Origin of the sequence: Nocardia sp. JW2 (assembly GCF_051843015.1) — a bacterium.
Taxonomy (GTDB): Bacteria; Actinomycetota; Actinomycetes; order Mycobacteriales; family Mycobacteriaceae; genus Nocardia; species Nocardia coubleae.
This window is the reverse complement of record NZ_JBPXLK010000015.1, coordinates 57092-142216: the sequence shown is the minus strand read 5'-3', so window position 1 is coordinate 142216 and position 85125 is coordinate 57092. Positions and strand designations below refer to the sequence as shown.

The following is an 85125-nucleotide window of genomic DNA, read 5'->3' as shown; positions in this document are numbered from 1 at the left end:
CCCGCGCCATCGACGCCCGCCCCGGCGACGACTTCCACGCCGAATTCACCGGACTCGGTTCGGTCCGTTTGCGTTTCAGCTGACCTTCCCTAGGAGTATTCCGTGACAAGTAAAGTCACCGCCGCGATCGTGGGGTCCGGCAACATCAGCACCGATCTGCTGTACAAGCTGTTGCGTTCGGACAAGATCGAGCCGCGCTGGATGATCGGCATCGACCCGGACTCCGAGGGGTTGAAGCGCGCGAGTGGGCTCGGCCTGGAAACCTCCGCCGAGGGCGCGGACTGGCTGCTCGCCCTCGACGAGAAACCCGACCTGGTGTTCGAGGCCACCTCCGCCTACGTGCACCGCGCGTACGCACCGAAGTACGAGGCCGCGGGCATCCGCGCCGTCGACCTCACCCCCGCCGCTGTCGGCCCGGCCGTGATTCCGCCGGTGAACCTGGATTCGCTGCGGGACGCGCCGAACGTCAACATGATCACCTGTGGTGGGCAGGCGACCATCCCCATGGTCGCGGCCGTTTCGCGGGTGGTGCCGGTGCAGTACGCCGAGATCGTGGCGTCGGTGGCGTCGGTGTCGGCCGGGCCCGGTACCCGCGCCAATATCGACGAGTTCACCAAGACCACCTCCAAGGGTGTCGAAACGATCGGTGGCGCCCAGCGTGGCAAGGCCATCATCATCCTGAATCCGGCCGAGCCGCCGATGATCATGCGCGACACCATCTTCTGCTCGATCCCCGAAGACGCCGACCGCGACGCCATCGCCGACAGCATCCTGCGGATGGAGAAGTCCATCCAGGAGTACGTGCCCGGCTACCGGTTGCTCAACGAACCACAGTTCGACGACCCGTCGGTAGTGTCCGGCGGCATGGCGAAGGTGTCGATCTTCGTCGAAGTCGAGGGTGCGGGCGACTTCCTGCCCCCGTACGCGGGCAACCTCGACATCATGACCGCCGCCGCGACCCGCGTCGGTGACGTGCTTGCCGATCAGATCATCTCGGCTCGGGTGTAAGGAGTTTCCGCAATGAGCACAATCCTGAAGCCCTTCTCGGGCGAACTCGATGTCCGCGTCACCGACACCTCGCTGCGTGACGGGTCGCACCACAAACGGCACCAGTTCACGGTGGACGAGGTACGCGATATCGTTGCCGCCCTCGATGGTTCGGGCGTTCCGGTCATCGAGGTCACCCACGGTGACGGGCTCGGCGGGTCGTCGTTCAACTACGGGTTCTCCAAGACCCCCGAACAAGAACTCATCAAAGCCGCGGCCGAAACCGCCAAGCAGGCCAAGATCGCCTTCCTTATGCTGCCCGGCGTCGGCGTCAAGGAAGACATCAAGATCTCCCAGGACAACGGCGCCTCGATCTGCCGCATCGCGACGCACTGCACCGAGGCCGATGTCTCCATCCAGCATTTCGGTCTCGCCCGCGAACTCGGCCTCGAAACCGTCGGGTTCCTGATGATGGCCCACTCCACCACCCCGGAGAAGCTGGCGAAGCAGGCGCGCATCATGGCCGACGCCGGCTGCCAGTGCGTGTATGTCGTCGACTCCGCCGGTGCCCTTGTGCTCGAACAGGTTTCCGACCGCGTGTCCGCCCTGGTCGCCGAGCTCGGTGACGATGCCCAGGTCGGTTTCCACGGCCACGAGAACCTCGGCCTCGCCGTCGCCAACTCCGTCTACGCGGTGCGCGCCGGAGCCACCCAGATCGACGGCTCCGCCCGCCGTTTCGGCGCGGGCGCGGGCAACCTCCCCGTCGAAGCCTTCATCGGGGTCTGCGACAAACTCGGCATCAAGACCGGCGTCGACTTCTTCGCCGTCACCGACGCCGCCGAAGACGTCGTCCGCCCCGCCATGCCCACCGAGTGCCTCCTGGACCGCCAGGCCCTGATGATGGGCTACGCGGGCGTCTACTCCAGTTTCCTCCGCCACGCCGAACGCCAAGCCGAGCGCTACAACGTCTCCGCCGCCGAAATGCTTGTCCGCGCGGGCAAGCGCAAACTCGTCGGCGGCCAGGAAGACCAGCTCATCGACATCGCCCTCGAACTCCAACGCGAAGCCGCTTCGTCCTGACCACCCCCGATCCCGAAACGGCGTGACCCTTTCGGTCACGCCGTTTCGCTGTCTGCCCCGAGACGCGTCACCACCTGAGCGTGGTGATCTTGGTTCAGAGGCCGGAAACTCGCTGGACACGGGGGATATAAGTGGGGGATGAGTGAAAACGGTCAGGCATTGTTCTGCGGCGGGGACTTGGCGGCACGGATCGAGCGGGTGGAGACCGCGGCGATCGTGGGGGCCGCTCGGGTCGGGATCGGGCGGGGAGTCGAGGGGTTCGTCCGGGAGATCGGGGGTGGGGCGGCTTGTTTCGCGGGGGAGGGATCACCGTTGAACAAGGTGGTGGGGGTCGGGTTCGGTGGGGTGCCTTCGGTGGGGGAGTGGGAGGCGATCGAGGCGGCTTACGCGCGGGTGGGGTGTCCGGTGCAGGTGGAGTTGTCGCAGTTGGGGGAGGCGGGGATCGGGGAGCAGCTGACGGGGCGGGGGTATCGGTTGATGTCGTTCGAGAATGTGCTCGGGATGCGGTTGGACGGCGACGAGTTCGCCGTGCCGGACGGCGTGGAGGTGCGACTCGATACCGGGGAGGATCTCGGTGCGTGGCTCGATGTGGTGGTCGACGGGTTCGCCCATCCCGACGAAGGTCCGACCCACGAGGAATTCCCGCGCGAGGCGATTGCCTCGGTGATGCGAGACATGGCTTCGGCCAACGAGACCCGTCGCTACCTCGCCTACCGTGACGGGACCGCGGCCGGTGGAGCGAGCCTGCGCACCGACGGTGGGATCGCGGCCCTCGCGGGCGCGGCCACTCTTCCGTCGCATCGACGACGAGGCGTCCAAACCGCCCTGCTCACAACACGTCTCAACGATGCCGCGAAGGACGGTTGTGATCTCGCGACAGTCACCACCGCGCCCGGTTCCAAGTCGCAGCAGAACGCGCAAGGTCGAGGATTCTCGCTCCTCTACACCCGCGCGATCCTGGTGAAGGAGCTCTGAAGACCGCGCTGAGAGCGGTCGCGAGTCAGAGTGCGGTGAGGGCTTGGGCCACGCGGGCCGCCCGCTCTTGCGGCGTGGTGGCCTTGAGGATCGGGAGGAACAGTCGATACCGATCCGAACGGCTGAGCGCGGCGTAAGCCGATGCCGCGCGGGGTGATTCGGCGAGTGCCGCAGCCAGCTCCGCGGGGGTTTCGGCGGTGCTCTGCCGTTCGTAGGCTGCGGCCCAGCGCCCGTCGGCGACGGCCTCCTCGATCGCCGCGTAGCCGGCGGGCCGCATCCGGCCGGCCGCGATCAACGCCTCGGCCTTGGCGACATTGACCTGCGACCACGGGCTGCGCGCCCGTCGCGGCGAGTATCGCTGCAGGTAGTGATGCGCGTCGAGGGAACGCCGGTGGCTGTCGATCCAGCCGTAGCAGAGCGCGCCGTCGAGCGTCTCGGTGATCGTCACCGAGGGCTCCGGCGCCCCCTTCTTCGCGATCCGCACCCACACCTCGTCCGCCGAGGTGTGGTTCGCGGCCAGCCACGCTTCCCATTCGGCGGCGTCGGCGCAGGTGATGAATTCGATGCTCGCGTTCATGGGAACCATCTTGCTCGCCAAAGTGCTCACCGAATGAGCAGTTTTACAACCAGGGTCGCCACCTTTCGCGCGGCAACGAAGGCCGTGGCTCCGGGTTGCCACTGGCGCCGCAGGCAGTATCGGCACCCGGGTAACGAGCGCACCGGGATGCCGGACAGCGGGCACTGTGGCGCGTCCTATGCGGCGGCGAGGGCGGACAGCAGAGTGTGGGCGCTCTGTTTGGCCTGCTCGGTGCGGTCGGGTCCGTTCACACCTTGGAGGTGGAACGCCCAGTGAGCCTCGAACAGGCAGGCCAGGGCGTACGCGGTGACGGCAACCCGATCCGGTGATGCGGCCGGGTAGGCGGCACTGAGCTGTTGTTCGAGGCCGGGTAACCACCGGTTCGTCCAGAGGTCCGTGAGACGTTGCCGCACAACGGTTTCCCGAGCCGCCAGTGCGACCAGTTCGCACCACACCACCAGATCGTCGCGATCGGCGTAGGCGCCGGGCTCGAACATGCGCGCCACCCGTTCCTCGACGGGCGCGTCGGCGTCGAGGCGCAGCAGGTTGTCGCCGTACTCGGCGACGGCGTCGGTGATGAACGCCTGCATGAGACCGTCGCGGCTACCGAAGTAGTGCAGCACCAGGGTGCGTTGCACACCTGCCGCCGTCGCGACCCGTGACAGCGTCGTATTCGCGAACCCGTCGGCGGCTACCACCGAGCGCGCCGCCCGCAGGATCTGCGCGATCCGCTCGGGAGCCTTGCTGGGGCGGCCGATTTTATTTACTGTCATGACAGTCAATATATTCGAAGGGGAGGCAGTGATGCGAGTTCTGGCACTGGGTGGGGCAGGGGAAATGGGGCGCGTCGCGGCACGCGTCCTGCGCGGCGACGACAGGGTCACCGCGTTGACGGTCGCCGATCGTGACGAACGGGCGGCGCGCAAGGTCGCGGGGGAACTCGGTGCCGAAGCACGAGCGCTCGATGTCACCGACGGTCCATCACTCGCCGCGGCACTGCGTGAGGCGGACCTCGTGGTGAACACCGTGGGTCCGTACTTCCGCTTCGGCCCGCCGATCCTGGCCGCCGCCATCGCCGCGGGTTGCGACTACATCGACATCTGCGACGACCCACAGCCCACCGCCGACATGCTCGAACTCGACACCGAGGCGAAAGCGGCCGGCGTGACGGCGCTGCTCGGCATGGGCGCGAGTCCGGGCGTGGCGAACCTGCTCGCGGTCCGGGCGGGCGCCGAGCTCGATCGGGTCGACTCCCTGGTGACGGGCTGGAACATCCACTCGGCCCACACCGAGGAAAGCGCCGCGGCGACCGCCGCCGTCGTGCACGGCATGCGCCAGATCAGCGGGAACATCCCGGTGACCAGGGCGGGTGCGCGCGTCGAACGCCCTGCGCTGGAACGGTTTCGGCTCGAATACCCGGGACTCGGCACCGGTGAGGGCCGCAGCTTCGGTCACCCGGAGGCGATCACCTTGCCGCTGGCTTTCCCCGGTGTCGAGGACGCGACCTCGGTGGTCGTCGCCGATCGTCCGACCTCGGCCGCGCTCCTGGCACTGCGCTGGGCGATGAACCGCCGCCTGCTGACCGTCGATCGCGCGGCGCTCCTGGCTGCCCGCCTCGAACGCCTGCTCCCGGCCGACCCGGCAACTCTCGTCGCGGCCGGTGGACTTCCGCCGCTGTTCGCCATCGCCGAGGGGAGACGAGACGGCTCGCCCGCAAGTGTCGCCACTGCGCTGAGTCAGGTCCCCGGCCTGTCGATGGCCGACAACACCGGCGTCCCGTTGGCTGTCGGCGCGCTGCTGCTGGCCGCGAACCCACGTCCAGGGGTACACGCACCCGAAACGCTGATCGACCCGGACCAGTTCTTCGCCGCCTTCGCGACCCACTGCCTCGGCGCACCGGACCCCGCGGCGATGACGATCACCACCCGAAGCTGGGCAACCCCCGACAGCAACGCCGCGGCGCTGTCGTCCGCCCTGCTGACAGCCCTCATCGCGGCGCGCTGAGCCCTCGTTTGATCGGAGCCTGTGCCCGGACCAGTTCTTCGCCGCTTTCGCGACGCACTGGTCCGGGCATGCCCACCCGTCCACGATGACTTGTCACGACGGCAAGCTGGGCTGCGCCCGAAGCCAACGACGAGGCTTTGTCGTCCGCCCTGATCGTGGCTGAGCGCACAACCGGGCGTCGCCGCTCTACACGTCGGCGATGCGTGCTCACTCGAGCACAGGCGCCACTTACAACCAGGTGTCGAGGCTGGTGGTGGTGAGGAAGTGGTCCAGGTCGGCGCGCCAGGGGGCGGGGGTGGTCTTGTCCGGTTCGATGCCGGTGTACTGCCCACGGTAGAACAGCAGCGGGCGGCCGTTGGTCGTCGACTCCGATTCCGTCAGGGCCTGCACGCGCCCGATGACGATGTAGTGGTCACCACCGTCGACCACCGAGTCGACGGTGCATTCGATGGTCGCCAATGAACCGTCGAGCACGGGCACACCCAGATCCGAGGTGTGCCACGCGACTCCGGCGAACTTGTCCGGTTCGCGGGAGCCGAAGCGGGCGCACGTCGGCTGCTGTTCCTCGGCGAGCACGTTCACACAGAACTTGCCCGCCGCCTCGATCGCCGCCCACGAGCGCGACCCTTTGGTGGGGCAGAACAACACGAGCGGCGGATCGAGGGAGAGGGCGGCGAAGGACTGACAGGCGAACCCGATCGGCGCACCGTCGGGGTCGAGCGCGGTGATCACGGTGATGCCGGTGCAGAACTGTCCCAGCACATTACGGAATTGCCGGCCGTCGATCGCCGGTGTCTGTTCGGTCATGTCCCTAGCCGCCATTCCCTATTGCTGCTTGAATCCGACGGTGAAGTCGTGACCCCAGAGGCTGACCGCGGTGGATTCGCGGGCCGTCCAGTTGTCGTCGTCGACTTCCAGTCCCTCACAACCGAATTCGATGTCGAATCCACCCGGCGTCTTCATGTAGAACGACAGCATCTTGTCGTTGATGTGCCTGCCCAGGGTGGCCGACATCTTCACCTTCTTGCGCAGAGCGCGGTCCAGGCAGAGGCCGACGTCGTCGGAGTTCTCCACCTCGACCATCAGGTGCACGATGCCGGTGGGATTCGGCAGCGGCAGGAACGCCAGCGCGTGGTGGCGTGGGTTGCAGCCGTAGAAGCGCAGCCAGGCGGGGTCGCCGTCGGCCGGGCGGCCGACCATCTGCGGTGGCAGCCGCATGGAATCGCGCAGGCGGAAGCCGAGCACATCCTGGTAGAAGGCTTGCGCCGCAGCATCATCGGTGCAGGTCAGCACCACGTGGCCGAGGCCCTGCTCGGCGGTGACGAACTTGTGGCCGTAGGGGCTCACGAAACGGCGACCCAGGTACTGCGCCCCGTAGAACGCCTCGAGGGTGTTCCCGGACGGATCCTGGAACCGGATCATGCCCTCGACGCGGCGCTCGCCCAGCTCGTCCTTGGTCCCCTCGGTGTAGTCGACCCCGGCCTTGTCCAGGGTCTCCCGCAACTGCTGCAGGCCACGCGCGTCGGTGACCTCCCAGCCCGAGACCAGCAGCCGGTCCTGCTCGCCGGGGACGATCACCAGCCGCGCGGCGAAATCATCCATGCGCAGGTAGAGGGCGTCGGGGTTCAGTCCGGTGCCCTCCATCATGCCGAGCACCTTGAGGCCGTACTCGCGCCAGGCCGCCATGTCGGTGGCCTCGATGCGCATGTAGCCGAGTGCGCGAATACTCATCACTTGCTCCCGAGGAAATCGACTGTGAGCCGGTTGAACTCGTCGAACTTCTCCAGCTGCGCCCAGTGGCCGCAACCGCCGAACACGTGCAGCTGCACCCGGGGAATCACCTTGGTTGCTACGAGCGCGCCGTCGAGCGGGTTCACCCGATCCTCACGGCCCCAGATCAACAGCACCGGCTGACGCAGTTTGTAGGCGTCGCGCCAGAGCATGCCCTTCTCGAAGTCGGCGCTCGCGAAGGACTTGCCCATCGCGCGCATGGCCGCCAGCGATTCGGGGGTGCTCGCCTGGGCGAAGCGTTCGTCGATGAGCTCCTCGGTGACCAGCGACTGGTCGAAGACCATGATCCGCAGGAACTTCTCGAGGTTCTCCCTGGTCGGCGCGTAGCTGAACGCCGAGAGCAGCTTGACGCCCTCGGTGGGGTCGGGCGCGAACAGGTTGGTGCTCAACCCGCCCGGACCCATCAGCACGAGTTTGCCCGCGCGCGTGGGGTAGTCGAGCGCGAAGCGCACCGATGTGCCGCCGCCGAGCGAATTGCCGAGCAGGTGAACACGATCGGTGATCTCGAGATGATCGAGCAGCGCGAGCAACGCGGTGGACGCGTGCACGAAGTACTGCGGATGATCCACCGGCTTGTCGGATTTGCCGAAACCCGGCTGGTCCAGGGCGATCACATGGAAGTTCTCGGCCAGTACCGGAATGTTGCGGGCGAAGTTCGACCACGCCGAGGCGCCGGGTCCGCCACCGTGCAACAGCACGATAGTCGGACCGTTGCCGACGCCCGCTTCGTGATAATGCAACTTCAAAGAGGGGGTGACCTGCGCGAAGCGTGAGGTCGATTCGTAGGTGATCTCAGCGGTCTGGGTCATCGGCTACACCATGGCGTCGGTGACGGGCAGCCCGAACTCGTGCGTGCCGTACATGACGTAGGCGCGCTCGGGATCGTTGGCCGCGTGTACTCGTCCGGCATGCGCGTCACGCCAGAAGCGCTGCAGCGGAGTGCCGTTGGCCAGCGCGGTGGCGCCGGAGGATTCGAAGAGCTTGTCGATCGAGGCGATCACCCGGCCGGTGGCACGCACCTGGTCGCGCCTGGCCCGCACACGCAGGTCGAACGGCACTTCCTCGCCCGCGACCAGCAGCGCGTACTCCTCGGCCACATTGCCCGAGAGCTGACGCCAGGCGGCATCGATATCGCTGGCGGCCTCGGCGACGCGCACCTTGGCGAACGGGTCGTCCTTGGCGTTCTCACCCGCGTAGGCCGCGCGCACACGCTTGCCCTGATGCTCGACGTGCGCCTCGTAGGCGCCGTAACCCATGCCGACAATCGGGGTGGAGATGGTGGTGGGATGGATTGTGCCCCACGGCATCTTGTACACCGGATCGGAATTCTGCGCCAGGCCCGGCGAGCGACCCTCGCTCATCGCGCGGAAGCTGAGGAAGCGGTGCGTCGGCACGAAGACGTCCTCCACCACAACGGTGTTGGAACCGGTGCCGCGCAGGCCGACCACATTCCACACGTCGTCGATGCGGTACTCCGAGCGCGGAATCAGGAAGCTGCCGAAGTCGACCGGCTTGCCGTTCTTGATGACGGGTCCGCCGAGCACGGCCCAGGTCGCGTGATCGGAGCCCGAGGACCACGCCCACGACCCGCGCACGATGTACCCGCCGTCGACCGCCTGGCCCATGCCCATGGGGGCGTACGACGAGGAGATCCGCACGTCGGTGTCCTCGCCCCACACCTCTTCCTGTGCGGCCTGGTCGAACAGTGCGAGGTGCCAGTTGTGCACGCCGATGATGCCCGCCACCCAGCCCGTCGACCCGCAGGCACTGGCGATGCGGCGCACGGAGTCGTAGAAGACCACCGGGTCGGCGGCATGCCCGCCCCACTGCTTGGGCTGCAGCAGCCGGAAGAACCCGGTCTCCTGCAGTGCCTTCATGGATTCGTCGGGTATGCGGCGCAGGTCTTCGGCCTCCTGCGCGCGTTCGCGCAGCGTCGGCAGCAGCGCCTCGACCCGTTCGGTCACTTCTTGCGTCATTTCGCCAGCCCGTTCCTGCCCTGTCGGAATCGACAAACTGTTCTCGTTCGTCTCTGAGACTAGAACAGGTTCCCATTCCTGTCGAGAAGGGAATAACGCGGACAGCTAGCGTGAACCGGCCGTATTTTGTAACGTGTTCTAGTGAAGAAGGAGGGTTCGGGATGGCAGTCAACCCCAAGGTGAGAGAACTCGATGTCGGTACCACGCCGACCAGGTTCGCGCGCGGCTGGCACTGCGTCGGTCTCGCGAAGACGTTCCGCGACGGTAAACCGCACGCGGTCGAGATCTTCGGAACCAAACTCGTGATCTGGGCCGATACGTCCGACCAGCTCCGTGTGCTCGACGCCTACTGCAGGCATATGGGCGGTGACCTGAGCATGGGCTCGGTGAAGGGCGACGACATCGCCTGCCCGTTCCACGACTGGCGCTGGGGGGCGAGCGGCAAGTGCACGGCGATCCCCTACGGCCGCCGGGTGCCGCCGCTGGCGCGCACACGCAAGTGGACGACGCTGGAACGCAACGGTCAGCTGTTCGTCTGGCACGACCACGAGGGCAACGAACCGCCGCCCGAGGTCACGATCCCCCACATCGAGGGCGTGTACACCGACGCGGACGGCAATCCCAGCGAAACCCACGACAGCGGCTGGACCGACTGGACGTGGAACTCGCTGCTGATCGAGGGTGCGAACTGCCGCGAGATCATCGACAACGTCGTGGACATGGCGCACTTCTTCTACATCCACTACGCCTTCCCGACGTACTTCAAGAACGTCTTCGAAGGCCATGTGGCGACCCAGTTCCTGGAGACCAAGGGCCGCCCGGATATCGGCATGGCGGCCAAGCACGGCGGTGAGACGCTGCTCAAGTCGGAGGCGTCGTACTTCGGTCCGTCCTACATGATCAACCCGCTGATCAACATCTACAGCGGGTACGAGATGAAGGTCGTGCTGATCAACTGCCACTACCCGGTCACCCAGGACTCGTTCGTGCTGCAGTGGGGCCTGACCGTCGAGAAGCCCAAGGGCATCGACGACGCGACCGCGACCAAGCTGGCCAACACGATGACCACCTTCTTCGGCGACGGCTTCCTGCAGGACGTGGAGATCTGGAAGCACAAGTCCAAGGTCGAGAATCCGCTGCTGTGCGAGGAGGACGGCCCGGTCTACCAGCTGCGGCGCTGGTACGACCAGTTCTACGTCGACATCGCCGATGTCACCGAGAAGATGACCCAGCGCTTCGAGTTCGAGGTCGACACGACCAAGGCGAACGAGGCATGGGAGGCCGAGGTCGCCGAGAACCTGCGGCGCAAGGCCGAGGAAGCGGGCGTGTGACATGGCCGCCAGCTGGGCCAAGGCACCGGATTTCGCAGATCAGCCCGCCCGCCGGGCGGCGGTGCGGGCCCAGACCGCCCTCGACCAGCAACGGTATCTCGACGAAGGCCTGACGCCGCTGCGGTGTCAGGCCTGCAGCACCGAGGTGCTGGTGCGCAAGTACAGCGCGCACCAGACCTCGGTGCAGTGGACCGAGCGGCCCGACACGCGCTGTCCGGTCTTCGCCGAGCTGAGTTCCCACGGTGCCCGGCCCGGTCGGCCGGACACCTGTCCGTCGCTGCAGAAGACGATCGAGTGGGCGGTCGACGAGGGCGTGCTCGAGGTTCCCGAATAAAACCTCAGTCGCCGACGGTGAGCGCCTGGGCTTCCTCGATGCTGTGCGGCGCGGGGTCGTGGTCGTCGATGTGGGCCAGGGCGCCGCGCCCGAGGAACAGGACGGTGACCCCGGCGGCGGTGCACGCCGCGCCGAGCCAGAACGGCAGGGACACGCTGTGCTCGCCGAGCTTGCCCGCCACCCAGGGCGCGGCCGCGCCGCCGGCGAACCGGACGAAGCTGTAGGCCGCCGACGCGGTCGACCGCTCGACCGGCGCGGAGATCATCACGGCCTCGGTGATGAGGGTGTTGTTCACGCCGAGGAACAGCCCGGCGACCACGACCCCGACGATCAGCACGATCTTGTGCTCGGCGTACAGCGCCATGAGCGCCAGGTCGGCGGCGAACAGGCCGAGGGACAACCCCATCATCGGCAGCGTGCCGAAGCGCGCCTGCAGTCTCGGGGCGAGGAACACCGAGGCCACCGCGAGCATCACGCCCCACCCGAAGAAGATGAAACCGATCGCGTAGGTGCCCATGTCGAGGGGGAACGGCGTGTAGGCGAGCAGGGTGAAGAAGCCGAAGTTGTAGAGCAACGCGGTGATGCTGACGGTGAGCAGTCCGCGGTGCCGCAGCGCCTTGAACGGCGCGCTGATCGAGGTAGGGGTCGCGGGCTTGGGTAGTTCGGGCAGCAGCACGACGATCGCGACGAAGGCGACGGCCATCAGCACGGACACGCCGAAGAACGGACCGCGCCAGCTGATCCCACCGAGTACCCCACCGAGCAGTGGTCCGGTCGCGATGCCGATACCGAGGGCCGCCTCGTAGAGGATGATCGCCTTGGCGACTCCGCCCGTTGCCGCGCCGACGATGGTGGCCAGCGCCGTTGCGATGAACAGGGCGTTGCCGAGACCCCACCCGGCACGGAAGCCGATGATCTCGCCGATGGTGCTCGACATGCCCGCCAGCGCGGCGAACACGATGATGATCGCCAGGCCCGACAGCAGGGTCTTCTTGGCGCCGAAGCGACTGGAGATGACGCCGGTGACCAGCATGGCGATGCCGGTGACGGCCATGTAGCTGGTGAACAGCAGCGAGACCTGCGAGGGGCTGGCGTTCAGCTGTTCGCCGATGGGTTTGAGGATGGGATCGACGAGGCCGATGCCCATGAACGCGATGACGCTGGCGAAGGCGACGGCCCAGACGGCTTTCGGCTGGCCGGTGGAGGTGGCCGCGGCGTCGTTGTCGCGAGTCAACGGAGAGATGCTCATGAGCGCTCCTGGTTGCTTCACTGGTGACCGCGGGCAACCGCGCGCAGGGCTGTCAGCAGGTCGTTCATGTCGGTGTCTAGCCGGATCAGCCGGTCGAGGTCGAAATCGGCGAGTCCGGGCGCCAAGGCGGCCGCGTAGGCGCGTCTGGCGCGGGTGAGGCGGGACCGGCCCGCCGGGGTGAGTTCGACGCGCACTGCCCGCGAGTCCCTCGGGTCCTTGGTGCGGGTGGCGAATCCGTCGGCGACGAGCCGACCGAGCAGCGCCGTTGCCGCCGGTTGTGAGCATCGATCGATGCGGGCGAATTCGCTGACCCGTAGGCCGTCGTGCTCCTCGAGCACGGCGAGGGCGCGCAGCATCGCGCGGGGCAGGTCGTCGGAGCTGACCGCCCCGGCGAGCCGGGTGAGCCGACCGGCAGTGACCAACAGGTCGACCACGATGTCGTCTGCTGATGGCTGCTCGTTCTGCTGCACAGGAAAATTATTGCATAAGCTAACTATCTAAATCGGGCAGGTGCGTCGTGAAACGGGCCACAACGCACGAAACCCCAGCTCCGTGGTGTCGGAGCCGGGGTTGCGGAAGTGCACGTCAAGCGGCGATCGGACGGCGGGCGGTCCCGAACAGTTCCGCGGTGGCGTGTGCCCGCTTGAAGTACAGGTGGGCGTCGTGTTCCCAGGTGATGGCGATACCGCCGTGCAACTGGATGGTCTCGGCGGCCACCGTGCTGAACGCCTCGGTGCAGTAGGTGCGGGCCACCCACACGTCCTCGGCGGCCGAATCACTGCCCGCCGCCAGCGACTGGGCGGCCAGCAGCGCGGCCGATTCCGCCGATTCGACGAGCACGTACATATCGGCCATGCGGTGCTTGAGCGCCTGGAAGCTGCCGATCGGCCTGCCGAACTGCACGCGCGCGCTGGTGTATTCGACCGTCATCTCGAGGCAGCGGCGGGCCGCGCCGACCTGTTCGGCGGCCAGTGCCGCCCACGCGATGTCGCGCAGCCGGGTGCCCGGGTCGCCGAGCCTGGTCGCCGGGGTTTCGGTGAAGGTGATGCTCGCCAGGGCGCGGGTGTGGTCGAGTCCAGGAGTCGGCGTCACAGTGACACCTGCTGCGGTAGGCGAGGTTTCGAACAATCCGTCGGCGGTGAGTACGAGCAGGACGTCCGCTTGGGCGCCGTGCAGCACGTAATGCGCTGTCCCGCTGAGTGATCCGCCTGTCGCGCGAACGCCGTAGTCATCCCAACCCTGGGAATCCGCCCAGCACAGCGCGGCCGTGCGAGAGCCTTCGGCGAGATCGGGGAGCAGCCGCTCGCAAGCCTGCTCATCGCCGGCCAACAGGACGGCTTGGACACCGAGTACGGCCGAACCGAGCATCGGCACGCCGCTCAGCACCCGGCCCAATTCGCCGACGACCATAAGCGATTCGACGAGACTCGCGCCCACCCCGCCCCACTGCTCCGGCACCGCGAGGGCCGCGACCCCCACCTGCTCGCACAACAGCTGCCACAACTTCGGGTCGTACCCGAGGTCGCTGTCCATCGCCGCGCGAAGGGCTTCCGGAGTCGCGTGCTTGGCCAGCAGCGCCCGCACCGACGAGCGGAATTCGAGCAGTTCATTCGATGACATGGGATTCCTCGGCGAAGTCGGTGATGGAATGCGCACAGCCGGGCCGTGCCTCGGATCGCGTCGAACCCGGCCGCCACACGGGGTAGACGAGCTGTGCGCGCGAAGGGGTGGACATCATGTCGGGCACAACATCTCAGCTCGCTGCCGTCGCGCGGAGTGCGGCGGCGATCCTGGCGCGGTGGAAATCGGCCGTGCCCCAGGCGGTGCGCAAGGCCGCGACCCTGGTGAGCCACAGTGACAGGTCGCATTCGGCGGTGTAGCCGATGGCGCCGTGTACCTGCAGACCCGCCCGCGAGGCGCGGTGGGCGGCATCGCCGCAGGCCACCAGCGCTGCCGAGACATCGCGGGCGCGGTCGGCGGAGTCGAGAGTGAGCGCGGCGCGGTACAGCAGCGGCTCCGCCAGATCCAGCGCGATCCGCACATCCGCGAGCTGCTGCTTCACGGCCTGGAATTCGCCGATGAAGCGACCGAACTGCTTGCGCTGCTTGGCATAAGCGGTGGTCTGATCGAGGATGGCCCGGCCGGCACCGAGCAGTTGCGCGGCGCAGGCCAGCACACCCAGGTCGAAGGCGAAGTCGACGGCGTCCTCTGCCGCCTCCGCCAGCACCTCGTCGCGCACCGCTGCGTACAGCTTGCGGGCGGGATCGATCGACGCGATCGCCGCCGCACTCTCGAACCGGCGCGCGCCGTGTTCGCCGGAGCGCTCAGCTGCGGCGGCCTGCGTAGGAGCCTCGTCGGGACGTGCGGGTCGACCTGTGGAGACGTGTGCACTACCGGCGACCAACACGAGGTCGGCGGTATCCGCGTCGAGCGCGACGGTGCGGCCGCCGTGCTCGAAGGCGATCGAGCCGAGCAGTTCACCAGTCGCCACGCCCGACAGCCAGCGCTCCGCGGCGGCCGGGAGATGTTGCAGCAGAGCGGGAATCACGGCGGCGGATTCGATCACCGGACCCGGCACGGCCGCGCGCCCGAGTTCGATCAGTGCCACCACCAGGTCGACCGGCGTGGCATCCGCGCCGTCGTGTTCCTCGTCGACGATCAGGCCGAATACCCCCATGTCGGCGACCTGCCGCAGGATCGCGCGGCCACGGGCGGTGTCGCCCTCGGACCAGGCGCGCACGGCGGCAGGCACCTGCCCCGCATCGAGGATCTTGCGCAGCTCCGCGGCGAAGTCGAGCTGCTCGGTACTGAGGGCGAATCTCATCGCACCCCTCCTGTTGTCGGGTGGTCGATTCGATTCGTAGCGCCGTTCATCGCTTGCTCTCCCGTGGCAGGCCGAGGAGGCGTTCGGCGATGATGTTGCGCTGGATCTCGTTGGTGCCCGCGTAGATCGGGCCCGCGAGGGAGAACAGATAGCCGTCGGTCCACGGACTGCGCTGCTCGGCGGCCGCTCCGAGCAGGTCGAGACCCGTTTCGTGCATGGCGATGTCGAGGTCGGACCAGAAGACCTTGGTGATCGAGGATTCGGCGCCGAGCTGGCCGCCGTCCTGCAGGCGGGTGACCGTGCCGAACGTGTGCAGCCGGTAGGCCTCGGCCCCGAGCCAGGCGTCGACCACGGCGTTGCGGGCGGCGGTATCGGCGGGGTCGCAGGTCTGCTGCCACAGGTCGATCAGGCGTTGCGCGGTGGCGCTGAACCGGCCGGGGCTGCGCAGCGAGAGGCCACGCTCGTTGCTCGAGGTGGCCATCGCCACCCGCCAACCCTCGTTCGGTGCGCCGATCACGTCGTGGTCGGGGACGAAGACGTCGTCGAGGAAGATCTCGGCGAAGCCGGGTTCGCCGTCGAGCTGGGGGATCGGGCGCACGCTCACGCCCTCGGCCGTCAGCGGGAACATCACGTAGGTCAGCCCGTGATGACGCTGCGCCTCGGGGTCGCTGCGGAACAGGCCGAAGGCCCAATCCGCGTAGGACGCACGGGAACTCCACGTCTTCTGGCCGTTGAGCACCCACCCGCCCTCGGCGCGCCTGGCCGTCGAGCGCAGGCCCGCCAGGTCGCTGCCCGCCTCGGGCTCCGACCAGGCCTGTGCCCAGATGTCCTCGCCGCGAGCCATTCTCGGCAGGATCCGGGCCAGTTGCTCCTCGGTGCCGTGCTCGAACAGCGTCGGTGCCAGCAGGAAGATGCCGTTCTGGGCCACCCGGCCGGGCGCGCCCGCCGCGTAGTACTCCTGCTCGAACAACACCCATTCGAGAATGGAGGCGTCACGCCCGCCGTACTCGCGCGGCCACGACACCGCCGAGAGCCGCGCCTCGGCCAGCGTCGCCTCCCATGCACGATGGGCCGCGAAGCCTTCTGCGGTATCCATGGACGGCAGCGGTTCGCGTGGCACATGGGTGGCGAGGAATTCGCGCACCTCGAGCTGGAACTGTGTGGCTGCCTCGTCGATCTCGAGATCCATCTACTTCGACCCGTTCTGTTCGGCCGCGGCGGTCTTCATCGTCTTGGCGTTCATCCCGCCCAGCGAATCGGCGCCGACCTCGGCATTGTGCGCGTGCGCGAAATGGTGCAGTCCGAAGACCGAGTCCATGCCCGAGCGCATCCCCATCAGATCCTCGGCCTGGTTCACCGCCTTCTTGGTGAGCGCGAGCCCGAACTGCGGCATGGTGGCGATCTTCTCGGCGAGCGCGATGGTCTCGGCTTCCAGCTCCGCGCGCGGCACGACCCGGTTCACCATGCCCCACTCCTTGGCCTGCGCGGCCCCGAACCGGTCACCGGTGAACAGGAACTCCTTGGCCGCGCGCGGGCCCATCACCCACGGATGCGCGAAGTACTCCACGCCCGGAATGCCCATGCGCACAACGGGATCGGAAAAGAAGGCGTCGTCGGAACAGACGATCAGATCGCACACCCAGGCCAGCATCAGCCCACCGGCGATGCACGCGCCCTGCACCATCGCGATCGTCGGCTTGGGGATCTCGCGCCAGCGCCTGCACATGCCGAGATACACCTCGGTCTCGCGGGCGAACCGCTGGTCGCCACCGGTGCGGTCGACGTGGTCCCACCACAGCGCGGCCTTGTTCTCGTAGTGCGCGTCGTGGTCGCGGCCCGGTGTGCCGATATCGTGCCCGGCGCTGAAGTGTTTTCCGTTGCCCGCGAGCACGATCACCTTCACCGCGGCATCCTCGACCGCGCGCACGAACGCGGCGTCGAGGGCGTAGGTCATCTTCGAGTTCTGCGCGTTGCGGAAATCGGGCCGGTTCATGGTGATCACAGCCACCGGTCCGCGCACCTCGTAGGTGACGACCTCGGTTTCGGAACTCACGACTTCTCCTCACGTAGCTCGCGCTTGAGCACCTTGCCCGCCGCGCTGTAGGGCAGCCGGTCGCGGAACTCGACGAACCGGGGCACCTTGAAATTCGCCAGATGGGCGCTCGCATGGGCGATCACGTCGTCGGCGGTCAGGTTCGTGTCCGGCTTGCGGACGACGAACGCCATGCCGACCTCGCCCATCCGCTCGTCGGGCACCCCGATCACCGCGGACTCGGCGACACCGTCGAGACGGGCGAGGGTCTGCTCGATCTCGGCGGGGTAGACGTTGAATCCGCCGGTGATGTACATGTCCTTGAGCCGGTCGGTGATCTTGAGGTAGCCGCGTTCGTCGACCACGCCGATGTCACCGGTGTGCAGCCAGCCGTCGGGGTCGATGGCCTCGGCGGTGGCCTCGGGATCGTCGAGGTAACCGAGCATCACATTGGGGCCGCGCAGCAGTACTTCGCCGTTGTCGGCCAGGCGCAGTTCGAAGCCGGCGATGGGCTTGCCACAGGTGTTGGCGATGGTCTCGGCGTCGTCGTCGGGGTCGCACATGGTGCCGAAGCCTGCGGTCTCCGACAGTCCGTAGGCGGTAATGACCACCTCGAAGTCGAGGTCGTCGCGCATCCGCTCGATCAGCACCACCGGCACGGTCGCGGCGCCGGTCACCGCGACGCGCAGCGAAGAGAGGTCACGCTCGCCGCGCTCGGGGTGGTCGAGGATGGTCTGGTAGATCGTCGGCGGGCCGGTGAGCACCGTGATCCGCTCGGACTCGACCAGGCGCAGCGCGGCCGGGACGTCGAATGTCGCCTGCGGCACGATCGTGGCCCCGGTGACCAGGCACGCGAGGATGCCCGCCTTGTATCCGAAGTTGTGGAAGAAGGGCGGGATCACCAGGTAGCGGTCGCCCGCGCGCACGGTCGAGCACGCGCACCAGGCACGCACCACATCCAGGGCCTGCCGGTGGGCGACCATGGTGCCTTTGCTGCGGCCGGTGGTGCCCGAGGTGAAGAGGATGTCGGAGATGTCGTCGGGGGAGACCCGCGCCGCGCGCGCTTCGCCGTCGGCCTCGGTGACCCGCTCGGCCTCGGCGAGGAAATCGTCCCAGGTGAGCGAGCCGGTCCCGGTGGCCGCGCCCGGCTCGACCGGGATGACGACAACCGTCGCGATGGTCGATTCCGGTGCTTCGGCGAGCAGTTCGGCCACCCGGTCGCGACCGAGGAACGGCCCGGCGACGAACAGCGCCTTCGCATCGACCCGGTTCAGCACGTCGACCGCCTCGGCCGCCACGTACCGGGTGTTCAGCGGCACGAGTGCGGCACCGGCCGAATGCGCGGCCAGCGCGGCCACCACCCAGTGATGGGTATTGGGTGCCCACATGGCGACCCGGTCGCCGGGTTCGATGCCGCGGGCGATGAGCGCGCGCGCCGCGATCCGCACCTGGTCGAGCAGCTCTGCCCATGTCAGGCGGGTTTCGCCGTCGACGATGGCAGGCTCGTGCGGATACGCCGCGGCGGTCTGGCGCAGCGCCTGCGGAATGGTCTGTGCAGCGGGTGTCACGGGGTCCTCACCGTTGTGCGGTTCGCTTTTCTTTACGAAGCAGCTAACAAAGCAAGTGCTTGGTAGGTTACTCTACCGTGGTGGGCGTGATCCAGACCGCAGATTCAGTTACCTCCGACGCGGAGTTCCGCGCGGAGATCCGGGAGTGGCTTGCCGAAAACCTCGCGGGCGAGTTCGCCGACCTGCGCGGTACCGGCGGGCCGGGCCGAGAACACGAGCACTTCGAGCGACGGCTGGCCTGGGATCGTCATCTCGCCGCCGCCGGCTGGACGTGCCTCGGCTGGCCGGTGGAGTACGGCGGCCGCGACGAGAGCGTCGCCAGGCAGGTGATCTTCCACGAGGAGTACGCCAAGGCCGACGCGCCCGCGCGGGTCTCACACGTGGGTGAGGAACTGCTCGGGCCGACCGTGCTCGCCTTCGGTACCGAGGAGCAGAAGAAGCGCTTCCTGCCCGGCGTCCGTTCGGTCGGCGAGCTGTGGTGTCAGGGCTACTCCGAGCCGGGCGCGGGTTCCGACCTGGCCGCTGTGTCGACGACCGCCCGCCTCGACGGCGACCAGTGGGTGATCAACGGCCAGAAGATCTGGACCTCGCTGGCCCACGTGGCCGACTGGTGCTTCGTGATCGCCCGCACCGAACGCGGGTCCACCCGTCATCACGGCCTGTCCTACCTGCTCGTCCCGATGAACCAGCCGGGCATAACCGTTCGCCCGATCCAGCAGCTCACCGGCACTTCGGAATTCAACGAGGTGTACTTCGACGACGCCCGCACCGACGCGGACCTGGTCGTCGGCGCGCCCGGTGACGGCTGGCGAATCGCCATGGGCACCTTGACCTTCGAGCGCGGCATCTCCACTCTCGGTCAGCAGATCCGCTTCGCCCGCGAACTCACCGACATCGAAGACCTCGCCCGCCGCACCGGTGCCGCCGACGACCCGCTGATCGCCGCGCGTTTCGACCGCGCCTGGGTGGGCCTGCGGGTGCTGCGCGCCCACGCGCTGCGCACCATGAGCGACGAGAACGACGCGGGCGGGGCGTCGGTGTCGAAGTTGTTGTGGGCCAACTGGCATCGCGATCTCGGCGAGCTGGCCATGGCGGTGCAGGGCGCCGCCGGTCTGGTGATCCCCGACGACGACATGACCGCCTGGCAGCGGCTGTACCTGTTCAGCCGCGCCGACACCATCTACGGAGGTTCGAACGAAGTGCAGCGCAACATCATCGCCGAGCGGGTGCTCGGTCTGCCGCGCGAGGCCCGACCGTGACCGGCCCGCTCGCCACCCCGCCCGCGCCCATCCCCGGCCACGGTCTGCTCACCGGCCGCAAGGGTGTCGTCACCGCCGCCGCCGGTACCGGCATCGGCTCGGCCACCGCCCGCAGGCTCCTGTCCGAGGGTGCCGATGTGGTGGTATCCGATTGGCACGAGCGGAGATTGGGTGAAACCGCCGAACTGCTCGCCAAGGAATTCCCGGAGCGCACCGTCGGTGCCGTGGTGTGCGATGTGCGCGACACCGCCCAGGTGAATCAGCTGCTCACCGCCGCTGCCGCCGAACTCGGGCGCATCGACATCATGATCAACAATGCCGGCCTCGGCGGTGAGACCCCCGTGGTCGACATGACCGACGAGCAGTGGGACCAGGTCCTCGACATCACCCTCACCGGCACCTTCCGCTGCACGCGCGCGGCGCTCGGCTACTTCCGCGACGCGGGCCACGGCGGCGTGATCGTCAACAACGCCAGCGTGCTCGGCTGGCGGGCCCAGCACGGCCAGGCGCACTACGCCGCGGCCAAGGCGGGGGTGATGGCGTTGACCAGGTGCAGCGCGATCGAGGCCGCCGAGTTCGGGGTGCGCATCAATGCCGTCGCGCCGAGCATCGCGCGGCACCCGTTCCTGGACAAGGTGAGCTCATCGGAACTGCTCGACAACCTCAGTGAGCGTGAGGCTTTCGGGCGCGCGGCCGAGCCGTGGGAGGTCGCGGCGACGATCGCCATGCTGGCCAGCGACTACACCTCGTACCTGACCGGTGAGGTGGTTTCCGTGAGTAGTCAGCGCGCATGACGGCAGCAGCACGCCAAGCAAGTGCTTGGTTGTACGATGTCTAGGGTGACCGCACCCGATACCGCGAAACGCACCCGCCGCGACGAACTGCTCGCCCTCGCCGCCGACCTGTTCGCCGAGCGCGGCCTGCGCGCCACCACGGTGCGCGATATCGCCGATTCGGCAGGCATTCTCTCGGGCAGTCTCTACCACCATTTCGATTCCAAGGAATCGATGGTCGACGAGATCCTGCGCGGCTTCCTCGACGACCTGTTCGGCCGCTATCGCGAGATCGCGGCCGCCGGGCTCAGCTCGCGGGCGACCCTCGAGGCCCTGGTCCTCGCCTCCTACCAGGCGTTCGACCGTCATCATGCCGCCGTCGCGATCTACCAGGCCGAGGCCAAGAACCTGCGTGACGTGGAACGTTTCGGCTACATCCGTGACTTCAACACCGAGTTCCGCGACCTGTGGCACCGGGTGCTCGCCGCCGGTGTCGCCGACGGCAGCTTCCGGCCCGAACTCGACGTGGAACTGGCCTTCCGCTTCCTGCGCGACACCGTGTGGGTCGCGGTCCGCTGGTACACCCCCGGCGGCCCCATCACCGTGAAAAACCTTGCCTCGCAATATCTGACCATCGTGCTCGACGGGCTCACCGTGCCCGCGAGCGACGCGCCTTAGGAGTACCCATGACCGCACCCGCCGAGCGCCGCCCCTACACCCCGTTGCGGGAGGCCTATGTAGTCGACGCGGTGCGAACCGCCGTCGGTAAGCGTGGAGGAGCGCTGGCCGGTGTGCACCCGGCCGACCTGGGCGCCGCCGCGCTGCGCGGCCTGATCGAGCGCACCGGGATCGACCCCGCCGTCGTCGACGACGTGATCGTCGGCTGCGTCGACAACATCGGCCCGCAGGCGGGCAATATCGGGCGCACGATGTGGCTCACCGCCGGACTCCCCGAGGAAGTTCCCGGTGTCACCGTCGATCGGCAGTGCGGTTCCAGTCAGCAGGCCATCAACTTCGGCGCCCAGGCGATCATGAGCGGCACCGCCGAGGTGATCGTCGCGGGTGGCGTGCAGAACATGAGCGCCATTCCCATCTCGGCCGCCATGCTCGCGGGCAAGGAGTACGGTTTCGACTCGTCGTTCATCGGCGCCGTCGGCTGGGACCAGCGCTACGGCACCGGCGAGATCTCGCAGTTCCGCGGCGCCGAGCTGATCGCCGAGAAGTGGGGCATCACCCGCGAGAGGATGGAGCAGTGGGCGCTGCGTAGCCACCAGCGGGCGCGTGCGGCGATCGCCGAAGGCCGCTTCGAAGCCGAGATCGTGCCGGTCGGTGACTTCACCGTGGACCAGGGTCCGCGCGAGACCAGCCTCGAGAAGATGGCGGCTCTGCAGCCGCTGACCGAGGGCAGCCCGCTCACCGCCGCGGTGGCCAGCCAGATCTCCGACGGTGCGAGCGCGACACTGCTGGCCTCGGAGTGGGCCGTCGAGGAGTACGGGCTCACCCCTCGGGCGCGCATCCATCACGTCAGCGCGCGCGGCGCCGACCCGATCTTCATGCTCAGCGCGCCCATTCCGGCCACCCAGTGGGCGCTGGCGAAGACCGGGCTCACCATCGACGACATCGATGTCATCGAGATCAACGAGGCGTTCGCGCCGGTGGTGCTGGCCTGGATCAAGGAGATCGGCGCCGATCCGGCGAAGGTCAATGTCAACGGCGGTGCCATCGCACTCGGTCATCCGCTCGGCGCGACCGGTGCGAAGCTGTTCGCCACCCTGCTGCACGAGCTGGAGCGGGTGAACGGCCGCTACGGTCTGCTCACCATCTGTGAGGGCGGCGGCACCGCGAACGTCACCATCATCGAACGGCTCGGCGCGAGCGAGTAATTCACCGCGACGCCGACGACGGCCCGGTACCGGACACTCCGGTACCGGGCCGTCGTGCGTCGGCGGACTTGCGGGTGATGGGCCGGTCGTCGAGACTGAACGGTTGCTCTCCCGGCGCCACCGCGATAACACGTTGGCGCAGTGGGTAAGCCATGTGCTGAAGCGGTGCCGGTCAGGTACTGCTCGTGGAAACAGGGAACAGGAATTTCGAATGGGTTACCCACAACCGCCCAACCCGTATCAAGGTCGGCCAGGTCAGCCGATGCAACCTGGTCAGCCGTATCCGGGCCAGCCGATGCCGGGTCAGCCCTACCCGCAAGGTCAGCCGTACCCGCAGGGACAGCCCTACCCACAGGGACAGCCCTACCCGCAGGGGCAGCCGTACCCGCAGGGGCAGCCGTACGGCGCGCCCGGTGGTTACGGGCAGCCGCCGCGCCGGTCGGGCGGCGGCGGCAAGATCGTTCTCGTCCTCGGCGGTCTGGTCGTGCTGGTCGCGATCGCGGTCGGCGCGATCTACATGTTCGGCGGTGGTGGCGGTCCCCTCGGTGGTGGCGGTTACGACACCCCGCGCGCGGCGGCGCAGGCCTGGGTCGACAAGGAGGGCGAACTCGAAGACCTGGTGTGCGCCTCCGATCGTGACGAGATCGCGAAGTACGAGAACCAGGCCACGCCGACCAAGGCACCGTCGGGCGGCGGTGCACCGAGCGTGACGACGACGCTGAAGAGCGTGGATGTGGCCTCCGGCAGCAAGTCCGGGACGTTCACCACGGCGATGAGCATGACCATTCTCGGCCAGAGCACGACTTCGACCGCGACCTACAAGCTGGTCGAGGAGGACGGCGGCTGGCGGGTGTGCGGAATCCTCAACCCGACCATCGAAACGGAGTGAGTGCGGCGGGTCGGTCCCACCGGGCCGACCCGGTCGTCGCCTCTCCTGCTCCGAGGGGCGTCGGGCACCGGGCCTACGATGGGAGCGGTGAAGGTGCTCGGCGCGTGCCCACTCGACTGTCCTGACGCCTGCTCGTGGGTGGTGACGGTCGAGGACGGCGTCGCGACCGGCCTGCGCGGCAACAAGGAACACCCGGTCACGCGCGGTGCGCTGTGCGTGAAGGTGAACCGTTATCTGGAGCAGGTCGGCGCGCCGGACCGGCTCAGGTATCCGCTGCGCCGGACGGGTCCCAAGGGTTCCGGGCGGTTCGAGCGGATCAGCTGGGACGAGGCGCTCGACGAGATCGCCACCCGGCTCGCCGGCATCATCGACGAATACGGCGCCGAGGCGATCTGGCCGTTCCACGGCACCGGCAGCCTCGGCTACCTCCAGGGCCTCGAGGGGTATCCCGGCCGCCGCATGTTCAACGTGCTCGGCGCCTCCCACCATGCGGCGACCATCTGCTCGGTCGCGGGCAGCGCGGGGCTGAGCTACACCCTCGGCACCTCCGGCGGCATGGACCCGGAGGACTTCGCGAAATCGAAGCTGATCCTGCTGTGGGGCACCAACCCGCTCACCTCCGGTCATCACCTGTGGAAGTTCGTGCAGGACAGCGGTGCCTACCTGGTCGCGATCGACCCGGTGCGCACCAAGACCGCCGAACGCTGCGACGAACACCTCGCACCCCTGCCCGGCACCGATGCCGCCCTGGCGCTCGGCCTGCTGCACGTGGTGGTCTCGCTGGGCGCCGAGGACACGGAATTCATCGCCGAGCACACCGAGGGCTGGCCCGAATTCCGGGAGCGCATCATGGAATTCACCCCGGAGCGGGTGGCCGCGATCACCGGCCTCGAACGCGAACAGATCGTCGCGCTCGGTGAACGGATCGCGGGTACCAGGCCGACCGCGATCCGCGCCTCCCAGGGCATGCAGCGCCACGCCGGTGGCGGGATGGCGCTGCGGGTGCTCGGCTGCCTGCCCGGCGTCACCGGTGACTGGGCGCTTCCCGGAGGTGGCCTGCACTATTCGACGAGCGGGCACTTCGAACTCGACCTGCCCGCCCTGGTGCGCGACGATCTGCTGCCGCACCCGGTGCGCACCTTGTCGATGACCAGGCTCGGTGAGGCCTTGCTCGACGTCGACGAGCCGCCGGTGCAGGCGCTGTTCGTGATCGGCGCGAATCCGGTCGGCTCCAATCCGGATCAGCGCCGCGTGATCGAAGGTCTGTCACGCGAAGACCTCTTCACCGTGGTGCTGGAGCATTTCGCCACCGACACGGTCGATTACGCCGACATCGTGCTTCCCGCGACCATGCAACCCGAGCACCTCGACGTGATCGCGGGCTACGGCCACCTGTATCTGGTGTGGAACGAGCCCGCCGTCGAGCCGCCGGGCGAATGTCTTTCCACCACAGAGACTTTCCGACGACTGTCCCGTCGCCTCGGACTCACCGAGCCGGCGCTGTACGAATCGGACGAGGAACTGGCCCGTCAGCTGCTGAAGGGCCACGATCTGGACCGGTTGCGCGCCGACGGCTTCTTGAAGGTGCAGCCGGGACCCGTCCCCGCCGGAAAACTCCAGTTCGTCTCTCCACGAGCGCAATTCGCAGGTCACGACCCGCTACCGACCTACACCCCACCGGCCGATCCCGGCGACGGACTCGTGCTGATTTCCGCCGCCTCGCACTACTTCCTGAACACCACCTTCGGTGCCAACCCCGAATTGCGCCGCCGCGCAGGCGAAACCCGCATCACGCTCCATCCCGATGATGCCGCCGCGCGCGGAATCGCCGACGGCGCCCCGGTGTCGGTCGTCAACGCTCGCGGTTCCTTCGAGGCGATCGCCGAGGTATCCGACCGTGTCAGACCCGGCGTAGCGGGTACCACGAAGGGACGCTGGGCCAAGGATTCCGGCGGCGCGACCGTGAACGCCACGATCGCCGAACGCGACGCCGACTTCGGTGGCGGCGCGGTCTTCCACGACAACCGGGTGGAGGTGGTACCCCGCTGATACGAACCGCACGCGATCACCGAACGAAAGGCACGCAGTGATGTGGAAGTACACCGGCCGCGCGACGCTCGTCGCGGCGGCAACCGCAGGACTCCTCCTCGGCGCGACGACCCCCGCCTCGGCAATGACCCCGTTCAAACCCACCTACACCCTCGCCACCGGCTGGACCTGCGCCGGTCAGATCGACGCGACGGCACTGTCCGGCCAGGGCATCACCAGGTCCGGTGAGGCGGAAATGCGGCTGCGCGGCACGTTCTGGAGCGCGACACCCGGTTCACATCAGAGCGGCTGCACGGTGACGACGACGGTCGAGTGGCGCAATCTCGACACCGGTGCGGGCGGCTCGGCGGCGACTGTCGTGGCAGGCGGTCCGAGCGGGCAGCCGGGCCCCGAGGTCGGCCTGACGCTCGCGACGGGCGCCGGGCGGATCGAGGCGACCATCCGCACCACACCACTGGCGCATCTGCCGAGCACCGGGGAGTTCGCGGTCTCCGAATTCTGAGCGGGAGAACACCGAACCGGATGCGCGCCTTGTGAGTACCGCATCCGGTTCGGTGTCCTGTTCGCCCTTTCGACGGGAGGCTCAGACCCGTCGGGCGGCATCCCGGCGCACCGCTGTGGGGGGCTCGCCGGGATGGGTCTTGGTCAGCTCTGCTCGGTGACCGGTGTGTCGACCAGCGTGCCGACGGCCTCGATACGCGTGAGCGCGTCGGTGACGATGCCGTCGATCAGCTCGGCCACCGTCGGCAGGCTGTCGATGATTCCGGTGACCTGGCCCGCGGGCAGCACACCCGCATCGGTCCGGCCCTCGACGAGACCGGCCTTGGTCAGCATCGCCGAGTTCGCGGCCATCACGACCTGCGACCAGCTGAGGTCCTTGGTCTTTCGCATGGCGAGACCGTCGCGCATCAACGTCGACCACTTCATCCCGGTCATGCTCTTGAACTTGGCCGCGTTGCCGACGGCCGCCGACAGTCCGCGCCAACCGCCCGAATGTTCCAGGCGCTCCACGAGTTCGGTGTTGAGCATGCGGTGCGGCATACCGTCGACCTTCACCGAAACCACGGTGTCGCCCAGTCCGCGCGCCAGATACTCCTGCTTCACGGCGTCGGGGACGGTGCTCTCCTGGGTGAGCAGGAACCGGGTCCCCATGGCCACCCCGGCGGCACCGTAGGACAGCGCCGCCGCGAGCCCGCGCCCGTCGAAGAAACCGCCGGCCGCGACGACCGGGATGTCGACGGCGTCGAGCACCGAGGGCAGCAGCAGCGTGGTGGCCACCGGTCCGGTGTGCCCGCCGCCCTCACCGCCCTGCACGATCACCGCGTCCGCGCCCCAGGAGGCCACCTTCACCGCGTGCTTGGCGGCACCGATCGACGGAACCACCACCACGCCCGCGTCTTTGAGCCGGGCGATCAGTTCCTTCTTCGGAGCCAGCGCGAACGAGGCGACCCGCACCTGCTCACGGATGAGCAGTTCGATGCGCTCGGGTGCGTCGGTGGCGTCGGCGCGGATGTTCACACCGAACGGCTTGTCGGTGAGCGACTTCGTCTTGGCGACAGCCGCTTCCAGCTCCTCGAAGGTCATCGTCGCCGAAGCGAGGATGCCGAGCCCGCCCGCGTTCGCGGTCGCGGCGACCAGCCGCGGCCCGGCCACCCAGCCCATTCCCGTCTGCACGACGGGATGCTCGATGCCGACCAGCTCGGTCAGCGGGGTACGCAGGCGAGCGCTCATGCGGCCACTTCCTTCTCGCGGAATCCCTTGGGATCGAGCACGGTCCGGATGAGCCGCAGCTCCTCCTCGGTGGGCAGCCGGGTTTCGCCCGCGTCCGCCAGCCCGGCGATCTCGAAGGAGGTGTTCTCGGCCACCTCCTCGGCCGTCACACCCGGATGCAGCGACAGCGCGCGCATGGTGTGCTCGGGACCGCCGAAATCGAAGACGCCCAGGTTGGAGACAACACGGTGCAGGTGATGGAAACGGAAGGCGGGGTTGGCCGGGTCGATCTTGTCGTAGCCGACGCCGCACACGATATCGACCTGCTCGCAGAACACCCGCGTGTTGTGCTTGGGCACGAAGTAGCTGGTCGCGTGGTTGATCGTATTGCCGGGCGCCCCGCGCACACCGAACATCTGCCTGCGCGGCTGCTGCAACGGCCCGAACGCCGAGAGGTTCTGGTTGCCGAAGCGGTCGAGCTGATTGGCGCCCATCACCACGTGCCGCCTGCCCGAGGCCACCACGTCGAACACCTTGGAGAACGGAATCCAGCCCTCCACCGGTGCTTTCGCCCCGATCGCCGGCACCTCGGCGAAGAACAGTGCCTCACCGTCGGACAGCAGCAGGTCGGGTTCGAAGGTGAGCCTGGCCAGTCGCGCGCCGATGGTGGTGATCGTCGACATCGGGCTGGCCATGATCTCGCCCGCGCCACGGAAGATCTCCGCCGCCGCGACGACGCACACCTCCGCGCGCGTGATCCGACCGGTCGCCGGTACTGCGTTCATCGCTGCTCCTCCGCGAAAGCCTTGACGGCGGACTGGTATTCGTCTTCGTTCACGTCGAGATAGCGCGCCCTGAACTCGGCCCACGACTCCGGCGACTGCGCGGCCGCCACATAGTGCTTCTGGAACTTCTCGTCGCGTCCGTAGCTGCCCGAGAAGGTGAAGTGCGCGCCACCGGGTGACTCGACGACGCCGTCGACCATCATCCGGTTGAGGATCAGCGCCTGCGACGGAACCGCTTTCACCAGTTCGTCGGTGTCGACGAGGCGATCCACCGAGACGTAGCGTCGCTCGGCCGCAAGGCAGTAGAGGTCGTCGAAGTACGGATCGACACCGGTGTAGGCGGCGTTGCCGTGCTTGTCGCCCAGGTCCAGATGCACAAGTGCCGCATCGAGATGCAGCGCGGGCATGGCGATCAGCGTCTCGGTCCGGCCGTCGGCATGCGGGTACGGCGAGACGACGGTCTTCAGCTCGCCCTCCCAGAAGTCCGGCACCGCCGAACCGAGCCCGGCCCGGATCGGCAGGAACGGCAACCGGGCGGCGGCGGCCTGCAACCCGCACTTCACCATGCCCTCGTCCATCTCGCGCACCGTGATCGCACCCTCGGTGCGCGCCTTGGCGAACCACGGGTCGTAGAACGGTGCCGAGTCGAGGGAGACGAAGCCGTAGTAGGCCTTGCGCACCTTGCCCGCCGAACACAGCAGGCCGAGGTCCGGCCCGCCGTAGGTCACCACCGTCAGGTCGGTGACATCGGAGCGAAGCAGCGCACGCACCAGCGCCATCGGCTTACGCCGCGATCCCCAACCGCCGAGGCCGATCGTCATGCCGCTGCGCAGCTCGCCGACCACCTCGTCGAGGGTCATTCTCTTGTCGCGCATAGCTTTCCTACTTCCCCTTTTTCTGCGCGGCGAGGTCGTCGTCGAAACGCGCTCTGATCTCGTCGGCCACCCCGGCCAGGTTGAGCTCCATCGTGAAGCCCTGCTCGTAGCGATAGGAGCGGTGCACGTCCTGCACGTCGATGCCGTTGAGCGCCCGCTTCGCGGCGCGGATCACCCGGCCGTCCTTGTTCGCGATGTTCTTCGCGACCTCCATGGCCGCGGCGTCGAGTTCGGCGCGCGGCACCACCTTGTACACCGACCCGTAGTGGTGCAACTGCTGGGCGGTGAGCTTGCCCGCGGTGTAGAACATGGTCCGCATCAGGTGCTGGGGGACCAGTCGCGACAGGTGGGTCGCGGCGCCGAGCGCACCGCGGTCCACCTCGGGCAGACCGAAGGTGGCGTCGTCGGAAGCCACGATGACGTCGGAGTTGCCGACCAGGCCGATCCCGCCGCCGAGGCAGAACCCGTTGACGGCGGTGACCACCGGAACCTCGCAGTCGTACACGGCGGCGAAGGCGTCGAAACATCCGTGATTCGCGCGGATCAGGGCGGTGTGGCCGGCGTCGGCGTTCATCTCCTTGATGTCGACGCCCGCGTTGAAGCCGCGACCCTCCGCGCGCAGCACGACCACGCGGGTGCCGGGGTCGCGTCCGGCGGCGCGCACGGCGTCGGCGAGCGCGAACCAGCCGTCCGACGGCAGCGCGTTGACCGGCGGATAGTCGACCGTGACGACCTCCACCCCCTCGGTTTCGGTATGCCGGTCGATTCCCATGGCAACTGTCCTATCGGTGCGTGCCCGGGCGAACCCGAGACAAAGCAAGCAATTGCTTGGTAGGTTAACACGGTGGCGATAGAAATCGACCTTTCCGGCCAGATCGTTCTGGTGACCGGCGGAGTGCGCGGCGTGGGCGCGGGCATCACCCGCGCCTTCCTCGCGGCGGGCGCGACAGTGCTCACCTGCGCGCGCAGGCCCGCCGACACCCCGATCGACGGCACCGAGCACTACTCCTGCGATGTCCGCGACGACAGCGCGGTCGCCGCCATGTTCGACGGGATCCTCGCCGCGCACGGGCGGCTCGACCACGTCGTCAACAACGCGGGCGGGGCGCCCTTCGCCCTGGCCGACGCGGCGAGCCCGCGCTTCCACACCAAGATCATCGAGCTGAATCTGCTCGCCCCCCTGGTCATCGCGCAGCAGGCGAATGCTGTGATGCAGAAACAGGATTCGGGCGGTTCGATCGTGATGGTCTCGAGCGTCAGCGGGCATCGGCCCTCGCCCGGTACCGCCGCCTACGGTGCGGCCAAGGCCGGACTGGACAACCTCACCACCTCCCTCGCCGTGGAATGGGCGCCGAAGGTCCGTCTCAATTCCGTGGTGGTCGGACCGGTGGAAACCGAACTGAGCCACCTGCACTACGGCGACGCCGACGGTGTCGCCGCCGTCGGCGCCACCATCCCGCTCGGCCGCCTCGCCGCCCCCGCCGACGTCGGCAATGCCGCCCTCTTCCTCGCCTCCCCGCTGGCCGCCTACGTCAGCGGCGCGAGCCTGCTGGTGCACGGCGCGGGGGAGCGGCCCGCCTTTCTCGATGCCGCGAATACGAACCACGGATAACTAGGAGTTTCGATGGACCAGCAGTTGATCTGCGCCGGCCGCACGGTGATCGTCACGGGTGCGGGTCGCGGGATCGGGCGCGCGCACGCGCTCGCCTTCGCCGCGGCAGGTGCGCGCGTCGTCGTCAACGACGTGGGCACCGCGCTCGACGGCGCACCCACCTCGGAGACACCCGCGCAGCAGGTCGTCGACGAGATCGTCGCCGCGGGTGGGCAGGCGGTCGCCAACTACGACGACGTGGCCGACTGGGAAGGTGCGCGCCGGCTCGTCCGCCAGGCTGTCGACACCTTCGGTGGGCTCGACGTGCTGGTCAACAACGCCGGTTTCGTGCGCGACCGCATGCTGGTGAACCTGAGCGAGGAGGAGTGGGACGCGGTGATCCGCGTGCACCTCAAGGGCCATTTCGCCACCATGCGTCATGCCGCCGAGTACTGGCGCGGCGAGGCCAAGGCCGGGCGCGCGGTCGACGCCCGCGTCATCAACACCAGCTCCGGCGCCGGCCTGCAGGGCAGCGTCGGCCAGGGCAACTACGGCGCGGCCAAGGCGGGCATCGCGGGCCTCACGCTCACCGCCGCGGCGGAGTTCGGACGCTACGGCGTCACCGTCAACGCCATCGCCCCCGCGGCCCGCACCCGGATGACCGAAACGGTCTTCGCCGACACCATGGCCGCCCCCGATGCCGGCTTCGACGCCATGGACCCGGCGAACATCTCGCCGCTGGTCGTCTGGCTCGGCAGCAGCGAGTCCGCCGGGGTGACCGGGCGGATGTTCGAGGTGGAGGGCGGCAAGGTCGCGCTGGCCGAAGGCTGGCGGCACGGCATCGCGGTCGATCGCGGTGCGCGCTGGGATCCGGCCGAGCTCGGTCCGGTGGTGGCCCAGTTGATCGAGAAGGGTGCCGAACCGGAGCCGGTTTACGGTGCATAGCTAACTTCGCAAGAGGACACTGAGCAAAGCCGCCGGGCCTGCGGTTTTGCCATGTCATCGCCGTTCAGGGGGCTGGACGGCTCTTGCGCTCTCCTGCGGGGTTCTGCCCGTGGGTTTACTATGGGCTACTGTTCGTCGATCCCGGAATGTGTCGCGACCGGGGGTAATGCTGCGCGGAATTACTTAAAGGGGATGACAGGCGCATGGCCGTTGGTCGCATGTTGCGCGTTCTTGCCGCTGCGAGTGTCTTGGCCGGCTGCGCCCTATTGGGGCCCGTCGCCGCATTCGCCGCGCCGGAAAAGCCGCCGACGCCCGCCGCGCAACCGTCCGGCAGCGGGAGCACCGGCATCGGGGGTAGCGGCGGTGAACCGGCCGAGGACCCCGCCCAGGGCAACGGCAAGCCGATCGAACTCACCCTGCCGGGTACGGGTAGCGGCAACGACCCGGCACCGGCGAATCAGGGCGATCCCCCTCAGACCGGTGCGGAAGTCGCCGAAGAGACCGAGTGGACCCCGCTGAGCATCCCCGGCCAGGACACCGAACTCTCGACCAAGGAAGTGGCCGGTCCGGCCTCCGGCTCTGCCGCTCTCGGCGCGGGCTCGGCCGCCGCCGGGTTGGTGCTCGGCACCGGTTCGGCAGGACTGGGCGTGCTCCTCGGCACCGGCTCCGCAGGTCTCGGCGCCGTGCTCGGCACGGGCTCGGCAGGCGCCTTCGCGATCCTCGGCACCGGTTCCGCCGGTGCCGCCGCTGTACTCGCCACCGGTTCGGCCGGTGCCGCCGCGGTACTGGGCACCGGTTCGGCCGCCGTCGGCTCGGCCGCGGCGGGGACGGGCTCGGCGCTGGCCGGTACCGGCTCCGCGGCCGTCGGTTCGGCTGCCGTCGGTTCGGCCGCGGTCGGTTCCGCCGGCGCCGGTTCGGCCGCGACCGGTTCGGCCGCTGTCGGCTCGGCCGCTGTCGGTTCGGCCTCGCCGCTGCTGCTGTTGCTGTTGTTGCAGACCCCGCCCACGCCGTCGCCCGCGCTGCCCGCCATCGCGATCCCGCCCGCACCGGGCACGCCGTCGATCCCGGGTGTCTCCGCGCCGAATGTGGCGGTCGCGGCACCGGCCCCGGCCGATGCGCCGCCGCCCCCGGCCGCCGCCCCCGCGCCGCCTGCCGCCGCCGCACCCGCTCAGGCCGCCAAGCCCAACCACGAGGTCCGGCCGACCAGCGACAACAACGGTCTGCCCGAACCCGAACTGCTGTCGGTGATCGGCGGTCTGATAGCGCTCGCCCTGGCCGGAACCGGTTCGGGCGCAGTGAGTTTCCAAGGTGCCGCGGCCGCCCAGGCGCGGGTGAACGCGGCGCGTGCCGAGTTCTTCGGACCGAGGTCGTGAGGGGATCTTCGATGAGCAAGAGCAAGACCCAGTCCACCTCGCGGTCCTATCGTCGCGTCGCCGCCGCCGTCGACGCGGTGTGCGCGGTCGCCGCCGACTTCGACGCGACCACCCTCGATGAGGTGGTCGCGGCGGTCTCGCTCGAGCGGCAGCGCGAAATCGAGATCACCAGTGCGCAATTGGGCCCCGGCGTGTGCGGCCAGCGGCGGTTCTACCCCGAGCGCGACATCATCGTGCTCGCCGACGCCCTGCCCAGCCGCGACCACACCCTCGCCCACGAACTCGGCCACATCGTGTTCGACCACGAGGGCGCGCCCGCGGTCGAGACGACACTCGAGGTCAGCGACGACCTCATCGCCTACATGCTCAGTCAGCGCGCCCACGCCCAGATCGTCGAGGACGGAGCCGACGACCTGGCCGAGTGGGAGGCCGAGACCTTCGCGGCCATGCTCATGACACGACTGCGCGTCTTCAACAACCGGGGCGCAGGCGTCTCGGTCCTTCGATTCGATGAGGCACTCGGATGACACTCTGGTTGACAGCCCTGCTGGTCTGGGTTGCCGCGGGTGCGCGAGTGGGACGCGTGCTCGTCAAGCCCGCGACAACGGCCCGCGTGGCCATCGTCGTCGCGGTCGCCGCCGTCGCACTCGCCTCGACCGTCGCCATCCCCGATATCGCCGTCGCCGTCGACAACCTGCTCCCGGGCGGCCTGCACAGCGGCTGGCTGTCCACGGGCATCGTCGATTCGGCGTGGATCCTGTTCACCACCGCCACGTCGGTGGTCGCGTCCGCCGCCTGGCCGGTCGTGTCGCGACGCAACCTGCGCCAGGTCGCGATGATCGTCTACGGCATCGGCGCCCTCGCCATCGCGCTGACGCTGGCCTGGTCGTTCACCTTCGGCTGGATCGTCGTCGCGCTCGGCGCGGTCTTCATCGTCACCACCGGTCTGCGCAATCTGGACTGGACCACGCTGGGTCGCGGCATCGCGATCTACACGGCGGGAACGGCATTGGTGGCCGTGCTGGCCTTCGCCAACGCCGGCCGCGCCTTCCAGGGCGCCGAGCCGACCCCGCCCGGTCAGCCGACGTGGGGCTGGCAGGCGTGGGAGATCGCGAGCCTGCTGATCTCGCTCGGTGCGGTGTCGATCGTCATCGAGCTGTGGTGGCGGGCCCGAATCCTGTTGCGGCGCATCCGCCCGCTGCACAAGCTGATGGTCGGCCGGTTCCCGGAGGTCGTCGCACCCGAGCAGAACGCCACCTCGGCGCAGCTGAAGGCCTCCGACCACGTGGCCCAGGTGATGGACGCGCTGTATCTGCTCTCGGGCAGCGGCATCGTCATCCCGGCGGCGGGTGAGCCGCCGAACTCCGTTCCCGAGCGCGCGGCCGTGGTGGCCGAGTGGGCCCGAAACCCGTTGGGGGACTTGTTCGTCGACGCGCGCTGGATCGCACCGCCGCCCGGCGTGAGCCCCCGCGGCTGGGTGCTGGCGCTGGCGAAGCGATACGAGGTGGCGGTGGCCACGGCGGGCGCACCGCAGAACGCCGCTGCGTCGAGCTGACACAGACAACAAGAACGGGCCTGAGCTGGTGTTTCCACCGGCTCAGGCCCGTTCTTCGCGTATCCGCCTGGTTGTTCCTATTCCGTTCCGTCCGGAGGAATTTCGGGCAAGCCTTCGCTGGCCCGCAACTTCTCCGCCATGGAGGTGAGCAGATTCTGTGATTCTTCCGAGAGGTCGAATGCCCTGCTGGACAGACGACGCAGCCCGTAACCCTGCAGCTGCGCAAGCAGTTCCAGGTCGTGATCGATCTTGGCCGCGTAGATGTCGTTGAAGAAGTAGTCAGGCTTGACCTTGAAGAACTTCGCCAGGGCGGCCACCGTCTCGTCGGACGGGTTGGTTCGTTGTCCCGACCGCAGCTGCGAGAGATACGGCTTGGAGATCGGATGCCCGGAGGCAGTCAGCGCAGCCGCAACCTCTGCGTTGGTGTGCGGCTTGCGCCCCGGGGGATGCACGGTTTCGAACAGCTTGTTCAGCCGCGCCGCGAAATCAGCCATTGTGAGCCGCCCAATTCCCTTCACTGTACTAACAGTCGTTATCTCGGATACGTATCATTGATATTAGCGGCTCAGTAACTGAAAACCTACGCCTGATTCAGGATTTCTCTGCGGATTCCGACGCTCACCTGCGTACAGGGCCCGCGACGGCCGCGTTTGCGGGGTCACGTCAACGACTCTTGTGGAGTCGATGGGTGCCGGAGTTCGTGCCCGTCGCGGGGGTCTTCCACCTCGGACCCATGATAGCCCAAAGATTGCTGATGTCTCATCATCCCCCTCGCCCCTCGGATCGTGTGGCGTACGACACGTTCCGGGCGCCTGGAGATGAATGTTCAACCTGGGCGCCCGGTTTCGGTACGTCCAGTCTACAGCCGTTCGATGATCGTGCCGGTCGCGAGGGCTCCACCGGCGCACATGAGAACCATCGCGGTTCCCTTGCCGGTGCGTTCGAGCTCGTGTAATGCGGTCGTGATCAGACGAGAACCGGTGGAACCGACAGGATGCCCGATTGCGATCGCACCGCCGTTGACATTTACCCGTTCCATGTCCGGCTGATGTACAGAAGCCCACGAAAGGGCAACCGCCGCGAATGCTTCGTTGATCTCGAAAAGATCGATATCGCCGATCGCCATTCCCGAGCGTTCCAGCAGTCGCGTGCATGCCTGCACGGGTCCGTCCAGATGGAACTCCGGTTCGGCGCCGACGAGTACCTGGGTGCGGATCCGTGCGCGCGGTCGCAAACCCTTTCGGCGGGCGACGGTTTCGTCCATCAGGAGCACCGCCGCCGCGCCGTCGGAAATCTGCGACGAGGTACCCGCGGTGTGCAGGCCGTCGGTGACCACCGGCTTGAGCTTGGCCAGGCCCTCGATCGTGCTCGCGCGCAAGCCCTCGTCGCGGGTCACCTCGGCCTTCTCGCCGGTCGGCGCGCCCTCGCTGTCGAGCACGGGCGCGACCACGGGCAGCACCTCGCGATCGAAACGGCCTTCGGCCCAGGCGGCGGCGGCCAATTGCTGTGAGCGCAGGCCGAATCGGTCGAGGTCGTCGCGAGTGAGCCCGCGCCGCCGCGCGATTCGCTCGGCCGCGCCGAACTGATCGGGCAGATCGATCGACCACGACTCGGGCCTGCGCGGTCCCGCCTCGGTGCCCACATTGGCGCCGAGCGGCACCCGGCTCATCGCCTCCACGCCGCACGCCATGCCGATGTCGATGGCCCCGGTGGCGATCAGCCCCGCGACGAGGTGGTTGGCCTGCTGTGCCGAACCGCACTGGGCGTCGATGGTCGTCGCGCCGGTCTGCCACGGCAGGCCCGCGTGCAACCACGCGACGCGGGTGACGTTGTTGGACTGTTCGCCGGCCTGGGTGACACAGCCGCCGATCACCTGCTCCACTTCGGCCGGATCGAGATCGGCCCGGTCGAGCAGTCCGCGCTGGGCCAGGCCGAGCAGTTCGGCCGCGTGCAGGCCGGAAAGCCGTCCGCGCCGCTTGCCGATCGGGGTTCGCACTGCCTCGACGATTACCGGTGTGCCCATCTGCATCTCCCTCTGAACTGCAACGTGTTCTGTTTATGTAAGCGGGGCAAAACCGCGAGGTTCTTCCGTCGTGGCATACCCTGTGCTTGAATGATTGTAGAACGTGTTTCAGTTTGTCGAAGGAGACATCTGGTGGTAGATCCGCGCAACGAAGCCACGGGTACCCTGCCGAACCTGCCCGAGGGGTTCGACGTCACCGACCCGGCCATCTACGCCGAGCGTGTCCCGGCGGAGGAGTTCGCTGAGCTGCGCCGGTCGGCGCCGATCTGGTGGAACCCGCAGCCGCCCGAGGTGGGTGGTTTCCACGACGACGGGTTCTGGGTGGTCAGCAAGCACGCCGACGTCAAGGAGGTCTCGCGCCGCAGCGATGTCTTCTCGACCTACGAGAACACCGCGATCCCGCGCTTCAACGACGACATCAAGCGCGAGCAGATCGAGCTGCAGCGCTTCGTGATCCTGAACAAGGACGCCCCGGAACACACCAAGCTGCGCAAGCTGATCTCCAAGGGCTTCACCCCGCGCGCGGTGAACAGCCTGCGCGCCGAGCTCTCCTCGCGTGCGCAGAAGATCGTGAAGGCCGCGGCGGAATCGGGCGGCGGCGACTTCGTCACCCAGGTGGCCTGTGAGCTGCCGCTGCAGGCCATCGCCGAACTCATCGGCGTGCCGCAGGAAGACCGGATGAAGGTCTTCGAATGGTCCAACGACATGACCGGCTACGACGACCCCGACAATGTCGATGTCGACCCCGTCGCGGCGTCGATGGAGCTGCTCGGCTACTCGTACCAGATGGCCGAGGCGCGCAAGGCCTGTCCGGCCGACGACCTGGTCACCACCCTGATCGAGGCCGACGTCGACGGTGAGTCGCTGAGCGCGGAGGAGTTCGGCTTCTTCGTCATCGTGCTCGCGGTCGCCGGCAACGAGACCACCCGCAACGCGATCAGCCACGGCATGATCGCGTTCATGGAGAACCCCGATCAGTGGGAGCTCTTCAAGAAGGAACGCCCCGCCACCGCGGTCGACGAGATCATCCGCTGGGCCACCCCGGTCACCTCCTTCCAGCGCACCGCGCTCGAGGACACCGAACTCGGCGGCGTGCAGATCAAGAAGGGCCAGCGCCTGGTGATGCTGTACCGCTCGGCCAACTTCGACGAGGACGTCTTCGAGAACCCGGAGAAGTTCGACATCATGCGCAAGGAGAACCCGCATCTGTCCTTCGGCGGCACCGGCGCGCACTTCTGCGTCGGCGCGAACCTGGCCCGCCTGGAGATCGAGCTGATCTTCAACGCCATCGCCGACCACCTGCCCGACATCACCAAGATCGGCGACCCCAAGCGCCTGCGCTCGGGTTGGCTCAACGGCATCAAGGAGCTCCCGGTCGACTACAAGACCAAGGGATGCCCGGTCTCGCACTGAGGCCACCAGACAGAACAGCCCCGGACCGAAAGGCCCGGGGCTGTTGTGTTTTCGGCGTTCAGGAGGCCTTGCGGCTGGTCGCCATCGCCCGGTCGACCTCCCAGAAGGCACGCAGCGCCGCGATCTTGCCGTCGGCGTCGACCTTGTAGGTGAACACGCCCTCGGCGTCGATGAGGTAGCCGGCCATGGTGGTGCGGATCAGGCCGGTGAAGGCGATCTCGTTGCCGCAGGCGAAGGAGTCCTCGAACAGGAACTCGATCGAATCGGTGTCGGCGATGGCCTTGTCCCAGAACGCGCCGATCGCCTCGTGGCCGCGATGGCCCACCCCCTCGGGGTCGAAACCCGACGGGCCGACGGGATCTTCGACGATCCCGTCCTCGGCGAACAACGCGATCCAGGCGGCGCGATCCTTGGCACGGACCGCGGCCTGGGAGGCCAGTCCCGCATCGCGCGCGTTCACGACGCCGCCACGATCGGATCGGCGATGTACTTCTCGGCGAAGCGGCGCAGCGAGTCCTGTTTGGCGGCGAGTTCGCCGTCGAAGCCGATGCCGTCGAAGAGCCACGGCACCACGATGATGTCGGTGACACCGGCGTCGGCCAGGTCCTGATAGCCGCTGCGGCCGTGGCGATCGATGCAGACCGCCTGGATCTCGAAGGGTTCGGTGTCCCTGCCGTATTCCGCCCGCAGCGTGCGCAGGGTCGCGATGGTCCCGGTGAGCTCGTCGAACTTCATCATCGCCGAGGTCCAGCCGTCGCCCACACGGGCCGCCCGGCGCAGGGCCGGACCGGTGTGGCCGCCGATGTAGAACGGCACCCGCTCGGTGGGAGCGGGGCTCATCTGCAACGGGTCGAAGTCGAAGAACTCGCCGTGGTACTCGACCATGCCGCCGTCGAGGACGAGTTTGATGACCTCGATCATCTCGTCCACCCGGGCGCCACGCTTGGCGTAAGGCACGCCGCACCACTCGAATTCCTCGGGCGCCCAGCCGATTCCGACGCCGAAGCCGAATCGGTTGCCCGACATGTTGGCGATCGAGCCGACCTGGCGGGCCAGCAGCAGCGGATTGCGGGAGCCCAGCTTGAGCACATTGGTGTAGAACCGCAGGTTCGTCGTCACGGCCGACATGGACGCGGCGGCGATGAGCGGATCCACCCACGGTGTCTCCGGGCCCCAGAACCGGCTCCCGTCCGGGGTGTACGGGTAGTCGGCGCTCTGGGACTTCATGTAGAACAGTGAGTCGGGCAGGCCGATCGAGGTGAAGCCGCACTCCTCGGCCGTCTTGGCCAGCTCGGTGAGCTGGTCGAGCGGGCTCAGCGCGACCCCGAGGGTGAATTTCATTCGGGGCGCTCGCTTCCCACGACCCACATCGCGAAGTACTGCGACCCGCCACCGTAGGCATGGCCGAGGGCCTTACGCGCGCCCGCCACCTGGTAGTCGCCCGCCCGGCCCATCACCTGCTTGGCCGCCTCGGCGAAACGGATGAGGCCCGACGCGCCGATCGGGTTGGACGAGAGCACCCCGCCCGACGGGTTCACCGGCAACCGGCCGCCGATCTCGGTCTCGCCCTTGTCGGTGAGCTTCCAGCCGTCGCCCTCGGCGGCGAAGCCGAGGTTCTCCAGCCACATCGGCTCGAACCAGGAAAACGGCACGTAGATCTCGGCGACGTCGATCTCCTCGAGCGGATCGGTGATGCCCGCGGCGGCCCACAGGGCGGCGGCCGCGTCCCGACCTGCCTGCGGATTCACCTGATCGCGCCCGGAGAAGGTGGTCGGTTCGGTGCGCATCGCGGTGCCGTGCACCCAGGCGACCGTCTTGCCCTGTGCCTCGACGGCGGCCGCGGCCTCGGCGTTGCCGAGCACCACCGCGCAGGCGCCGTCCGAAGACGGGCAGGTCTCGTCGAATCGGATGGGGTCCCAGAGCATCTGGGAGGCCAGCACCGATTCGAGGGTGATGTCGGGCTGATGCAGGTGCGCGAGGGGATTCTTGGCACCGTTGCGCCGGTCCTTCACCGCCACCTGCGCGCCGATGTGCATGGGCGCGTTGGAGCGGCGGATGTAGGAGCGCACGTGCGGGGCGAAGTATCCGCCCGCGCCCGCGCCCACCGGCATGGTGAAGGGCACCGGAATCGACAACGCCCACATGGCATTCGACTCCGACTGCTTCTCCCAGGCGATCGCGAGCACCTTGCCGTGCACACCGGCCTGCACCAGGTTGGTGGCGACGATGCCGGTAGACCCGCCGACCGACCCCGCCGTATGCACGCGCAGCAGCGGTTTGCCGATCGCGCCGAGTGCTTCGGCCAGGTACAGCTCGGGCATCATGACGCCCTCGAAGAAGTCGGGCGCCTTGCCGACCACGACCGCATCGATCTCGTCGATGGTCAGGCCCGCGTCGTCGAGCGCGCGATCGATCGCCTCACGGCACATGCCCGCCATGGACACGTCCGCACGTTTTGTCACGTGATGTGTTTGACCGGTGCCGAGCACCGCTGCGGGGAAGCTCATGATGCCTCGGATTCCAGGACGGCGACCAGGTTCTGCTGCAGCGCTGGGCCGCTGGTCGCATGGGCGAGGGTCCGGTTCGCGGTGCCGGACATGATGGCCGTGGCGGCATTGCCGATCCGCTCGAGACCGGCCGCGAACATCGGGTTGGCCGCGAGCGCACCGCCGGACGGATTGATCGTGGTGTCGGGGGACAGGCCGATCGCCTCGGCCAGGATCAGCTGCTGATGGCTGAACGGCGCGTGCAGTTCGGCCACGTCGAAGTCGGTGTTGCCCCGCGTCACGGCGGCGGCCGCGCGGGTGGTGGACGGCGAGCGGGTCAAGTCGCGGACACCGAACCCCTGGGGGTCGATATTGTGCGCCATGCCGGTGATCCAGGCCGGGCGCTCGCAGAGTTCGCGTGCCCGGTCGCCCACCGCCAGCACGATCGCGGCCGCGCCGTCGGTGATCGGCGCGATGTCGTGCGCCCGCAGCGGGTCGGCGACATACGGTGCGGCGAGCAGGGATTCGATGTCACCACCGGCGACGGCCGCCATGTCCTGTTCGGTCCAGCGCCCCGCGTCGAGTCCCGCGCGCGCCTGCAGGCCCGCGACGGAGACGGAGTCGGGCCACAGCGGGCCGACCAGGTACGGGTCGAGTTGCCTGCTCAGCACCTGGCGCAGCGTGCCCGCCGACGACTTGCCGAAGCCGTAGACGAGCGCGGTCTGTGCCTGTCCGGAGAGAAGTTTCACCCACGCCTCGTAGAGCGCCCACGCGGCGTCCATCTCCACGTGCGACTCGTTGATCGGCGGCACCGCGCCGATCGCGTCGACCGCCGAGATGAACGAGAAGGCGCGCCCGGCCAGGTAATCCGAGGAACCCGAGCACCAGAAGTCGATGTCGGACTTGGTGATGCCGAGGTCGGCGTAGAGCTGCTGGAAGCACGGCACGAGCATCTCGACGCCGTTGGTGGTGCCGAAGGTCTCCGGCACGTGCGGTGCGTGGGCGAACCCCACCACCGCGATTTCGGGAATAGTCACGTCGCCTCTCTCAGAGGTGGTGCTGGTAGGACTCGTACGGGGCATCGGGCTCACCCGTCGGGCGGAAGTGGTCGATATTGGCCAGCGCGTGGCCCCACTCCTCGCGGGGCTTCCACACGGCCTCGACTCGCATACCCATGCGCACCTCGGACGCCTCGCACCCGAGGACCAGGTGCAGGAACGGGATATCGGCACCGTCGAGAAGCACATAGGCGGCGACGTAGGGCGGCTTGATCCGCTGGCCGAGGAACGGCACGTTCACGATGCAGAAGGTGGTCACCGTGCCCTTGTCGGGCAGTTCGACCAGGTCGTCGGTGGGGGTGCCGTCGGTCGGGTTGGCGCCGCGCGGCGGGAAGTACACGGCCCCGCCCGCTTCGGAGCGGCCGCCGATCAGCTTGCCCTCGGCGAGGCCACGCAGGTACACGCTCTCCTGGGGCGAGGCGGTGTGCTTGTAGCTCATGTCGACAGGCGTCACCAGCATGGTCACCGGCTCGGCGGCATCCTCGACGGGCGGTGCGGTCGCACCCTCACCCGGCTCGAAGCAGGCGATGTCGGCGATGGTGCCGGTGCGTTCCTCGGCCCAGCGCACGCGCACCCGCATACCGGTGCTCACCTGCGCGGGCTCGGTCACGTCGAGGGCGTGGAGCATGCTGGTGTCGGCACCGTCGAGCTGCACGAGCGCCCAGGCGAACGGGCGGTCGAACGGCTGACCGGGCAGCGGCTCGGCCACCCACGTCCACGATCGCACCGTGCCGGTCGTCTCCACCTGCACCAGTTCGGCCAGCGGGGCCGAGGTGACGGGATCGTATTCCTGGGCGGGCACGAGCACCCGGCCGTCACTGCCGCGCACGCCGAGTATGCGGCGTTCACGCAGTCCGGTCAGGAAGGCTCCGATGATCGGTCCGACGGATCTGGTGTAGTCGAACTGCACCCGAAGGGGTGCACTCAATACTTCCACTGCGGTATTCCCCTGGGTCACGATATCGAGTAGAACAGGTTCTTATTCTGCACGCAAGGATTCGCCGGAAAGGGCGTCGGCCATGAAATTCGGACTGCAACTCGGATACTGGGGTGCGCAGCCGCCCACAAACGCGGGCGAGATGGTCCTCGCGGCCGAGGAGGCCGGGTTCGACGCGGTGTTCGCGGCCGAGTCCTGGGGGTCGGATGCCTTCACCCCACTGGCCTGGTGGGGGTCCTCCACCCAGCGCGTGCGACTGGGCACCTCGGTCGCCCAGTTGTCGGCGCGTACCCCGGCGGCGGCCGCCATGCACGCGCTCACGCTGGATCACCTCAGCGGTGGCCGGGCCATTCTCGGGCTCGGCGTGTCCGGTCCGCAGGTGGTGGAGGGCTGGTACGGGCAGCCGTTCGCGCAGCCGCTGCGGCGCACCCGCGAGTACGTCGACATCGTGCGCAAGGTGCTGGCCCGCGAGGCGCCGGTGGCCTCCGACAGTCAGGCCTACGGCCTGCCCTACACCGGGCCCGGCGCTACCGGCCTGGGCAAACCGCTCAAGCCGATCGTCCATCCACTGCGCGCCGACCTGCCGATCTGGCTCGGCGCGGAAGGTCCGAAGAACATCGCGCAGACCGCCGAGATCGCCGACGGCTGGCTCGCGATCTACTACGCCCCGCGCCTGGCGGGTATGTACAACGAGTGGCTCGACGAGGGCTTCGCGCGGCCGGGCGCACGGCGTTCACGTGCGGATTTCGAGATCGCGGCCAGCGCGCAGGTGGTGGTCACCGACGATCCGGCCGCCGAGATCGAGCGGATGCGCTGGGTCACCTCGCTCTACATCGGCGGCATGGGCGCACCCGAGCTGAACTTCCACGCCCAGGTCTACAAGCGGATGGGCTACGACAAGGAGGTCGACGAGATCTCGGCGCTGTTCCGGGCCGGGCGCAAGGCCGAGGCCGCCGCCGCGGTGCCCGACGAGCTCATCACCGACACCGCGATCTTCGGCGACGAGGCGCACGTCCGCACCCGATTGCAGGAATGGGAGGACGCCGGTGTGACCATGATGCTGATCTCGGTTTCCGATGCCGAACAACTTCGTCGGCTCCAACCCCTTGTTACGCGGTAGAACACGTTCTAAATTCGTAGGGGTGAGCAGTCAGCAGACAACGGAAATCCTCGGACTGTGGAATATCGCCGCGGCCGAACCCGAGCGGGTCGCCGTCGTCGACCCGGACGGCCGGGAGATCACCTATCGAGAATTGGCCACCCTCGCCAACCGGTACGCCAACGGGCTACGCGGGATCGGATTGCGAACCGGAGACGTCGTTGTCAGCATGCTGCACAACGGCGTCGAGGCGATCGCCGCGTACTTCGCCGCCTACCAGTGCGGTTTCTACATCGTCGCGGTCAACTGGCATCTGACCGCGCCCGAGATCGCCTACATCCTCCAGGACAGTGAAGCCTCGGCGTTCCTGGCGAGCGAACGGTTCGCCGCCACCGCCGCCGCGGCCGCCGACGAGGCCGGACTCCCCGCCGACGCGCGGTTCGCCGTGGGCACCATCGAGGGCTTCCGGCCGGTGTCGTGGCTCGGCGCGGCCGATACCGGCAGGCCGGGCGAGCGTTCGGTCGGCGCACCGATGCTCTACACCTCCGGAACCACCGGGCGCCCCAAGGGCGTTCGCCGCCCGCTGACCGGCGCCGATCCCGACGAGGTCCCCGCGCCGAACAAGGCGTTCTTCAGCCTCTTCGGGCTGGCGCCCTACGACGACCACGTGCACATCTGCGGATCGCCGCTCTATCACACCGCCGTACTGAACTTCTCGACCATCTCGATCCAATTGGGGCACAAGCTCGTTCTGATGGACCGGTGGGACGCGCAGGACATGCTCGCGCTCATCGAACGGCACCGGGTGACCCACTCGCACATGGTGCCGACCCAGTTCCATCGCCTGCTCGCACTGCCCGAAGAGGTACGCGCCCGCTACGACGTGTCGTCGCTGCGCAGCATGGTGCACGGCGCCGCGCCGTGCCCGCCGCAGACCAAGCGGCAGATGCTGGAGTGGTGGGGCCCGGTCGTCACCGAGTACTACGCCGCCACCGAGGGCGGCGGCACGGTGATCTCCGGGACCGAATGGCTGGCCAAGCCGGGATCGGTCGGCAAGGCCTGGCCGTGGTCGGTGATCAAGATCCTCGACGAGGCCGACGGCACCGAACTGCCCGCGGGCAAAGAGGGCCTGGTCTACATGAAGATGGGCGCCTCGAGCTTCGAATACCACCACGCCAAGGAGAAGACCGAGGAGTCGCGCGTCGGTGACCTGTTCACCGTCGGCGACATCGGTTACCTCGACGAAGACGGCTACCTGTTCCTCTGCGACCGGCGCTCCGACCTCATCCTTTCCGGAGGCGTGAACATCTACCCGGCCGAGATCGAAGGCGTGCTGATGAGCCACCCGAAGGTCGCCGACGTGGCGGTTCTCGGTGTGCCCGACCCGGATTGGGGTCAGCAGGTGAAGGCGTTCGTGCAGCCGGTCGACGGTGTCGCGGGCGACGACGAACTCACCACCGACCTGCTCGCCTTCGCGGCCGGTCAGCTCGCCAAGTACAAGCTGCCCCGCACGGTGGAATACCGTGCGGAGCTGCCACGCGACCCCAACGGGAAGCTGTACAAGCGCAGGCTGCTCTGAAAGAGCCTGCCGCTCAGGCGGCTTCGCGCCACTCGGGCGGCAGGCCGAACAGCGGGAACAGGCGCTGGGTGTCGAGGAAGAAGTTGAGGCCGGCGATCGTGTCGCCCTCGAGTTCGAGTACCGTGATCGACCACGGCACCCAGACGCCGGGCTCCTCGCTCGGCTTGTAATGGCCGAACGCGGGCAGGCCGTTGGCGCCTTCCAGCGGAACCATCCGCGAATCGCGGCAGGCACTTCCGGTGCCGAGCATGAACGCCGCCACGTTCTCCGGACCGGAGATCCAGAGGTCGAAGGGCGGCATCGACAGCGCCACATCGGCTTTCAGCAAGGTGGTGAGCGCGTCCATGTCGTAGGCCTCGAAGGCCTTCACGAAGTCGTCGACGAGCTTGCGCTGATCGGGGTCGGTGTCGTCGAAGCCGTCGGTGACGGTCGGCTGCACCTTCGACATCGTCGAGCGGGCGCGTTGCAGCGCGCTGTTCACCGACGCGGGCGACATCATCAGCGCCTCCGCGGTCTCGCTCGCCGAGAAGCGCAGCACCTCACGCATGATCAGGATCGCGCGCTGGGTGGCGGGCAGATGCTGACACGCGGCGACGAACGCGAGGCGCAGGGTGTCTTTGGTCGAGGCGTGCTCGGCCGGGTCGGCGCCGAAGGCGAGCGCGTTGGGGATCGGCTCGATCCACACGTAATCCGGCTGCGGCATCGGCAGCGGCGAATCCGGGCGGCCCGGGCCGTTCAGATCCATCGGTCTGGCTCGGCTCTGTGGGCGATCGAGCATGTCGAGACAGATGTTGGTGGCGATCTTGTAGAGCCACGAGCGAAGGCTCGCACGACCCTCGAAGGAATCGTAGGAGCGCCAGGCGCGCGTGAACGTCTCCTGCACCGCGTCCTCGGCCTCGAAGGAGGAGCCGAGCATGCGGTAGGCGTACGCGCACAACTCGCGCCGGTGGGTTTCGAATTCGGCGAGGACCTCGGGGTCCGGTCCGGTGGTTGCGGTTGTGGCGTCCGTCATGGTTTCACGATGCCACAGGGGTCCGACAGCCGACAGGGGACGAATCGGACTATCGAGATTTCGCGAATTTTCCGGTTCGGCGATGAATCCCCACGCGTCACAGCGTCTACATGAACGAGACCGCAACGACGCTCCGAAAGGCTGAAAACCATGAGCAGCAAGATGATCTTCATCAACCTCCCCGTCGCCGACCTCGACCGCTCCAAGGGGTTCTACGAGGCGCTCGGGTGGAAGGTCAACGAGGATTTCACCGACCAGAACGCGGCCTGCATCGTCGTCGACGACAACATCTGCCTCATGCTGCTGACCAAGGACTTCTTCACGACGTTCAGCAAGCGTCCCATCGCCGATACCGGCAGCCAGGTCGCCGCGGCCTACGCCCTGTCGCTGGGTAGCGCCGAGGAGGTCGACGCGCTGACCGACGCCGCCGTCGCGGCCGGTGCTCGCGAGGAAGTCAACAACGACAAGCGCGCCGAAGAGGCACAGGTAGGCATGCACGGCCGCACCTTCATCGACCCGGACGGCCACCAGTGGGAGCCGTTCTTCATGAACTACCCCGGGGCGTAAGCACCGTTGCGGACAGGGCGCCGGGCGCATGCCCCGGCGCCCTGTGGCGTGTCAGGAGCCGGTGAAGTTCGGCTTGCGCTTCTCGGCGAAGGCCCGGGGGCCTTCCTTGGCGTCGGCCGATTTGAAGACCTCGATGCCGATCTTCGCCTCGATGGGGAACGCCTCGTTCTCCGGCATGGCCTCGGTTTCGCGCAGGGTGCGCAGCATCGCCTGGACGGCGAGGGGGCCGTTGTCGGCGATCTGGCCTGCCAGGGCGAGGGCCTTGTCGAGGGCGGTGCCGTCGGGGACCACGTGGCCGATCAGGCCGATCTCCTTGGCCTCGGTGGCGGTGATGTGCCGACCGGTCAGCAGCAGATCAGCGGCCACGGTGTAGGGGATCTGGCGGGCCAGGCGCACGGCGGAACCGCCGAGCGGGAACAGGCCCCAGCGGGCCTCGGAGACGCCGAACTTGGCGCTTTCCCCGGCCACGCGCAGGTCGGTGCCCTGCAGGATCTCGGTGCCACCGGCGATGGCCGGGCCTTCGACCGCGGCGATGAGCGGCTTGCTCAGCCGCCGTCCCTTCAGCAGAGCCGGGAGGTAGGCCGGATCCCAGCCGCCGCCCGCGGCGGTGTCGCCCGGATGCGACGAACTCATCGCCTTCAGGTCCATCCCCGCGCAGAACGCGCCGCCCGCGCCGGTCAGGATCGCGACGCGGATGTCGGGATCGCTGTCGACCTGGTCCCAGGCGTCGCGCATGATCGCCATCATCTCGCCGGACAGGGCGTTACGCGCCTCCGGACGGTTCATGGTGACGATGAGGACGTGGTCTCGCTTCTCGACCAGACAGTGGGCCATTTCGATGTCTCCTGACGTTCAGCCTTGTCAGAAACAGTAACACGTTCTATTTTTGTCTTTGTGAGCTACAACATAGCCGATCTCGTCGAACACGCCGTCGACCTGATGCCCGACCGGATCGTGCTGGTCGGCGAGCATCGTGAGTCGACCTACGCCGAACTGGAGGAGCGGGCCAACAAACTGGCCCACTACCTGCTGGAACAGGGTGTGCGTCCCGGCGACAAAGTCGGAATCTACAGCCGGAACACCGTGGAGGCCGTCGAAGCGATGGTCGCCGTCTTCAAGGCGCGGGCGGTGATGATCAACGTCAACTTCCGCTACGTCGAGAACGAGTTACTACACATCTTCGACAACTCGGACATGGTCGCCCTGATCCACGAGCGCCGCTACACCGACCGGGTGGCCGCGGTGCGCGACAAGGTGCCCGCCCTCAAGACGGTGATCGTCGTCGAGGACGGCACCGACACCCCGACCGCACCGGGAACGGTGGAATACGAAGCGGTCCTTGCCGATTCGTCCGGCGAGCGCGACTTCGGCGAACGCTCGCCCGACGACATCTACATGCTCTACACCGGCGGAACCACCGGCCTGCCCAAGGGCGTCATGTGGCGCCACGAGGACGTCTGGCGGGTGCTCGGCGCGGGCATCAACTTCGTGACCGGCGAATACGTCAAGGACGAGTGGGAGCTGGCCAAGGTCGGCGCCGCCAACCCGCAGATGGTGCGCTACCCGATCCCGCCGATGATCCACGGCGGCTCGCAGTGGGCCACCTTCCACAGCCTGTTCGGTGGCGGCAAGGCCGTGATGATCCCGGAGTTCAGCGGGCACGGTGTCTGGCAGGCCGTCGACAAGCACGGCGTGAACCTGCTCTTCATCACCGGTGACGCGATGGCGCGCCCGATGCTCGACGCGCTCGCCGAGGGCAACCCGGAAACCGGTGAGCCCTACGACCTCTCGACGCTGTACGTGCTCGCCAGCAGCGCCGCGCTGTTCTCGCCCTCGCTCAAGGACAAGTTCCTCGAGGTACTGCCCAACCGGATGATCTCCGACTCCATCGGTTCCTCGGAGACGGGCTTCGGCGGTCTGGCGCTGGTGACCAAGGGCGCCACCCACACCGGTGGTCCGCGGGTGAAGATCGACGCGGCCACCCAGGTGCTCGACGAGGACGGCAAGCCGGTGGAGCCGGGTTCCGGCGTCGTCGGCATGCTCGCGCGCAGCGGCCACATTCCGCTCGGCTACTACAAGGACGAGGCGAAGTCGGCCGCGACCTTCAAGGAGTACAACGGGATTCGCTACGCCATCCCCGGCGACTACGCGCGCGTCGAGGAGGACGGCACCGTCACCATGCTCGGCCGTGGTTCGGTGAGCATCAACAGCGGTGGCGAGAAGATCTACCCCGAAGAGGTGGAGGGCGCGCTCAAGGCCCACCCCGAGATCTTCGACGCGCTCGTCGTGGGTGTGGAGGACGAGCGGTGGGGTCAGCGGGTGTGTGCCGTTGTCCAGTGTCGCGGTGGCAAGCGCCCCACCCTCACCGAGCTGAGGCCGCTGCTCACCCAGGAGATCGCCTCCTACAAGCAGCCACGCAGCCTGTGGTTCGTCGACGAGATCAAGCGCTCACCCGCCGGTAAGCCCGATTACCGCTGGGCCAAGGAGCAGACCGATGCTCGTCCCGCCGATGAGCACGCCGACGCAGGCGCCTCCTGAGCTGACACCATCGAATCGGCCCGCCCAGCATCTCGCTGAGCGGGCCGATTCGCGTCTCCCGGGCCTTCGCCACCGCTGGGCATGTGATCACCACGCTCTGGTGGCGGTGGCCTCTCGGGCTTTGCCGCCACCAGAGCGTGGTGACCGCCTCAGCGGGCGCGGAGTTCGGCGAGTTGGTAGGCGAGCCGGGTGCGGACGGCGGGGATTCGGATGAGGACGCGCATGGCGGTGTTGCGGAGGGTGCGGGCGGGGGTGGAGCCGAGGGTGGCCATTTTCGTCATGCGATCGGTGAAGGCGACGACTTCGGTCGCGATGGGCCTGCGGGTCGTTTCGTAGGTGTCGAGCAGGGAATCCGGCTCGCCCGCCGCGACTTTCGCGAGCAGGGTGCCGAGCAGGGCGGCGTCCTGGATGCCGGTGTTCATGCCCTGGCCGCCCGCGGGGCTGTGGACGTGGGCGGCGTCGCCCGCGAGCAGGACACGGCCGGCGCGGTAGTGGTCGGCGACGCGGTGGTGCACGCGGAAGCGTGAGCTCCACAGGACCTCGTCGACGCGGACCTCGCCCGCCGGGCCGCGGGCGTCGAGGACGGCCTGGATGTCCTCGCGTGTGGGGTGTTCGGGTGCCTCGTCCACGGTGGCGACCACGCGGTAGCGCTCGCCGTCCGCGTCGGGGAGCGGGGCGACGACGGTGACGCCTTCGGGTGAAAGGTGTAGGGATACCTCGCTACGCGGGGACGGCCAGGTCATCCGGACGTCGGCGAGAACGAACGATGCGGGGTAGGTGTCGCCGGTGAAGCCGATGCCCGCCTGCTCGCGGACCACACTGTGCATACCGTCGGTGCCGACCACGTAGTCGGCCGCGATGCTGCCCGGTGTGCCGTCGGCGTTCACGTATTCGATGGTGGCGGAGTCTTTTTCGTTCCGGATCGCGGTCACCGTGATCGGGCGGTGCACATGCCCGCCCGCCTTGTGGAGGCGGTCGAGCAGGACGCGCTCGGTGACATCCTGGGGCACCATCAGGGTGTAGGGGAACGCGGTCGGCAGACCGCCGAATTCGATGGTGGCCAAGGTCTTCGGGCCGTCGTGCACCTTGAAGGTCGGCACCTCGATGCCGAGTCCGGCGAGTTCGTCGGCGATACCGAGCTCGTCGAGCACCTCGAGTGTCCTGGCGTGCACCACGGCGGCGCGAGAAGTGTTGGCGCCCTCGGCGAGACGGTCGATGAGCACGTGATCGACGCCCGCTTCGGCGAGCACGATCGCGGTGGTGAGGCCGGCGGGGCCCGCGCCGACGATGACGACGGAAGTGGTTGCGGGGAGGGTGGTGGCGGCCATTTCGACTCCTGGTCAACGAGTGTTTGCCAACGCTTGTAGGCATAACGGTAGACCTGGCGGTGCTAGAAAGTCAACAGTTGTTGGCCTACAATCGTTGGCATGCCATCCGCACAGCAAGACCAGCCGGTCCGACGCTCCGATGCCACCCGCGCGGCCATCCTCGCCGCTGCCCGCGCCCGCTTCGCCGCCGACGGCTACGCCAAGGCCACCATCCGCGCCATCGCCGCCGACGCCGACATCGACCCATCGATGGTGATGCGCTACTTCGGTTCCAAGGACGGCCTCTTCGCCGCCGCGGCCCAGATCGACCTCGACCTCCCCGACCTCGGTGCCGCCGACCCGAACACATTGGGGGAGCTACTGATCCGCCGCTTCCTCACCATCTGGGAGGACAACGACAACACCGTCCTGCTGATCCTGCTGCGCACCTCGATCACCGACGATGCGGTAGCCGAGCGAGTCCGCGAAATCTTCGCCGCCCAGGTCCTCCCCGCGGTCCTGCGCTTCGGCGATCCGGCCGACGCCCCACGCCGCGCCGGATTGATCGTCACCCAGCTCCTCGGCCTGGCCCTGTGCCGCTACATCCTGCGCCTACCGCCGGTGGTGGCTCTCGCCCCGACCCGGATCGTCGCCGACATCGCGCCGACCTTGCAGCGCTACTTGACCTTATGAGTCGGCGAACGACAGCCCTGGTCGACATCGGTAGGCGCAACCCGTCGGATGAAGCGTCGCGAGCGCGCGATCATGGGTATGCGAAAACCGCTGCGACCGCGTCGAATTCGTGGTCGCAGCGGGCGACCGGCAGGTCGAACCGCCGGCTCACAACGCCGCGCGCGGCGGTTGTCGCTTATCCCGCCAACTGGGCGCCGAGGGCGAGGAGGTGGGGGGTCGCGCCGCCGAGGGCGAATTCGTGGTGCTTGGCGGCGGTGAAGTAGTTGTGGGTGATGTGATCGCGGTCGATGCCGAGGCCGCCGTGGACGTGGACGACGGTGTGGGCGACCTTGTGGCCCGCTTCGGCTGCCCAGAACTTGGCGATGTGGACCGATTCGGTGGCGGGCAGGCCCTCGGACAGGCGCCAGGCCGCCTGGGTGACGGTGAGGCGGAGGCCGCCGATGTCGATGTAGGCGTCGGCCAGGCGCTGGGCCACCGACTGGAAGGAGCCGATGGCCTTGCCGAACTGTTCGCGGGTGCGGGTGTGCTCGGCGGTGATGTCGAGTGCGCGTTCCAGGGTGCCGAGCTGGAGGGCGGAGAGGCCGAGCCAGGCGCGCTCGCGCAGCCAGGTGAGGATGTCGGCGCCGGCTTCCGCGGTGCCGAGCAGTTCGGCCGGGGCATCCGCGAACTCGACGAGGAATTCGGGGGACAGGTCGACGACCTGCTGCGGCGTCACCACGGCATTCGCCGGGTCGACCAGGAATACCGCCACGGTGCCGGCAGCCGAGTCACTGCCGGCGATCAACGCGGGCACCAGGATTCGCTCCGCCCGGTCCGCGTACGGGACGGTCGTCGCGACGCCGGTCAATGTCCACGTGGCGCCCGTGCCGTGCGAAGGCGAAGCGCTACCGACTGAATCGGTGGCCGAGATACCGGCAGCGGTTGGGTTGCTGCTCGCCGGATCGGCCGCGGAGGCGGGGCTGTCGGCAGAGGCGGGAGTCGCGGTGATCCCGGGTGCACCGATCGGATCGTGCAGCGACGCCGACAGAGCCGCCGTCAGCACCACCTCACCCGCCCCTGCGCGCTGTGCCAGCGCATGCTGGTTTTCCTCGCCGAACCGCGCGAGCGCACCCGCGCCGAGCACGATCGACCACAGGTACGGCACCGCGGCAACGGAGCGGCCGAGTTCGCGCAGGACAGCGGACTGCTCGAGCTCGCCGAAATCGCTGCCGCCCAGCGCGTCCGGCAATGCGGCCGCGAGCACGCCGGTTTCGGCGAGCGCCTTCCAGAGCTGCTCGTCGAAGCGGCCCGGTGTGTCGAGCTCACGCAGCCGATCGGCGGTGACGAGTTTGGCGCAGACCTCGCCGGTGAGGCGGGCGAGGTCGGTCTGAGCTTCGGTAGGGGTGAAATCCATGGCGGTTTACCGGCTTTCGTGGATCAGCGGGCGGCGGCGGGCTGGCGCAGGGCGGTCATGGCGATGATGTCGCGCTGCACCTCGTTGGTGCCGCCGCCGAAGGTGAGGATCAGGGCGGCGCGGTGCATCCGCTCCAGCCTGCCGAGCAGTACCGCACCGGGGGAGTCCTGGCGCAGGTAGGCGTCGGCGCCGACCACTTCCATCAGCAGCCGGTAGGCCTCGGTGGCCAGCTCGGTGCCGTATACCTTGCACGCCGAGGCATCCCACGGGCGCGGCGCGGCCTCGCCGCCCTGGTCGGCGCGGCTGGCGATCTCCCAGTTCAGCAGCTTCAGATATTCGACCTTGGCATGTACGCGGGCCAGATTCAGCCGTGCCCATTCCTGGTCGATCACGCGAGAACCGTCGGGCAGCAGCGTGTCGCGGGCCCACGCCGTCGTCTGCGCCACCGCGAGCGACAGCGGCCCGGCAGAGGTGAGCGCGACCCGCTCGTGGTTGAGCTGGTTGGTGATCAGCGACCAGCCGCCGTTCTCCGGGCCGACCATCGACGACGCGGGCACGCGAACATCCTGGTAGTAGGTGGCGCTGGTGTCGGGCCCGGCCATGGTGTGCACCGGTGTCCAGGAGAAGCCCTCGGTGGAGGTCGGCACGATGAACATGCTGATCCCCTTGTGCTTCTTGGCAGCGGGGTCGGTGCGCACGGCCAGCCAGATGTAGTCGGCGTAGGCGATGAGGCTGGTCCACATCTTCTGGCCGTTGATGACGAAGTCGTCGCCGTCGCGCACCGCGGCGGTGCGCAGCGAGGCGAGGTCGGTACCCGCGCCCGGCTCGGAATAGCCGATCGCGAAGTGCAGCTCACCGGCGGCGATGCGGGGCAGGAAGTACTTCTTCTGCTCCTCGGTGCCGTACTGCATGATGGTCGGCGCCACCGAGTTGAGCGTCAGGAACGGGACGGGCGCACCCGCGATGGCGGCCTCTTCCACGAAGATCAGCTGATCCATGGTGGTCCGGTCCTGGCCGCCGTACTCCTTGGGCCAGCTCAGGGTGAGCCAGCCGTCGCGGCCCATCTGACGCACCACCTCGCGGTATACGTCGCCCTCGCCGTACTCGCCGGTCTGCAGGCTCAGCGCCTTCTTGCGCTCCGGTGTCATGAGCCCGGCGAAATACGCGCGCAGCTCGGCGCGCAATTCTTCCTGCTGCGGCGTGTACGCGACGCGCATGCTTCCCACCTCGGTGTCGAACTCCAGCTTCGGTGAGCCGATCATTGCACAGCAACTGGAACATGTTCCAGTATTGACAGTGAATCGGTGCCGGTTCCGCCGCGCGAGGTATGCCATCCGGGTTACTCTCGCCGAGACCGTCTGGAAGGAAGATCCCATGAAGATCATCGTCGATTTCGACCGCTGCGAAGCGAACGGCGTCTGCGTCGGAATCGCCCCTGACATGTTCGAACTCGATGACGACGATCAGCTGACCGTCGCCGAGGGCGATATCGACGCCGACCGCGTCGCCGACGCGGAGGAGGCGGTGGCGCAGTGCCCGAAGGCCGCGCTCAGATTGGCGTAATCGCCTCTTGTCGTATGGTGAAACACGTTCTAAAGTCGGCCCGATGAGTGTGATGCAGACTTCACTGGAGGGCCGGGTCGCCATCGTGACCGGTGCGGGCGCGGGTCTCGGCCGGGCCGAGGCGCTCGCGCTGGCCTCGGCGGGCGCGGCGGTGGTCGTCAACGACCTCACCGAGGACGCGGCCGCCGAAACGATCGCCGCAATACGCGAACTCGGCGGAAAAGCGGAATTCGTCGGTGGAAGTATCGCCGAACGTGCCACTGCCGACGCGCTCGTCGCCACCGCGCGGGAATCGCTCGGGGGCCTCGATATCGTTGTCAACAATGCGGGTATTACGCGCGATCGCATGCTGTTCAACATGTCCGACGAATCCTGGGACGCGGTACTCGCCGTTCATCTGCGCGGCCATTTTCTTTTGTCGCGCAATGCTTGCTCATATTGGCGAACGGCCTCCAAAGCGGCGGGCGAACCGGTGTACGGGCGGTTGATCAATACCTCCTCCGAGGCCGGTCTACTCGGTCCGGAAGGCCAGGCGAACTACGGTGCGGCCAAGGCCGGTATCACCGCGCTCACCCTTTCGGCGGCGCGTGGCCTGTCGCGCTACGGCGTGCGCGCCAACGCGATCTGCCCACGTGCGCGCACGGCCATGACCGAGGCTGTTTTCTCCGAGGCGCCCGAGGGTCAGGTCGACCCGCTGGCTCCCGAACATGTCGCGAAACTGGTCGCCTACCTGGCCTCACCCGCGGCCGACGAGGTGAACGGGCAGGTCTTCGTGGTCTACGGCCCGATGGTCGCGCTGATGGCGCCGCCGACGGTCGAGCAGCGCTTCGACGCCGCGGGCGAACAGTGGGCCGAGGACGATCTCGCCTCGACCCTGCGGCAGTACTTCGCCGGCCGCCCGGCCGATCACACTTTCTCGGCGCGAGCGCTTCGCGATCTCGGCTGAGGTTGCCGGATGTTGGCCGGGCGGAAAGTCGCCGACCCGGCTCGCCGCAGATCTGTTGTACGCCGGTCCAGGTATTGGTAGACATGGACGTCGGCGTGTGTGGTGTCTCACAGGAGGTCTGGGTGAAGCGGTCAGGAGTCGTTTCAGTTCGGATGGCATTTTCCGGGAAAAACTCCTGGTACAAGTCTCCGGAAATCGCAGACATTCGTGAGAACGTGTTCTAGTCTTTGGGCAGTCTTCAGATCGGGGTGGCGGTGAGGTACGGAAACGCGGACGCCATGGTCCGCCCGTCTAACGAGGAGGATTGCCGGTGAACGACCTCCTTGCTGTCCCGTTGCGGGCAGTCGGCGGATTCTTCGAACTCGGCGCGGAAGTGGCACGAGCCGCCTTCCGCAGGCCGTTCCAATGGCGTGAGTTCGTCGACCAGTCCTGGTTCGTCGCCCGCGTCTCCATCCTGCCGACGCTGCTGGTGGCCATCCCGTTCACCGTGCTCGTCGTGTTCACCCTCAACATCCTGTTGCGCGAGATCGGTGCCGCCGACCTCAGCGGGGCGGCCGCCGCGTTCGGCGCCGTCACGCAGGTCGGCCCGATCGTCACGGTGCTGATCGTGGCCGGAGCGGGCGCGACAGCGATCTGCGCCGACCTCGGCGCCCGCACCATTCGCGAGGAGATCGACGCGATGAAGGTGCTCGGCATCGACCCGGTGAGCCGGCTGGTCGTGCCACGCGTGCTCGCCTCGATGTTCGTGGCGCTGATGCTCAACAGCCTGGTGTGCACGGTCGGTATCGTCGGTGGCTTCGCGTTCTCGGTGTTTCTGCAAGGCGTGAATCCCGGTGCTTTCGTCAACGGCATTCCGCTGCTCACCAATCTGCCAGAGCTGATCATCTCCGAAATCAAGGCGGGCCTGTTCGGGCTCATCGCCGGAATGGTCGCCTGTTATCTCGGGCTGCAGGTGAAAGGCGGGCCCAAGAGTGTGGGCGACGCCGTGAACCAGACCGTCGTGTTCGCCTTCATGGCGCTGTTCGTGGTGAATGTCGTCGTCACCGCGATCGGCCTGAAATTCACGGTGCGGTGAACACATGGCCTTCGTAGTTCGTTCCAAATTTCCCCGCGCGGTCCGTCGTTACGAGCGGGCGTCCAAAGCGATGGACTCCCTCGGTGACAAGGCGATCTTCTTCGTCAAGGCACTCGGCTCGGTACCGCGCGCCCTGGTGCACTACCGCACCGAGACCATCCGGCTCATCGCCGAGATCAGCATGGGCAGCGGCGCTCTCGCCGTGATCGGCGGAACCGTGGTCATCGTCGGCTTCCTGACGCTGATGGCGGGCGGCACCATCGCGGTGCAGGGTTACAGCTCGCTCGGCAATATCGGCGTCGAGGCGCTCACGGGCTTCTTCGCCGCCTTCATCAATGTGCGCATCGCGGCGCCGGTGATCTCCGGTATCGGCCTGGCCGCGACCATCGGTGCCGGCGCGACCGCCCAGCTCGGTGCCATGCGGGTGGCCGAGGAGATCGACGCGCTGGAATCGATGGCGATCCGGCCGGTGCCGTTCCTGGTCGGCACCCGGGTGCTGGCGGGCATGATCGCGATCGTGCCGCTCTACGCCCTGGCGGTGATCGCCTCGTTCATCGCCAGCCGCTTCGCCACCGTGGTGATCTACGGGCAGTCGGCGGGCGTCTACGACCACTACTTCTCGACCTTCCTCATCCCCAGCGACATCCTGTGGTCGTTCGCCCAGGCGATGGTGATGGCCCTGGCCGTGATGCTGATCCACACCTACTACGGCTTCCACGCCGCGGGCGGTCCGGTCGGCGTCGGTGTGGCGGTCGGCAACGCGGTGCGGGCCTCGCTGGTCGCGGTCGTCACGGTGACGCTGCTGATCTCGCTGGCCATCTACGGCACCTCCGGCAACTTCCACCTCTCGGGATAGCGGTATGGACACCTCACGGATCGTTGCCGCACTGCAGGGCGGGCTCGGGCGCAAGCTCGCGGCCCTCGCCCTCGTCGGTGTACTCGTCGCGGGCGCGGCCTTCGCGATCGCGCTGTTCCAGGGTGCGTTCACCAACACCGCCGTGGTGCTGGTCGACGCGCCACGCTCGGGCCTGGTGCTGGACCCCGACGCCAAGGTGAAGGTGCGTGGTGTCGAGATCGGCCGGGTCGCCGACATCGACCTGGCCGCCGACGGTGCGACCCTGCGGCTGGAACTCGACCCCGATCAGCTGAAGCTCGTACCCGACAATGCCGGGGTCGACATCCGCTCCACCACGGTGTTCGGCGCCAAATACGTCAATTTCATTGTCCCGGAACAGCCCTCGTCGAAGTCGCTGGCGCCGGGCAGCACCGTGTCGGCGAGCTCGGTGACCGTCGAGTTCAACACCCTGTTCCAGCACCTGTCCGATGTGCTCGCCCAGGTGGAGCCCGAGAAGCTGAACGCGACACTGACCGCGCTCGGTACCGCGCTCGAAGGGCGCGGTGACAAGTTCGGCGATCTGCTCGTCCGATCGGATCGCTATCTGCGCGAACTGAATCCGTACCTGCCCACGCTGCAGACGGATCTGGACAAGACCGCGCAGGTGACCGGGATCTACGCCGATGTCGCCGATCCGCTGTTGCGCACGGTCGACAATTCGACGGGCACCGCGCAGACCATCACCGAAATGCAGGGTCAGCTCGACAACGTGCTGGTGAATGTGATCGGCCTGTCCGATACGGCCGGAACTGTCCTGCGGGAGAACGAGAACGATCTGGTGACCGCACTCGACCTGCTGCGTCCTTCTACCGCGCTGCTGTACGACTACCGCGAATCGGTGAGCTGTGTGGTCAACGGACTCGGCACACTGATCCCGATCGCCGAGGACATGATGGGTGGTTTGCTGCCCGGTGTCGGCATGAACGCGAGCTTCATGCTCGGTGCCAAGCCCTACAGCTACCCGGACGACCTGCCCAAGGTGAACGCGACCGGAGGCCCGCGCTGTGAAGGCGTGCTGGACCGCGTCCCGGAGAGCCATTCGGACTACCTGGTGACCGACACCAGCGAAGGCGCGCCGTACGCACCGACCACGCGCCACGAATTCCACGGCATGCCTCGGGTATTCCAGCTGCTGCTGGACGGAATGCCGGGAGTGACACGGTGAAGAACACAGGGACGACGATCAAACTGGCGATCTTCACCGTGGTGATGACGCTGGTATTCGCCGGTCTGGCCATCGTTTTGAGTCAGGCGCGGTTCTCCAGCGAGAACGGCTATCGTGCGGTGTTCACCAGCTCCTCGGGCATGGTGCCCGGCGCCAAGGTGCGCATCGCCGGTGTGCCGGTGGGTTCGGTGACCTCGGTGAAGGTCGGCGACGACAACCTCGCGCATGTCGAGTTCGATGTCGACACCAAGTACGCGGTCCTGGCCAGTACCCGGGCGGCAATCAAGTACGAGAACCTGGTCGGCGACCGGTATCTGGAGCTGCTGGAGGGGCCGGGTTCGGCTCGCCGGCTTTCCGACGGTGACACCATCGGCCTCGAGCAGACCCAGCCCGCCCTCGACCTCGACCTGCTGCTCGGCGGATTCAAGCCGCTGCTGCGCGGGCTCGACCCGGCGCAGGTCAACGACCTCACCGAGGCGCTGCTGCAGATCTTCCAGGGGCAGGGTGGAACGCTCGTGTCGCTGCTCAACAGCGGCGGCGGCTTCGCCAAGACCCTGGCCGATCGCGACGCGCTGATCGGCAGTGTGATCGACAACCTGAACACCGTGCTCGCCACGGTCAGCGATCGCGGCGACCAATTCGCCACCACCATCGACGAACTGCAGCGCCTGGTCAGCGACCTGTCCGCGGAGCGCGATCCGATCGGCAACGCCTTGCCGAGGATCGCGGGCGCGACCAAGGAGGTCAACGACCTGCTGGTGCAGGCCCGTCCCGATCTGCGCTCCACGATCGAACAGACCGGTCGGCTCGCCACCAATCTGGACGAGGGATCCGACCACATCCAATGGGTGCTCGACAGACTGCCGGATACCTACAAGAAACTCATCCGGATCGGCGCCTACGGCTCCTTCCTCCAGCTCTACATCTGCGGTACCAACTTGTTGATCAGTGGCCCCGATGGCAAGCCGATGGAAGTCCACATGCCGGCGCTGCAGGTCACCGGAAGGTGTAAGCCCAATGAATGACGACAAGTCGCCCGCGGCGACGATCGGCATCGTCGGCGTGGTGCTGGCGCTGACGATCTCGCTCGCGACGCTGCAATTCACCGACCTGCCGTTCATCCGCTCGGGTGCGACCTTCACCGCGAACTTCCTCGACGCGGGCGGTCTCGTCCCCGGCGACCCGGTGCACGTGGCCGGTGTGCGCTCCGGCGAGGTACGGCAGGTGAGCCTCGACGGCGACAAGGTCCTGGTGAAATTCGACCTCGACGAGTCGATCGTGCTGGGGGAGAAGACGACCGCCGCGATCAAGACCAACACCGTGCTCGGCCGCAAATCGCTCGACGTGGTGCCGGACGGCCCCGGCGCCATCGGCGCGCGGGACACCATTCCGGTAGATCGGACCACCTCGCCCTATTCGCTCAACGAAGCACTGAGCGATCTCGGCGGTACGGTGCGTGACCTCGACCTGGAGCAGGTCGACCAGACCCTCGACACGCTGTCGGCGGCGTTCGCCGATACGCCCGGACCGCTGCGCAACGCGCTCGACGGTGTCACCGCGCTCTCCCGCAGCATCAACACCCGCGACCAGGCGCTGACCGACCTGCTGGCCAGGGCACAGAACGTCACCAAGATCCTGGCCGACCGCAGCACCCAGCTCAACACGCTGCTCATCGACGGCAACGCGCTACTCGGCGAGCTCGACCGGCGCCGGGCCGCGATCAACCAGCTCGTGGTGTACATCGACGATGTGGCCAAACAGCTTTCGGGCCTGGTCGCCGACAACGAGCCGCAGATGCGGCCGACGCTGGACCGCCTGAATTCGGTCCTCGCCCTGCTCCAGCGCAACAAGCAGAACCTCAACGACGCCCTCGACGGTCTCGGCCCCTACGCCGCCGCGCTCGGCGAGCAGGTCGGCAACGGGCCCTGGTTCAACGCCTACGTGGTGAACGCGACAAGTGTCGAGCTCCGTCCACTCGTCGACGCGCTGGTCTGGCCAGAACAATTGCCCCAGGACGTGATCGACATCTTCACCCACCCCAGGACGCCGTACATCGCTCCTGCCGAGGAGGACCCCCCGCGATGAGCTTGACCCAGCAGGTGCGCGGGTTGCCGCGCTGGACGATCGCGGTGGCGGTGGTGGTGATCGCGGCGCTGGTCGCGGTCGGCGTCTACCTCGTGACCGGAGTCGGAAAGAACACGGTGACCGCCTCGTTCACCTCGACCACCGGTCTGTACGCGGGCGACGAGGTGCGGGTACTCGGCGTCACCGTCGGCAGCATCGACTCCATCGAACCGGGCCGCGGCCAGGTTCAGGTGAAGATGAGCATCGACAGCGATATCGACCTGCCCGCCGACGCGCGCGCCGTCATCATCGCGCCGTCGTTGGTCTCGGCCCGGTTCGTGCAGCTCGCGCCCGCCTACAGCGGCGGCCCGAAACTGGCCGACGGAGCGCAGATTCCGCTCGAGCGCACCGCGGTGCCGGTGGAGTGGGACGAGATCAAGGCCGAGCTGACCAAACTGTCGGCGGCGCTCGGTCCGGTCGGTGACGACAAGCAGGGCTCCTTCGGCCGCTTCGTCGACACCGCGGCCCAGAACCTCGACGGCAACGGCCAGAAGTTCCGCGACACCCTGCGTGAACTATCGGCGACTCTGACCACCCTGTCCGACGGGCGGACCGACCTGTTCGCCACCATCCGCAACCTGCAGAAGTTCGTCGAGGTGCTCTCGGCGAGCAACGAGCAGATCGTGCAGTTCAGCGGCCGGCTCGCGTCGGTGTCGTCGGTGCTGGCCGGTGCGTCGGAAGAACTCGGCGCCGGTCTGGACAGTCTCGATGTGGCACTGGCCGATGTGAAGCGGTTCCTCGAGGGCACCGGTGGGGAGCTGACCGAGGGCGTCGAGCGACTCGCCGATGTCACCCAAACCCTGGTGGACAATCGGCCCGAGATCGAACGGGTGCTGCACTCCGGCCCCACGGCGATGGTGAACTTCTACCAGCTCTACAAACCGGCTCAGGGCTCGCTCACCGGCGCTGTCGCACTGAACAACACGGCCAATCCGCTCAGCTTCCTGTGCGGTTCGATCCGGGCCATCGAACACAACAACTCCGACAAATCCGCGGACCTGTGCGCGGAATTCCTTGCGCCCGTGATCAGTTCGCTCGCCATGAACTATGTGCCGATCATGACCAACCCGGCCAGCGGCGTCACCGCCTTCCCTGAGCAGTTGGTGTACAGCGACCCGAGCCTTGAAGGTGCGGTCCAGCAGGACCAGCCCCCCGGCGCGGCGCCGATCACCGTGCCCGAAGGCCTTGCGGGGCTTGCTATTCCAGGAGGACCGCGATGAGGCGGCGCATACTCGCCGGGCTGGCCGTCGGCGTCGCCGTGGCGCTCGGCACCACCGGCTGTCAGTTCGACGGGCTCAACTCGTTGCCCATGCCGGGCTCCGAAGGGCGGATGGACGGCTCCTACACGGTGCGCATCCAGATGCCCAATGTCACGACGCTGACCCGGAATTCGCCGGTTCGGGTGAACGACATCGAGGTCGGCAACGTCACCGGGATCGAGGTCGAAGGCTGGCATGCGCTGGTGACGGTCTCGCTCAATCCCGATGTGCGCCTGCCGGCCAACGCGGTCGCCAAGATCGGGCAGACCAGTCTGCTCGGCAGCAACCACGTCGAATTGGCCGCGCCGACAAGCGAACCGCCGGCCGGGCAGTTGCGGGGCGGCGATGTCATCCCGCTCGAACGGGCCGGTGCCTACCCGACCACCGAACAGGTGCTGTCGTCGCTGTCGGTGGTGCTCAACGGCGGCGGTATCGCCCAGCTCGAGACGATCACCACCGAGCTGAACGCGATGGTGAACGGCCGTGAGGACGAGATCGCCGACCTGCTCCCGCAGCTCAACGAGCTGACGACCGGGTTGCAGCGCCAGACCGGCAGCATCATCGCCGCGATGGAGGGTCTGGATCGGCTGGCGGTGAAACTGGCCGGTCAGCGTGAGGTGATCGCCGAGGCGATCGAGCAGATCCATCCCGCGCTCACCGCCCTGGCCGACCGATCGGCGAACATCGCCAGGGCGATCACGGCGCTCGGTGAGCTCGGTGACGTCAGCGAACGACTGATCAAGACCAGCGGCGACGACCTGGTGGCCAACCTGCGCAGTCTCGGCCCCGTGCTGCAGACGCTGGCCGACACCGGAACCAACCTGATCCAGGCGCTCGGCATCCTGCCGACCTTCCCGTTCCCGATCAGGAATATCGACAACGCGATCATGGGCGACTACCTGAATCTGTTCATCACCTTCGACCTGACCGCCAGCCGCCTCGACAGCAACTGGCTCACCGGTACGCCGCTCGGCGGTCGCTTCGGCGGTGTCGAGGGTGTGGTCGGCTCGTTCGCGCCGTCGACCGCGACGGATGCCGGTGACCCGGCCACCGCGCCGATGGCGCCCGCACCGGCCCCCGCGCCCGCCATCCCCGGGCTACCGTCCATTCCCGGCCTGCCCGCCATCCCCGGTATCACCGCGCCGCTGCCCGGCCAGGAAGGGGCGGGTCGATGAAACTCACCCGGTTCGTGCGAGCCCAGCTCGCGATCTTCGCGGTGCTCACCGTGATCGGTCTGGTCGTGATGAGCGGCAGCTACCTGCATGTTCCCGCGATGTTCGGCATCGGTCGGTACGCGGTGACGGTGCAGCTCGCCGCCACCGGCGGGCTCTACCCGACGGCCAATGTGTCCTACCGGGGCCAGAACATCGGCAAGGTGGAGGCGGTGCGGCTCACGCCCGCGGGCGTCGAGGCGGACCTGTCGATCGACAGCGACTACAAGGTCCCCGCCGATTCGAGCGCCTGGGTGCGCAGTGTCTCGGCGATCGGCGAGCAGTACGTCGACCTCGTGCCGAGCGAACAGCCCGCCGACGGACACCTGCGCGACGGCTCGGTGATCCCGGTGCAGCGCACCCACTTGCCGCAGGACGTCGGCGCGATGCTCGATCAAGCCGACAAGTTGCTCGCCACCGTCGCCGACACCCGCCTGCGCCAGGTGATCGACGAGGCGTTCCTGGCGTTCAACGGCGCCGGACCCGACCTGCAACGGTTCATCGACTCCGCGGCGCTGCTGATCCAGCAGGCCGAGACCGACATCGAACCGACCAAGAAGCTGCTCGACCAGATCGGCCCGCTGCTCGACACCCAGATCGAGTCCGAGGCCGATATCCGTTCCTGGACAAACGATCTCGCAACGATCACCGACCAGCTCCGCGAAAGCGACCCGACGCTGCGAAACCTGTTGAACAACGGCCCTTCCGCGATGGAGGTGGTGAACAAGCAGTTCCAGGATCTGCGTCCCACCCTGCCGCTGCTGGCGCGAAACCTGGTGAGCCTCGGGCAGGTCGGCGTGACGTACAACGCCAGCGTGGAACAACTTCTGGTCGTCTTCCCACCGTTGATCGCGGCGCTGCGCACCGCCATCCGCGGCCCGGCCAAGTACGGCGTGATGGTCGACTTCATGACCGTGCTCAACGACCCGCCCGCCTGCACCACCGGCTTCCTGCCCGCGGAGCAGTGGCGCCAGCCCAGCGAGCTGACGCCCATGGACACCCCGCCCGGGCTGTACTGCAAGGTCCCGCAGGACTCGAACATCGCGGTCCGCGGCATCCGCAACACCCCGTGCATGGAGTTCCCCGGCCGCCGCGCACCCACCCCCGAACTGTGTCGGACCGGGTTCGTGCCCGAGGGCAACAACCCGCCGTTCGGCGAGGTCGAGCCGGTCGCTCCGGCGTCCGCACCGGCAGGCGCATCGACGGGCGCTGTGACGCCCGCCGCAGCGCGCCCCTATGATCCGTCGACGGGTACGTACCTGGGAACAGATGGACGCACCTACCGCCAAGGTGACATCGCCACCGATGGTTCGGGCACCGTTCCGGCCAGCTGGCAGGCGATGTTGGAGGAGCAGCAACGATGAACGACAACGACAACCGCCGCCCGCGTCGCCGGGCAGCACGCTCGGCCGGGCCACCGGTCGAGGAGAAGGCGGCCGTGACGGTGGCCGTGAGTAAGAGCGAATCCGTATCACCAGCCGCTGAGGCCGCCGAGTCGGCGGACACGGTGAAGTTCACGAAGGGCGCCGCCGCACCAACGGTGAAGTTCGGCAAGGATGCCGTCGAGCCCGCCGCCCCGACCGAGAAGATCGACAAGGACGCCGTCGATTCGTCCGCTCCGACCGTGAAGTTCACCGGCGGCATCGCGCAGTCCGAGGACGCGGCGGTGCCGAGCGTTCCCGACGCGGAGAAGAAGTCGCGCGTGCGTCGCGTCCTCGCCGTCGCGGCGGCGGCCGTCCTCGTGCTCGCGCTCATGGTCGGCGCGGGGGTCTCCGCTGTCGCCGCGTTCACGACCGACGCCGAAGAGGACCTGCGTGCGGAGTACACCGAGACCGCACGTCAGGCCGTGCTGAACCTGACGACCATCCGCGCCGAATCCGCCAAGGAAGACATCGACCGCATCCTTGCCGTGGCATCGGGCGACTTCAAGTCCGAGTTCGACGGTCGAGTCGACCCGTTCATGGATGTCGTCAAGCAGGCCAACGTGGTGTCCAACGGCAGCGTTGTCGAGTCGGCCATCGTCTCGGCCGACCTCGAATCCGCGCAGGTGCTCGTCGCCGCCAAGCAGACGGTGACCAACAACGGTTCGCCCGAACCCCAATCGCGTCAGTACCGATTCCGCATCACCGTGAGCAACGGTGAGACGGGCATGACCGTGTCGAAAGTGGAGTTCGTCGGATGAGCCGCAGAAGCGCACAGATCATTTTCGGCGTCCTCGCCGTCTTCGGCCTGATCGCCGCCGCCGTGCTCGGTGTCAGCGGCTACCAGCTGTGGGAGCACGACCGCACCGAGCAGGCCCGCGGCGAGGCGATGAGCACGGCGAGCCGCACGGTGAGCGCCATGTTCAGCTATGAACACGTCACGGTCGACACCGAGCTGCCCAAGGCCGCCGACGGCCTGAGCGAGTCGTTCCGCAACGACTACCTGCGGCTCATCGAGGAAGCCATCGCGCCCGGCGCCAAGGAGAAGCAGCTCACGGTCAAGGCGACAACGCAGGCCGAAGGCGTGATCTCCGCCGAACCCGAGCACGCGGTGGTGCTGCTGTACCTGAATCAGGTGACCACGAGCAAGGACGCGCCGCAGGGCACCGCCTCGGGCAGTCGCGTCCGGGTCTCGCTGGACAAGACCGGCGATCGCTGGCTGGTTTCCCAGGTCACGCCGGTCTGAGTCCTAACGGCTGGTGTCGGGGTAGTTGTCGTCGTCCTCGCTGAGTAGCGCGGAGCCGGCGACATTGCCCTGGGAGAGGGCGTCGAGGAAGGCGCGGGCCCAGCGGTCCACGTCGTGGGTGAGGACCTGGCGGCGCATGGAGCGCATGCGGCGGCGTTTGGTGTCGCGGTCGTCGTCGAGGGCGCCGACGATCGCGTCCTTCACGCTGTCCAGGTCGTGCGGGTTGCACAGGTAGGACTGCCGCAATTCGGCTGCCGCACCGGTGAATTCGCTGAGGACCAGGGCACCGTTGAGGTCGCTGTGGCAGGCCACGTACTCCTTGGCGACCAGGTTCATGCCGTCACGCAGCGGGGTGACGAGCATGGCGTCGGCGGCCACGAAGAAGGCGATCAGCTCGTCGCGGGGGATCGGCCGGTGCAGGTAGTGCACCACCGGGTAGCCGACGCGGGCGAATTCGCCGTTGATCCGGCCCACCTGGCGTTCGATGTCGCCGCGCATCTTGATGTAGCTCTGTACGCGCTCACGCGACGGCGTGGCCAGCTGGACCATCACTGTCTCGGCCGGGTCGACGCGGCCCTCCTCCAGGAGCTCCTGGAGGGCATTGAGGCGGATGTCGATGCCCTTGGTGTAGTCGAGGCGGTCGACACCGAGCATGATGTTCTTGGGGTTGCCCAGTTCGGCGCGGATCTTGGCCGCGCGCTCACGCACCGACCGGCGTCGTGAGTGCTCGTCGAGTTCGGCGGAATCGATCGAGATCGGGAACGCGCCGACGCGCACCGTGCGGAAACCGACCTGGACCACACCCAGCTTCGACCGCACCCCGATGGTGCCCCGCGAGGTGGGCTGACCGGCCAGCCTGCGGGCCAGGTACAGGAAGTTCTGCGCGCCACCGGGCAGATGGAAACCGATCAGGTCGGCGCCGAGCAGGCCCTCGACGATCTCGGTGCGCCACGGCATCTGCATGAACAGCTCGACCGGTGGGAACGGGATGTGCAGGAAGAACCCGATCGTCAGATCCGGGCGCAGCATGCGAAGCATCTTCGGCACCAGCTGCAGCTGGTAGTCCTGCACCCAGACCGTCGCGCCCTCGGCGGCCACCTTCGCGGTCTCCTCGGCGAAGCGCCGGTTGACCTCCACATAGGCCGCCCACCAGGCCCGGTCGTACACGGGCCGCACGATCACGTCGTGGTACAGCGGCCACAGCGTGCCGTTGGAGAACCCCTCGTAGTAGTCCTCCACCTCCTGCGACGACAGCGGCACCGGATACAGCTCGAGCCCGTCCTCGATGATCGGCTCGACGTCGACATCGGGCACCCCGGCCCAGCCGACCCAGGCGCCTTTGTTGCTGCGCAGTACCGGTTCCAGCGCGGTCACCAGACCGCCGGGGCTGCGCTTCCACCGGGTGGTGCCGTCGGGCAGTTTCTCGAGGTCGACCGGGAGCCGGTTGGCGACGACGACGAATCCCGATCCCGCACCCGAGGGTGCCACGGGTTCTTCGGACGGACGGTCGTTGGACTGTTCATCGATCATCTGGTCCACTCACGCATCCTTTGCGTCGCAGGGTGCCGTTTTGAGGTTGTAGTAGGTGGTTGTTCAGCTGGGGCCGATGCCGAGCATCGACAGCAGCATGCGGCACTCGTCGGCGTCCTCGGCATATGCCGCGACCACGCGCTGCGCCTGACGAGCGGTCTCGTCGGCCAGCGGCTCGAGCTCGTCGTCGGCGATGTCGTTGGCGGTGCTCTTCGCGGCCATAGTGGTTCGTCCTCCCGGTTTTCCAACGCTCTTCGTGCGAGTAGTCAATAGTATCGGGCGCCGGTTACCGTGGATTGGTTCGTCAACCCGACCGAAAGGTTTCCCCATGCCACTGGCCACGGTGAACGGCATCGCACTGAACTATCAGGTCAAGGGCGACCGTACCAAGGGCACCGACGTCAAGGGCGGCGGTCCGCTGGTGGTGTTGATCATGGGAACCGGTTCCCCCGGACGCGTCTGGGAGCTGCACCAGGTGCCCGCGCTGGTCGCGGCCGGATACCGGGTCTGCACCTTCGACAACCGCGGCATCGCGCCGTCCTACGAGGCCGCGGGCGGTATGCGCATCGAGGAGCTGGTCGCCGACACCGCCGCGCTCATCGAACTCCTCGACGAGGGTCCCGCGCTGGTCGCCGGCACGTCGATGGGTGCGCGGGTGGCCCAGGAACTGGCCCTCGCCCGCCCCGATCTCGTGCGCAAGGCCGTGTTCATGGCCGGGCACGGCCGTCTCGACCAGTTCCAGAAGACCCTGTCGGCCGGTGAGCAGGACCTCGACGCCTCGGGTGTGCAGCTGCCCGCCAAGTTCGAGGCGGCCGTCACCGCGGTGATGAACCTGTCGCCCGCCACCATGGCCGACCGCAACGCCGCCCGCGACTGGCTCGACCTGTTCGAATTCACCGGCGGACCGGCCACCGCGGGCATCCGCGCCCAGCGCGCCATGGACCACGACTTCGACCGCGTGGCCGCCTACCGCGCGATCACCGTGCCCTGTCTGGCGATCGGTTTCGCCGACGACCGGATGATTCCCCCGTACCTGTCGCGCGAGGTCGCCGAGGCCATCCCCGGCGCCCGGTACCAGGAAATCCCCGACGCGGGTCATTTCGGCTACCTCGAACGGCCCGAGGCCGTGAACAAGATCCTGCTCGATTTCTTCGCGAGCTGAGGTAACCGCCTACGCGTAACGTATGGCTTGCTAGGGTCGACACAACGCTCGGGGCTTGCCGGCCTCAGCGATCCCGTACACAGCGCCAGTATCCAGTGAGGTGAAATGAGCACCAACCCCTTCGACGACGAGGACGGCCGCTTCTTCGTTCTGGTCAACGATGAAGAGCAGCACTCCCTGTGGCCCGCGTTCGCGGAGGTCCCGGCGGGTTGGCGTGTCGTGTTCGGCGAAGAAAGCCGGGCCGCGTGCGTCGAGTACGTCGAGAAGAACTGGACCGACATGCGTCCCAAGAGCCTGCGCGACGCCATGGCCGCCGACGACGCCGCCCGCGCCCAGTCCTGACCGGTACCTTCCGAATACTGCGCCGGGACCGCTCGCTGGGCGTCCCCGCGTGACACCGAACTCGGTGTCACGCGGCGGACGTGTCCGGCTATGATGGTCGCTGCCCTCCGGGGACCCGCCTCCTTAGCTCAGTGGTAGAGCACCGCTCTTGTAAAGCGAAGGTCGTCAGTTCAATCCTGACAGGGGGCTCTCTAAGCCCTGACCCGAAGTTCGGGTCAGGGCTTTTTCGTGCGGCATCGCTCGACAGTCCGACTGTCTGTCTACTGTGAAATGGTGAGCTCGTCCTGATTCATCGGTGCGGTAGCAACGGGATGGAGGATCGGCGTGGCTGTTTACGAGGTGGGGCATCGGTCGGCTGTGGTGAGTGGGGCGGGGTCGGGGATCGGGCGGGCGGTGGCGCTCGGGCTGGCGGGCAACGGGGCGTCGGTGGTGGTGTTCGATCTGAACGAGGGGGCGGCGCGGGAGGTTGCCGACGAGATCGTGGTCAACGGGGGGACTGCGGTGGCTTTGGCCGGTGATGCGGCTGATCCGAGGGATGTAGCCAGGAGTGTTGCCGCAGCACAGGAAATGTTGCCGTTGGGGATCGCTGTGAACAATGCGGGGATCACGGGGGAGCGCAACGCGATCGGTGATTATTCGATCGAGGGGTGGCGCAAGGTGATGGCGGTGAATCTCGATTCCGTCTTCTACGGAATGCGCGAGCAATTGCCAGTGCTCGCGGCGAACGGTGGCGGGGCGATCGTGAATATGGCCTCGATCCTCGCCAGCGTCGGAAATCCCGAATACGCCGGATATGTCATCGCCAAGCACGCGCTGCTCGGCCTGACGAAGAACGGTGCGCTCGAATACGCGCGGCAGAATGTCCGTGTGAACGCCGTCGGACCCGGCTACATCCGCACCCCGCTCCTGGCCGACGATCCCGAAACCACCAAGTTCCTGGAAGACAAGCATCCGATCGGCCGCCTCGGCACGCCGGAAGAGGTCGCCAACCTGGTCCTGTTCCTCGCCAGCGACGCCGCCAGTTTCATCACCGGCAGCTATCACCTCGTCGACGGCGGCTACACCGCGCAGTGAAAGTGCCTGCCTACCAAGCCGACTGGTTTTGATCGGCGGCCGCTCGGGCGATGAGGTTTTGGAGCTCGTTGGTCAAGCGGTCGGAGGTCAGGGGGTGGGCTGAGACTCGGGTGGCGTCGCGAAGGAGATAGCGGCCGTCGTCGGTGTAGTCGATGACCTGGAGTGTTGTGCCACCTTCTTGCCATCCGTCCAGGGCGGGGCCCTTGTCGACGCGGAATTCGGCGTAGGTGCGGAACGGGCGTTCGAGGAACGCCAGGGCGTGTTCGGCCGGAGTACGACGGGTGGCGTAAGGGTCTGGGGTGGTGGTGAATTCGTCGCGGTGCAGGTCGAAACCCTGGCTTGTGCCCGGCGGAACCGTCGGCAGGATGGAGATCAGCCGCTGGGTCACGGCGTGGGCGGGGCGCAGGGAGATGAGGATATTGCCGCCCTGGCCGTATTCGGGGCCGGGGAGTTGAGCCGCGACGGTACCGATGGTGGACTCGGTTGTCGCACACGCTCGGACCATGCGGGTCCGGCCGTCGAAACGGTGACCGAACAATTCGATGCGAATCTCCGGATGCGCCAAGGCGTGCAGGGCGTGGTACAGCGACTCGTCGTCGCCGATCTTGGCGATGAGGGAGTCTGCGGCGATGCGGCATTCCCGGTCGAACTCGGCCTGGGTTTCCACACCCGCGGTGAAGGTCAGCGGCCACGGCATGCGGTCGCGGCCGAGAGTTTCCCAGGCGACCCAGAATTCGAACTGGGTGAGCTCCCAGTTGTCGGTCATGCGTCCCCACCGATGACCGGCGGGACGTGCGCCCGGTCCGGACCGAGCAATTCCTCGTGCACGCCGCGCAGATAGTCGGGAGCACCGTGTTCGTTCTCGTCGTCCTTGCCGCCGCGCGCACCCGGTGCGCCCATGCCGCCCATACCGGGCATCCCCGCCCGGCCGGCCGACCCGCCTGCGGACGCGGCGAGCTTCTGGCCTGCTCCGGCGCCGGGGGCGGCACCGCCTGCGCCGGGGAGCGAGCTGCCCGCGCCGGGAACGCTCGGGCTTCCGCCGCCCGCACCTGCACCCGCGCCTGCGCCGCCGCCTGAGCCCAGGCCGTTCGGGGTGGTGCCTGCGGACGTGGTTGCGGCTGGGTTCGTCGCCGGGGTGGAGGCGGGTGTGGTGTCCTCGGGTGTCGTGGCGGCGGGTTCCTCCGTCGACGATGCGGAATCGTCGCCGCTGTCCTCGTCGTCGCCCGGCTCGGTCGTTGTCGGGTCTTCCGGCTCGGTGGTCGTGTTCGCCGGGTTCGTACCCGGGGTTCCACCGGTGTTGTTGTTGTCGCCGTTGGTGATTCCGCTGCCGGGGCCGTCGCCGGGATCGCCGTTCCCCGGGTTGTCCTGCTGCGGTTTGGACGGTCCCGGCACCTTGGGGACCTGGGTGTCGGACTGCTGGGCAACCGGCTGGTAGACGGTTCGCATGACTTCACGGGCGGCTGCCTGCGCGGCTTCCGCCCGGCCGGCGCTTGCGCTATCGATGACCTTCCCGGTGGCGGGCGAGAGAACCGACACCAGAATCCCCAATTTGCTGTCGCCCTGGTCGTCGGACTCGTGCGGGACCGAGTACTTCACCTGCTGAAAGCCCGACCGTGCCTCGTCCATCTTGTTGGCGATCAGCTTGGCGGCCTGATCGACCTTGTGGATATCCGCGAGATACGCCTTGGTACTGGCCAGCGCCTGAGTGGCAGCGCTACCCGCCCATCCACGCTCCATCTCCTTGCTGATGTTGTCGTGGAAGGCGGTCGCTTTGGCTGTCGTGTCGTTGGCCAACTGGGTCCAGCCTTGAATGCTTGTACTCATCTGGCCGATGTCGATCGACTCGACGAACTGCATGATGCGGGAATGCGACATGTCGGTGAAAGATTCCATCACGGGCGGCACGACCTGCTGGGTGTACTCACCGGAGAAACCCGAGGCCAGGGCCTGGTTCTCGCCGTAGATGCGGTTCCGCTCCTTGTTTCCGTCGGCCTGCGCGTCCAGTTCGGACTGCGCCGGCGCGATATCGGAATCGAACAGTGAGCCGACGCGATCCGTGGCCGCGCGTAGATTCGACAGTCCGGTCATAAAAGCTACGAACGGCATGGTTCCCCCAGTAGTCAGTCGAGCTTGTTGGTCTGCTGCATGATCGCCAGTTGAGAGGCTTCGTCGCAGTTTTTGAATGCGGCACCGGCTTTGCGGTACATATCGGCCATTTGGGTAAGGATCTCGATGTGTTGGGTTACCGCATCCAAGTAGGATCCGCTTCCCGGCCCGCCCTCCGCGAGGTCGGCAAACTTCTTCCCGAGGGTACGGAGTGGAAGGGCTGCGCGTGGCGGGGCGGCGATCACTTCATCTCGTTCATGTCCACCGTCTACACCATCGAAGAGATTCGCGCTAACGATCGATACCACGACTTCAAAGATGTCACGGTAGGTGACCGAAAAGCCCTGCGATTCACAATCGGCGACGAAGCAGTTCCGGTCGAGTGCGAAATTGCCGTGGAAACGCAGCAGGGCCGCGCGCTCATCAACGCCACAAAGTTCGTGGACAGTAAGTCGACTATCGACCCATGTGTCCTTGCCGAGGATGCTGCCCCACACTTCATCGATTACGTCCCGCAGTAGACGCCCTCTGCCGAAAGGAGCCTACTGCCATGACTAACGCTGCCGCACAGGAATTTCAGCGACTGGCTGGTGAAGCCGCCGACGGGCGCTTGATAATCGAATCCGACGCTGCTGAGCGTTGCGCGAAGTGGTGCGAGGACTACATCACCGACCTGCGGACACTCTCCCTGCGCACCCGAAGGATGGTCGACGCCGACTCGTTCGGCGACCTCAATTCCGCAGGCGAGAGCACGAGCGCAACGCCCACCCCCACGGCGATCCCCACCAGTCGCATCGTCTCTCCTCTTCGCGCAGAACCACTCGATGTCTTTAGACGCACGCCGACCCATTCCGGTTCCATTGCTGACCAACCCCTCGAGTTGACGGGCCGACGCTGTCAGCCTCCCGCGGCCCGCGAGCGTTGCGGCTGGGCCGGGCGACGTAAAGCCGCTCGCCCACCGTATCCACGGTGTCCGTATCGGCGGCGACCGAGTTTTCGCCGTGGCGGTGCCCGTTGGCACGGGCACCGATCGGGATCAGGCGGGGACGTTGGCTCCGTAGCCCAGGTCGCGGAGGGCGGCTTTGATCTTGGACTGGGCTTCGTCGAGGGATTCGGGGGTGGGGGAGTTGTCGGCTCCGGAGATGTCGAAGTCGCCCATGGAGTAGGCGGGGAAGACGTGGGTGTGCAGGTGGGGGACCTCGAGGCCGGCGATGAGGAGGCCGGCGCGTGGGGCGTCGAAGGCAGCGCGGACGGCCTGGCCGATCTTCTGGGCGACGGCCATCAGGCGGGCCATCACGTCGGGGTCGATGTCTTGCCACTGGTCGATCTCGGCGCGGGGCACCACGAGGGTGTGGCCCTGGGTGACGGGGGCGATGGTGAGGAAGGCGACGAATTCGTCGTCCTCCCAGACGAACCGACCCGGAATCTGACCTGCGATGATCGCGCTGAAAACGGATGCCATAGAGCGAGCCTAATCTGCCCTCTGGCACCCCCGACTGCTGCCGTCGAGAGCGAGTGGTCACCTCCCGCTGCTCTCTGCCACGCCCAACATCGACCTGCGACGTGCCCCGGCGGATCGACCCTGAGCATCGCCTGACGGGTCGAGGGTCGTGCATTACAGTTCACGGGCGAACGGACACCTCTACGTTACACATTGGTGAATGAGAACTGGGCGAACGGAAATACGGAGTATCGGCATAACGATGGAACAGTCTGATCGCCAGCGGCCACCTCTGCCGATGGTTTGGAAAATTCCGATGTCGGTGGCCACGGTCGCAACGCTCGCTAGCTGCGCCTGGTTGTCGTGGGCGTGCTACAAGGTTTTCGATGATGACGAGGTCAAGTTTTGGGCAGGGGCGGTCGCTGTCGTTCCGATCGTGGTGTGGCTCGTATCGACGATCATTTCTGCCATGCGGTATTCGGGGTGGTGGCGCTGGAGTTCGGTTCTGCCGTTGTGCGTGATCATCACCATGTTGCTGATCGAGTTCTATGTACCTGGTCGAATCGGCTGGCAGATGGCGCGAGGTGATATGGAACGTGCCGCAGCCGAATGTGAAAGATTGGGCGCCCAATACAGGAATGCGGCGTCCGGCGATCCTGCCGCGCCGATCGGGCAGTACGAATTCCATCGTATAGAAGACGCGCCGGACGGAGAATGCGAGTTTCATTTTCCGAAGGGCTATCAGGGTGTTGGCAACGGGTTTATTTATATCCCCTCCGGCCGAAATCCGGATGGAATCGGCAGTGGTGATACAAATTATGTCCACTTGGGTGGATACTGGTATTACTACAAGTGAGTCACACGGCGACGTAGTGGGACAGGATGCCCTGTACCTCGTAGATGTCGACCTGGCGGTTGAAGCGTTGCTTCACCGGTTCGTGGCTGCCGCTGAGCCAGATGTAGAGCTCGGCGTCGAGGTCGAAGGTGCCCGCGGTTTCGACGGCGAAGTGGGTGATCGAGCGGTACGGGATGCTGTGGTAGCTGACTTTGCGGCCGGTGACGCCCTGTTTGTCGATCATGATGAGGCGGCGGTTGGTGAACAGCATCGCGTCGCGGACCAGGAGGTATGCGGCGTACACCTGCTCGCCCTGGCCGAAGAGTTTGGCGTATTCCTGCTGGGCGGCGGCGGGGTCGATGCGACCCGCGTTGCCCATCATGCCGTCGAGTAGTCCCACGATCGTCCCCCGGTTCCGCTGTTGGTTCCATTGTGGCCCAGCGGAACCCGGTTCGGCCAGGGTGAACGGTGGTGGACGGGCGGATGTCGGGATCAGGGGGTCGCGAGTGGGCGCGCGGCGGCGCGACTAATCTGTGGCGGTGCGCGTACTCGTCATCGGTTCCGGAGCCCGTGAACATGCCCTCGTCCTGGCGCTGCGTCGGGATCCGTCGGTGACGGCGGTGATCGCCGCCCCCGGCAATCCCGGTATCGGCCAGCAGGCCGAGCTGCGACCCGTCGATCCCTGCTCGGCCGAGGACGTGACCGCGCTGGCCCGGGAGGTCGCGGCCGACCTGGTGGTGATCGGGCCCGAGGTGCCGCTGGTGCTCGGTGTGGCCGACGCGGTGCGCGCGGCCGGGATCCCCGTGTTCGGCCCGTCGGCCGACGCGGCACGGATCGAAGGGTCCAAGGCGTTCGCCAAGGATGTGATGGCGGCGGCCGGTGTGCGGACGGCGCACAGCGAGATCGTCGACAACCCAGCCGACCTGGATGCCGCGCTCGACCGTTTCGGCCCCACCTGGGTGGTCAAGGACGACGGCCTGGCGGCGGGCAAGGGTGTTGTGGTGACCGCCGATCGCCGGGCCGCCCGCGATCACGGTGCCGAGCTGCTCGAGCAGGGGCATCCGGTGCTGCTGGAGTCGTTCCTCGACGGGCCGGAGGTTTCGCTGTTCTGCCTGGTCGACGGCGAGACCGTGGTGCCGCTGCTGCCCGCGCAGGACCACAAGCGCGTCGGTGACGGCGACGCGGGCCCCAACACCGGCGGCATGGGCGCCTACACCCCGCTGCCGTGGCTGCCCGCCGAGACGCTCACCGAGATCGTCGACGATGTCGTGAAGCCCGTTGCGGCCGAACTGGTTCGGCGCGGCAGCGGTTTCTCCGGGCTGCTGTACGCCGGCCTGGCGATCGGCACCAACGGTCCCGCCGTCGTCGAATTCAATTGCCGCTTCGGTGATCCCGAGACCCAGGCGGTGCTCGCGCTGCTCGACAGCCCGTTCGCCGAGCTGCTGCACGCCACCGCCACCGGCCGCCTCGCCGAGGTCGAACCGCCGCGCTGGAAGGACGGTTCGGCCATCACGGTCGTGCTCGCCGCCGAGAACTACCCCGCCCGTCCCCGCACCGGCGATGTGATCACCGGCGCCGAGGAAGGCGCCCTCGACGGTGACACCCTCGTCCTGCACGCGGGCACGGCCCTGCGCGAGGACAAGGCACTGGTCTCCGCGGGTGGCCGCGTTCTCAATGTCGTCGGCATCGGCGAGGACCTGGCCGAGGCCCGCGAACGCGCCTACGCCCGCCTCGCCAAGATCAAGCTCCCCGGCAGCCACTTCCGCACCGACATCGGCGCCACGGAAGTCGTTGTCCCGGAACGGAAGCGGTAACCGGTCAGGTCAGGCTGAGCCCGTGACGGGCCAGCCAGGCCTGCGGGTCCACGTGCTGGCCGTTCTGGACGATCTCGAAGTGCAGGTGGGGGCCGGTGGAGTCGCCCCGGTTGCCGATGCGGGCGATCTGCATACCCGCGGGGACGCGTTCGCCCGGGGAGACGAAGAAGTCGTACATGTGGCCGTAGATGCTGATGGTTCCGTCGTCGTGGCGGATACGGACCCACAGGCCGAAGCCCTGGGCGGGGCCCGCCTCGACGACGGTGCCGTCGGCGACGGCGTAGATGGGGCTGCCGATGGGGCCCGCGATGTCGATGCCGCGGTGCATGGTGCCCCAGCGTGAGCCGAAACCTGAGGTGAACAGGCCCTTGGCAGGCAGGCTGAAACCGCCCGTCGACGGGGTGCTCGAACCGGGAACCATGACGCCGGGCACCACGGGGGCGCGCTCACCCATCCAGTCCTGCCACTGTCCCGACGACGCGGCCGCCGCCTCGGCCTTGGCGCGTTCCAGGGTGGCGCGGGCCGCCGCGGCGACCACCGCGGCCTCGCGACGCTTCTCACCGTTGTCGATGGCGACGAGCAGGCGGCGCACCGACTGCGGGTTGGGCGGGATCTGCGGGGGATAGGCGATGGCGACCCGCTGGGCCTCACCCGGTGCCAGCGGTCGGTCGACGAGCCCGCCGAACTGCCCGTCCGAAGCCACGAGCACCGCGACCACCACGACGCCCGCGATGAGCACACGCCGCTCGACGAGCACCGCACGCACCCGCTCGCTGCTCGGCCTGCGCGACCACAGTTCCGTCGCCTGCCGAGAAGGCCGCTCCCAGAACACTTTCCGAACGTCACCGCGCCGCAGATCGGCCGCGATCTCCCCGAGTACGGGATACTTGCCGACCCACGCCGCCACTCGATCCCGCACCGGAACCTGCGCAGGCAGATGCTCGCGCCAATTGGCGCGCAGGACAAGGCCGTTCACATTCGAACGACGCGGACGTGAGGTGCCCGACCTGTTCGGTGTGTCGTCGACGGATGCGGTGTCGCGGTCGGGCTCGCGCACCTCACCCGACGCGAGTCCGTCCACCTCGGTCCGCCTCATACCGCCCCCACGACCCTGTCCCGGCGCCACGCTTCCAGTGGCGTCGGTGCCTGCGTATTCGCTGTCGGAGCCATTGTGCCGACCATATCTGTGCAGGCGCGCGATCGGGTGATCTACCGTCTCTCGGGTGTCCACAGAATCGCTACGGTCGACCATTCCTCCCTTCTACGTGATGGACGTGTGGAAGGCGGCCGCCGAACGCGCCAGGTCGCACGGTGATGTGCTGGTACTCGCGGCGGGGCAGCCGTCGACCCAGGCGCCCGCGCCGGTGTTGCGGGCGACACGTGCGGCGATCGACCACGAGCTGCTCGGGTACACCGAGACGTTCGGGATCCTGCCGCTGCGCGAGGCCATCGCGGGCCATCACAGCGAGACCTACGGCTACGACGTGCACCCCGACGAGGTGGTGGTGACCACCGGATCGTCGGGCGCGTTCACGCTGATCTTCCTTGCCGCCTTCGACGTGGGCGACACCGTCGTGGTCGCCCGGCCGGGCTACCCGGCCTACCGCAACACCCTCACCGCCCTCGGCTGCCGGGTCGTCGAGCTGGACTGCGGCCCGCAGACCCGCTTCCAGCCGACAGTGGCGATGCTCGAGGCGCTACCCGAACCGCCCGCGGGGCTGGTGCTGGCGAGCCCGGCGAATCCGACCGGGACCATGATCGACCCGGCGGAACTGGCCGCCATCGCCCGCTGGTGCGAAACGCGCGGCACGCTGCTGATCTCCGACGAGATCTACCACGGCATCACCTACGCGGGCGCGAGCACGCCGACGTCCTCGGCCTGGGAGTTCTCCCGCGACGCGGTGGTGATCGGGTCGGTGTCGAAGTACTTCTCGATGACCGGATGGCGGTTGGGCTGGATGCTCGCGCCGGCGCACCTGCGTCCCGCGTTGCAGCGGCTGGCGTCGAACATGACCGTGTGCCCGCCCGCGATCTCGCAGTACGCGGCGGTGCACGCCTTCGGGCCCGAGGCCAAGGACGAACTCGACGGGCACGTGCGCCGGTACGCGACCAATCGGGCGTTGCTGTTGGAGGGTTTGCCCGCGCTCGGCATCACCGATCTGGCGCCCGCCGACGGCGCCTTCTACGCCTACGCGGATATCGGTCATTTGACCAGTAATTCACTGGAGTGGTGCGCGCGGGTTCTCGCCGAAACCGGAGTGGCGGTGGCACCGGGTCTGGACTTCGATACCGAGCGCGGTCTTCGCACGATTCGCTTTTCCTTCGCAGGCGCCACAAACGACATTTCCGCAGCGCTGGACCGGTTGTCAACGGTGATGTCCCCCAACAACTTTCCCTAGTACGAACACATCGGTGCCGGGATACGGTAAAACTCAGATATCCCGAATTCCCAGCGTTTCCCCGATGACGATTGCGCACGGTTGAACTGATGATGACTGGCACGATGGCACGGTGACCACCGCGACGACTCCGAAAGGCGAACGACGTCGCCAGGCTCTGGTGGCGGCGGCGGCTGAACTGTTGCTCGAAGGCGGCTTCGACGCCGTGCGACATCGTTCGGTGGCCTCGAGAGCCGATCTTCCCCTCGCGTCCACCACCTACTACTTCGCCTCACTGGAAGATCTGATCGCCAGCGCCGTCGAGTTCAGCGGCGCCCGTGAACTCGACGCGATGCGCCGCCGCGTCGGCGATGTGAGCCACCGCAGGCGCGGCACCGAGGCGACCGTCGACCTGGTGCTCGACCTGCTGGTCGGCCCCGACGACAGCGATCTCGACGCCCGCGGCCAACTGATCGCCCGCTACGAGCGGTCGGTCGCCTCCGCGCGGCACCCCGAGCTACGCGAGGTGCAGCTACGACTACGCACCCAGCTCGAAGACCTGCTCGCCGACGTGTTGCGCCGCTCCGACCGGGTGGTGCGCCCCGAGCAGTTACGCAGGCTCGTCGCCGTCGTCGACGGTGCCGTCGTCGCCGCGCTGATCGAGGGACACCCCGAACCGCGCCGCCCCGCCCGAGCCGGATTGCTCGAGATGATCGACATCGTGGCCCCGCCCGTGGTGCCCAACATGATGCCCCAGCAGGGCGAACGGGTCAGGCAACTAGACTGAGTGCTCGTGAGCCTCGTCCCGAATGTCCTCGCCACCCGATACGCCAGCCCGGAGCTCGTCGCGCTCTGGTCGCCCGAGAACAAGATCGTGCTCGAGCGCAAGCTGTGGCTCGAGGTGCTGCGCGCCCAGTCGCAGCTCGGGATCGACGTTCCCGCAGGGGTGGTCGAGGACTACGAGCGGGTCATCGACCACGTGGACCTGGCCTCGATCGCCGAGCGCGAGCGGGTCACCCGTCACGATGTGAAGGCCCGCATCGAGGAGTTCAACGCGCTGGCCGGCCACGAGCACGTGCACAAGGGCATGACCAGCCGCGACCTCACCGAGAACGTGGAGCAGCTGCAGATCCGGCTCTCGCTCGAACACGTCTACGACCACGGTGTCGCCATCGCCGCGCGGCTCGGTGAGCGGGCCGCCGAGTACCAGGCGCTGGTGATGGCGGGCCGCTCGCACAATGTCGCCGCGCAGGCCACCACGCTCGGCAAGCGTTTCGCCTCCGCCGCCGACGAGGTGCTCGTCGCGCTCACCCGGCTGCGCGAGCTGATCGATCGCTACCCGTTGCGCGGCATCAAGGGCCCGATGGGCACCGCCCAGGACATGCTCGACCTGCTCGACGGTGACGCGGGCAAGCTCGCCGCCCTCGAACAGCAGGTGGCCACCCACCTCGGTTTCAAGAACGTCTTCACCAGCGTGGGCCAGGTGTACCCGCGCTCGCTCGACCACGACGTGCTCTCGGCGCTGGTGCAGCTGGGTGCCGGGCCGTCGTCGTTCGCGCACACGATCCGCCTGATGGCGGGCCACGAGCTGGTCACCGAAGGGTTCCAGCCGGGTCAGGTGGGCTCGTCGGCCATGCCGCACAAGATGAACACCCGGTCCTGTGAGCGGGTGAACGGTCTGCAGGTGGTGCTGCGCGGCTACGGCTCGATGGCCGCCGAACTGGCGGGCGCGCAGTGGAACGAGGGCGACGTGTTCTGCTCGGTGGTGCGTCGCGTCGCGCTGCCCGATGCCTTCTTCGCCATCGACGGGCAGATGGAGACGTTCCTGACCGTGCTCGCCGAGTTCGGCGCCTACCCGGCCGTCGTCTCGCGCGAACTCGACCGGTACCTGCCGTTCCTGGCCACCACGCGCATCCTGATGGCGGCGGTGCGGGCCGGTGTCGGCCGTGAGACCGCGCACGAGGTCATCAAGGAGCACGCGGTCGCCGTCGCCCTGGCCATGCGTGAGCAGGGACGCGAACCCGATCTGCTCGATCGGCTCGCCGCCGACGAGCGGATGCCGCTCGACCGCGCCGCCCTCGACGCCGCGCTGGCCGACAAGTCCGCGTTCATCGGTGCGGCCACCGATCAGGTGTCCGAGGTGATCGCCCAGGTGCAGAAGCTGGTCGAGGCCAACCCGGAGGCCGCGCGGTACACGCCCTCGCCGATTCTGTAGAGCCGTGCGCGTGAGCCCGCCACTGCCCGCCCTGCGGCGGCGGTGGCGGGCTCTCGTGCGTTTTCGATACCGTGCGCGGATGAATCCGTACACGATCTTCTCCGACATCGTCGCCGGTCGGGCGCCCGCTTCCAAGGTGTACGAGGACGATGATGTGCTGGCGTTCATGGATATTCGTCCTGTGACGCCCGGCCATGTGCTCGTGGTGCCCAAGGTGGCCGCGCCCAGCCTTGCCGAACTCGATCCGGTGTTGGGCGGCAAGCTGTTTCAGGTGGGACAGCGGATCGCGGCGGCCCTGCGTGACAGCGAGGTGGCCGCCGACGGCGTGAATTTCTTTCTCGCCGACGGTGTTACGGCCGGCCAAGAGGTATTCCACGTGCACCTGCACGTCATTCCGAGAACGCCCGGTGACGGCTTCGGATTGCGCGCACGACCCACCTCGCCCGCGCGCGCCGATCTGGATTATCTCGCCGGCTCGATCCGGGGCGCTCTTACCCGCTGACCTGCGATTTCGGACGAAGCGGGCAATACATACCCAAAAGTTTGCCGAAGAAACGCCCAAATCGCCGAATGCTTCCTCGACGTTCATCGGTGGGTTACTTTGGACTGTCATTGGCATGCGGTTATGGAGGGTAGATCGTGCGTCGTTCAGGTGTTGCTGCTTCAGTGCTGGCATTCGCCATCGCGTTCATCGGTCCGGGCGTTCTGCAGCCCGCACCCGCCGCGGCCGCGGACATCGTCGGGGAGCGTGTGCTCACCCCGAACCGCACCGCGATCACCGTCACCTCGCCCGCGATGGGGCGCAATATCGAGCTGCAGGTTCTGCACCCGGCGGGTGGCGGAGCGCGCGGTACGTACTACCTGCTCGACGGCCTCGATCCGGGCATCGGCCAGAGCACCTGGACCAATGCCACCGACGCCGAGGCGTTCTTCCGTGGCAAGCACGTGAACGTGGTGCTGCCGATGGGCGGACAGGCCAGCTACTACACCGACTGGATCGCCGACGACCCGCGTTTCGGCCGGTACAAGTGGGAAACGTTCCTCACCCGTGAACTGCCCGGCCTGATCGACGCCCGCTTCGACGGCAACGGCGTGAACGCCATCGGTGGCCTGTCGATGGGCGGCAACGCGGCCTACATCCTGGCCGCCCGCAACCCCGGCCTCTACCGGGCCGTCGCAGGCTACAGCGCGTGCCCCGACATGGGCATGGCGGCGGGCGCGATGATGTTCTCCATCACCAACCGCGGTGGTAACCCGCTCAATATGTGGGGTGCGCCGGGCAGCCCCGAATGGGCGGCACACGACCCCGCCCAGCTGCTCGACAACCTGCGCGGCAAGGCGCTGTACATGTCGACCGGCACCGGTATCCCCGGCCACCACGAGGCCCAGCTCAAGCCTCAGCTGCCGGAGAACATCGTTCTCGGCGGTCCCATCGAGGTCGGCGTCAACGGTTGCATGGCCTCCTTCGGCCAGCGTCTGGCCGCCGCGGGCATCGGGGCCGACATCGACTACCACCCCGTCGGCACCCACTCCTGGGGCTACTGGCAGGACGCCCTGCACCACTCCTGGCCCACCATCGGGCCCGCTCTCGGGGCCTAGCGGGTCGAGCGGCGGCGCAGCAATGCGCCGCCCGCCACCGCCAGGATCGAAAGCACCACGGCGACAAGGACGTAACCGGCGGGGAAGCCGAGGATTTCGACGTACTCCTTCTCGACTACGCGGTCGCGCACGGTGGCGTCGGTGTCGGCCGGGGCGAAAGTGAAGTCGGAGGTGATGGCGGCGGGCCGGGGGATGGAGACCGACAGTTCGGTCAGGTAGGTCTTGCCCGCGGCGAGCGCGATCAGATCGGGGTCGGTGAGAGCGCTCACGGGTGAAGCGAATTCGGTCGTGGTGAATTGGGATTCGGTGTCGGCGTCGGTACGGGTGAGGCGGTGGTCGCCGAAGACGTAGAGGTGTACCGATTGGGGAGTGGTCGCCGCCGCCGACATGCGCATCGGGTAGACGAGGCGATCGGAATCGAAGGTGAGGCGCACCGGGTCGAGGGCGCCGTCGAGGGGTTCGGGGCTGGTGAGCCGCATGGCGACGAACGACCAGCCTTCGCGCAGATACGGCTCGAGGGTGGCGCTCACCTCCGGCCGCAGCTGATAGCCGTTGGTGGACAACCACTCCCGCACACCGGTGAGGTCGCCGCCGCGTAGCGTCGTCGCCTCGAGCGGACCCAGTCGCACCTGGCCGAGCACTTCCGGCCCGGAACCCGGTGCGCCGGCGGAGGATTCGTATCTGTCGCTGTCGAACCAGTAGCGGTCGACGACCACCTCCGGCGCGGTGAGTCGCGACAACTCGGTGAACGACGCGGCACTACCGGCCGACACCGTGGCAGGAGTGGGGGTCGGCACGATGAGCGCCGCATCGGCGCCGGTGAACCGCATCCCCAACCGCATCAGAATGGTTTCGCGTCGACCGTCCCAACCGAGCACGGCGGTCTCACTGTCCACCCGCGCCGAGCCGTCGCCGCTCACCACCCCGCCACACGCACACGCCACCGCGGGCGCGACGACAACCGAACCGGAAGCCAGCAGCAGCGCACCGGCGACAACAAGCGAACGAACCGTCCCGCGAATCCCCATGCGAGCAGGTTACGGACCTCACCCCGAGCCGCCATCCGCAGAAATACTCACCGCACGGAGCGGGGCGGATCCCGGTGACGGCCGAGTTGGCGGGCCGGGGTCGGGGGCGGCGACTACGGTGGACACATGGCTGGCGAGAATCAGACGGTGGTGTCGGCGCCGATCGCGAAGAAGGTGCCCGTCGAACGGGTGCACCACGGCGACACGTTCGTCGACGAGTACGAGTGGCTGCGGGACAAGGAAGATCCCGAGGTCATCGCGTACCTGGAGGAGGAGAACGCCTACACCGCGGCGCGCACCGATCAGCTGCAGCCCCTGCGGGACAAGATCTTCGACGAGATCAAGGCGCGGACCCAGGAAACGGACCTTTCGGTGCCGACCCGGCTGGGGGAGTACTGGTACTACTCGCGCAGCTTCGAGGGCAAGCAGTACGGCGTGCACTGCCGCTGTCCGATCGACGCCAAGGCCGAGGGCATCGACGCCTGGACGCCGCCGCAACTCGAGGTGGACACCTCCATCGAGGGTGAGCAGGTGCTGCTCGACAGCAATGTGCTCGCCGAGGGTCTGGACTTCTTCGCCCTCGGCGCGTTCTCGCTGAGCCACGACGGCAACCTGCTCGCCTACTCGGTCGACAGCACCGGCGACGAGCGCTACACCCTGCGCATCAAGGACCTGCGCACCGGCGAACTGCTGCCCGACGAGGTCGTCGGCGCCGCACCGGGGGCCACCTGGTCGCTGGACGGGACGCACATCTTCTATCAGACCGTCGACGAATCCTGGCGCCCCGACACCGTGTGGCGGCACCGCGTCGGCACCGCGTCCACCGACGACGTGAAGGTCTTCCACGAGCCGGATGAGCGCTACTGGGTGAGCGTCGGTGCCACTCGCTCCGAGAAGTACCTGATGATCTGGCTCGGTTCCAAGATCACCACCGAGGGCTGGGTGCTGGAGTCGGACAACCCCGAGGGCGAGTTCCGGGTGCTGCTGCCCCGGCGCGAGGGCGTGGAGTACTCGGCCGAGCACGCGGTGATCGCGGGTGCGGACCGTTTCCTGATCCTGCACAACGACGTGGTCGACGGCGTGAAAGCGGAGAACTTCGTCCTCGCCGAAGCACCTGCCACCGACCCGTCGGACATGACGGTCCTGATCGGGCACCGCGAGGACGTGCGGCTCGAGGACATCGACGCCTTCGCCGACCACCTGGTGCTCGGCTACCGCCGCGGCGCCCTGCCCCGCCTCGCGGTGTGGCCGCTCACCCCGGCGGGCTACGGCGAGCTGACCGAACTCGAGTTCGGGCTCGAATTGTTCTCCGCCGGTATGGGATCCAGCCCGGAGTGGGAGCAGCCGACGCTGCGGGTGGGTGTCACCTCGTTCATCACCCCGATGCAGGTGTTCGACTACGTGCCCGCCACCGGGGAACTGCTGCTGCGCAAGGAGCAGCCGGTACTCGGCGGCTACAACGCCGAAGAGTATGAGCAGCACCGGGATTGGGCAGTGGCCTCCGACGGCACCCGCATCCCGATCTCGCTGATCCAGCGGCGCGATCTGCCGCCCGGCCCCAAGCCGATGCTGCTCTACGGCTACGGCTCCTACGAGGCGAGCATCGATCCGTCGTTCTCGGTGTCGCGGCTGTCGCTGCTTGACCGCGGCATGGTGTTCGCGGTGGCGCACGTGCGCGGCGGCGGCGAGATGGGCCGGCTCTGGTACGAGCACGGCAAGACCCTGTCGAAGATGAACACCTTCACCGACTTCGTCTCCGTGGCAAGTCATCTCGTCGACGCGGGCACCACCGCACCCGACCGGCTCGTCGCCGACGGCGGCAGCGCGGGCGGTCTGCTGATGGGCGCGGTGGCCAACCTGGCGCCGGAGCTGTTCGCGGGCATCCTGGCCAATGTCCCGTTCGTCGACCCGCTCACCTCCATCCTCGACCCGTCGCTGCCGCTGACGGTGATCGAGTGGGACGAATGGGGTAACCCGTTGGCCGACAAGGACGTCTACGAGTACATGAAGTCGTACTCGCCGTACGAGAACGTCGAGGCCAAGGACTATCCGCCGATCCTGGCGATCACCAGCCTCAACGACACCCGTGTGCTGTACGTGGAACCGGCCAAGTGGGTCGCCAAGCTGCGCGCCACCAAGACCGGTGACAGCGAAGTGCTGCTGAAAACGGAGATGA

The 85125-nt window shown here is 67.7% G+C and carries 85 protein-coding genes and 1 tRNA gene (1 of these 86 running past the window's edge); 49 read left to right on the top strand and 37 right to left on the bottom strand.

Annotated elements, in window-relative coordinates; all coding sequences use genetic code 11:
- Window positions 1-102: 102 nt before the first annotated feature.
- The 3 genes from ACSVDM_RS21120 (at window position 103) to ACSVDM_RS21110 (ending at window position 3042) form a co-directional block, all read left to right on the top strand.
- Window positions 103-1008 carry an acetaldehyde dehydrogenase (acetylating) gene (locus tag ACSVDM_RS21120; RefSeq protein ID WP_067495595.1) on the top strand — a complete coding sequence of 302 codons (906 nt, stop codon included), beginning with the start codon at window positions 103-105 and terminating at the stop codon, window positions 1006-1008.
- 12 nt (window positions 1009-1020) lie between these two features.
- On the top strand, window positions 1021-2067 hold the full coding sequence (dmpG, locus tag ACSVDM_RS21115; protein WP_439267210.1) for a 4-hydroxy-2-oxovalerate aldolase: 1047 nt from the start codon (window positions 1021-1023) through the stop codon (window positions 2065-2067).
- A gap of 159 nt (window positions 2068-2226) precedes the next feature.
- The gene (locus tag ACSVDM_RS21110; protein WP_439267221.1) at window positions 2227-3042 is read left to right on the top strand and encodes a GNAT family N-acetyltransferase; all 816 of its coding nucleotides are present in this window, start codon (window positions 2227-2229) and stop codon (window positions 3040-3042) included.
- A 25-nt stretch (window positions 3043-3067) separates the two neighbouring features.
- Here ACSVDM_RS21110 and ACSVDM_RS21105 read toward each other — a convergent pair whose 3' ends face one another.
- Together ACSVDM_RS21105 and ACSVDM_RS21100 are read right to left on the bottom strand one after the other, a co-directional pair.
- Entirely contained in the window at window positions 3068-3619 is a 552-nt protein-coding gene (locus ACSVDM_RS21105; RefSeq protein ID WP_439267209.1) for a YdeI/OmpD-associated family protein, read from the bottom strand.
- A 176-nt stretch (window positions 3620-3795) separates the two neighbouring features.
- On the bottom strand, window positions 3796-4392 hold the full coding sequence (locus ACSVDM_RS21100) for a TetR/AcrR family transcriptional regulator (protein WP_439267207.1): 597 nt from the start codon (window positions 4390-4392) through the stop codon (window positions 3796-3798).
- A gap of 31 nt (window positions 4393-4423) precedes the next feature.
- Here ACSVDM_RS21100 and ACSVDM_RS21095 point away from each other — a divergent pair, with 31 nt between their 5' ends.
- Complete coding sequence (locus tag ACSVDM_RS21095; protein ID WP_439267205.1) at window positions 4424-5623, top strand: saccharopine dehydrogenase family protein; 1200 nt, start codon at window positions 4424-4426, stop codon at window positions 5621-5623.
- A gap of 228 nt (window positions 5624-5851) precedes the next feature.
- Here ACSVDM_RS21095 and hsaB read toward each other — a convergent pair whose 3' ends face one another.
- The 4 genes from hsaB to hsaA are packed head-to-tail and all read right to left on the bottom strand — an operon-like array spanning window position 5852 to window position 9390.
- On the bottom strand, window positions 5852-6430 hold the full coding sequence (gene hsaB / locus ACSVDM_RS21090; RefSeq protein WP_439267203.1) for a 3-hydroxy-9,10-secoandrosta-1,3,5(10)-triene-9,17-dione monooxygenase reductase subunit: 579 nt from the start codon (window positions 6428-6430) through the stop codon (window positions 5852-5854).
- A gap of 18 nt (window positions 6431-6448) precedes the next feature.
- Window positions 6449-7357 carry an iron-dependent extradiol dioxygenase HsaC gene (gene hsaC, locus ACSVDM_RS21085; RefSeq protein ID WP_133733945.1) on the bottom strand — a complete coding sequence of 303 codons (909 nt, stop codon included), beginning with the start codon at window positions 7355-7357 and terminating at the stop codon, window positions 6449-6451.
- Window positions 7354-8223: a 4,5:9,10-diseco-3-hydroxy-5,9,17-trioxoandrosta-1(10),2-diene-4-oate hydrolase gene (hsaD, locus tag ACSVDM_RS21080; RefSeq protein ID WP_439267200.1), complete on the bottom strand. Its 870-nt coding sequence runs from the start codon at window positions 8221-8223 to the stop codon at window positions 7354-7356. Before hsaD ends, hsaC begins: the two co-directional genes overlap by 4 nt.
- A 3-nt stretch (window positions 8224-8226) precedes the next feature.
- Window positions 8227-9390, bottom strand: a complete 1164-nt coding sequence (gene hsaA, locus ACSVDM_RS21075; protein ID WP_439267198.1) for a 3-hydroxy-9,10-secoandrosta-1,3,5(10)-triene-9,17-dione monooxygenase oxygenase subunit — start codon at window positions 9388-9390, stop codon at window positions 8227-8229.
- 161 nt (window positions 9391-9551) lie between these two features.
- Between hsaA and ACSVDM_RS21070 the strand changes: the two genes are divergently transcribed.
- Window positions 9552-10721, top strand: a complete 1170-nt coding sequence (locus ACSVDM_RS21070; RefSeq protein WP_439267196.1) for a Rieske 2Fe-2S domain-containing protein — start codon at window positions 9552-9554, stop codon at window positions 10719-10721.
- Window position 10722: 1 nt separating this feature from the next.
- Entirely contained in the window at window positions 10723-11055 is a 333-nt protein-coding gene (locus ACSVDM_RS21065) for a hypothetical protein (protein ID WP_439267194.1), read from the top strand.
- 4 nt (window positions 11056-11059) lie between these two features.
- On the opposite strand, the gene ACSVDM_RS21060 is transcribed toward ACSVDM_RS21065, so the two are convergent.
- The 7 genes from ACSVDM_RS21060 to ACSVDM_RS21030 all read right to left on the bottom strand — a co-directional run bounded on the left by ACSVDM_RS21060 (window position 11060) and on the right by ACSVDM_RS21030 (window position 18728).
- The gene (locus ACSVDM_RS21060) at window positions 11060-12304 is read right to left on the bottom strand and encodes an MFS transporter (protein WP_439267192.1); all 1245 of its coding nucleotides are present in this window, start codon (window positions 12302-12304) and stop codon (window positions 11060-11062) included.
- A 17-nt stretch (window positions 12305-12321) separates the two neighbouring features.
- Window positions 12322-12774 (bottom strand): MarR family winged helix-turn-helix transcriptional regulator, encoded by a 453-nt coding sequence (locus ACSVDM_RS21055; protein ID WP_439267190.1) that lies wholly within the window; start codon window positions 12772-12774, stop codon window positions 12322-12324.
- Window positions 12775-12889: 115 nt separating this feature from the next.
- Window positions 12890-13924, bottom strand: a complete 1035-nt coding sequence (locus tag ACSVDM_RS21050) for an acyl-CoA dehydrogenase family protein (protein ID WP_439267188.1) — start codon at window positions 13922-13924, stop codon at window positions 12890-12892.
- Between the two features lie 133 nt (window positions 13925-14057).
- Entirely contained in the window at window positions 14058-15128 is a 1071-nt protein-coding gene (locus tag ACSVDM_RS21045; RefSeq protein WP_439267186.1) for an acyl-CoA dehydrogenase family protein, read from the bottom strand.
- A gap of 46 nt (window positions 15129-15174) precedes the next feature.
- Window positions 15175-16317, bottom strand: coding sequence for an acyl-CoA dehydrogenase family protein (locus tag ACSVDM_RS21040; protein ID WP_439267185.1), 1143 nt, complete (start codon window positions 16315-16317; stop codon window positions 15175-15177).
- Window positions 16318-17181 carry an enoyl-CoA hydratase gene (locus ACSVDM_RS21035; protein WP_067640657.1) on the bottom strand — a complete coding sequence of 288 codons (864 nt, stop codon included), beginning with the start codon at window positions 17179-17181 and terminating at the stop codon, window positions 16318-16320. It abuts the gene before it with no gap.
- Window positions 17178-18728, bottom strand: coding sequence for a FadD3 family acyl-CoA ligase (locus ACSVDM_RS21030; protein WP_439267184.1), 1551 nt, complete (start codon window positions 18726-18728; stop codon window positions 17178-17180). Before ACSVDM_RS21030 ends, ACSVDM_RS21035 begins: the two co-directional genes overlap by 4 nt.
- Before the next feature lie 80 nt (window positions 18729-18808).
- Here ACSVDM_RS21030 and ACSVDM_RS21025 point away from each other — a divergent pair, with 80 nt between their 5' ends.
- From ACSVDM_RS21025 to ACSVDM_RS20995, 7 genes are all read left to right on the top strand, one after another.
- A complete protein-coding gene (locus ACSVDM_RS21025) occupies window positions 18809-19987 on the top strand; it encodes an acyl-CoA dehydrogenase family protein (RefSeq protein ID WP_067640659.1) in 1179 nt (392 codons plus the stop codon).
- Entirely contained in the window at window positions 19984-20781 is a 798-nt protein-coding gene (locus tag ACSVDM_RS21020; protein ID WP_067495528.1) for an SDR family oxidoreductase, read from the top strand. Before ACSVDM_RS21025 ends, ACSVDM_RS21020 begins: the two co-directional genes overlap by 4 nt.
- 45 nt (window positions 20782-20826) lie before the next feature.
- Window positions 20827-21438 carry a TetR/AcrR family transcriptional regulator gene (locus ACSVDM_RS21015; protein WP_084457240.1) on the top strand — a complete coding sequence of 204 codons (612 nt, stop codon included), beginning with the start codon at window positions 20827-20829 and terminating at the stop codon, window positions 21436-21438.
- Window positions 21439-21482: 44 nt separating this feature from the next.
- Window positions 21483-22643 (top strand): acetyl-CoA C-acetyltransferase, encoded by a 1161-nt coding sequence (locus ACSVDM_RS21010; protein ID WP_439267219.1) that lies wholly within the window; start codon window positions 21483-21485, stop codon window positions 22641-22643.
- A gap of 211 nt (window positions 22644-22854) precedes the next feature.
- Window positions 22855-23532, top strand: a complete 678-nt coding sequence (locus ACSVDM_RS21005; RefSeq protein ID WP_439267182.1) for an Rv0361 family membrane protein — start codon at window positions 22855-22857, stop codon at window positions 23530-23532.
- A gap of 87 nt (window positions 23533-23619) precedes the next feature.
- Window positions 23620-25581, top strand: coding sequence for a molybdopterin-containing oxidoreductase family protein (locus tag ACSVDM_RS21000; RefSeq protein WP_439267180.1), 1962 nt, complete (start codon window positions 23620-23622; stop codon window positions 25579-25581).
- A gap of 40 nt (window positions 25582-25621) precedes the next feature.
- A complete protein-coding gene (locus tag ACSVDM_RS20995; protein WP_067640670.1) occupies window positions 25622-26083 on the top strand; it encodes a hypothetical protein in 462 nt (153 codons plus the stop codon).
- Window positions 26084-26226: 143 nt separating this feature from the next.
- Here ACSVDM_RS20995 and ACSVDM_RS20990 read toward each other — a convergent pair whose 3' ends face one another.
- The 4 genes from ACSVDM_RS20990 to ACSVDM_RS20975 are packed head-to-tail and all read right to left on the bottom strand — an operon-like array spanning window position 26227 to window position 29723.
- Window positions 26227-27312 carry an NAD(P)H-dependent flavin oxidoreductase gene (locus ACSVDM_RS20990; RefSeq protein ID WP_439267178.1) on the bottom strand — a complete coding sequence of 362 codons (1086 nt, stop codon included), beginning with the start codon at window positions 27310-27312 and terminating at the stop codon, window positions 26227-26229.
- A complete protein-coding gene (locus ACSVDM_RS20985; protein WP_439267176.1) occupies window positions 27309-28076 on the bottom strand; it encodes a CoA-transferase subunit beta in 768 nt (255 codons plus the stop codon). The genes ACSVDM_RS20990 and ACSVDM_RS20985 overlap by 4 nt, the downstream gene beginning before the upstream one ends.
- Window positions 28073-28951, bottom strand: a complete 879-nt coding sequence (locus tag ACSVDM_RS20980; RefSeq protein ID WP_439267175.1) for a CoA transferase subunit A — start codon at window positions 28949-28951, stop codon at window positions 28073-28075. The genes ACSVDM_RS20985 and ACSVDM_RS20980 overlap by 4 nt, the downstream gene beginning before the upstream one ends.
- A 7-nt stretch (window positions 28952-28958) precedes the next feature.
- On the bottom strand, window positions 28959-29723 hold the full coding sequence (locus ACSVDM_RS20975) for an enoyl-CoA hydratase family protein (protein ID WP_067495505.1): 765 nt from the start codon (window positions 29721-29723) through the stop codon (window positions 28959-28961).
- 72 nt (window positions 29724-29795) lie between these two features.
- Between ACSVDM_RS20975 and ACSVDM_RS20970 the strand changes: the two genes are divergently transcribed.
- From ACSVDM_RS20970 to ACSVDM_RS20950, 5 genes are all read left to right on the top strand, one after another.
- Window positions 29796-30563 (top strand): SDR family oxidoreductase, encoded by a 768-nt coding sequence (locus ACSVDM_RS20970; RefSeq protein ID WP_439267173.1) that lies wholly within the window; start codon window positions 29796-29798, stop codon window positions 30561-30563.
- 12 nt (window positions 30564-30575) lie between these two features.
- Window positions 30576-31487, top strand: coding sequence for an SDR family oxidoreductase (locus ACSVDM_RS20965; RefSeq protein WP_439267171.1), 912 nt, complete (start codon window positions 30576-30578; stop codon window positions 31485-31487).
- A 203-nt stretch (window positions 31488-31690) separates the two neighbouring features.
- Window positions 31691-32860 carry a hypothetical protein gene (locus ACSVDM_RS20960; protein ID WP_439267169.1) on the top strand — a complete coding sequence of 390 codons (1170 nt, stop codon included), beginning with the start codon at window positions 31691-31693 and terminating at the stop codon, window positions 32858-32860.
- 11 nt (window positions 32861-32871) lie between these two features.
- Window positions 32872-33387 (top strand): ImmA/IrrE family metallo-endopeptidase, encoded by a 516-nt coding sequence (locus tag ACSVDM_RS20955; protein WP_067492264.1) that lies wholly within the window; start codon window positions 32872-32874, stop codon window positions 33385-33387.
- Entirely contained in the window at window positions 33384-34415 is a 1032-nt protein-coding gene (locus ACSVDM_RS20950; protein WP_067492265.1) for a hypothetical protein, read from the top strand. Before ACSVDM_RS20955 ends, ACSVDM_RS20950 begins: the two co-directional genes overlap by 4 nt.
- Before the next feature lie 77 nt (window positions 34416-34492).
- Here the strand turns inward: ACSVDM_RS20950 and ACSVDM_RS20945 are convergent, their stop codons facing one another.
- Together ACSVDM_RS20945 and ACSVDM_RS20940 are read right to left on the bottom strand one after the other, a co-directional pair.
- Complete coding sequence (locus ACSVDM_RS20945; protein ID WP_019044759.1) at window positions 34493-34909, bottom strand: helix-turn-helix domain-containing protein; 417 nt, start codon at window positions 34907-34909, stop codon at window positions 34493-34495.
- 365 nt (window positions 34910-35274) lie between these two features.
- Complete coding sequence (locus ACSVDM_RS20940; protein ID WP_067492308.1) at window positions 35275-36438, bottom strand: steroid 3-ketoacyl-CoA thiolase; 1164 nt, start codon at window positions 36436-36438, stop codon at window positions 35275-35277.
- Between the two features lie 132 nt (window positions 36439-36570).
- Between ACSVDM_RS20940 and ACSVDM_RS20935 the strand changes: the two genes are divergently transcribed.
- A complete protein-coding gene (locus tag ACSVDM_RS20935; RefSeq protein ID WP_439267166.1) occupies window positions 36571-37851 on the top strand; it encodes a cytochrome P450 in 1281 nt (426 codons plus the stop codon).
- Between the two features lie 58 nt (window positions 37852-37909).
- Here the strand turns inward: ACSVDM_RS20935 and ACSVDM_RS20930 are convergent, their stop codons facing one another.
- From ACSVDM_RS20930 to ACSVDM_RS20910, 5 genes are read right to left on the bottom strand one after another with little or no spacing between them, the layout of a single operon-like run.
- A complete protein-coding gene (locus ACSVDM_RS20930; protein WP_439267165.1) occupies window positions 37910-38311 on the bottom strand; it encodes a nuclear transport factor 2 family protein in 402 nt (133 codons plus the stop codon).
- Entirely contained in the window at window positions 38308-39192 is an 885-nt protein-coding gene (locus ACSVDM_RS20925) for a TIGR03619 family F420-dependent LLM class oxidoreductase (RefSeq protein WP_067640684.1), read from the bottom strand. The genes ACSVDM_RS20930 and ACSVDM_RS20925 overlap by 4 nt, the downstream gene beginning before the upstream one ends.
- Window positions 39189-40358: a thiolase domain-containing protein gene (locus tag ACSVDM_RS20920; protein ID WP_439267163.1), complete on the bottom strand. Its 1170-nt coding sequence runs from the start codon at window positions 40356-40358 to the stop codon at window positions 39189-39191. The genes ACSVDM_RS20925 and ACSVDM_RS20920 overlap by 4 nt, the downstream gene beginning before the upstream one ends.
- Window positions 40355-41368, bottom strand: a complete 1014-nt coding sequence (locus tag ACSVDM_RS20915) for a thiolase domain-containing protein (protein ID WP_225281471.1) — start codon at window positions 41366-41368, stop codon at window positions 40355-40357. Before ACSVDM_RS20915 ends, ACSVDM_RS20920 begins: the two co-directional genes overlap by 4 nt.
- A 16-nt stretch (window positions 41369-41384) precedes the next feature.
- Window positions 41385-42353: a Zn-ribbon domain-containing OB-fold protein gene (locus ACSVDM_RS20910; RefSeq protein WP_439267161.1), complete on the bottom strand. Its 969-nt coding sequence runs from the start codon at window positions 42351-42353 to the stop codon at window positions 41385-41387.
- Between the two features lie 61 nt (window positions 42354-42414).
- Between ACSVDM_RS20910 and ACSVDM_RS20905 the strand changes: the two genes are divergently transcribed.
- Window positions 42415-43452, top strand: coding sequence for an LLM class F420-dependent oxidoreductase (locus ACSVDM_RS20905; protein ID WP_439267159.1), 1038 nt, complete (start codon window positions 42415-42417; stop codon window positions 43450-43452).
- 22 nt (window positions 43453-43474) lie between these two features.
- Window positions 43475-45010, top strand: a complete 1536-nt coding sequence (locus ACSVDM_RS20900) for an acyl-CoA synthetase (protein ID WP_439267158.1) — start codon at window positions 43475-43477, stop codon at window positions 45008-45010.
- A gap of 13 nt (window positions 45011-45023) precedes the next feature.
- Here the strand turns inward: ACSVDM_RS20900 and ACSVDM_RS20895 are convergent, their stop codons facing one another.
- Window positions 45024-46022 carry a sigma-70 family RNA polymerase sigma factor gene (locus ACSVDM_RS20895; protein ID WP_067640693.1) on the bottom strand — a complete coding sequence of 333 codons (999 nt, stop codon included), beginning with the start codon at window positions 46020-46022 and terminating at the stop codon, window positions 45024-45026.
- 150 nt (window positions 46023-46172) lie between these two features.
- Here ACSVDM_RS20895 and ACSVDM_RS20890 point away from each other — a divergent pair, with 150 nt between their 5' ends.
- Window positions 46173-46589, top strand: a complete 417-nt coding sequence (locus ACSVDM_RS20890; protein ID WP_439267156.1) for a VOC family protein — start codon at window positions 46173-46175, stop codon at window positions 46587-46589.
- A gap of 51 nt (window positions 46590-46640) precedes the next feature.
- Here the strand turns inward: ACSVDM_RS20890 and ACSVDM_RS20885 are convergent, their stop codons facing one another.
- Window positions 46641-47423, bottom strand: a complete 783-nt coding sequence (locus ACSVDM_RS20885; protein WP_357399196.1) for a crotonase/enoyl-CoA hydratase family protein — start codon at window positions 47421-47423, stop codon at window positions 46641-46643.
- Between the two features lie 60 nt (window positions 47424-47483).
- Between ACSVDM_RS20885 and ACSVDM_RS20880 the strand changes: the two genes are divergently transcribed.
- Window positions 47484-49127 (top strand): acyl-CoA synthetase, encoded by a 1644-nt coding sequence (locus ACSVDM_RS20880; protein ID WP_439267154.1) that lies wholly within the window; start codon window positions 47484-47486, stop codon window positions 49125-49127.
- 149 nt (window positions 49128-49276) lie between these two features.
- Here the strand turns inward: ACSVDM_RS20880 and ACSVDM_RS20875 are convergent, their stop codons facing one another.
- Window positions 49277-50455, bottom strand: a complete 1179-nt coding sequence (locus tag ACSVDM_RS20875; RefSeq protein WP_439267152.1) for an FAD-dependent monooxygenase — start codon at window positions 50453-50455, stop codon at window positions 49277-49279.
- Between the two features lie 99 nt (window positions 50456-50554).
- On the opposite strand from ACSVDM_RS20875, the gene ACSVDM_RS20870 reads away from it, so the two are divergent.
- Window positions 50555-51127, top strand: a complete 573-nt coding sequence (locus ACSVDM_RS20870; RefSeq protein ID WP_439267150.1) for a TetR/AcrR family transcriptional regulator — start codon at window positions 50555-50557, stop codon at window positions 51125-51127.
- A gap of 175 nt (window positions 51128-51302) precedes the next feature.
- On the opposite strand, the gene ACSVDM_RS20865 is transcribed toward ACSVDM_RS20870, so the two are convergent.
- The gene (locus tag ACSVDM_RS20865; RefSeq protein ID WP_439267149.1) at window positions 51303-52520 is read right to left on the bottom strand and encodes an acyl-CoA dehydrogenase family protein; all 1218 of its coding nucleotides are present in this window, start codon (window positions 52518-52520) and stop codon (window positions 51303-51305) included.
- Between the two features lie 23 nt (window positions 52521-52543).
- Window positions 52544-53737, bottom strand: coding sequence for an acyl-CoA dehydrogenase family protein (locus tag ACSVDM_RS20860; RefSeq protein ID WP_439267147.1), 1194 nt, complete (start codon window positions 53735-53737; stop codon window positions 52544-52546).
- 157 nt (window positions 53738-53894) lie between these two features.
- Here ACSVDM_RS20860 and ACSVDM_RS20855 point away from each other — a divergent pair, with 157 nt between their 5' ends.
- The 12 genes from ACSVDM_RS20855 to ACSVDM_RS20800 all read left to right on the top strand — a co-directional run bounded on the left by ACSVDM_RS20855 (window position 53895) and on the right by ACSVDM_RS20800 (window position 65425).
- Window positions 53895-54083, top strand: a complete 189-nt coding sequence (locus tag ACSVDM_RS20855; protein ID WP_439267217.1) for a ferredoxin — start codon at window positions 53895-53897, stop codon at window positions 54081-54083.
- Between the two features lie 43 nt (window positions 54084-54126).
- Entirely contained in the window at window positions 54127-55029 is a 903-nt protein-coding gene (locus tag ACSVDM_RS20850) for a 3-oxoacyl-ACP reductase (RefSeq protein ID WP_439267145.1), read from the top strand.
- 310 nt (window positions 55030-55339) lie between these two features.
- A complete protein-coding gene (locus ACSVDM_RS20845; RefSeq protein ID WP_067492283.1) occupies window positions 55340-56104 on the top strand; it encodes an MlaE family ABC transporter permease in 765 nt (254 codons plus the stop codon).
- 4 nt (window positions 56105-56108) lie between these two features.
- Entirely contained in the window at window positions 56109-56960 is an 852-nt protein-coding gene (locus ACSVDM_RS20840; protein WP_067640714.1) for an MlaE family ABC transporter permease, read from the top strand.
- Between the two features lie 4 nt (window positions 56961-56964).
- Window positions 56965-58164, top strand: a complete 1200-nt coding sequence (locus ACSVDM_RS20835) for an MCE family protein (protein WP_067492285.1) — start codon at window positions 56965-56967, stop codon at window positions 58162-58164.
- Window positions 58161-59189, top strand: a complete 1029-nt coding sequence (locus tag ACSVDM_RS20830) for an MCE family protein (protein ID WP_439267143.1) — start codon at window positions 58161-58163, stop codon at window positions 59187-59189. The genes ACSVDM_RS20835 and ACSVDM_RS20830 overlap by 4 nt, the downstream gene beginning before the upstream one ends.
- Window positions 59182-60249: an MCE family protein gene (locus ACSVDM_RS20825; protein WP_439267141.1), complete on the top strand. Its 1068-nt coding sequence runs from the start codon at window positions 59182-59184 to the stop codon at window positions 60247-60249. Before ACSVDM_RS20830 ends, ACSVDM_RS20825 begins: the two co-directional genes overlap by 8 nt.
- Window positions 60246-61508 (top strand): MCE family protein, encoded by a 1263-nt coding sequence (locus ACSVDM_RS20820; protein ID WP_439267139.1) that lies wholly within the window; start codon window positions 60246-60248, stop codon window positions 61506-61508. Before ACSVDM_RS20825 ends, ACSVDM_RS20820 begins: the two co-directional genes overlap by 4 nt.
- Window positions 61505-62722: an MCE family protein gene (locus tag ACSVDM_RS20815; RefSeq protein ID WP_439267137.1), complete on the top strand. Its 1218-nt coding sequence runs from the start codon at window positions 61505-61507 to the stop codon at window positions 62720-62722. The genes ACSVDM_RS20820 and ACSVDM_RS20815 overlap by 4 nt, the downstream gene beginning before the upstream one ends.
- Window positions 62719-64122: an MCE family protein gene (locus ACSVDM_RS20810; RefSeq protein WP_067640731.1), complete on the top strand. Its 1404-nt coding sequence runs from the start codon at window positions 62719-62721 to the stop codon at window positions 64120-64122. Before ACSVDM_RS20815 ends, ACSVDM_RS20810 begins: the two co-directional genes overlap by 4 nt.
- The gene (locus ACSVDM_RS20805; protein ID WP_439267135.1) at window positions 64119-64940 is read left to right on the top strand and encodes a hypothetical protein; all 822 of its coding nucleotides are present in this window, start codon (window positions 64119-64121) and stop codon (window positions 64938-64940) included. The genes ACSVDM_RS20810 and ACSVDM_RS20805 overlap by 4 nt, the downstream gene beginning before the upstream one ends.
- A complete protein-coding gene (locus ACSVDM_RS20800; protein ID WP_067492291.1) occupies window positions 64937-65425 on the top strand; it encodes a h domain protein in 489 nt (162 codons plus the stop codon). Before ACSVDM_RS20805 ends, ACSVDM_RS20800 begins: the two co-directional genes overlap by 4 nt.
- Before the next feature lie 3 nt (window positions 65426-65428).
- Here the strand turns inward: ACSVDM_RS20800 and ACSVDM_RS20795 are convergent, their stop codons facing one another.
- A complete protein-coding gene (locus tag ACSVDM_RS20795; RefSeq protein ID WP_067492313.1) occupies window positions 65429-66955 on the bottom strand; it encodes an alpha,alpha-trehalose-phosphate synthase (UDP-forming) in 1527 nt (508 codons plus the stop codon).
- 63 nt (window positions 66956-67018) lie between these two features.
- Window positions 67019-67177: a hypothetical protein gene (locus tag ACSVDM_RS20790; RefSeq protein WP_166655756.1), complete on the bottom strand. Its 159-nt coding sequence runs from the start codon at window positions 67175-67177 to the stop codon at window positions 67019-67021.
- 106 nt (window positions 67178-67283) lie between these two features.
- On the opposite strand from ACSVDM_RS20790, the gene ACSVDM_RS20785 reads away from it, so the two are divergent.
- From ACSVDM_RS20785 to ACSVDM_RS20770, 4 genes are all read left to right on the top strand, one after another.
- Window positions 67284-68117, top strand: a complete 834-nt coding sequence (locus ACSVDM_RS20785) for an alpha/beta fold hydrolase (RefSeq protein ID WP_067640735.1) — start codon at window positions 67284-67286, stop codon at window positions 68115-68117.
- 105 nt (window positions 68118-68222) lie between these two features.
- Complete coding sequence (locus ACSVDM_RS20780) at window positions 68223-68459, top strand: MbtH family protein (protein ID WP_022565839.1); 237 nt, start codon at window positions 68223-68225, stop codon at window positions 68457-68459.
- Between the two features lie 117 nt (window positions 68460-68576).
- Window positions 68577-68648, top strand: a tRNA-Thr gene (locus tag ACSVDM_RS20775).
- A 135-nt stretch (window positions 68649-68783) separates the two neighbouring features.
- Complete coding sequence (locus ACSVDM_RS20770; protein ID WP_439267132.1) at window positions 68784-69533, top strand: SDR family NAD(P)-dependent oxidoreductase; 750 nt, start codon at window positions 68784-68786, stop codon at window positions 69531-69533.
- Between the two features lie 10 nt (window positions 69534-69543).
- On the opposite strand, the gene ACSVDM_RS20765 is transcribed toward ACSVDM_RS20770, so the two are convergent.
- Entirely contained in the window at window positions 69544-70299 is a 756-nt protein-coding gene (locus ACSVDM_RS20765) for an ESX secretion-associated protein EspG (protein ID WP_439267131.1), read from the bottom strand.
- Complete coding sequence (locus ACSVDM_RS20760) at window positions 70296-71621, bottom strand: PPE domain-containing protein (RefSeq protein WP_439267129.1); 1326 nt, start codon at window positions 71619-71621, stop codon at window positions 70296-70298. The genes ACSVDM_RS20765 and ACSVDM_RS20760 overlap by 4 nt, the downstream gene beginning before the upstream one ends.
- A 275-nt stretch (window positions 71622-71896) precedes the next feature.
- Between ACSVDM_RS20760 and ACSVDM_RS20755 the strand changes: the two genes are divergently transcribed.
- Entirely contained in the window at window positions 71897-72160 is a 264-nt protein-coding gene (locus ACSVDM_RS20755) for a DUF3558 family protein (protein ID WP_439267214.1), read from the top strand.
- Window positions 72161-72675: 515 nt separating this feature from the next.
- On the opposite strand, the gene ACSVDM_RS20750 is transcribed toward ACSVDM_RS20755, so the two are convergent.
- The gene (locus ACSVDM_RS20750; RefSeq protein WP_439267127.1) at window positions 72676-73101 is read right to left on the bottom strand and encodes an HIT family protein; all 426 of its coding nucleotides are present in this window, start codon (window positions 73099-73101) and stop codon (window positions 72676-72678) included.
- Window positions 73102-73342: 241 nt separating this feature from the next.
- Between ACSVDM_RS20750 and ACSVDM_RS20745 the strand changes: the two genes are divergently transcribed.
- Entirely contained in the window at window positions 73343-73936 is a 594-nt protein-coding gene (locus ACSVDM_RS20745) for a hypothetical protein (RefSeq protein WP_439267126.1), read from the top strand.
- 1 nt (window position 73937) lies between these two features.
- Here ACSVDM_RS20745 and ACSVDM_RS20740 read toward each other — a convergent pair whose 3' ends face one another.
- A complete protein-coding gene (locus ACSVDM_RS20740; RefSeq protein ID WP_372462209.1) occupies window positions 73938-74315 on the bottom strand; it encodes a PH domain-containing protein in 378 nt (125 codons plus the stop codon).
- A gap of 139 nt (window positions 74316-74454) precedes the next feature.
- Here ACSVDM_RS20740 and purD point away from each other — a divergent pair, with 139 nt between their 5' ends.
- Window positions 74455-75729, top strand: a complete 1275-nt coding sequence (gene purD / locus ACSVDM_RS20735; protein WP_439267124.1) for a phosphoribosylamine--glycine ligase — start codon at window positions 74455-74457, stop codon at window positions 75727-75729.
- 4 nt (window positions 75730-75733) lie between these two features.
- On the opposite strand, the gene ACSVDM_RS20730 is transcribed toward purD, so the two are convergent.
- Complete coding sequence (locus tag ACSVDM_RS20730) at window positions 75734-76825, bottom strand: M23 family metallopeptidase (protein WP_439267122.1); 1092 nt, start codon at window positions 76823-76825, stop codon at window positions 75734-75736.
- Window positions 76826-76952: 127 nt separating this feature from the next.
- Between ACSVDM_RS20730 and ACSVDM_RS20725 the strand changes: the two genes are divergently transcribed.
- From ACSVDM_RS20725 to ACSVDM_RS20705, 5 genes are all read left to right on the top strand, one after another.
- Window positions 76953-78128, top strand: a complete 1176-nt coding sequence (locus ACSVDM_RS20725; protein ID WP_439267120.1) for a pyridoxal phosphate-dependent aminotransferase — start codon at window positions 76953-76955, stop codon at window positions 78126-78128.
- Window positions 78129-78240: 112 nt separating this feature from the next.
- Window positions 78241-78894 (top strand): TetR/AcrR family transcriptional regulator, encoded by a 654-nt coding sequence (locus ACSVDM_RS20720; RefSeq protein WP_067492301.1) that lies wholly within the window; start codon window positions 78241-78243, stop codon window positions 78892-78894.
- 6 nt (window positions 78895-78900) lie between these two features.
- Window positions 78901-80322, top strand: a complete 1422-nt coding sequence (purB, locus tag ACSVDM_RS20715; protein WP_067640863.1) for an adenylosuccinate lyase — start codon at window positions 78901-78903, stop codon at window positions 80320-80322.
- 79 nt (window positions 80323-80401) lie between these two features.
- The gene (locus ACSVDM_RS20710) at window positions 80402-80824 is read left to right on the top strand and encodes an HIT family protein (RefSeq protein WP_067492302.1); all 423 of its coding nucleotides are present in this window, start codon (window positions 80402-80404) and stop codon (window positions 80822-80824) included.
- A 164-nt stretch (window positions 80825-80988) separates the two neighbouring features.
- Window positions 80989-81921, top strand: coding sequence for an alpha/beta hydrolase (locus tag ACSVDM_RS20705; protein WP_243749833.1), 933 nt, complete (start codon window positions 80989-80991; stop codon window positions 81919-81921).
- Here the strand turns inward: ACSVDM_RS20705 and ACSVDM_RS20700 are convergent.
- On the bottom strand, window positions 81918-82949 hold the full coding sequence (locus ACSVDM_RS20700) for a DUF2330 domain-containing protein (RefSeq protein WP_439267117.1): 1032 nt from the start codon (window positions 82947-82949) through the stop codon (window positions 81918-81920). The two genes, ACSVDM_RS20705 and ACSVDM_RS20700, sit on opposite strands and share 4 nt — an antisense overlap.
- Before the next feature lie 126 nt (window positions 82950-83075).
- Here ACSVDM_RS20700 and ACSVDM_RS20695 point away from each other — a divergent pair, with 126 nt between their 5' ends.
- Window positions 83076-85125 carry the 5' portion of a S9 family peptidase gene (locus tag ACSVDM_RS20695; protein ID WP_439267116.1) on the top strand. 101 nt of this gene lie beyond the right edge of the window, so 2050 of the gene's 2151 nt are visible here — the first part of the coding sequence; its start codon is at window positions 83076-83078; the stop codon falls past the right edge of the window.

What these genes read in the sequence shown, in the direction of transcription:
- ACSVDM_RS21060 (WP_439267192.1), bottom strand. Translation starts at nt 12,304, where the DNA reads ATGAGCATCTCTCCGTTGACTCGCGACAACGACGCCGCGGCCACCTCC.
- ACSVDM_RS20985 (WP_439267176.1), bottom strand. Translation starts at nt 28,076, where the DNA reads ATGAACGCAGTACCGGCGACCGGTCGGATCACGCGCGCGGAGGTGTGC.
- ACSVDM_RS20805 (WP_439267135.1), top strand. Translation starts at nt 64,119, where the DNA reads ATGAACGACAACGACAACCGCCGCCCGCGTCGCCGGGCAGCACGCTCG.
- ACSVDM_RS20895 (WP_067640693.1), bottom strand. Translation starts at nt 46,022, where the DNA reads ATGACGGACGCCACAACCGCAACCACCGGACCGGACCCCGAGGTCCTC.
- ACSVDM_RS20815 (WP_439267137.1), top strand. Translation starts at nt 61,505, where the DNA reads ATGAGGCGGCGCATACTCGCCGGGCTGGCCGTCGGCGTCGCCGTGGCG.
- ACSVDM_RS20860 (WP_439267147.1), bottom strand. Translation starts at nt 53,737, where the DNA reads ATGCGCGTCGCGTACACGCCGCAGCAGGAAGAATTGCGCGCCGAGCTG.
- ACSVDM_RS21105 (WP_439267209.1), bottom strand. Translation starts at nt 3,619, where the DNA reads ATGAACGCGAGCATCGAATTCATCACCTGCGCCGACGCCGCCGAATGG.
- ACSVDM_RS20905 (WP_439267159.1), top strand. Translation starts at nt 42,415, where the DNA reads ATGAAATTCGGACTGCAACTCGGATACTGGGGTGCGCAGCCGCCCACA.
- ACSVDM_RS20925 (WP_067640684.1), bottom strand. Translation starts at nt 39,192, where the DNA reads ATGAAATTCACCCTCGGGGTCGCGCTGAGCCCGCTCGACCAGCTCACC.
- ACSVDM_RS20975 (WP_067495505.1), bottom strand. Translation starts at nt 29,723, where the DNA reads ATGGGAATCGACCGGCATACCGAAACCGAGGGGGTGGAGGTCGTCACG.
- ACSVDM_RS20810 (WP_067640731.1), top strand. Translation starts at nt 62,719, where the DNA reads ATGAAACTCACCCGGTTCGTGCGAGCCCAGCTCGCGATCTTCGCGGTG.
- ACSVDM_RS20960 (WP_439267169.1), top strand. Translation starts at nt 31,691, where the DNA reads ATGGCCGTTGGTCGCATGTTGCGCGTTCTTGCCGCTGCGAGTGTCTTG.
- ACSVDM_RS21065 (WP_439267194.1), top strand. Translation starts at nt 10,723, where the DNA reads ATGGCCGCCAGCTGGGCCAAGGCACCGGATTTCGCAGATCAGCCCGCC.
- dmpG (WP_439267210.1), top strand. Translation starts at nt 1,021, where the DNA reads ATGAGCACAATCCTGAAGCCCTTCTCGGGCGAACTCGATGTCCGCGTC.
- ACSVDM_RS20730 (WP_439267122.1), bottom strand. Translation starts at nt 76,825, where the DNA reads ATGAGGCGGACCGAGGTGGACGGACTCGCGTCGGGTGAGGTGCGCGAG.
- ACSVDM_RS21005 (WP_439267182.1), top strand. Translation starts at nt 22,855, where the DNA reads ATGGGTTACCCACAACCGCCCAACCCGTATCAAGGTCGGCCAGGTCAG.
- ACSVDM_RS20750 (WP_439267127.1), bottom strand. Translation starts at nt 73,101, where the DNA reads ATGGCATCCGTTTTCAGCGCGATCATCGCAGGTCAGATTCCGGGTCGG.
- ACSVDM_RS20940 (WP_067492308.1), bottom strand. Translation starts at nt 36,438, where the DNA reads ATGGGCACACCGGTAATCGTCGAGGCAGTGCGAACCCCGATCGGCAAG.
- ACSVDM_RS20780 (WP_022565839.1), top strand. Translation starts at nt 68,223, where the DNA reads ATGAGCACCAACCCCTTCGACGACGAGGACGGCCGCTTCTTCGTTCTG.
- ACSVDM_RS20700 (WP_439267117.1), bottom strand. Translation starts at nt 82,949, where the DNA reads ATGGGGATTCGCGGGACGGTTCGTTCGCTTGTTGTCGCCGGTGCGCTG.
- hsaD (WP_439267200.1), bottom strand. Translation starts at nt 8,223, where the DNA reads ATGACCCAGACCGCTGAGATCACCTACGAATCGACCTCACGCTTCGCG.
- ACSVDM_RS21040 (WP_439267185.1), bottom strand. Translation starts at nt 16,317, where the DNA reads ATGGATCTCGAGATCGACGAGGCAGCCACACAGTTCCAGCTCGAGGTG.
- ACSVDM_RS20945 (WP_019044759.1), bottom strand. Translation starts at nt 34,909, where the DNA reads ATGGCTGATTTCGCGGCGCGGCTGAACAAGCTGTTCGAAACCGTGCAT.
- ACSVDM_RS20885 (WP_357399196.1), bottom strand. Translation starts at nt 47,423, where the DNA reads ATGGCCCACTGTCTGGTCGAGAAGCGAGACCACGTCCTCATCGTCACC.
- ACSVDM_RS21095 (WP_439267205.1), top strand. Translation starts at nt 4,424, where the DNA reads ATGCGAGTTCTGGCACTGGGTGGGGCAGGGGAAATGGGGCGCGTCGCG.
- ACSVDM_RS21100 (WP_439267207.1), bottom strand. Translation starts at nt 4,392, where the DNA reads ATGACAGTAAATAAAATCGGCCGCCCCAGCAAGGCTCCCGAGCGGATC.
- ACSVDM_RS20785 (WP_067640735.1), top strand. Translation starts at nt 67,284, where the DNA reads ATGCCACTGGCCACGGTGAACGGCATCGCACTGAACTATCAGGTCAAG.
- ACSVDM_RS20840 (WP_067640714.1), top strand. Translation starts at nt 56,109, where the DNA reads ATGGCCTTCGTAGTTCGTTCCAAATTTCCCCGCGCGGTCCGTCGTTAC.
- ACSVDM_RS20800 (WP_067492291.1), top strand. Translation starts at nt 64,937, where the DNA reads ATGAGCCGCAGAAGCGCACAGATCATTTTCGGCGTCCTCGCCGTCTTC.
- ACSVDM_RS20950 (WP_067492265.1), top strand. Translation starts at nt 33,384, where the DNA reads ATGACACTCTGGTTGACAGCCCTGCTGGTCTGGGTTGCCGCGGGTGCG.
- ACSVDM_RS20850 (WP_439267145.1), top strand. Translation starts at nt 54,127, where the DNA reads ATGAGTGTGATGCAGACTTCACTGGAGGGCCGGGTCGCCATCGTGACC.
- ACSVDM_RS21045 (WP_439267186.1), bottom strand. Translation starts at nt 15,128, where the DNA reads ATGAGATTCGCCCTCAGTACCGAGCAGCTCGACTTCGCCGCGGAGCTG.
- ACSVDM_RS20920 (WP_439267163.1), bottom strand. Translation starts at nt 40,358, where the DNA reads ATGAGCTTCCCCGCAGCGGTGCTCGGCACCGGTCAAACACATCACGTG.
- hsaA (WP_439267198.1), bottom strand. Translation starts at nt 9,390, where the DNA reads ATGACGCAAGAAGTGACCGAACGGGTCGAGGCGCTGCTGCCGACGCTG.
- ACSVDM_RS20990 (WP_439267178.1), bottom strand. Translation starts at nt 27,312, where the DNA reads ATGAGCGCTCGCCTGCGTACCCCGCTGACCGAGCTGGTCGGCATCGAG.
- ACSVDM_RS20995 (WP_067640670.1), top strand. Translation starts at nt 25,622, where the DNA reads ATGTGGAAGTACACCGGCCGCGCGACGCTCGTCGCGGCGGCAACCGCA.
- ACSVDM_RS20710 (WP_067492302.1), top strand. Translation starts at nt 80,402, where the DNA reads ATGAATCCGTACACGATCTTCTCCGACATCGTCGCCGGTCGGGCGCCC.
- ACSVDM_RS20765 (WP_439267131.1), bottom strand. Translation starts at nt 70,299, where the DNA reads ATGACCGACAACTGGGAGCTCACCCAGTTCGAATTCTGGGTCGCCTGG.
- ACSVDM_RS20855 (WP_439267217.1), top strand. Translation starts at nt 53,895, where the DNA reads ATGAAGATCATCGTCGATTTCGACCGCTGCGAAGCGAACGGCGTCTGC.
- ACSVDM_RS20835 (WP_067492285.1), top strand. Translation starts at nt 56,965, where the DNA reads ATGGACACCTCACGGATCGTTGCCGCACTGCAGGGCGGGCTCGGGCGC.
- ACSVDM_RS20965 (WP_439267171.1), top strand. Translation starts at nt 30,576, where the DNA reads ATGGACCAGCAGTTGATCTGCGCCGGCCGCACGGTGATCGTCACGGGT.
- ACSVDM_RS20820 (WP_439267139.1), top strand. Translation starts at nt 60,246, where the DNA reads ATGAGCTTGACCCAGCAGGTGCGCGGGTTGCCGCGCTGGACGATCGCG.
- ACSVDM_RS21070 (WP_439267196.1), top strand. Translation starts at nt 9,552, where the DNA reads ATGGCAGTCAACCCCAAGGTGAGAGAACTCGATGTCGGTACCACGCCG.
- ACSVDM_RS20795 (WP_067492313.1), bottom strand. Translation starts at nt 66,955, where the DNA reads ATGATCGATGAACAGTCCAACGACCGTCCGTCCGAAGAACCCGTGGCA.
- ACSVDM_RS20870 (WP_439267150.1), top strand. Translation starts at nt 50,555, where the DNA reads ATGCCATCCGCACAGCAAGACCAGCCGGTCCGACGCTCCGATGCCACC.
- ACSVDM_RS20825 (WP_439267141.1), top strand. Translation starts at nt 59,182, where the DNA reads ATGAATGACGACAAGTCGCCCGCGGCGACGATCGGCATCGTCGGCGTG.
- ACSVDM_RS20875 (WP_439267152.1), bottom strand. Translation starts at nt 50,455, where the DNA reads ATGGCCGCCACCACCCTCCCCGCAACCACTTCCGTCGTCATCGTCGGC.
- ACSVDM_RS21050 (WP_439267188.1), bottom strand. Translation starts at nt 13,924, where the DNA reads ATGTCATCGAATGAACTGCTCGAATTCCGCTCGTCGGTGCGGGCGCTG.
- ACSVDM_RS20865 (WP_439267149.1), bottom strand. Translation starts at nt 52,520, where the DNA reads ATGGATTTCACCCCTACCGAAGCTCAGACCGACCTCGCCCGCCTCACC.
- ACSVDM_RS20760 (WP_439267129.1), bottom strand. Translation starts at nt 71,621, where the DNA reads ATGACCGGACTGTCGAATCTACGCGCGGCCACGGATCGCGTCGGCTCA.
- ACSVDM_RS20890 (WP_439267156.1), top strand. Translation starts at nt 46,173, where the DNA reads ATGAGCAGCAAGATGATCTTCATCAACCTCCCCGTCGCCGACCTCGAC.
- ACSVDM_RS20955 (WP_067492264.1), top strand. Translation starts at nt 32,872, where the DNA reads ATGAGCAAGAGCAAGACCCAGTCCACCTCGCGGTCCTATCGTCGCGTC.
- ACSVDM_RS20745 (WP_439267126.1), top strand. Translation starts at nt 73,343, where the DNA reads ATGGAACAGTCTGATCGCCAGCGGCCACCTCTGCCGATGGTTTGGAAA.
- ACSVDM_RS20790 (WP_166655756.1), bottom strand. Translation starts at nt 67,177, where the DNA reads ATGGCCGCGAAGAGCACCGCCAACGACATCGCCGACGACGAGCTCGAG.
- ACSVDM_RS20980 (WP_439267175.1), bottom strand. Translation starts at nt 28,951, where the DNA reads ATGCGCGACAAGAGAATGACCCTCGACGAGGTGGTCGGCGAGCTGCGC.
- ACSVDM_RS20755 (WP_439267214.1), top strand. Translation starts at nt 71,897, where the DNA reads ATGTCCACCGTCTACACCATCGAAGAGATTCGCGCTAACGATCGATAC.
- hsaB (WP_439267203.1), bottom strand. Translation starts at nt 6,430, where the DNA reads ATGACCGAACAGACACCGGCGATCGACGGCCGGCAATTCCGTAATGTG.